The sequence below is a fragment of the Aggregatibacter kilianii genome (genome assembly GCF_003129965.1).
Lineage (GTDB): Bacteria > Pseudomonadota > Gammaproteobacteria > Enterobacterales > Pasteurellaceae > Aggregatibacter > Aggregatibacter kilianii_A.
This window is the reverse complement of the sequence record NZ_NRCJ01000010.1, coordinates 18,408-110,767: the sequence shown is the minus strand read 5'-3', so window position 1 is coordinate 110,767 and position 92,360 is coordinate 18,408. Positions and strand designations below refer to the sequence as shown.

At 43.0% G+C, this 92,360-nt stretch carries 77 protein-coding genes and 1 pseudogene; 31 read left to right on the top strand and 47 right to left on the bottom strand.

What is annotated here, in order from left to right; genetic code table 11:
* Window positions 1-36 precede the first annotated feature (36 nt).
* Window positions 37-2,112, bottom strand: coding sequence for an ESPR-type extended signal peptide-containing protein (locus tag DK430_RS09065; protein WP_109078742.1), 2,076 nt, complete (start codon window positions 2,110-2,112; stop codon window positions 37-39).
* 544 nt (window positions 2,113-2,656) lie between these two features.
* Between DK430_RS09065 and DK430_RS09060 the strand changes: the two genes are divergently transcribed.
* Window positions 2,657-3,256, top strand: coding sequence for an outer membrane beta-barrel protein (locus DK430_RS09060; RefSeq protein WP_109078741.1), 600 nt, complete (start codon window positions 2,657-2,659; stop codon window positions 3,254-3,256).
* 272 nt (window positions 3,257-3,528) lie between these two features.
* Complete coding sequence (locus tag DK430_RS09055; protein WP_239496807.1) at window positions 3,529-4,911, top strand: SLC13 family permease; 1,383 nt, start codon at window positions 3,529-3,531, stop codon at window positions 4,909-4,911.
* Between the two features lie 154 nt (window positions 4,912-5,065).
* Here DK430_RS09055 and DK430_RS09050 read toward each other — a convergent pair whose 3' ends face one another.
* The 4 genes from DK430_RS09050 to aceE all read right to left on the bottom strand — a co-directional run bounded on the left by DK430_RS09050 (window position 5,066) and on the right by aceE (window position 11,573).
* The gene (locus tag DK430_RS09050; RefSeq protein WP_109078740.1) at window positions 5,066-5,320 is read right to left on the bottom strand and encodes a hypothetical protein; all 255 of its coding nucleotides are present in this window, start codon (window positions 5,318-5,320) and stop codon (window positions 5,066-5,068) included.
* Window positions 5,321-5,410: 90 nt separating this feature from the next.
* Window positions 5,411-6,835 carry a dihydrolipoyl dehydrogenase gene (lpdA, locus tag DK430_RS09045; protein WP_109078739.1) on the bottom strand — a complete coding sequence of 475 codons (1,425 nt, stop codon included), beginning with the start codon at window positions 6,833-6,835 and terminating at the stop codon, window positions 5,411-5,413.
* Window positions 6,836-6,938: 103 nt separating this feature from the next.
* Window positions 6,939-8,828, bottom strand: a complete 1,890-nt coding sequence (gene aceF, locus DK430_RS09040) for a pyruvate dehydrogenase complex dihydrolipoyllysine-residue acetyltransferase (protein ID WP_109078738.1) — start codon at window positions 8,826-8,828, stop codon at window positions 6,939-6,941.
* Window positions 8,829-8,915: 87 nt separating this feature from the next.
* On the bottom strand, window positions 8,916-11,573 hold the full coding sequence (aceE, locus tag DK430_RS09035) for a pyruvate dehydrogenase (acetyl-transferring), homodimeric type (RefSeq protein ID WP_109078737.1): 2,658 nt from the start codon (window positions 11,571-11,573) through the stop codon (window positions 8,916-8,918).
* 404 nt (window positions 11,574-11,977) lie between these two features.
* On the opposite strand from aceE, the gene tehB reads away from it, so the two are divergent.
* The gene (gene tehB / locus DK430_RS09030) at window positions 11,978-12,838 is read left to right on the top strand and encodes an SAM-dependent methyltransferase TehB (RefSeq protein WP_109078736.1); all 861 of its coding nucleotides are present in this window, start codon (window positions 11,978-11,980) and stop codon (window positions 12,836-12,838) included.
* Window positions 12,839-12,915: 77 nt separating this feature from the next.
* On the opposite strand, the gene dapD is transcribed toward tehB, so the two are convergent.
* The 6 genes from dapD to sppA all read right to left on the bottom strand — a co-directional run bounded on the left by dapD (window position 12,916) and on the right by sppA (window position 19,618).
* Complete coding sequence (gene dapD / locus DK430_RS09025) at window positions 12,916-13,743, bottom strand: 2,3,4,5-tetrahydropyridine-2,6-dicarboxylate N-succinyltransferase (RefSeq protein WP_109078735.1); 828 nt, start codon at window positions 13,741-13,743, stop codon at window positions 12,916-12,918.
* A 98-nt stretch (window positions 13,744-13,841) separates the two neighbouring features.
* Window positions 13,842-14,813, bottom strand: a complete 972-nt coding sequence (gene cysB, locus DK430_RS09020) for an HTH-type transcriptional regulator CysB (protein ID WP_109078734.1) — start codon at window positions 14,811-14,813, stop codon at window positions 13,842-13,844.
* Window positions 14,814-14,843: 30 nt separating this feature from the next.
* The gene (rluB, locus tag DK430_RS09015; RefSeq protein ID WP_109078733.1) at window positions 14,844-15,815 is read right to left on the bottom strand and encodes a 23S rRNA pseudouridine(2605) synthase RluB; all 972 of its coding nucleotides are present in this window, start codon (window positions 15,813-15,815) and stop codon (window positions 14,844-14,846) included.
* Between the two features lie 54 nt (window positions 15,816-15,869).
* Window positions 15,870-16,493, bottom strand: a complete 624-nt coding sequence (locus DK430_RS09010; RefSeq protein WP_109078732.1) for an L-threonylcarbamoyladenylate synthase — start codon at window positions 16,491-16,493, stop codon at window positions 15,870-15,872.
* Between the two features lie 78 nt (window positions 16,494-16,571).
* Complete coding sequence (gene tyrA, locus DK430_RS09005) at window positions 16,572-17,696, bottom strand: bifunctional chorismate mutase/prephenate dehydrogenase (RefSeq protein WP_109078731.1); 1,125 nt, start codon at window positions 17,694-17,696, stop codon at window positions 16,572-16,574.
* A 41-nt stretch (window positions 17,697-17,737) separates the two neighbouring features.
* Window positions 17,738-19,618 (bottom strand): signal peptide peptidase SppA, encoded by a 1,881-nt coding sequence (gene sppA, locus DK430_RS09000; protein ID WP_109078745.1) that lies wholly within the window; start codon window positions 19,616-19,618, stop codon window positions 17,738-17,740.
* Window positions 19,619-19,739: 121 nt separating this feature from the next.
* Between sppA and DK430_RS08995 the strand changes: the two genes are divergently transcribed.
* The 3 genes from DK430_RS08995 (at window position 19,740) to hcr (ending at window position 23,456) form a co-directional block, all read left to right on the top strand.
* Window positions 19,740-20,294: an NAD(P)H nitroreductase gene (locus DK430_RS08995; protein ID WP_109078730.1), complete on the top strand. Its 555-nt coding sequence runs from the start codon at window positions 19,740-19,742 to the stop codon at window positions 20,292-20,294.
* A 322-nt stretch (window positions 20,295-20,616) separates the two neighbouring features.
* Entirely contained in the window at window positions 20,617-22,269 is a 1,653-nt protein-coding gene (gene hcp / locus DK430_RS08990) for a hydroxylamine reductase (protein WP_109078729.1), read from the top strand.
* Window positions 22,270-22,433: 164 nt separating this feature from the next.
* Complete coding sequence (gene hcr / locus DK430_RS08985) at window positions 22,434-23,456, top strand: NADH oxidoreductase (protein WP_109078728.1); 1,023 nt, start codon at window positions 22,434-22,436, stop codon at window positions 23,454-23,456.
* Between the two features lie 236 nt (window positions 23,457-23,692).
* On the opposite strand, the gene DK430_RS08980 is transcribed toward hcr, so the two are convergent.
* The 17 genes from DK430_RS08980 to DK430_RS08900 all read right to left on the bottom strand — a co-directional run bounded on the left by DK430_RS08980 (window position 23,693) and on the right by DK430_RS08900 (window position 41,275).
* On the bottom strand, window positions 23,693-24,592 hold the full coding sequence (locus DK430_RS08980; protein ID WP_109078727.1) for a hypothetical protein: 900 nt from the start codon (window positions 24,590-24,592) through the stop codon (window positions 23,693-23,695).
* 153 nt (window positions 24,593-24,745) lie between these two features.
* On the bottom strand, window positions 24,746-25,774 hold the full coding sequence (gene rfbB / locus DK430_RS08975; protein WP_109078726.1) for a dTDP-glucose 4,6-dehydratase: 1,029 nt from the start codon (window positions 25,772-25,774) through the stop codon (window positions 24,746-24,748).
* Window positions 25,775-25,798: 24 nt separating this feature from the next.
* Window positions 25,799-26,593 carry a TIGR01619 family protein gene (locus DK430_RS08970; RefSeq protein WP_109078725.1) on the bottom strand — a complete coding sequence of 265 codons (795 nt, stop codon included), beginning with the start codon at window positions 26,591-26,593 and terminating at the stop codon, window positions 25,799-25,801.
* Window positions 26,593-27,396, bottom strand: coding sequence for an exodeoxyribonuclease III (gene xthA / locus DK430_RS08965; RefSeq protein ID WP_109078724.1), 804 nt, complete (start codon window positions 27,394-27,396; stop codon window positions 26,593-26,595). The genes DK430_RS08970 and xthA overlap by 1 nt, the downstream gene beginning before the upstream one ends.
* 102 nt (window positions 27,397-27,498) lie before the next feature.
* Entirely contained in the window at window positions 27,499-28,911 is a 1,413-nt protein-coding gene (wbaP, locus tag DK430_RS08960) for an undecaprenyl-phosphate galactose phosphotransferase WbaP (protein ID WP_109078723.1), read from the bottom strand.
* Between the two features lie 7 nt (window positions 28,912-28,918).
* A complete protein-coding gene (locus DK430_RS08955; protein WP_109078722.1) occupies window positions 28,919-29,686 on the bottom strand; it encodes a DUF4422 domain-containing protein in 768 nt (255 codons plus the stop codon).
* A complete protein-coding gene (locus tag DK430_RS08950; protein WP_109078721.1) occupies window positions 29,679-30,605 on the bottom strand; it encodes a glycosyltransferase family 2 protein in 927 nt (308 codons plus the stop codon). The genes DK430_RS08955 and DK430_RS08950 overlap by 8 nt, the downstream gene beginning before the upstream one ends.
* Window positions 30,605-31,756, bottom strand: a complete 1,152-nt coding sequence (gene glf, locus DK430_RS08945; RefSeq protein ID WP_109078744.1) for a UDP-galactopyranose mutase — start codon at window positions 31,754-31,756, stop codon at window positions 30,605-30,607. Before glf ends, DK430_RS08950 begins: the two co-directional genes overlap by 1 nt.
* Window positions 31,757-31,781: 25 nt before the next feature.
* The gene (locus DK430_RS08940; RefSeq protein WP_109078720.1) at window positions 31,782-32,894 is read right to left on the bottom strand and encodes an acyltransferase family protein; all 1,113 of its coding nucleotides are present in this window, start codon (window positions 32,892-32,894) and stop codon (window positions 31,782-31,784) included.
* 10 nt (window positions 32,895-32,904) lie between these two features.
* Entirely contained in the window at window positions 32,905-34,752 is a 1,848-nt protein-coding gene (locus DK430_RS08935) for a DUF4422 domain-containing protein (protein ID WP_109078719.1), read from the bottom strand.
* A 53-nt stretch (window positions 34,753-34,805) separates the two neighbouring features.
* Window positions 34,806-35,498 (bottom strand): ABC transporter ATP-binding protein, encoded by a 693-nt coding sequence (locus DK430_RS08930; protein ID WP_109078718.1) that lies wholly within the window; start codon window positions 35,496-35,498, stop codon window positions 34,806-34,808.
* 15 nt (window positions 35,499-35,513) lie between these two features.
* Window positions 35,514-36,302, bottom strand: coding sequence for an ABC transporter permease (locus tag DK430_RS08925; protein ID WP_109078717.1), 789 nt, complete (start codon window positions 36,300-36,302; stop codon window positions 35,514-35,516).
* A gap of 78 nt (window positions 36,303-36,380) precedes the next feature.
* Complete coding sequence (locus DK430_RS08920) at window positions 36,381-37,514, bottom strand: lytic murein transglycosylase (RefSeq protein WP_109078716.1); 1,134 nt, start codon at window positions 37,512-37,514, stop codon at window positions 36,381-36,383.
* Between the two features lies 1 nt (window position 37,515).
* On the bottom strand, window positions 37,516-38,319 hold the full coding sequence (locus DK430_RS08915) for a glycosyltransferase family 2 protein (RefSeq protein ID WP_162616829.1): 804 nt from the start codon (window positions 38,317-38,319) through the stop codon (window positions 37,516-37,518).
* A gap of 102 nt (window positions 38,320-38,421) precedes the next feature.
* A complete protein-coding gene (locus DK430_RS08910) occupies window positions 38,422-39,303 on the bottom strand; it encodes a glycosyltransferase family 2 protein (RefSeq protein ID WP_109078715.1) in 882 nt (293 codons plus the stop codon).
* Window positions 39,303-40,496 (bottom strand): hypothetical protein, encoded by a 1,194-nt coding sequence (locus DK430_RS08905; RefSeq protein WP_109078714.1) that lies wholly within the window; start codon window positions 40,494-40,496, stop codon window positions 39,303-39,305. The genes DK430_RS08910 and DK430_RS08905 overlap by 1 nt, the downstream gene beginning before the upstream one ends.
* 8 nt (window positions 40,497-40,504) lie before the next feature.
* Entirely contained in the window at window positions 40,505-41,275 is a 771-nt protein-coding gene (locus DK430_RS08900; protein WP_204352536.1) for a glycosyltransferase family 25 protein, read from the bottom strand.
* A 136-nt stretch (window positions 41,276-41,411) separates the two neighbouring features.
* Between DK430_RS08900 and DK430_RS08895 the strand changes: the two genes are divergently transcribed.
* The 5 genes from DK430_RS08895 (at window position 41,412) to DK430_RS08875 (ending at window position 47,366) form a co-directional block, all read left to right on the top strand.
* Window positions 41,412-42,935 carry an MATE family efflux transporter gene (locus DK430_RS08895; protein ID WP_109078712.1) on the top strand — a complete coding sequence of 508 codons (1,524 nt, stop codon included), beginning with the start codon at window positions 41,412-41,414 and terminating at the stop codon, window positions 42,933-42,935.
* Entirely contained in the window at window positions 42,932-43,888 is a 957-nt protein-coding gene (locus DK430_RS08890; RefSeq protein WP_109078711.1) for a polysaccharide pyruvyl transferase family protein, read from the top strand. The genes DK430_RS08895 and DK430_RS08890 overlap by 4 nt, the downstream gene beginning before the upstream one ends.
* A gap of 42 nt (window positions 43,889-43,930) precedes the next feature.
* A complete protein-coding gene (locus DK430_RS08885) occupies window positions 43,931-44,674 on the top strand; it encodes a YdcF family protein (protein WP_109078710.1) in 744 nt (247 codons plus the stop codon).
* Between the two features lie 194 nt (window positions 44,675-44,868).
* Window positions 44,869-45,699: a DNA ligase gene (locus DK430_RS08880; RefSeq protein ID WP_109078709.1), complete on the top strand. Its 831-nt coding sequence runs from the start codon at window positions 44,869-44,871 to the stop codon at window positions 45,697-45,699.
* A gap of 86 nt (window positions 45,700-45,785) precedes the next feature.
* Window positions 45,786-47,366, top strand: coding sequence for a YdgA family protein (locus DK430_RS08875; RefSeq protein WP_109078708.1), 1,581 nt, complete (start codon window positions 45,786-45,788; stop codon window positions 47,364-47,366).
* Between the two features lie 80 nt (window positions 47,367-47,446).
* Here DK430_RS08875 and uvrD read toward each other — a convergent pair whose 3' ends face one another.
* Together uvrD and DK430_RS08865 are read right to left on the bottom strand one after the other, a co-directional pair.
* Window positions 47,447-49,621, bottom strand: coding sequence for a DNA helicase II (gene uvrD / locus DK430_RS08870; protein ID WP_109078707.1), 2,175 nt, complete (start codon window positions 49,619-49,621; stop codon window positions 47,447-47,449).
* A gap of 165 nt (window positions 49,622-49,786) precedes the next feature.
* Window positions 49,787-51,136, bottom strand: a complete 1,350-nt coding sequence (locus DK430_RS08865) for a GntP family permease (RefSeq protein ID WP_109078706.1) — start codon at window positions 51,134-51,136, stop codon at window positions 49,787-49,789.
* Between the two features lie 214 nt (window positions 51,137-51,350).
* On the opposite strand from DK430_RS08865, the gene DK430_RS08860 reads away from it, so the two are divergent.
* On the top strand, window positions 51,351-51,869 hold the full coding sequence (locus DK430_RS08860; RefSeq protein WP_109078705.1) for a gluconokinase: 519 nt from the start codon (window positions 51,351-51,353) through the stop codon (window positions 51,867-51,869).
* A gap of 70 nt (window positions 51,870-51,939) precedes the next feature.
* Here the strand turns inward: DK430_RS08860 and gntR are convergent, their stop codons facing one another.
* A complete protein-coding gene (gene gntR, locus DK430_RS08855; RefSeq protein WP_109078704.1) occupies window positions 51,940-52,938 on the bottom strand; it encodes a gluconate operon transcriptional repressor GntR in 999 nt (332 codons plus the stop codon).
* 58 nt (window positions 52,939-52,996) lie between these two features.
* Window positions 52,997-53,821, bottom strand: coding sequence for a formate dehydrogenase accessory sulfurtransferase FdhD (gene fdhD / locus DK430_RS08850; RefSeq protein ID WP_109078703.1), 825 nt, complete (start codon window positions 53,819-53,821; stop codon window positions 52,997-52,999).
* 236 nt (window positions 53,822-54,057) lie between these two features.
* Here fdhD and fdnG point away from each other — a divergent pair, with 236 nt between their 5' ends.
* The 3 genes from fdnG to DK430_RS08830 are packed head-to-tail and all read left to right on the top strand — an operon-like array spanning window position 54,058 to window position 58,787.
* On the top strand, window positions 54,058-57,147 hold the full coding sequence (gene fdnG, locus DK430_RS08840) for a formate dehydrogenase-N subunit alpha (protein WP_162616828.1): 3,090 nt from the start codon (window positions 54,058-54,060) through the stop codon (window positions 57,145-57,147).
* A gap of 1 nt (window position 57,148) precedes the next feature.
* Window positions 57,149-58,081, top strand: coding sequence for a formate dehydrogenase subunit beta (gene fdxH / locus DK430_RS08835; protein ID WP_109078700.1), 933 nt, complete (start codon window positions 57,149-57,151; stop codon window positions 58,079-58,081).
* A complete protein-coding gene (locus tag DK430_RS08830) occupies window positions 58,074-58,787 on the top strand; it encodes a formate dehydrogenase subunit gamma (RefSeq protein ID WP_109078699.1) in 714 nt (237 codons plus the stop codon). The genes fdxH and DK430_RS08830 overlap by 8 nt, the downstream gene beginning before the upstream one ends.
* Before the next feature lie 108 nt (window positions 58,788-58,895).
* Here DK430_RS08830 and modC read toward each other — a convergent pair whose 3' ends face one another.
* The 3 genes from modC to modA form a co-directional block, all read right to left on the bottom strand.
* Entirely contained in the window at window positions 58,896-59,957 is a 1,062-nt protein-coding gene (modC, locus tag DK430_RS08825) for a molybdenum ABC transporter ATP-binding protein ModC (protein WP_109078698.1), read from the bottom strand.
* Window positions 59,944-60,672 carry a molybdate ABC transporter permease subunit gene (gene modB, locus DK430_RS08820; RefSeq protein ID WP_109078697.1) on the bottom strand — a complete coding sequence of 243 codons (729 nt, stop codon included), beginning with the start codon at window positions 60,670-60,672 and terminating at the stop codon, window positions 59,944-59,946. Before modB ends, modC begins: the two co-directional genes overlap by 14 nt.
* Window positions 60,673-60,739: 67 nt before the next feature.
* Entirely contained in the window at window positions 60,740-61,504 is a 765-nt protein-coding gene (modA, locus tag DK430_RS08815) for a molybdate ABC transporter substrate-binding protein (RefSeq protein WP_109078696.1), read from the bottom strand.
* 230 nt (window positions 61,505-61,734) lie between these two features.
* Between modA and DK430_RS08810 the strand changes: the two genes are divergently transcribed.
* Together DK430_RS08810 and DK430_RS08805 are read left to right on the top strand one after the other, a co-directional pair.
* Window positions 61,735-62,514 carry a TOBE domain-containing protein gene (locus DK430_RS08810; protein WP_109078695.1) on the top strand — a complete coding sequence of 260 codons (780 nt, stop codon included), beginning with the start codon at window positions 61,735-61,737 and terminating at the stop codon, window positions 62,512-62,514.
* Between the two features lie 166 nt (window positions 62,515-62,680).
* Window positions 62,681-64,078, top strand: coding sequence for a DASS family sodium-coupled anion symporter (locus DK430_RS08805; protein WP_109078694.1), 1,398 nt, complete (start codon window positions 62,681-62,683; stop codon window positions 64,076-64,078).
* A gap of 63 nt (window positions 64,079-64,141) precedes the next feature.
* On the opposite strand, the gene yfbR is transcribed toward DK430_RS08805, so the two are convergent.
* The 6 genes from yfbR to DK430_RS08775 all read right to left on the bottom strand — a co-directional run bounded on the left by yfbR (window position 64,142) and on the right by DK430_RS08775 (window position 69,467).
* Window positions 64,142-64,738, bottom strand: coding sequence for a 5'-deoxynucleotidase (gene yfbR, locus DK430_RS08800; protein WP_109078693.1), 597 nt, complete (start codon window positions 64,736-64,738; stop codon window positions 64,142-64,144).
* Window positions 64,739-64,746: 8 nt separating this feature from the next.
* The gene (gene degS, locus DK430_RS08795; RefSeq protein WP_109078692.1) at window positions 64,747-65,775 is read right to left on the bottom strand and encodes an outer membrane-stress sensor serine endopeptidase DegS; all 1,029 of its coding nucleotides are present in this window, start codon (window positions 65,773-65,775) and stop codon (window positions 64,747-64,749) included.
* A gap of 8 nt (window positions 65,776-65,783) precedes the next feature.
* Window positions 65,784-66,908 (bottom strand): bifunctional diaminohydroxyphosphoribosylaminopyrimidine deaminase/5-amino-6-(5-phosphoribosylamino)uracil reductase RibD, encoded by a 1,125-nt coding sequence (gene ribD / locus DK430_RS08790; protein WP_109078691.1) that lies wholly within the window; start codon window positions 66,906-66,908, stop codon window positions 65,784-65,786.
* Window positions 66,908-67,360 (bottom strand): transcriptional regulator NrdR, encoded by a 453-nt coding sequence (gene nrdR, locus DK430_RS08785; protein ID WP_109078690.1) that lies wholly within the window; start codon window positions 67,358-67,360, stop codon window positions 66,908-66,910. Before nrdR ends, ribD begins: the two co-directional genes overlap by 1 nt.
* 120 nt (window positions 67,361-67,480) lie before the next feature.
* The gene (gene rlmM, locus DK430_RS08780; protein ID WP_109078689.1) at window positions 67,481-68,569 is read right to left on the bottom strand and encodes a 23S rRNA (cytidine(2498)-2'-O)-methyltransferase RlmM; all 1,089 of its coding nucleotides are present in this window, start codon (window positions 68,567-68,569) and stop codon (window positions 67,481-67,483) included.
* The gene (locus DK430_RS08775) at window positions 68,562-69,467 is read right to left on the bottom strand and encodes a transcriptional regulator GcvA (RefSeq protein ID WP_109078688.1); all 906 of its coding nucleotides are present in this window, start codon (window positions 69,465-69,467) and stop codon (window positions 68,562-68,564) included. Before DK430_RS08775 ends, rlmM begins: the two co-directional genes overlap by 8 nt.
* Before the next feature lie 460 nt (window positions 69,468-69,927).
* On the opposite strand from DK430_RS08775, the gene DK430_RS08770 reads away from it, so the two are divergent.
* Window positions 69,928-70,947: a branched-chain amino acid aminotransferase gene (locus DK430_RS08770; RefSeq protein WP_109078687.1), complete on the top strand. Its 1,020-nt coding sequence runs from the start codon at window positions 69,928-69,930 to the stop codon at window positions 70,945-70,947.
* A 181-nt stretch (window positions 70,948-71,128) separates the two neighbouring features.
* Here DK430_RS08770 and DK430_RS08765 read toward each other — a convergent pair whose 3' ends face one another.
* Both DK430_RS08765 and mdh read right to left on the bottom strand, forming a co-directional pair.
* The gene (locus DK430_RS08765) at window positions 71,129-72,877 is read right to left on the bottom strand and encodes a YadA family autotransporter adhesin (RefSeq protein ID WP_162616827.1); all 1,749 of its coding nucleotides are present in this window, start codon (window positions 72,875-72,877) and stop codon (window positions 71,129-71,131) included.
* Between the two features lie 217 nt (window positions 72,878-73,094).
* Window positions 73,095-74,030: a malate dehydrogenase gene (mdh, locus tag DK430_RS08760; protein WP_109078685.1), complete on the bottom strand. Its 936-nt coding sequence runs from the start codon at window positions 74,028-74,030 to the stop codon at window positions 73,095-73,097.
* 254 nt (window positions 74,031-74,284) lie between these two features.
* On the opposite strand from mdh, the gene argR reads away from it, so the two are divergent.
* The 13 genes from argR (at window position 74,285) to DK430_RS08695 (ending at window position 87,003) form a co-directional block, all read left to right on the top strand.
* Window positions 74,285-74,752 carry a transcriptional regulator ArgR gene (gene argR, locus DK430_RS08755; protein WP_109078684.1) on the top strand — a complete coding sequence of 156 codons (468 nt, stop codon included), beginning with the start codon at window positions 74,285-74,287 and terminating at the stop codon, window positions 74,750-74,752.
* Window positions 74,753-74,773: 21 nt separating this feature from the next.
* Window positions 74,774-75,667, top strand: coding sequence for a TIGR01777 family oxidoreductase (locus DK430_RS08750; protein WP_109078683.1), 894 nt, complete (start codon window positions 74,774-74,776; stop codon window positions 75,665-75,667).
* Window positions 75,668-75,822: 155 nt separating this feature from the next.
* The gene (rsxA, locus tag DK430_RS08745; protein WP_109078682.1) at window positions 75,823-76,404 is read left to right on the top strand and encodes an electron transport complex subunit RsxA; all 582 of its coding nucleotides are present in this window, start codon (window positions 75,823-75,825) and stop codon (window positions 76,402-76,404) included.
* A complete protein-coding gene (rsxB, locus tag DK430_RS08740) occupies window positions 76,404-76,997 on the top strand; it encodes an electron transport complex subunit RsxB (protein ID WP_109078681.1) in 594 nt (197 codons plus the stop codon). Before rsxA ends, rsxB begins: the two co-directional genes overlap by 1 nt.
* Window positions 76,998-79,232 (top strand): electron transport complex subunit RsxC, encoded by a 2,235-nt coding sequence (gene rsxC / locus DK430_RS08735; protein WP_109078680.1) that lies wholly within the window; start codon window positions 76,998-77,000, stop codon window positions 79,230-79,232.
* 10 nt (window positions 79,233-79,242) lie between these two features.
* Entirely contained in the window at window positions 79,243-80,322 is a 1,080-nt protein-coding gene (gene rsxD / locus DK430_RS08730) for an electron transport complex subunit RsxD (protein WP_109078679.1), read from the top strand.
* A 9-nt stretch (window positions 80,323-80,331) separates the two neighbouring features.
* Entirely contained in the window at window positions 80,332-80,943 is a 612-nt protein-coding gene (gene rsxG / locus DK430_RS08725) for an electron transport complex subunit RsxG (RefSeq protein WP_109078678.1), read from the top strand.
* Complete coding sequence (locus DK430_RS08720; protein ID WP_109078677.1) at window positions 80,943-81,650, top strand: electron transport complex subunit E; 708 nt, start codon at window positions 80,943-80,945, stop codon at window positions 81,648-81,650. The genes rsxG and DK430_RS08720 overlap by 1 nt, the downstream gene beginning before the upstream one ends.
* Window positions 81,651-81,859: 209 nt before the next feature.
* Window positions 81,860-82,495, top strand: coding sequence for an endonuclease III (gene nth, locus DK430_RS08715; RefSeq protein ID WP_109078676.1), 636 nt, complete (start codon window positions 81,860-81,862; stop codon window positions 82,493-82,495).
* Window positions 82,496-82,519: 24 nt separating this feature from the next.
* Window positions 82,520-83,893: a sodium-dependent transporter gene (locus tag DK430_RS08710; RefSeq protein WP_109078675.1), complete on the top strand. Its 1,374-nt coding sequence runs from the start codon at window positions 82,520-82,522 to the stop codon at window positions 83,891-83,893.
* Window positions 83,894-84,209: 316 nt separating this feature from the next.
* Window positions 84,210-85,034 (top strand): MBL fold metallo-hydrolase, encoded by an 825-nt coding sequence (locus DK430_RS08705; protein ID WP_239496806.1) that lies wholly within the window; start codon window positions 84,210-84,212, stop codon window positions 85,032-85,034.
* 13 nt (window positions 85,035-85,047) lie between these two features.
* Window positions 85,048-86,250 (top strand): MFS transporter, encoded by a 1,203-nt coding sequence (locus DK430_RS08700; protein WP_109078673.1) that lies wholly within the window; start codon window positions 85,048-85,050, stop codon window positions 86,248-86,250.
* 93 nt (window positions 86,251-86,343) lie between these two features.
* A complete protein-coding gene (locus DK430_RS08695; protein WP_239496805.1) occupies window positions 86,344-87,003 on the top strand; it encodes an MgtC/SapB family protein in 660 nt (219 codons plus the stop codon).
* Here DK430_RS08695 and DK430_RS08690 read toward each other — a convergent pair.
* The 4 genes and pseudogenes from DK430_RS08690 to DK430_RS08675 all read right to left on the bottom strand — a co-directional run.
* On the bottom strand, window positions 86,998-89,073 hold the full coding sequence (locus tag DK430_RS08690; protein WP_109078671.1) for an extracellular solute-binding protein: 2,076 nt from the start codon (window positions 89,071-89,073) through the stop codon (window positions 86,998-87,000). The genes DK430_RS08695 and DK430_RS08690 overlap by 6 nt on opposite strands.
* A gap of 244 nt (window positions 89,074-89,317) precedes the next feature.
* Window positions 89,318-89,752 (bottom strand): annotated as a pseudogene (locus tag DK430_RS08685) (transketolase family protein); the annotation flags it as partial.
* A gap of 17 nt (window positions 89,753-89,769) precedes the next feature.
* On the bottom strand, window positions 89,770-91,509 hold the full coding sequence (locus tag DK430_RS08680) for an ATP-binding cassette domain-containing protein (protein ID WP_109078670.1): 1,740 nt from the start codon (window positions 91,507-91,509) through the stop codon (window positions 89,770-89,772).
* Window positions 91,510-91,923: 414 nt separating this feature from the next.
* Window positions 91,924-92,360 (bottom strand): transketolase family protein (locus tag DK430_RS08675; protein WP_275425150.1); only part of this gene is annotated, 437 nt, incomplete at its 5' end.

The following is a 92,360-nucleotide window of genomic DNA, read 5'->3' as shown; positions in this document are numbered from 1 at the left end:
GAACCCACCGAGAGTAGCCCACGCAAAGCGGGGGAGCTAGTAGGAATCCCCGTCCTTTAGGGCGGGGAGGATGTCAACCGCATACTCAAACGGTGAGTTATCTTCTAATAATTGAACGTTGTTCGCTATATTAGCAATATTGGCTTTCGCTTCTTTTAACTGGGCTACATTCACTGCATCTGTATCAGCCTCACCTGCTGCAACATTGGTGATCTTTTTATTGTTCATGTTGATACCATCTTTATTGATGGTTGGTCCACCATTACTGATATTAAGACTATCCGCAGTGATATTCGTAAACGTTGGAGCGTCTTTGAAACCAACAACAATTTCTGAGCCGTTGGATTTCACTTTTATGTTTGTACCTTTGTAATCAGTATCTACATCTCCACCGGTAAATTTAATGGTTTCACCTAATTTTGTCTTAACCGGATTTGTATTATCCTCGCCCACAAAAGTAATCGGATTGCTTTGAATGTAGTTATAAACGGTTGCTCCCGTTACCGTATTGGTATCGCCGGCAGCGACATTACCGCTACCTATGCTGTCAATTTTATCGTTAGTAGCTGCATCAAGCCCTACCGTATAAGCAAGAATGCCGCTCGCATCTTCAGTGCCACCGGTTACGCTGACTTTTGTACCGGCATTTAAAGTTGTTTTTGTTGCACCAACGGTGTAAATTGCTTGGCCATTTGCGCCATCTGCTTTGCTTACTGTAGCTTGTTTTTCAGCTTTAACTTCCGTTTTAGCGGCTTTGATTGCCTCATCAATTGTATTTTTACCTGTGCCGCCAATATTACTCATGGTTAATGTACCAAGCGTATTGCCTGACTTCTCAACAGCAGCATTACCACCCAACACATTCGTCACTAAGGTATCACCTAAATAAGATAAACCACGATTAGTCATGAATAATTGCGAACCATTAATTGCATCAGTGCTATCAGATGATACTTTACCTGCTGCCACATTCACCAATTGACGTTCTGCACCGGCTTTACCGATACTCACAACACCATTTGCAGTGGAACCTTGCGCTGCAAAGTTACCATAAGTAAAGCCGTTTACGATGCCGGTTGTTTCTGCGGTTGCTGCACGTGTTTCGGATAATGCACCTAATGCAACAGAATTATCCTGATGTGCTTTTGATTCACGACCAATTGCAATGGAATCTGTTGTTGTCACATTAACATTATGACCTAATGCAATACTATTATCGCCTGAGGCTGTTGTTGCTTGACTTCTATCAAGGTATGAGGTTGCGCCTGAGCCTTCACCACCGGTACCAATTGCAATTGCGTTTTTACCGGTTGAGGTTGCAATACGACCAATGGCAATCGCACCATCGGTTGATGCATAGGATGCCGCACCTAATGCCATGGCATTGCCACCTGTTGCAGATGCTTGACGCATTAAAGCAAATGAATTGTTGCCTTGTGCGGAGGCTGCAGGTCCCATTGCTACCGCACCATTACCGGTTGCGGTTGTGTAAGAACCAATCGCCACAGCCAAGGAGTTTTGATTATTTGCACCAACTTTTTCACCGGCGTGTGAATATGCCCCCATTGCGACCGAACCGCCAAACGCATAGGACTCATATCCCAACGCCATGGAAGGTGCTGCCCGTGCAATAAATTCATTATTATCATAGGCGCCCAAGGAATATCCCCAAAGAGGGTCTACATCAATATTGGTTAATCGGCCTGTAATATCTCTCCAGTCCATATTGCCGGGAGTGCGGTAGTGGAATAACGTTACTCTTTTTGTTCTTTCTGTTGCCTTAGCATTATTTCCAATAGCAATTAAATCACGACTAATACTTGTCCCTTCGCCATAAGCACTTGCACCTTGCCCAATGACAATGCCGGTATCTGTTGTAATGTTTGTAATGGCATTGCTGTTATTTTGTTCAACTACTGCAGCGTTTGCATTTGTTGCCAATAAACCAAACAAAATTGATGTGCTTAATAAAGAATAGGTTGGCATTGAAGAAGATTCAGCCTTTGCTGACGGTGAGTGAGAAGAAGATTTAGCTTTCCCTTTGGCTAATTCAGATGTAACGACAAACAATTGTGTCGCCTGATTCCAGATAATTTTGAAAATGTTATTCATAAAAAAGCTCTTAAATAAAAAAGAATTGACATAAAAATACCTTCACAAAGATTTAGCTATGTGAAGGTATTCTCCATTAGGCGGCGCACATTCTATGGATTGTTTGCTAATCAGTCAAACCGCCCCCCTCGTATATTGAATTTATTGTCAAATTTTCCACAAAGGTTTTATTTACAATTTTTATTACGTTATTTTTTATTTAAAAACAATACATTAAGATACAAACCCCAAGCGAATAGCTATCGACCACATAAAAGTGCGGTGGATTTTGGCGGCAAATTTGCATTTGTTTAATGAAACAAAGTTAACCGGTATTTTGGTGTAAATCAGAGGGGGGATGTACAGCCATAATGCGTGTTTTCTGATGTCGGCTATAAGAATGAATAGTATTTAAGCGTTACAGCATAGGTTGAAAAGTACGCGTTATCACCGCTAAAAACTTACAGAACTTTACCGCGCCATTACACTTCTTTACTGTAATTTATCTTTTTTTCATCCAATATAACCAACTGAATTTATTCACAACCTAAAGGACCTTTATATTATGAAAAAAACACTTTTAGCCCTTGCGCTAAGTTTACCAATAATTGGCACCAACGCTTTTGCAAGCAATAATGACCCTTATGACTTTAATGATGAGTTTAAAGGCTGGTTTATTGGGGGTGAGGTAAATACAGCACGTTACAATGACTTAAAAATTAATAACCATTATATAAATATACCAAAAACCTCAAGAGGCGCAGGGTTCAGCATAATTGGCGGTTTTGGTTTTTCTTTCGGTACTAGTAATTTTATCGGACATCTCCAAGAACGTATTGGCTTTGGTAATGCTTCACTTGAAGGCTATGGAGAAAAACTTAAAGAACAATTTTCATCCAGTATTTCTTACCTACAAGGCTATAAAATCACCGATACTATCATGCCTTATGCTAAAGTCAGCTATGATTTCGTTTATTTTGATACAAATGAAAAATATATCTCCAGTGGATTTGGGCATGGTGTAGGCTTTGGTGGTGGCGTCAAATTTGCTTTATCTGAGCATTTAGAGCTTGGTGTAGAATATACCCGTATGAATTTAGAAGGACACGATGATATTAAATTAAAAGGCGATAACATCGCGCTAAATTTAGGTTATCGTTTCTAACTTTCCCCTTAACACCAGCGCGTATTTCTTAACGCGCTCTAAAAAACCAAAGAAATCTAAGCGTTATAGCGTACGCAGGGAAGCGTGCGCTATCAGCTCCACACGATTGATATTCACAACCTCATCACAATTCCTATCCCCTATCAAGCACACGATATTTCCCGTCCCCCTACCAGACTCTTGACAAAGTTCACAAATAATGCTTTAACGATAAAGCAACACAACATCATATACATAATTATTCTATTAACTTTAAAATCAGGAGGTGCTCAATGAGTGTCGATAATTATCCTACGCCCCACAGACGCGGAATGCTTATTCTGGCTGTCGATTTCGTCATTTTCTTCTTATTGCTCAAGTTCTTACCCTTTTCCGCCAATGAAAATCGAGGTTTGGCGCTGTTGGTTTTCGTCGGCGTACTCTGGCTGACTGAAGCCTTTAACATCACGATTACGGCATTAATGGTACCGATTTTTGCCGTATTGCTTGGTGTGTCCAACACTCAGCAGGCCTTTGCGCCCTTTTCTAACCCGATAATTTTTATGTTCTTGGGGGGATTCGTTATTGCGGCGGTACTCTCAATTCAAAAAATCGATTTATGGATTGCTCAGCACATCATCCGTTTAGCCAAAGGGAGGCTAAAAACCACAATAATCTATTTATTCGGCGCTACTGCGGCATTGTCCATGTTTATCAATAATGTTGCTGTAACGGCGATGATGCTACCGTTGGCAATCGGGATTTTAAGCAAAATCGAAATTACCAAAAACAGAAGACTTTATGCTTTTGTTTTACTGGGGATCGCTTACAGCGCCAGTATCGGAGGAATTGGCACATTAGTCGGCAGTACGCCTAACGCGTTACTGGCCTCATTAACCAATATCAGTTTCGTGGATTTTCTGCCTTACGGTATGCCGGTGATGTTATTGCTGTTTCCGACATGTATTCTTGCCATGGCGGTAGTATTACGTCCGAATTTCAATGTAGATTTTGCCGTGGAAATGGAAGAGATTCCAATGACGCGCCCACGTAAAATTACGCTGGCAATTTTTGCCTTATTCGCCTTTATGCTGATTTTTAGCAAATTGGTGGAACCGCTAATCAGTGGGTTAATGGGGATTCCGACGATTAAAAATTTTGACAGTTTAACCTCGATGTTCATCGTGGTATTAATCTGTGTCTCCGGCGTCGCCCATTGGAAACAAATTCAACAAGAAACGGAATGGGGCATTTTATTGCTATTCGGCGGCGGGTTGGTATTAAGTAATTTATTACAAAGCACCGGCGCAAGTAAAATTCTAGCTGACGGGATTATGGCGATTGCCGACGGGCAGCACTTGCTCGTTGTGACATTAATCTTAGCCGCGTTTATCGTCTTCCTCACGGAGTTCACCTCAAATACGGCAAGTGCGGCGCTCTTGATGCCGATTTTTATTTCCGTCGCTACGTCACTAAATTTATCCACAGTCGGATTAGCCGAAATTATCGCTGCCGGTGCCTCCTGTGCCTTTATGTTGCCGATTGCCACACCACCGAACGCAATGGTATTTGCCACCGGCCATATTCGTCAGAGCGAAATGGCGAAAATCGGGTTCTATATGAATATCGGTGCGATTTTGATTATTGGCGGACTGGCGTATTTTTTCTGGATTTAATCTACACGCTAAAGAATACGCCGTTGATGGTTCAAGCATCTACGCTTGGACCGAATTACTCTATCAGAATTGGAAGATAACGATGGCGCGCGTTTCCTAACGCGTGCCCTTTTTCATCCCAAAGTGCGGTCATTTTTCCCCTCGTTTTTTCAACTCATTTCTTCAACATTTTTAGCCAATCAAAAAATGCAAAAAGCCAAAAGCCTAGCAAACAGAAAAATCCCAACGGCAACGTCGCCAAACCGAGCCAACCAAGCGCGGTAGCAGAACTGTTGGCTTCGTTTAGAGCGCTCAAAGGCACGCCGCGTTGTAAAGCTTCAAAATATGCCCAAATAAGCATCACAATAAAAGGTGAGAACGCGGAAATAACAATGACAACACTAACTAAAATAAACTGTTTGAGACGCATGGCATGACCTTGTAGTCGGTTTTAGAGATTGTATTATACCCATAAAAAAGCCCCTCCAAACGGAAAGGCTTTTATTTTCAATCAAGCAAATTATTTTTTCTTCGCTTTTGGATTTGGTAAGTCGGTGACGGAACCTTCGAACACTTCGGCGGCTAAACCGACAGATTCGTGTAAGGTTGGGTGGGCGTGAATGGTTAATGCAATATCCTCCGCATCACAACCCATTTCGATGGCAAGACCGATTTCGCCTAACAATTCACCGGCGTTGGTACCGACAATAGCGCCGCCTAATACACGATGTGTGTCTTTATCGAAAATCAGTTTAGTCATACCGTCTGCACAGTCGGAAGCAATTGCACGACCGGACGCTGCCCATGGGAAATTCGCCACTTCGTAGTTTAAGCCTTCGGCTTTACATTCTTTCTCGGTTTTACCAACCCATGCCACTTCAGGCTCGGTGTAAGCGATGGATGGAATCACTTTCGGGTCGAAATAGTGCTTTTTGCCTGCGATAACTTCAGCGGCAACGTGACCTTCATGCACACCTTTATGCGCCAACATCGGTTGACCCACAATGTCACCGATAGCGAAAATGTGGGACACATTGGTACGCATTTGTTTGTCGGTACGAATGAACCCGCGCTCATCCACGTTCACGCCGGCTTTTTCCGCGTCAATCAGTTTACCGTTCGGCGTACGACCGATTGCCACTAATACGGCATCATAACGGTTGGTGATGTTGCCCGCTTTGCCTTCCATCGAAACGTAAATGCCATCTTCTTTGGCTTCCACTGCGGTCACTTTGGTTTCAAGCATTAAGTTGAATTTTTGCTCAATACGTTTGGTGAAGATTTTCACGATGTCTTTATCTGCCGCAGGAATCACTTGGTCGAACATTTCTACCACGTCAACTTTTGAACCTAAAGCTTCATATACAGTACCCATTTCCAAACCGATGATACCGCCGCCCATGATGAGCAAATCTTTCGGCACTTCACGCAAGGCAAGGGCATCGGTAGAATCCCAAACGCGCGGATCATGATGTGGAATGAACAGCAATTCAATCGGACGGGAACCCGCTGCGATAATGGCGTTATCAAATTTCACGCTGGTGACGTTGCCGTCTTTATCGGTCACAGCTAAGGTGTGAGAATCGGCAAATTTGGCTTCGCCTTGTACCACTTGTACTTTACGCATTTTCGCCATGTTCGCCAAACCGCCGGTTAAACGGGAAACCACGCCTTCTTTGCCGGCACGGATTTTGTCTAAGTCGATAGTCGGATCGGCAAAGGCCACACCGTGATGTTCAACGTGTCTGGCTTCTTCAATGATTTTTGCAACGTGCAATAAGGCTTTGGACGGGATACAACCCACGTTTAAGCACACACCGCCAAGGGTGGAATAACGTTCTACAATGACGGTTTCTAAGCCTAAGTCGGCACAACGGAAAGCGGCGGAATAACCGGCAGGACCTGCACCAAGTACAACCACTTGGGTTTTAATTTCTTTACTCATTTTTACCTCGTAAAAACGTTGAAATTTCTGACCGCACTTTTTAGCGGTCAGTGTCAATGTAACAACGCCCCTCAAGCAATACAAACGCAAGGGGCGTGACAAATTACATAATTAAGCGACGTAAGTCGGCTAACACGGAACCGATGTAGCTGATGAAGCGTGCACCGTCCGCACCGTCGATCACGCGGTGGTCAAAGGACAAGGAAATCGGCAGAATCAGGCGCGGAGCGAATTCTTTGCCGTTCCAAACCGGTTCCATCGAGGATTTAGACACTCCCAAAATCGCCACTTCCGGCGCATTCACGATTGGCGCAAAGTGTGTTGTGCCAATGCCGCCGAGGCTGGAAATGGTGAAGCAGCCGCCTTGCATATCCGCTGCGGTTAATTTACCGTCACGGGCTTTTTTGGATACTTCCATTAATTCGCGGGAAAGCTCGATAATGCCTTTTTTGTTCACGTCTTTAAATACCGGAACCACCAAGCCGTTTGGCGTATCAACCGCCACGCCGATGTTGATGTATTTTTTCAGAATCAAACGTTGTGCGTCTTCAGTGATGGAGCTGTTAAAACGCGGGAAGGCTTCCAACGCTTTGGCAACCGCTTTCATAATGAAGACCACAGGGGTAATTTTCACGCCGAGCTTTTGTTTTTCCGCCAAGGCGTTTTGTTCTTTACGGAAAGCTTCCAAGTCGGTGATATCCGCTTTGTCGAAGTGGGTAACATGCGGGATCATGACCCAGTTACGGTGTAAGTTCGCACCGGAAATCTTGTTGATACGGCTTAATTCCACTTCTTCGATTTCGCCGAATTTGCTGAAATCCACTTTCGGCCATGGTAACAAGCCTAAACCTGCGCCATTTGCCGCACCTGTTGCCGCCGCGCCGCTTTCTAAGGCTTTCACTGCGGCTTTCACATAAGCTTGAATGTCTTCTTTTAAGATACGACCTTTACGACCGGTACCTTTTACTTTATCCAAGTTCACACCGAATTCACGTGCTAAACGACGAATTACCGGTGTTGCATGAGCATAGCTTTTCGCGCTTTCAACATCCGCTTGAGAAGAAGATGCCGCCGGTGCGGAAGCTTGTGCTGCCGGAGCCACCGGTGCAGCTTGCGGAGCCGGCGCTTGTGCGGTTGGCGCCGGTGTTGCGGCAGGTGCTGCACCCGCAACTTCAAAGCGCATAATTAAAGAACCGGTAGACACTTTATCACCGGATTTCACTAAGATTTCTTTCACTACGCCGGCAAACGGTGCAGGCACTTCCATAGAAGCTTTGTCGCCTTCCACGGTGATTAAAGATTGTTCTTCGGTAACGCTATCGCCTACTTTCACCATGATTTCGGTCACATTCACTTCGTCACCGCCGATGTCAGGCACGTTCACATCTTTCACGCCACCCACAACAGGTGCCGCAGCTGCTACTGCCGGCGCAGAAGCCGTCGGTGCAGTTGCCGGTGCGCTACCTGCCGTTTCAAAGCGCATGATTAATGTGCCGGTGGACACTTTATCACCCGCTTTAATGAGGATTTCTTTTACGATGCCCGCAACCGGAGCCGGTACTTCCATAGAGGCTTTATCGCCTTCTACGTTAATGATGGATTGGTCCACTTCAACGCGATCGCCTACTTTCACCATAATGTCGGTCACATTCACTTCGTCACCGCCGATGTCAGGCACGTTGACATCAACAACCTGTGCAGCGACCGGAGCGACTTGAGGTGCCGGGACTGCAGCTTGCGGAGCTTGTGCAGGAGTAGCATCCGCGCTATCCAACACTAACATCGGTGTACCTGTTGACACTTTATCGCCCACTTTTACTAAAATTTCTTTTACCACACCTGCTTCCGGTGCCGGCACTTCCATAGAAGCTTTATCGCCTTCCACATTGATAATGGATTGATCCGCCGCAATGGTATCTCCAACTTTTACCATCACCTCGGTCACGGTAACTTCATCGCTGCCGATATCCGGGATTTGAATTTGTTTAGCCATTTTCTTTTTTACCTTTAAAAAACGTTTGTAAAACCGACCGCACTTTTATATTCGAGATAAAAAGTGCGGTGGCTTTTTCCTGAATTTTTACGCGTATAGCGGATTCAGTCTTTCTGTATCCAAACCGTACTTGGCGATTGCTTCCGCAACGACTTTCTTCTCTACGGTGCCCTCTTCCGCCAACACATTTAATGCTGCCACAACAACATAATGTGCGTTTACTTCAAAGTGTTCGCGTAAGTTTTCACGGCTGTCAGAACGACCGAAACCATCGGTACCCAATACATGATAGTGTTTCGCCGGCACATAAGCGCGGATTTGTTCTGCAAAGAGTTTCATGTAGTCCGTTGCCGCCACTGCCGGTTTGTCGTTCATTACTTGCGCGACATACGGCACGCGTGGGGTTTCGGTTGGGTGTAACATATTCCAACGTACCGCGTCGGCACCTTCGCGGGCTGCTTCGGTGAAGGAAGGCGCACTATACACATCGGAAGTGATGCCATAATCATTTGCCAAGATTTGAGCCGCTTCACGCACATGACGTAAAATCGCACCGGAGCCCAGTAATTGCACTGTGCCCTTACCTTTGCCTGCAACGGTTTCAAATTTATACAAACCTTTACGAATCCCTTCTTCTGCGCCTTTTGGCATTGCAGGTTGGTCATAGATTTCGTTTAAGGTGGTGATGTAATAGAACACATCTTCCTGTTTTTCGCCGTACATACGGTGAATACCGTCTTGTAAAATCACCGCCACTTCAAAGGCAAATGCCGGATCGTAAGAAATACAGTTCGGAATGGTCAAAGATTGAATATGGCTGTGGCCATCTTCGTGTTGTAAGCCTTCACCGTTCAATGTGGTACGACCGGAAGTACCGCCCACCATGAAGCCGCGCGCCAATTGGTCGCCCGCCGCCCATAGCAAGTCGCCGACACGTTGGAAACCGAACATGGAGTAGTAAATAAAGAACGGAATCATCGGTACGTTGCTGACGGAATAAGACGTCGCCGCCGCTAACCAAGAAGAGGTCGCACCTAATTCATTGATACCTTCCTGCAATACCTGACCATCTTTCGCTTCGCGATAGTAAGCCACTAAATCGCGGTCGGAAGGCACATAATTTTGACCGTGCGGGTTATAAATACCGACTTGACGGAACAAGCCTTCCATACCGAAAGTGCGCGCTTCGTCGGCGATAATCGGAACGATATTTTTACCGATATTTTTATCTTTCAATAAGGTATTTAAGAAACGTACGAACGCCATGGTGGTGGAAATCGGACGCGGTTGTGCTTCCAGCAACGGTGCAAATTCAGCAAGCTCCGGCACTTTAAATTCTACGTCGAATTTCGGTTTACGTGCCGGTAAATAACCTTGTAAGGCTTGACGGTGTTGGTGTAAATAGTTGTATTCTTCGGAACCCTCAGGGAAAGTCATGTACGGAAGATTATCCAAATCTTCGTCTTTCACCGGAATGTGGAAATAATCACGGAAGGCTTTAAGACTTTCGTGGGACATTTTTTTAGATTGGTGCGCCACGTTTTTACTTTCCGCTTCGGCAATCTTATAGCCTTTTACGGAATGCACTAAAATCACGACAGGCTTACCTGCGGTTTGTGCTTTCTTAAATGCCGCATAGATTTTTTGTGAATCATGACCACCGCGTCTTAACGCCCAGATTTCATCATCAGTCATGTCCGCCACTAAAGCGGCAGTTTCAGGATAACGACCGAAGAAATGTTCGCGTACATAAGCACCGTCTTTGGATTTGAAAGTGAGGTAGTCGCCATCAACCACATCCATCATTAATTGAGTCAATTTGCCTGTGGTGTCTTTCGCGAATAATTTATCCCAGCCGCTGCCCCACATCACTTTGATCACTTCCCAGCCTGCGCCAACGAACAAACCTTCTAATTCCTGAACGATTTTACCGTTACCATTTACCGGGCCGTCTAAACGTTGTAAGTTACAAGAAATCACAAAAATCAGATTGTCCAAGTGCTCACGTGCAGCGAAAGTTAATCCGCCTTTGGATTCAATTTCATCCATTTCGCCGTCGCCCAAGAAAGCATACACTTTTTGATCCGCCGTATCTTTCAAGCCGCGATTTTGTAAGTATTTTAAGAAGCGGGCTTGATAAATGGCGTTAACCGGACCTAAGCCCATGGAAACCGTTGAGAATTGCCAGAAGTCAGGCATTAATTTCGGATGCGGATAAGAAGATAAACCCTTGCCGTGCACTTCTTGACGGAAGTTGTCTAATTGATCTTCGGTTAAGCGACCTTCTAAGAACGCACGAGCGTACATACCCGGTGCGGCGTGCCCTTGGAAGAACACCAAATCACCACCGTTTTTCTCCGTTGCCGCTTTAAAGAAATGGTTAAAACCGACTTCATAAACGCTTGCCGCAGATTGGAAAGTGGCTAAGTGGCCGCCCAAATCGAGATCTTTTTTCTGACCGCGCAATACCATCATAATGGCATTCCAGCGGATATAAGAACGAATTCGACGCTCGATTTCCGGATTTCCCGGATACGCCGGTTGCTCGGAAACCGGAATCGTGTTCACATAATCTGTGGTAATTCCCGTCGGTAAAGAAACACCGCCAATACGAGCCTGCTGCATCACTTGATCAATAATGAACTGTGCACGCTCAACACCTTCTTCACGAATTAACGAATCAATTGCTGCCAACCAATCGTTAGTTTCGATCGGATCTACGTCATTTTTTAATAATTCTGACATAGTTTTTTCCTTATCTTTGTTAAGTTAGAAGTACGTTTAACCTACTTTTGGTAGAAATTAAACAACGAATTGATAACTAAAATACGTTTAATCTGCCAAAATCCTGTTCAATTTTTGTATAAAAATAAACATTACAAATTTTTAACAAATAATGTAAATCTTATTAGATTTTTTGAAAAAATGATAGTGATTTTTCATGCTACGCCTGAAAATATTCAGCTTGCCGCGCATTTTTAAATAATCACAAATTGGTATGATTTGCCGAATTAATCAAAAAAATGACCGCACTTTTCCCCGATATAGATTTTCGTGTTTTTTATCCAATGCCAAATGCACGTAACATATTGCATATAAATACAAATTAACCTACCATTACGCTCAACTATTCTATGTTGGAGAAAAAAATGCAAAACGAACTTATTTGTTACAAAAAAATGCCTGTTTGGACGAAAGATTCCTTACCGAAAATGTTTCAGGAAAAGCACAACACCAAAGCAGGCACCTGGGGAAAAATCACCGTTTTAAAAGGTCAGCTTAAATTCTATGTGCTCACAGAAGAGGGCGATGTGGTTAGCGAACATATTTTCACCTCGCAGGATGAAACACCTTTCGTTGAACCACAACTTTGGCATCGCGTCGAAGCTCTTTCCGATGATTTGGAATGCTTCCTTGAATTTTATTGCACCAAAGAGGACTACTTCAGTAAGAAATACAATATGACCGCCACCCACGGCGATGTGGTGGATGCTGCAAAAATCATCAAACCGTGCAAAGTGCTGGATTTAGGCTGCGGACAAGGACGTAATTCACTCTATTTAAGTTTACTCGGCTATGACGTCACCTCTTGGGATCACAATGAAAACAGTCTCATGTTTTTAAATGAAACCAAAGAAAAAGAAAATCTGAAAATTCAGACCGCACTTTACAACATTAACAACGCCAACATCCAAGAAAACTACGATTTCATCGTTTCTACCGTGGTCTTCATGTTCTTAGATCGCACCCGTGTACCGGCAATCATTGAAAATATGCAAAGCCACACCAACCCGGGCGGTTATAATCTCATTGTTGCGGCGATGTCCACGCCGGAAGTACCGTGTCCACTCCCCTTCTCTTTCACTTTCGCCGAAAACGAATTGAAAAATTATTATAAAGACTGGGAGTTTCTGGAATACAACGAGAACATGGGCGAACTGCACAAAACCGACGAAAACGGCAACCGTTACAAAATGAAATTTGTGACAATGTTGGCAAGAAAGAAATAATTTGCTGATTTAGAAAAGAAAACGACCGCACTTTGTGACGTAAAAGTGCGGTCGTTCTTTTTGGTGTTTTTTAATAACTACTCTTCAATAGAACGTAATAATTCGTTGATGCCGACTTTACCCAAGGTTTTTGCATCCACTTTTTTCACGATCACTGCGCAATAAAGGCTGTATTTGCCGTCTTTGCTCGGTAGGCTGCCGGAAACCACCACGGAACCTGCCGGGACGCGTCCGTAGTAAACTTCACCTGTTTCACGATCGTAGATTTTGGTAGATTGACCGATGAATACGCCCATGGAAATTACACAGCCGTCTTCTACGATCACGCCTTCTACCACTTCGGAACGGGCACCGATAAAACAGTTATCACCGATGATGGTTGGGTTAGCTTGCAACGGTTCCAATACGCCGCCGATGCCTACGCCGCCGGATAAGTGCACGTTTTTACCGATTTGCGCACAAGAACCTACAGTTGCCCAAGTATCCACCATAGTGCCTTCGCCAACATAAGCGCCGATGTTCACATAAGAGGGCATGAGTACGCAGTTTTTGGAAATGTATGCACCTTTACGCACGGTCGCAGACGGCACAACACGGAAACCTTCTTGTTGGAAACGTTCTTCGGTGTAATCAGCGAATTTTAATGGTACTTTGTCGTAATATTTGGTTTCTGCCCCATCAACAAGTTGGTTATCGTTGATGCGGAAGGATAACAAGACCGCTTTTTTCAACCATTGGTGAGTGACCCACTCGCTATCGATTTTTTCGGCAACACGGTATTTACCGCTATCTAATCCCTCAATCACTTCTTCGATGGCGGCACGGGTTTGTGCATCCAGGGTTTTTGGTGTGATTTCAGCACGTTTTTCAAAGGCGTTTTCAATGATTTGTTGTAAGTTTGACATTTTGCTTCCTATATCAATGTTAATAAAAGGGGTTATTCGGCGACAAACGACACAACTTGCCGTTGCCTGATTTCATGTAACGAAAAAATATGTTTCGGTTACAACGTCTGTAATCTGACATGATCAAACAATTTTTTCACTGCGTTATTGTCGTGCATACGTTCTGCCCGTTCCACGCTTTCACGGGTTAAGTGCGGTGAGAAATAATTGATAAAATCGTACATATAATTGCGCAAAAAAGCACCATGTTTAAAGGCAATTTGCGTCATGCTGGCACGGAACAAATGATCCGCTTTCAACGCCACCAGATCGATGTCTGCCGGGGTATGCGCCATGGATGCCATAATCCCCACGCCCAAACCTAAACGTACATAGGTTTTAATGACATCGGCATCGGTAGCTGTAAATACGATATTCGGCAGAATACCGGCGCTATTAAAGGCATAATCCAAATCGGAAACACCAGTGAACCCGAAGGTATAAGTGACTAAAGGATATTTACCCAATTCTTCAATGGTCAGAAGATCGCATTGGGCTAAAGGATGTTCCGGCTTCACAATCACCGAACGGTTCCACATATAACATGGCAATAACACCACACCGTCGAATAAATATTGCGCCTCAGTGGTAATTGCCAAGTCCACTTCGCCGGACAATAAGGCATCATAAATTTGTGTTGGGGAACCTTGATGAATATGCAAACTCACATCGGGATAACGTTTGGAAAAACGATCCACCACATGAGGCAACATATAACGGGCTTGTGTATTCGTGGTAGCAATGCGCAACACCCCGTGATCCGGTTTGGTATATTCGTCGGACACAGAACGAATTGCCTGCATTTTCACCATCAGTTCACGAGAAATGGCGACGACTTTTTTACCGGCAGGCGTTAAGCCTTTAATGTGTTTGCCGTTACGATCAAAAATCTCCAAACCGAGCTCATTTTCCAATAAACGCACCTGTTTACTGATCCCCGGTTGAGAGGTGTATAACGCATGGGCGGCTTCCGTGACATTATAATTTTGATTGACAATCTCAACCACGTAACGAAGTTGCTGAAATTTCATAAGTTCCTCTTTTATCTATAGCTATTCTTGCTATTTCTTGTAACGTTTACTCAATTCCGAGTAACGTTTTACGGCTTTACGAATTTGACCGACTTTCGGTTTATGGCGTGTTTTATCAGCACTCAATTTGGTTTCAGTTTCCGGTGGTAACCCAACCAAATCACGCAAATAATTCACATCCGCCAATTCCATCTCCTGCCAACCGCCGCGCGGCAAGGTTTTCATCAATTTAATATTGCCATAACGAATACGAATCAAACGACTGACCTGAATACCTTGGGATTCCCATAAACGACGCACTTCGCGGTTGCGCCCTTCCATTAAGGTGACATCGAACCATTGGTTCATACCTACGCCACCGCCAAACTTAATCTCTTTGAAATTCGCCGGACCGTCTTCCAATTGCACGCCTTTCTTCAAGCGTGCCAACATAGCTTCGTCCACCTGCCCGAACACGCGTACGGAATATTCCCGCTCCACTTCACGGCTTGGGTGCATTAAACGATTGGCAAGTTCACCGTCGGTGGTAAATAACAATAAACCGGAAGTGTTAATATCCAAACGCCCTACTGCAATCCAGCGGGCGCCGGTTAAACGCGGCAGGCGATCGAATACGGTGGCGCGTCCTTCCGGATCATGACGGGTACAAAGCTCCCCTTCCGGTTTGTAATACATCAACACGCGACAAACTTCCTTCTGCGCTTGGGTAAGATTAATCAAATGCCCGTCGATACGCACTTTTACGCCCGAATGCACGTTAATCCGATCACCTAATGTTGCGATTTTGCCGTCTACACTCACACGATTTTCCGCAATGATCGCCTCAATTTCACGGCGGGAACCTTGCCCTGCGCGGGCTAACACTTTTTGTAATTTTTCGCCCTCTGCGGCCGGTGTTTTGCTTATGTTGCTGTTCGGACGGGCTTTTGGCATCGTATTTTTATCTCTATTCTGCGAAAAGTGCGGTCGATTTTGCGTGCGCTTTGTTGTTGTGGCTTTCATAAATCCTCGTGTCGCTTTCCCAAGCGTCTGCTGTTAATCGTAAATACTGCTAAGTTAAATAAATGGTGTGATGGCGCCGCTGCCTTCGCGCAAAATCACCGGCGTGTCTTCGGTTAAATCCACCACCGTAGTCGGTTCTTGCCCTAAGTAGCCACCGTGAATAATCAAATCCACCTGATGCTCCAAACGATCACGAATTTCTTCCGGATCCGACTGGGTCAGATGTTCTTCGTTCGGCAACATTAAGGAACAGGACAAAATCGGCTCGCCAAGGGCTTTCAATAAATCTAAGGTGATTTGATTATCCGGCACGCGAATACCGATAGTTTTACGTTTGGAGGTCATTAAACGACGTGGCAGTTCTTTGGTCGCCGTTAAAATAAAGGTGTAACGACCGGGCGTGTTATTTTTAATTAAACGATACGCGGAATTGGTCACTAACGAATAGGTGGATAATTCCGATAAATCACTGCACACCAACGTAAAATTGTGTCCTTCGGGTAACTGGCGAATTTGCACGATGCGATCCATCGCGTGCTTATCGCCAATCATACAACCCAAGGCATAACCGGAATCGGTGGGATACACAATCACCCCGCCGTTGCGCAAAATTTCTACCGCCTGATTAATCAGACGAACTTGCGGATTTTCCGGATGGATATAAAAAAATTGACTCATTTGCTTACTCTCCGAGTAAATAGACGCGTTATTATACACACTTAATTCTGCGTGAGATAACTGTTTGTTTAGGATTTACTAAACATTTCTCGAGTCGTTGGCTTGTTGTAGCAACTGGCGGCTTTCTTGTAAAAATTGCTCGGAATAGTCGCCGAACCAGTCACGAATTTGATTAAATTGATCGATAAAGCCTTGGCGATCGTGATTTTTGAAAAAGGCGAATCCCGTTTCATAACTGTTTTTAAGGTGCTCGATAACCGCCAGATTTTCCGGTTTGTCGGCGATAATGTCCGCATACAACGCCGCATCCTGCGCAAATAAACGCCCGACCATGGCAAGTTCCAAGCGATAAATCGGTGAAGATAACGCTAATAATTTTTCCAAATCCACCGGCTGTTGCGACAAATACAAGCCGTACACAAAAGTAGAAAAGTGGCGCAACGCTTGAATATAGGTCATGTGATAATCATGCTCGGCGGCATCCACCTGATAGATTTTCGCTCCCCAGATTTGAATTTGTTGCAACAGCCATTGATAGCGTTCGTTAAAACGCCCGTTACAACAAACTACCACCTGTTTTGCCATGCTTGCCACGTCCGGTCCGAACATCGGATGCAAACCGACAACCGCGCCGTTATGCACCTCCAGCATTTTTTCCAACGGCGCACGCTTCACGGAAGTCAAATCCGCCAGCAACATATTTTCCGTAAGATATGGTTTCAGTTGTTCAATGACGTCTAATGTATTAGCGATGGGCACGGACACGATCACCACGTCGGCGTCATGTAAAAGACTGTCCGCTCGCGCCCAATCTTCTTGCTCCAGACATTCGACGGAATAGCCGGAACCTTCTAAATAACGGCGGAACAAGCTACCGAGCTTGCCTCGTCCGCCCACAATGACGATTTTGCGAATCTGCGGATTCACGGTCTTAAAGCCGAATTGATTTTCGCTCACATAGGATTCGCGCATAATGCGGCGCAACACGTCTTCAATCAGATTCGGCGAAAGCCCTATTTGCTCGGCGGCCTCACGCTTGCGTTGCAACATTTCCGCTTCCCGTTGCGGCACATAAATAGGCAGTCCGTGCTGTTGTTTCACTTCCCCGACCTTATGCACCACCTGCTGCCGTTTCGCCAATAGTTGCAACAATTCCTGATCCAGCGCATCAATCTGCGCTCTCAATTCCGCCAAGCGTTCCATGTTATCCTCATTTAAAAAACGTTTTAAAAACCGACCGCACTTTACTGCACTTTGCCGCAGGTTAAACAGTATAAATACTGCCCTTTCGGATCGTTAAAGGTGTTTAACTTGCCAAGTTGTTTTTTCATTTGCGTAAATGCTTTTGGTAAGCCGACGGTTTCTGCCATCAAGCCGGCAGCCCAAGCCTTGCTGTCACCTTTGAAATCGCGCATGGCTTTCTTAAGCAACGAACCGTCATCTTCTTCCAGCCACTCCACGGAGAAAGTATCTTCGTCGATCTTGTCTTTTTCTTCCCGTTTTTCGTTAACCAATTCCATGGCTTTTCCCACGGCGGTGTCTAAGTTACCCAACTCATCCACCAATTTATGTTCAAGGGCTTCGGAACCCAACCAAACCTGACCTTGGGCGATATTGTCCACTTGCGCTTTGGTTAAGCGGCGCCCTTCGCTGACTTTGCTTAAAAACTCGTCATAACCGTGTTCGATTTCCAACTGTAACACGTCGCTTAATTCGGAAGACAACGGCGAAAGCGAGGAGCCAAATGCCAAATCGGAGGTTTTCACGCCGTCGGTAGAGACGCCGATTTTCTTGATGGTTTTCTCAAATGTCGGTAAAACGCCGAAAATGCCGATAGAACCCGTGATTGTATTTCTATCCGCCACAATATAATCGGCAGTGGAGGAAATCCAATAGCCGCCGGAAGCCGCTGCCCCGCCCATAGAAACCACCACCGGCTTGCCCGCGCGTTGTAAATGGGCGAGTTCCTGACGAATGATTTCCGAAGCAAAGGCACTGCCGCCCGGGCTGTTAACGCGCAAAACAACGGCTTTTATTTTATCTTCATCATAAGCCTGACGTAGCAACCCGGCGATAGTATCGCCGCCGACGTTTTCGTCATCGCTTTCACCGTCGATAATCGCACCTTCCACGTTGACGACAGCAATTTTATTCACCGTATCTCCCTTCATGCGATCAGGCAATGAGGCGAGGTAAGTATCGTAATCCACCATTTTCGGTTGCTTATCTTCGTTTGCCCCAAAAAGTGCGGTCAGTTTTTTATCTAAATCTAATCGATCCATCACGCCTGTCACCAACTTACGTTGTTTCACATAAGCGGTGCTGTCGCCTTTCAACGCCTTTAATTCGGTTAAATACGTCTGTGCATTCGGTGCAATAGCCTCTTCTTTTATATTACGGTTGTCCGCCACAGTTTGTTTATAGTTATCCCACATCATATTCAACCAACGGCGCAAATTGGCTTTGGCTTCGTCGGACATATCGTTACGCAAGAACGGCTCAACAGCGGCTTTATAAGTGCCTACGCGGAAAACGTGCGGATTCACTTCCAGGCTATCCAGCATCTCTTTGTAATACTGGTTTTCTTGTACCAAGCCCTCAATCGACACCGAACCAATAGGATTCATGTAAATTTCATCGGCATAGCTAGCTAAGAAATATTGTGCCTGATTGTAATTATCGGCATAGGCGATCACCTGTTTGCCGCTGCTTTTGAAACTCTCAATGGCAGTGCCCACATATTCTAAGGAAGGCAAATCGCCGCCTTGGAAGAAATTCAAATCCAGCACCAAACCGCGCACATTGTCATCCATTTCCGCCGCATTAATGGCATAGACCACATCAAAGGTGGAATATTGCTGCGGGATATGTTGATTATCCAATTCCTTCAGAAGATTTTTCACACCGCTCTGATTATCGCGGTTGTCCGCCAAATAGCCATCCAGATTCAAATATAATGCGCCTTGGTCGCCTTTTAGCACGACATCCTTCTCTGTGCCAAGAACGAAAGAAAGAACCGTCAACATGACTAACACAAAAACCAAGAAAACCAAATTCATGACCACATCACGAATAAAATTCAGTGCGCGCCAGGCGAATTTAATAATAGAAAAGATAAATTTCATATAACCTCGGAAAATCAACAAAATGGCGTCTAAAATACCACAATCCGCCAACACAATAAACCTGTGAATTCAAGAAACTATGCTATAATCCACCGCACTTTTTGACATAAAGGACAAATAAATGGACGCATTACGATTACTCACCGAACGCAGTTCGGAAAAAAAACTTAACGCCCCCGCCCCGAATCAAGAACAACTTGATCTCATCTTTCAAGCGGCATTACGTGCGCCGGATCACGGCAGATTACAACCTTATCGTTTCATCGTCATTGAAAAAGAAAAAATGCAGGATTTCAGTGAATTATTAAAAGATGCCGTGCAGGAATTCGGGCTGGGTGAAGAACGTTTGAAAAAAGCGGAAAATCTGGCAACCCGCGCGCCAATGATCATCGGCGTGGTGGCAAAATTGAATCCGAGCATTAAAAAAGTGCCGGAATGGGAACAATTGCTTTGCGCAGGTTGTGCCACTTACGCTATTCAACTGGCGTCCAACGCATTAGGCTTTCAAAACGTTTGGCTTAGCGGTCCTTGGCTGGACGGCGCGGCATTGCGTGAAGCCTTTCAATGTGCCGCTCAAGATAAAATCATCGGCTTCGTGATGATCGGTTCCGCCGAGGAAAAATTGGAGCGGGAGAAAAAAACCGTCAATTACAATGAACTGGTGAGTTATTTTTAACCTGTTTTTACACTTCGCCACATTCAGCCCCTTTGGGGCTGTTTTCATTTTTACACATCACCACAAAAGTGCGGTCCTTTTTCAAAGCATTTTCTATCCCTTTATTTTTATTGAGATTTATTCTCATTGTCAGATATAAATACCCCATAATTAGTAGAATTTTTCGTGCAGATCAAAAAAAGCAAAAGTAATAAAAACTTTCTTTTGCTCCACTAAAACAAACGTTTTACTATCCACCCCGACAAACCCTACTCATAAAGTAGGATTTCGTTCCTAACGACTTTTTACTTTGACTACTCTACTTTTTCAAAAGGACTTTATTATGTATTGCGTACAATGTGAACAAACTATGCGCACACCTGTGGGAAACGGTTGTAGCTACTCGCAAGGTATGTGCGGCAAAACTGCCGAAACTTCCGATTTACAAGATTTATTGGTTGCTACACTACAAAGCCTCTCCGCGTGGGCAATTCAAGCGCGTGATTTAGCCATTATCGACAACGACATCGATGCCTTCACGGCACAAGCTTTCTTCTCTACCTTAACTAACGTCAACTTCGATTCCCAACGTATCGTGGAATATGCACAACAAGCGATTCGCTACCGCGATGATTTAATCAAACGTTGCCGCGCGGTGAACCCAAGCATCGACGTTAATCACCCGTTAGCCCATTTGCAACTTGAAGGCAACACCATTGCCGATTTAACCAAACAAGCCGCCGATTTCGCGCTCAACAGCGACCGCGCAGACATCGGCGATGAAGTCCACGGCGTGCGTATGCTTTGCTTATACGGCTTGAAAGGCGCGGCGGCTTATATGGAACACGCCCATGTATTAGGCAAGTTTGACAATGAAGTGTATCGCCAATTCCACGAATTTATGGCGTGGTTAGGTACGCACCCAAGCGACTTAAACGAGCTTTTAGAAAAAGCCCTTGGCATCGGTAATATGAACTTCCAAGTGATGAGCTTGTTGGATGCGGGCGAAACGGAAGCATTCGGCAATCCTGTGCCGGCAACCGTTAATGTGAAACCGGTAGCAGGCAAATGTATTTTAATTTCCGGTCATGATTTAAAAGACTTAAAAGCCCTTCTTGAACAAACCGAAGGCACCGGCGTGAACGTTTATACTCACGGTGAAATGTTGCCTGCGCACGGCTATCCGGAATTGAAAAAATACAAACATTTAGTGGGTAACTACGGCAGCGGCTGGCAAAATCAACAAAAAGAATTTGCCAAATTCCCGGGACCGGTGATCATGACGTCTAACTGTATCATCGACCCGAACGTGGGCAACTACGCTGATCGTATCTACACCCGCAGCATCGTCGGCTGGCCGGGCGTGACACATATCGAAGATCGCGATTTCAGCCAAGTGATTGCCAAAGCGCAAGAAATGGCAGGCTTCCCGTATGATGAGATAGAACATCAAATCACCGTCGGTTTTGGTCGCCAAACGTTATTAGATGCGTCTGACGCAGTGATCAACCTCGTTGCCGGTGGTAAATTACGCCATGTGTTCTTAGTGGGCGGTTGCGACGGTAGCAAAGGCGAACGTAGCTACTACACCGATTTCGCCCGCCAAGTGCCGGAAGATTGCGCGATTTTAACTTTGGGTTGCGGTAAATATCGCTTCAACAAATTAGACTTCGGCGCCATTGAAGGTTTGCCACGCTTATTGGATGTGGGTCAATGTAACGACGCTTACTCCGCCATTATGCTTGCGGTGAACCTTTCCCAAAAACTCGGCATCGGCGTGAATGAATTACCGTTGACGTTAGTGCTTTCTTGGTTTGAACAAAAAGCCATCGTGATTTTACTCACCTTGCTCGCCTTAGGCGTGAAAAATATCTACACCGGCCCGACTGCGCCTGCTTTCTTGAACGATAACGTGATGGCGTTATTGAACGAAAAATTCGGCTTACGCGGATTAACTACGCCGGAACAAGATATGGCGGAAGCCTTGGCGAAATAGGGGTTAGACGCTAAAGTGCGGTTGCTTTTTATCTTGTTTTGTAGGGGCGGGTCCTGTGCCCGCCCACTTTCCCGTTGAATTTTACGGGCGGGCACAGGACCCGCCCCTACGAAATCCTTGGAAAACCCATCGCACTTTTAATCAACACACAACAGAGAAACACTATGTCAAACAACCAAAATCCGTTGTGCTACAACGAAATGCAGGTGCATTCTATTCATCAGGAAACCGATGATGTTTACACCATTGAACTGATCGCGCAGGATTTTTATCCTTACGAACCCGGTCAATATGCCTTGGTGAGCATTCGTAACACACCGAATATCGTGCGCGCTTACACCCTTTCTTCTACGCCCGGAATGAGCCGTTTTGTCACCTTAACCGTGCGCCGTATTGAAAACGGAGTGGGTTCCAACTGGATTACCTCCGAACTCAAAGAAGGCGATCAAATTTGGCTGTCCGATCCGATGGGGAAATTCACCTGTACCCGCATTGTCAGTGACCGTTATTTATTGGTTGCCGGCGGTTGTGGCGTGACACCGATTATGTCCATGACCCGTTGGCTATTGAAAAATAAACCGAACGTCGATGTCGTCGTGCTTTACAGCGTGCATTCGCCGAAAGATGTGATTTTCAAACGGGAATGGGATTTGCTGAAAGAACAATTCCCGCAATTAAAATTGTTTATGAATGCTTCCGTGGATGCGGAAGAAGGCTTTATTTCCGGGCGATTAAGCAGTCAAATGCTGTCCGATCTTGTACCGAATATTGCCGATTACACGGTGCTAACTTGTGGGCCGGAAAGCTACATGAACGATTTACGCGCTATGACGGAATCCCTCGGCATTCCGCCGGAACGCTTCTTCTTGGAACAATTCCACTCGTCTGCAGAAAACTGTATGTTGGATAACAGCAAACAAGTCACCCTTTCCATCACCAATCCTGTGCCACAAACGTTCTCCGTGCCGGTGGGAATGACGTTGCTTGCCGCACTGGAAGAACATAAAGCACCAATTATTGCCGCTTGTCGCGAAGGCATTTGCGGCTCTTGTAAAACTTTGGTGTTAAATGGGGATTATGAAGTGGAAACGAATGGCCCATTAACCGAAGCCGAAATCAAGCAAGGTTATGTATTGGCGTGCAGTTGCAAGCTGAAAGGCAATGTTTCGGTGGATTTAATGCCTTGATCTTCTACTTTCTTGCTTGTGCAAGAAAGTAGCAAAGAACACCCCCCGGATAAGCCGCTTTTCCTCTCTCCAATAGGATTTTTTTCACGGAAATTTTCGAACTCGCTACGCTCAAACAAAGCGAAAATTTCCTAAAAATCCTATTTCCGTTCGGGCATCTTATACGGGGAAAACAACTTTACGATTACCAGACTTAGCGACCGCTACAAAAGTGCGGTCATTTTTCTAAGTGTTTTTTACTTCGGTTTATTTAAGCCGTCCACTTTAATGTCCTTTCCTTTTGAGGCGATGAAAGCTTTGGTTTCTTTCATCATGGCTTGTACGCGCGGGTCGGTCCATTTGACGATTTGGTTTTTATCGTCGCGTTTGTCCGACCAGATAATCACGCCGTCCATGTGTTTATGGCTGATTTCCAACATACTTCGCCAGGTTTTGGCATCAATGAATTTTTTAAAGTGCGGGCTTTTGGAAGCGGAATAATATTGTGGCCAAAGGTAGCCAATCACCGGTTTGTTGGGGAAGCGTTGGCGGATTTCTTTCACCGTTATTTGCACATCACGTTCCCAGTTTTTGATATCCGGATCGGCAATATAAACCACCGGATTTAAATAGTCACAGGAGGCCGTTGCCTGATGACGGCGTTTGCTAAATTCACGCCATTTGGCTAAAACGGCCTCATAGGATTCCGTCGGACGAAAAAAGCGAATCACACTTAAATTTTCCATGGGTAAACCGTAGTTACAACTAAAGGCGCGCGGGTTCTCCTGCTTGAAAATTTTATACATTTGTCCGAAATCTGCCGCCAGCTGATCAGGCGTTAATAACTGCCCATCTTTATTACTGAACCAGGATTCAATGTCGGTGGAAATCATGCGGTATCCCTCGGTGTGCGACTTACGCGCCAATGCACGAATTCGATCGAGATTCAACACGCCATGCTTACGCTTGCCCGCAGGATCGGGCTTGACCAATTCGGACTCATACACCAAAAAGACCTTGGATAATTTTTCTGCCGTCAAATCGGGCTTGCCCACATAGTCCATGTGATCGTAAATAATAAAATCTTTTGCTGTCGCCATGTTTGCGGTAAACACAAGTGCTACTGCCATTAAGCCTTGCAGAATGGATTTCTGCATTGTTACTCCCTCCGTATATGGGGTTAATCATATTTTGCTTTCCAAAAGTGCGGTGAAAAAAACCAACGTTTTTAGGCGTTGGTTTGAACAAAAATTGCGCTGAAAAATAAAGAAATCAAGTTGTTATTGATTTGTTAATTTCAGTCTGCTTTTTTATGACCGCACTTTATCCGGGCAGTTCCGATTATTTAAGTACCATTGCACGGTTTTTTGTATGGCGGAGGAGAAATTTTCTTGCGGCTGCCAGCCCAATTCGCGCCGAATTTTTGTGGCGTCAAGGGCATAGCGACGATCGTGACCGGGGCGATCGGTGATGTGAACAATTAAATCGGCATAACGCGTGACACCCGCCGGTTTATGGGGCGCCAATACATCCAGCAAATCACAAATAGCATGAATTACCTCAAGATTTGTTTTTTCGCAATGGGCGCTGATATTGTAACTTTCTCCGATATTGCCTCGGGTAAGCACCAAATACAACGCACGAACGTGATCATCCACATAAAGCCAATCGCGAATTTGCCGTCCATCGCCATACACGGGCAGGGGGTTGCCGTCCAGCACATTTGAAATCATCAAGGGAATGAGTTTTTCAGGATATTGATAAGGACCATAGTTATTGGAACAGTGGGTTATCATGACTGGCAAGTCATAGGTGCGGTGCCAGGCGCGAACCAAATGATCGGCGGAGGCTTTTGACGCGGAATATGGGCTACTCGGCGCATAAGGGGAATTCTCTTGCGACAAGAGGTTGTTTTCCACCACTTCACCATAAACCTCATCGGTGGAAATATGCAGAAAACGAAACACGGCTTTTTCTTTGTCCGTAAGTTCTGCGTAATAATGTCGAGCGGCTTCCAGCAAGGTGTAAGTGCCGATAATGTTGCTTTGCATAAATGCAATCGGGGAATCAATGGAACGATCCACATGGCTTTCCGCCGCCAGATGAATGACTGCATCGGGACGATATTGTGCAAAGAAACGCGCTATTATTTCTGCATGACAAATATCTGCCTGCTCAAAGTGATAGCGAGGATTGCTTTCTACTTCGCGCAAAGCATCTACATTGGCGGCATAGGTAAGTTTATCAACATTGATAATTTGATGTTCGGTATGTCGAATCATCCAACGAATCAGTGCTGAACCGATAAAACCGGCACCGCCGGTAATTAAAATTCGCATAAATTATTATTGTTATTGCATGGATTAATTGGCTTTAACCTGATTTATTGTATCGCTTTCCCAGCCGATATATTCACCGGAAAAATTTTCCGCCAAGCGATCAAACTGTTCAACATAAGTGAAGATTTCGTCCGTATTCAAAGGCATTTCCTGTTCGATTTTAACGATATAAAAACTTTCTTTGTCCTCGTCATCCGTATCAGAAAATGTGATAGGCGCGTTACTGTAACTCATGGTATTGAAAGAAATGTCGCTGAGATTGGTTTCTTCCATAAATTGATACATCAGTTGCTCATCGGCAAATTGGAAGGTATGTTCAATCAGATAACTATCCGCCAAATCTCTGCCGTTTTGTACCAACATATCCAAGATTTCCTCCGTCACATTGAGCTTCATTTCCAATGGCGACGGCAATAAGAAATCAAAATAGGTGTCCCAATTGGGGTCATCCTGCACGCTTGTGTTATCAATGTGTTCCTTAAATTGATCAAGCACATCAAAAAGTGAGGTGGTTTCATCGCAGTAAAAATAGAGTTTCAAATGCCCGTCACCGAAAATATGCCCCGCATAAAGCAGATCGGACAAGGCGGAAATCTGAATCAGAATTTTGAACAATTCCGTAATCACCCGATGGTGCTCATCCAAGGTTGGCAGCGCGTTTTCATCAGACTCATAAGGCAAGGAAACCTGCACGACTTTGTTGTATTTTTGCGGACTAAATTCCTCAAAAATATCCAAATTCACCGTGCAACTGGCAATTTTGCCATTGATCAATGTTCGATAATTTTGCCAGTTTTGTTCAGGATTTTTTAACGGCATTATTTAAACTCCGCCCAAATCGGTGCGTGATCGGAAGGTTTATCCATGGCGCGAATATCCAGCGCAATGCCGGTATCCACACAGTGCGCCACTAAGGCTTTATTTGCCAAAATATGATCGATACGTAACCCGCGATTATCATCAAACCCTTTGGAGCGGTAATCGAACCAAGAGAATTTGTCATTGACCGTCGGGTTCATGTGGCGGAATGTGTCTTCCAAACCGTAGGCATACAAACGCTGATACCATTCACGCTCTTCCGGCAGGAAAGAACATTTGCCGGTACGCAGCCAGCGTTTACGGTTTTCTTCGCCGATACCGATATCCAAATCAGACGGACTGATATTCATATCACCCATGATAATCACCGGATTTTGCGCATCATGATCCTGTTCCAGATAACGCTGCAAATCTGCATAAAATTTTTGTTTTGCTGGGAATTTCGTCGGATGCTCACGGCTTTCCCCCTGCGGGAAATAACCATTAATCACGGTAAGTTGACCGAATTGCGTTTCCAAATCAATCATAATAATCCGCTTTTGCGCCTCTTCATCATCGGTCGGGAACCCTTTTCTCACGGACAACGGCGCCTGCTTACTCAACAGCGCCACGCCATAATGCCCCTTCTGCCCGAAATGGTTGACATGATACCCAAGATGATCCACCAAATCATAAGGAAAGACCTCATCGGCGACTTTAATTTCCTGCAAGCCCAGCACATCCGGTTGGTACTTATCAATAATCTCCTCCAACTGGTGAGGTCTTGCTCTTAACCCGTTAATATTAAATGACATGACTTTCATTTTTTGTTCCTTTTCTGTGTTAAGGCGCCATTATACTTGTAACAAACAAAAAAGCAGAAGGTTATTCTGCTTTCTTATTTTTAATCCTTGAAAAACTAAACGTTAATAAGCCCCGTTGCGTTCCAAAACAGCCTTTGGCGTTCTACACAAAATGGCAAAATCGTTCCACAATGACCAGTTCTTTACATACCAGGCATCAAAGTAAACTCGGGTATCATAATCGACATTGTTACGCCCACTTACCTGCCATAAACCGGTCATTCCGGGTTTTGCCATTAAATAATAATCTACATCTTCCTTATAATATTTTAATTCTTGCGATACTATCGGTCTTGGTCCAACCAAACTCATTTGCCCGATTAACACATTAAATAATTGTGGTAGTTCATCAAGACTGGTTTTACGCAAAAACCGACCAATTTTTGTCACTCTCGGATCATTTTTTAATTTGAAATCTCTGTTCCATTCTTGTTTTGCTGATGGGCTTTTTTCTAGAAACTCATGTAATAATTCATCAGAATTTATACGCATCGATCTGAACTTCAAACATCCAAATTTCTTACCATTCCGCCCTACCCGCTTATGTTTATAAATAACATTACCATTATCTTCTGCTTTTATTGAAATGCATATAAATAAAAATAATGGAGAAAACAAAATAATTAAAAATAAAGATAAAAAAATATCTACAGTTCTTTTTAACATCCTAGAAGAACGCTTTGCCAAATTATTATTAATACGAAGTAACATTACTTCATAGCTAAAAATAAAAGACATATCAGTACTATATAATGGCAAGCCTCTTAATGAAGGAATCACTGAAACTGAACGATAATGATGACGAGCTAAATAACGTAGCCAATTATCGCGTTTAATATCCTCATCATCTTCCAATGCGATAATAAACTGATTATTAACATGAATCTTTTGTTTCCATAAGTCTTTCCGATCTTCATCTATGACCGGAATAGAAAAAAGCACATTATTTTCTACCGGCTTGCCAATAAAATATACAACCTTTAATCCCAAATATTTTTCACTAGATAATGCTAGATAAGCATCAATCGCGTTCTTTCCTGAACCAAGAATAACCGTATTTTTTAAATACCAACCTATTTTTATTAAAAATTCCTTTACTAAGACACGCCCTAAGGGAACTAACATTAAAGTGATTCCCCATGTGCAAACCCATCTATAACGAGAGAAGGTTATATTAGAAAATACAATAATTGTTAATTCAATAATTGAAAATATCACGAGTGTATTCAGAACTTCTCTTAACTCGTACCAGAAAGGTTTTCTATAAGTGTAGTGGCGAAGCCTTATCCAAAACCATATAATACAAATAACAGATATACAAAAATGAATTAAAGAATTGTAAATTATTTCATACTCAGGAAATAAAATATCCACTTGCACAAGATAGCTGATCCATAGACCTATACAGAATGACAAAATCAGAAAAATAAAGTCTGTAATTGCCAGAATATATTTACATTGAACCTGTCTATCCATTTTATTTCTACCCTATGAACTTTCTTTTTATAAACCTAAGCGCTTTCAAAATAACACTTTGTTTTTCTAGAGAAATAATTTTTATTTCTTTTGTAATTATATTATTTCTAAGTAGCCAAACATTGAATAGGCGCTCTGCAAGAAACCCAAACACTCTCTTTTGATATGAATCATAATTTGAGATATCAATCAGCTTTTCCAGCTCAAATAAAATTGCAAATAACCACTGGGAATATTCTTCAAATAGAGCCCGTCTCATGACAAACATATTATACAAAAACAGGGTCTTGCCTTGCATAACCGTATCAAATGCTTTCAAATAATCACTGTATTTATTCGCTATAACTTTCCTTGCTGCATCCAAATCTTTAATATAATGTGCATGCTGATAGTGTGAATAAACAGTTTCAATATAGTAATTCCGCTTGCACGGAACCAAGCAATCTACCCCTTTTAATAATCTAATCAACTCTTCATCTGATGCTATAGCTCTCCCTTTAACACTTAAATCTTTACCAGAGAAATAACGACGATAATGCACTACCCCTACATAATCCGCATCTTGAAAAAAACTATTTTTCCAAGACCAATACAATGCGGTTAACTCGCAATAAGATTGATTTTTTTCGGAAATATTAATTTGAGTATCATCGGATAGAATACCTAACTCTAATTCCGTTAGTTTCTTTCCTACTTGAATTGGGACATAGTAAGAAATATCAGGGAATTCATACTTTTTATGGGTAACAATAAGAATTTTGATCAAATTATTCATATTCAGAAAGATAATACTTATGCTCAATAAAATTACTCTTAATGCCGGCAATAATACCTTTTATTGCTATTTTTAATTTTGATAAATTAAATTTAGTAAACAGATAAAACCAAAACACCTTAAAGCAAAAAAATAGCGCAATCAACCGCCCTTTATACTCAATCAAATTTCTAATATTATTACGACACATACAATACAGTTTTATTTTAGAATCTGTATCATTAAATTTAAGCATATTAAAAAACATTGGGGTCCCCAATGTTTTTTCTCTAGGATGAAAAAATTTAGCCGATATAACAGTATAAATATTTATATCAAATTTAGAAGCTCGCCAGGTATATTCCATATCATCTCCCCAAATAAAATAATCTTTTTTAGGGAGCCCAATTTTATTAACGACATTACGAGAAAATAAAATACCATTAAAAGGCATTACAATGTCAGGAATAATCTGATCAAATTGTTTAATATCATTTAAATTAGATAGAACTTTATTTGTCTTTGGCAAACGTAGTGTAAAAGTTAAATCTAGCGGATGATCAATATCTAAAACCAGAGGACCGATATAGTTATCATCTTTAATAAACTTTACAAGTTCCTTAAGGCAAGTATTATCGGGGACACCATCATCATCCATTAACCAGATATAGTCATATCCTTGCTCATAAGCAAATTTAATTCCGGCATGAAAACCACCAGCACCTCCCTGATTCTCTGTTAGATTAAGCAAAGTAACATTAGAATCATCTAAATATCCGTGTTGCCGTAAAAAATCTACTGTGCCATCAGTACTTGCATTATCAACAACCACAATATGCTCTAAGGAATAACTTTGTTTCTCTAGCGCCTGTAAACAGCGAAGTAACAATACCTTCCGATTATAAGTCACTACAACAGCACAAATAGATTTTTTATCCATTACACATCCATATTCACGTAAAACGATTTAAGTGCGGTCTGATTTTGCAACGATTCTTTAACCTCATCCGCCGTTTCCAATGCTTCTTTAATCGTAACATCCATATCAAGATAACGATAAGTACCTAAACGACCAACAAAAGTTACATTAGATTCTTGATTTGCTTTTTTAACATACTGTTGCAATAAAGTTTTATCTTTTACCAAACGAATTGGATAATAAGGAATGTCATCTTTTTCACATAAGCGACTAAATTCACGGTAACAAATAGTCTTGTCATGTTGTTCCCAAGGCGCAAAATGTTTATGCTCGGAAATACGCGTATAAGGCACCGCCTCATCACCATAATTAATTACCGCATTCCCCTGATAATCACCTTCTTCACGGAACGCTTCAAAATCCAAAGTACGATAACCTAAACGTCCTAATTCAAAATTGAAATAAGCATCTAATGGGCCGGACCAGAAAATATGATCAAATTCATTTTTCATACTCTCACTAAAAGGCGTATTTAAACGAACTTCAATGTGCGGATGATTTAAGATATTTTCCACAATCACGGTATAACCATCTTTTGGCATTCCCTGATATTTATGTGCAAAATAGTTATCATCATAATTAAAACGTACAGGTAAACGTTTCAAAATACTTGCCGGTAATTCTTTCGGTTCAACACCCCATTGTTTTTTGGTGTAACCATAAAAAAACGCCTTATACAAATCTCTACCGACAAAACGCATGGCTTGCTCTTCAAAAGTTTGAGGCTCAGTTATAGAAAGATCAGCTTGTGCATCAATTAAGACTTTTGCTTCTTTAGGTGAACAGGTTTTACCAAAAAATTGATTAATCGTGTGTAAGTTGATCGGTAAAGAATACACAGCGCCTTGACTAATCGTCTTAACCCGATTAACAAACGGCATCCATTCACCAAATTGATTGATATAGTTCCATACCCGTTCATTGTCAGTGTGGAAAATATGTGGTCCATAAACATGAACCATTACATTAGTTTCGGGATCGCGTTCAGAATAACAGTTCCCTGCCACATGGGAACGCTGATCGATTACTGTAACGTTATACCCTTGTTCAGCAAGTTCACGGGCAATAACGGCGTTAGAGAAGCCGGCTCCTACTAGGAGAAAACTTTTCATATAAATTTGTTCACACATGAGATTCTTACTCTTTAAAATATTTGACACGCAATTCCATGAAAGGCTTTTCTATTGCATAATACGTAATTATTGAAAATATTAATATGATAGGCAATCTAACTAATGTAAATAACATACTCTGAGAAATACTACTAGGTTCAGATAATCCTAAAACATTATTTGCAAAGAAACCTACTGGAAGATGGAAAAGATAGATAGAAAAACTTAACCCACCTAAGAAGGCTAAAGTCTTATCTAACGTTACAGAATATGGGATTTTTATATTTATCTTAAGATATGCAATAATAATTATACCCCAGCCCAACGCCTCCAAGGGAAAGGATAAAACAGAACTCATAAAAATGCTATGATTTGATTCAATAGAGATAAATAAAAGGCTTAGAGTGAGTATAGAAAAGAATATTAAAAATAAACAAGCTACATTAGATAGCTTATCAAAAGTACCTCTTATATATAAAGCCCCCAAAACAATCCCTACTATAAACTGATCTAATCGACCAATTATTGTATGATATAAATTATAGTAAATATTATAGTCAGTTAAGGAAGACACTATCCACCTTAAAAAAAGCATAAATAATATTACTAACATCAAATACCTAATACCATACTTACTAAAAAATAGTATCAAAATAGGGAACAATAAATAAAATTGAAACTCAACCGCTATTGTCCATATAGGACCACTAGGGAATATATTATTACCCCAACCAGTCATAGGATTACCGGTATTTAATTGCAATGTTATTAGCCTAAAAATATCCATAGGAGTAGAATTAGCTCTATCTATAGTTATTAAAACAAATACTAAAAATACTACCAATGGAAATATTCTAAGAATACGGTTATATATAAATTTATGATATATAATTTCCCTACCACCAGCATTTGTAATTAATGTAAATAAAAATGCGCTTAATACTAAAAACAAACTAACTCCGCTAGCTCCTTTCATTAACCATAATTGAACAAAAGCTTTTAAGAATGATGTATCTGACAGATTAACAGGAACAGAGCTAATTATATCCCCTCTGAAATGGTGGAATAGAACAAGTAAACAAGCAAAAAATCTTAGATGATCTAACCGAGAAAGATACTTAAAATTAAGTGACTTCATACATAATATCCTATTTAAAAATTTTACTAAATTTTTTAATTAACCTATAACATAATTTAGCGAAACCTTTATTTACTTCAAAAGTTTTATTAATATCCCTAAAAGAAAGATAAATAATCGCTTTATCTCCCAATATTTCCCAAGAAATAAAATTATTTATTCCTAAATTAGTATTAGGTAATATGTCAGTATGACCAAGTAACTGATCATAATGCTTAAAGTAAAACTTTAATAAATGTTTACATGAATATTGCCAAGGTTTATTTCTATCAGAAAAATGAACAATTGCAGGACAAAGTGCGGCTTCTTCTAACTCTTTTTGGGAATAAGCATATTCAAGTTCATTTTGCTTATACATTCTTGACTGAACATTCCAACGCAATGGTAATTTCTTAATATTATTTGAAAATGCAATATTAATTATATCTTGATCCTGCAGAGTAATAAGATCGTAATTTTCATATAAGATTCTAGAAAAGAGGTGATCTAAGTTTATACTTCTTAATTTGTTGATATCCATCAAAGTAATACCTGCATTAATATAGTTATGACTCAGAGGTAGCCCTAATCTTCTAATTTGTAAAACCCCACCTTCATCTAGTACTCCTGCAATTGGAGAGCTATCCATAGATTCATTCCATAACTTAGCTATGTTATCTAACACAATTATATCTGAATCTAAATAGATTATCTTATTCACAGTATCGGGCAATAATTTAGGCAACGCTAGTCTATAATAAGTTGCAACTGATATGTGCTCTCGATTTAGGGGATAAAAATTAAAGTCAGCATTGTTAACTTTAATAAAGGTAAATCTAATACTAAAGTCCTCAAAAGAACTTAAAAATGCCTTACTCTTTTCACTTAATTTATTAGGATCATGTACAATATAAAAATGAATCTTTTGATCTTTATTAACAAAATCTAAGATAGATTTTATTGCAACAGCACAATATCTAGCATAATTATCATCAATAGAAAATACGATATTAATCACATCACCAACAATTAGATCTTTAGATGTTTCTCTCATGCTGATAATATTTTGTTCAATTTCCTCTCTTGAAAACTCATTCTTATCAAAAATACCAAAAACCATACCTAATTGAGTATATTTTAAATTATAATCTCTAGATTTAATGTACTCTAAATAGCAATTAGATAATCGTTCAGCAATGAATCCCCAAATTCTTTTTTGATAAGAATCATATTCAGATATATCTGTTATGGATTCAGCCTCAAACAATATATTAAATAAAAAGTCACAATACTCATTAAAGTATTTCTTGTTCATAATCATCATATTTGCAAAGAAACATTCTTTAGAATATAAAGACTTAAGAACATAAGGATACATCTCTGGATATTTAATAGAGATAATATCAACGACTTTATCTAAATCTTTAGCAAAATGCTCTTTAGCATAAAAGTCATAATTAGTCATTTTGTAAGATGGAAGCCCTACAGGGTGTATATTCCAAATTGGTGATGTTAAAACATCATACTGGCTACAAACACTTCTTATCTTAGTATCATCCCAACCAAATTCCCGAAGACTCTGTTTAGAGAAGTCATTAAAAATATCATATCCCCCTCCAAGCTTATTAAAATTTAAAAATCTCCTATAATGAAATAAACCATAATAGTCAGCGTCAACATTTTTCCACATCCAATAAAGAACTGTTAATTCACACCATGATTTATTTCTCTCTGAGATGTTATCTCCTGAATTATCACCAATTATATTTAGCTCTTGATTAGAAATAGATTTACCTGAATGAATTGGAATAATACATTCACTTTCAAAAATAGGTGACGGTTTGTGGTAGCAAGTAAAAATTTTAATATTGTTTTTCATATTTAACCTTATAAAAATGATTCCTGAATATTATTTGTAATAGTTATTGCAATTTAAACAATAACTCCATGTTCTAAATGAATGTGTTTATTGCATATACGTTTAGCTAACTGATGATCATGAGTTGCCATTACTAAAATACCAGCACGATCAACAAATGCACCTAAACGTTTCTCAGCCTTTTCTTTAAATTGTTCATCTCCTACGCTAATCCACTCATCCATTAACAAGATTTCTGGATGAGTTACAGTTGAAATAGAAAATGCCAATCTGAGAACCATACCACTTGAATAAGTTCTAACTGGCATATGAATAAAATCACCCAATTCACTAAAGTCAATAATTTCATCAATTAATGATTCTATCTTTTTAGGCTTTATTCCTAAAAATAAACCACGTAATTTTATATTTTCTAAACCAGAAGCCTCTGGATCCATTCCCAGCATAGAATCAAGTAAACTTGTAATTCGCCCTTTAATGTCTACGTTTCCAGAATTTGGAACATAAACTCCAGATAACACACGTAATAAAGTTGTTTTACCTGAACCATTATGACCAATTAAAGATACTCGATCACCCTCTTGAATATTCAGATTAATATTTTTTAATGCCTCAATCTCCATTATTCGATTATTAGTAATAATCTTTCCACCTGTTGCTGCATTTAGCAAAGTTTGCTTAAAAGAACGTTGTTTAGCATCATAAATAGGAAAGCGAACAGAAACATTATTCAAAATAATATGCATAATTTCTCCTTATTTTTACAACCAATAAGTAATTCTATGACGTGTTCTTGCTAAAATAAACACTGAAACTATAGCAAAACATACCGCACTTATACCTGCGATACTCCACTCTTGTAGTGTAGGAGTAATTCCTAGTAAAGGTTTTCTAACTAAATCTAAAAAGGTCGCAAAAATATTCCAATGAATAAAAGCTTGTCTCTCTGGTGAAAGTTGTTCCATCCGCCAAATAATCGGAGTAACAAAAAATAATAGAGACATAATACTGGATAATACCTGAGCCATATCACGGTAACGTCCACAAAAAATAGAAACTAATAGTGTAATAAAAAAAATATTAATTAAAACTAATAAAAATGCAGGAAAGAATAAGAATACTTCAGAAGTAATTGGCCTCCATAAAATAAACATAATTATTGGAAACAGCATTATATTATGAGCAAAAACAATAAACTGCCGATAAACGATACGAAAAACAAAAATTGGCGCTGGAATATAGGCTTGTTTCATATAATGTGCTGATTCAGAAAAAGTATACGCAGACTCATTAATAGAAGAAGAAATAAGAGCCCAAAAAATAAGACCTAATGCTAAATGAGGTATAAAATCCGAGGGATCAAAATTAAATAATGCTCCGTATAAAGGTCCCATAGCACTAACAGTAATCGCCATACTAATAGTTATCCATATAGGTCCCAAAGTCGAACGGCGATAACGCCCCAAAATATCGTACCAAGCTAAAGTTCGCCATAAGTAATGTTGTCTTATAGAATCTTTTAGATCAGTTAACGCCTTAAAAATAGTCATTCCTTCCCTCCTCTAAAATATAAATTGAGATAATTTTATAGTTGTTACTTAATCCTGATAAAGCTCCAAATGTTTACCCTATAGTCCAACACGCTGCTGAATTGTATCAGCAAATGTACCTATACTCACAGCGAAATAATTAGATTTATTCCAGTGCAATAAGGTGCGGAAGTTGTTGGTGACAAGGAATGCGCGGCCAAGCTCCTTATCTGGTCTTACCAGCCATAAATCTTGTGAGCCGGAAAGTGCGGTCAGTTTTTGTTGCGTTTGTGGCGTTTGATATTTTAGGGTGACGCCCATGTTTTGCCAGTCATGGAAAGAACGCTTTTTATTGTCCTCTGTGCCGGCAAGCGCCATATCCAGCGGTTGGGTGAGTGCCACTTCCACGCCCCATGGCAGATTTTCGTTCCAGCCGACGGTATGTAAATAATTGGCGATGGAGGCAAATACGTCGTAATGATCGGTCCAGATATTTTTCTCGCCGTCATTGTTGCCGTCTGTGGCATAGCTTAAGTATGAACTTGGCATAAATTGAGTTTGTCCCATAGCGCCCGCCCAAGAGCCGAGCATTTTATGGCGTTGAATGTGATCGCGCTGCAGCATTTTCATGGCGGCGATAAATTCTTTGCTAAATAACGCCTCACGACGCCCGTCAAAAGCAAGGGTTGCCAAGGTAGACAACACATCATAGTTGCCTTGGTAATAGCCAAAGCTACTTTCCATACCCCATAACGCCAGCAGATAATTTTTCGGCACGCCGAATTTCTTCGAGGCGTTTTCAAGTTGCGGCAACTGTTCCCAATAGCGCGCTTCAGCAGTGTCCACTTTATTTTCCGTCAGCACGCGATTTAAGTAATTCGTCGTGCCGTTCGGGTTAATCACCGGCGGTGCATTGGGATCACGTTTACGGATTCGGCCCGCTTGTTGGTCGTCCAAATCGACGGATTTTTGAATGTAATTAATATTGTTTTGCGCATTCAGCACCTCGGCAGAAACGCCTTCTGCCGCCGCCTTGCCTTTCAGGAAATTGACATAATCGTTGAAGTTATCCAAGGTGCGCGGCTTGCTATACACCGCATTTGCATTCACCGGCGTAACCGAATTTGTCGGCTCGGCAGGTTGCTTGATTGAATTGGAATCGGAGGAACAGCCCGCAAGAAAAAGTGCGGTAGAAATTCCGGATATTTTTAAAATGCTGCTTAATTTCATCATATTATTTTCGTAAAAAAGTTTGATAAATGTTTTTCAATAATGACGTCGGTAACAATCTAGCGCCGGAGCGCAAAGCGAAGGTGAATAAACCGGATAAAAAGCCTTGAATGCCTAAACGGTATTTTAATTTGAATAAACGCCATTCCGCCTTGGCTTGGTTAACACCGCGACGTCGCCCCACCATGCCGTTGCCGACGCGGGCATAGACCAGAATATCAGGCAGATTCGCAACCTTCTGCCCCTGTGCCACGAGTTTGATCCACAAATAGTAATCTTCTTGCAAATCCTCATATCCGCCGCAATTGATAACCGCACTTTTTTGGTACGCCACCGTCATGTGATTAAACGGGCAGCGTTTTTGCGTGAATTTAACAATGTCTTGCGCAGATGTCGGCACATTGCGGTATGCCACAATGTCGTCAATATTTTCACCGAATTCGGCAATTTGCCCGCCGAATACGATGGTTTCGGGATTTTCCTCAATAAACGCCACCTGTTTGGCAAAACGTTCCGGCACGCAAATGTCGTCCGTATCCATGCGCAAAACCCAGTCATGCGAACAATGTTTTAAACCTTCGTTTAAGGCTTTTCCCAAGCCTAAATTGTTCGGCAATTTCACCAAATTAAACGGTAATTTCGGCGCAAATTCGGCGACCACCGCTTCCAATTTAGGCGTTATCGCACCGTCAAACACCAGCACGATTTCATCAGCGGGACGAGTTTGCGCCACTAGGCTTTCTAAGCACTCTCTTAGATATTGCGGATTTTCCTTAACGTATAAGGACATTAAAACTGAAAATTTCATTATTAACTACTCTATTATTTTCTTTTGTAGGGTCGGGTCCTGTGCCCGACCGAACATCATCGAATAAATCGGTCGGGCACAGGACCCGACCCTACAATTTTTTTACATAAACCGCTTCAAGTTAATCGCCAATTTCGGGGAAATCAGCACCACTAAAGCAATGAGCAATTGCTTCAGGCTTTTAGTTTGCTTGAAAATATCAAAATAATACTTCGCCGCACTGCGGGATAAATTCATGATATGCGGATACGCCAAAATGTAGCTGGCGTTAATATTGAAATTACGCGCCTGCTCTGCGGTCTTCACATAACATTCCCGAATGTAATCAATGGCTTTTTGCGTGTTTGTGGTGTCCGTTGACACGCTTTCCCGTTTAGTGTGAAAGGTGCAATAAGTCAGCGGCTCATTCACTTTGCAAGGCGTGAACGTCGGCTCTTGCAGCAATTTCAGCAAGAAATCATAGTCTTCCAAAGAACGAAGTGCGGTGGATAATCCGCCTATTTTTAAGAACAGATCTTTCTTCACGCCAATCATCGGCATACCGCCGATTTTATTCGCCAATAAAATGCTTTCAATGCTGATTTGCTGCGGTTCAATGGGACGGGTGACATAAGTGAAGCCTTCATTCACCATTTCGCATTTTGCCGGATGATAAATAAAGTTAACCTCGGCGTGCTCGGCAATAAGATCCGCTAATTTTTCACATTTATCCTTCGCAAAACGATCGTCGTCGTCTAAAAATAACAGCCAATCATGTTGTGCATGGCGAGCACCGATATTACGGCTTTCCGCCGCGCCCTGATTGGTTTCGTTGCGAATCACCCGCACCGGAAACGGATAAGCCTGATCCACCGTGACAGGCTCCTTTGAGCAATCGTCCACAATAACCACTTCAAAATTGTGAACGGTTTGTTGACGCAAACTTTCCAGCAAGGCCGGAATTTCGTCTTTTCGATTATAAGAAGGAACGATGATACTGAACATTATTTCGCCTCCTTTGGTTTAAATAATACAAGTTGTTTGCCGTGCGAACCGAATAACGATAAGAACATCAACATCACGAACATGATGCCCGGGAAGGCGAAAGTGTCGGCTTTGACGTTACAAGCGGCGAGAATGACAAAGGCGGAAAGAATGAATTTCCAACTGCCGTCGAACCAATTTATCGCGACTTTGCGCACAAAATAAAACGTCACTAAAAAACAGACCAAGGCATAAGCCGCACCACCGTATAAAATCTGACGCAAGAAGCCGGAATCCGTGTGACCGTAATAGCGCCCCACTTCCGTTTGCCCGGTCATGTATAAGCCGTCGCCTGAAATAAATTGTTTTAACGTCGGCATGAATAAATGCTTTTCCACTAAAGTATCGGTGGACGAACTCACAAATCCCGCACCGTGTAGGAAATTAATCACCGGCTCAAGGGCGTGCGCCACATATTTGTTCTCCGGCAAGAAATAGGCTAATGCCAGCACCGACACAACAAACGAAATTAACGCCGGAATGTACCGCACTTTAAAATACAACAGAATACTCACTGCCGATAGCACCAAAAAGGTTCTGCCCGAAAGCAAACCGATGCACAGCATAAAGAAGATAATCAGACTCGGAATGCGGTTATGTTTCGCGTTATAGGCAAGCAGAAAATGGAACAGCATCAAATAGAATAAACTCAATTGGAAAAATGCCGCCGAGGTGACGTTATACAGGCGATATTCCTGTTCCGAGCCGTAAAAGCGCGCAGGCAATAATGCATTGGTGGCAAGCAGGAAATCAATCATAAAAGACACACCAAGCAGTGCCAGCAGACCCAACACAAATTGCATCATCACACCAATTTGCAGATCCCGCACCATTTTTTGCTGCCCGTTGCCGTCAGCGTAAAAAACGTTATACATACCGACACCCAACATAAATAACACCAAGCCTTTCACATACATCATAATGACGGAAAGATCCCGTGTGCCGTTAATCAGCAAGGGAATCACGCTGAACAGAATCAAGCCGCCCAACACTGCAAGGCTGTCTAAAGGCACAATCACGCCGTTGGGTTGTTGTTTTTTCATTACCCGATAAGCCAACACCGCCAAGGCGACAAGCCCTACGATAAAAGACATCCGCAGAAAATGGAAGAACCAGGGATCGTAAAGGTAAAACAGGTTAAAAAGTGCGGTCATTTTTTTCGTTATTTTCCTAAGTTCTTTTTCACGGCCAGTAGTTTCTTCAACGGGTATTTCAATAGTTTTTTCAGCAAGTTATTGGATTTTGAACCGCGCACGGCTTCCAAATTACTGACCAGCTGCGGATTTTCAATCGCCATTAACGGGCGCACCACGTTGTTATTCAGCTTAAATTGCGTTTCAAATAACAGAAAATCGTCGGCAAGCCAAAACGGTTTTTCCTGCGCCAAAATTCGAAGAAACGTTCGCGCTGCGGATTTTTTGATGAGATACGCCACCGTTCCCGCAAAATAACTTTTGTAAGGATAAGCATAGGTGACCTCCCCCATTTTGTGACGTAGGAAAGCAAACGTAGTCGGGTAATTGATTTCCAGTTCCGCATCATCGAATTCGGCGATTTTAGATTGCCCGATAAGCACAATATCCGCCGTGCAATGCTGCGCCAGAAGTGCGGTCAAATTTTTCGGTAAATTTTTGTTGAATAGGGCGTCGTCTTCGCATACCAGAGCATAGTCGCTTTCCGCCGTGTTTTCATCAGCAACGATTTGGCGATAAACCTCAAGGTGGCTCAGGGTGCAGCCGATCTCTCCCTTGGTGACTTTGCGTCCGTAATGCCGTTCAAACTTGCTCGGGTTAAATACCTCAGCAAGGTCGTCCCAGTCTTTTTGCATGGTGTTAATCGCAGAGAAAACCACGAAATCCGCCGTGTCTGGTTGGGAGAAAAACAGCTCGCGGCGCCGAATGTCTTTATCTAGTGAAATCAAATACTTATTCATAACCATCTCAATTAACGTCTATTGTATGTTTGATTATGCGAAGCCTAAATAGTTGCATAAAAGATTGCTGATTATACTAAAGAAAACTATAATCCCCCACCTATTTTACGGAAAAAAGCCAAGATTGATTTTCATCATGTCCAACAAAACCATTGCCAAAAATACCCTGTTTCTCTACATCCGAATGCTTTTCAATATGGGCGCAATGCTCTACATTTCGCGTGTTGTGTTACGCGTGCTCGGCGTGGAGGATTTCGGGATTTACAACATCGTCATGGGGGTGGTGATTTTGTTTTCATTCTTCAACGGTACCATGACCGCCACCACCCAGCGTTTTATCAACGTGGAAAAAGCCGCCAATGATCCGACAAGAGTAAATAAGGTGTTTAACATCAGCATCTTAAATCATTTATTCATCATGCTGGTGGTGGTGATTCTGGCTGAAACCGTGGGCTTGTGGTTTTTGAATCATAAATTGAACATTCCCGCGCCACGCATGAACGCCGCCAATATTGTGTATCAAGTGGCACTGCTGATTGCGTTGGTGGAAATCATTAAAGTACCGTTTAACGCCATGATTGTGGCACATGAGCGAATGTCTTTTTATGCTTGGTTGGGTTTGGCGGAAACCGGGTTAAAACTGACCGCCATTTTTATTCTGAGTCACATTGAAAACTACGATAAATTGATTGCTTATAGCTTGTTGTTGCTGGGCGTGAGTTTATTGGTGTTCACCCTGTATTTTCGTTTCACCCGCAAAGCCTTCCATGCCGAAACCCGCTTCAATTTTGAGAAGGATTTAAGTAAAACCAAAGAAATGATGAGTTTTTCCGGTTGGATGTTAGTGGGGCAAGTGGCTTATGTCGGCTCCACGCAAGGCTTGAACATGGTCACTAACCTGTTCTTCGGCGTGACCGCCAATGCGGCGGTGGGCATTGCCACACAGGTGGACACGGCGGTGTATAGCTTCGTGAATAATTTTCAGGTGGCGTTTAACCCCCAGCTGGTGCAGTCTTATGCGGCAAAAGATTATGACCGCAATAAAAAATTGATTTTGGGCACATCAAAATACTCTTTCTATTTAATCGCCATTTTATCCGCGCCCGTGCTGTATTTCAGCCACACCCTGCTCACCCTTTGGTTGGGCGATCATGTGCCGCAATATTCCGAAAAACTGGTGCAAGCCACCATCGTTTGCTCTTTAATTAGCGCCATGGCGGGTTCCTTCTGGATGACCGCACTGGCAATCGGCTCGCAAACCATTAAACAATACAACATCATTTTAGCCATCATTGACCTTTGCACCGTACCGCTTGCTTATTATTTATTCACTCTCGGCTACAATCCTGTGTTCGCTTTCATCGGTAAATTCTGCACAATGACAATAATGCAGGCTTACCGTCTGTATTTTATTAACAAAAAAATTAAATTTAATCGAAAAGAATTTGTCTCATATTTACTGAATATCGGCATCGTTTTTGCCTTTTTACTGGGTTTAATTTATTTATCGGATACCCAACGCTCCTACTCCCTCGTGGAATTCGTTGGTGAAGCCGTTCTTATTGAAGTCATTCTGTTTACCCTTATTCTGTTCATCGGATTAAACAAAGCAGAAAAAAGCTTCTTATTTAGCTATTTATTGAAAAGAGTGAGAAAATGAATCAACAACTTATTGATTTAAAACATAAGCTGGATCCCATTGCGGATTTAATTAAAGATAAAAACGACGTCTTTTATCTGGATTATCCGCTACATTTAAACGTGGGTGATTTATTGATTTATCACGGAACTGAGCAGTTTTTCATCGATCACAACATTAATGTGACGTTAAAACGCAGTGAATACGATACGGATATCGAAGAAATCAAACAAAAAATCACGCCGAATACCACCATTTTATTGCATGGTGGCGGCAATTTCGGTGATCTTTACCCGCAACACCAAAACCTGCGCGAAGCCGTTGTCCGAACCTTCCCGAACAATCGTGTAATTGTGTTGCCGCAAACGCTTTTCTATAAAAGCCAAGAAACGCTGGAAAAATCCACCGCACTTTTCCGTCAACACCAAGATTGCCACTTGCTGGCACGCGACGAAAGAACCGCAAAAGCTTTCGAACAGTTTTCGCCGAACGTGTATTTATCGCCCGACATGGCGCACGAACTCTATGGTACGTTGCCGACCAAAAACACGAACACCGGAAAAGCCCTTTATTTCCTGCGTAAAGACATTGAAGCCAGCGATATTGAAAAAAACATCGCCGCCCAATTATCCGCCGGTAGCCACATTAAAGACTGGGATGATATTTTATCTAAACGCGATGGCATCGTACTGGCAATCAGCTGGCGTTTAGCTAAATTCGCTCATAAACATCATCTCGGTTGGCTTAAGAATTTTGTTCAGTATTTTTGGAAAAATTATACCTTGTGCATTGTAAAACGCGTGGCACAAGATTTTCTCAATTACGATAACATCACCACCACCCGCCTGCACGGGCATATTTTCTCCTGTCTGTTGGAAATTCCGAATGTTGTCTGTGATAATTCCTACGGTAAAAATACGGGATATGCCGATTTATGGACGAAAGGGCTGGATTTCGTGGAATTTTATAAATAACCAAACGGATAAATTCTATCCGTTTGATTAATGGAAAAGAATATGTTTGAACTCAAAAAACTCCTCACCGCAATGCTTCTGCCGCCATTTAACGTATTGATTTTATGGTTGCTTTCGCTGTTTTTTTCATTAATAAAATGCAAAGCTGTTGGGCGTTTATGCGCCTTTTTAGGGATTTTAATTCTTTACGTAGTGAGTATTCCTTATACGGCACAAACCCTCAAAGACAGTCTGGTAACGGAAGACCGGTTGACCTTAGCGGATTACAAACAAGCACAAGCTATCGTATTGCTCGGTGGCGGCGTACGTGACAGCAAGGAATTGTATGCCCCGCTCGCCTCCTCCGCCACACAACTAGAACGGTTACGTTATGCGGCATATTTGCAAAAAGAAACTCAGTTGCCGCTATTAATCAGCGGTGTCAGCCCGACCGGCGCGTCCGAAGCCAAAATTTCCGCACAGGAATTACAAGATTTCTTTAATGTGCCGATCAAATGGCTGGAGGAAAAATCCTTAACAACGAAAGAAAACGCTTTATATACCCGCCAACTGCTGGAAAAAGAAGGCATTACTAAAATTATCCTAGTGACGAACGAATGGCATATGCAACGGGCAAAACTGTTGTTCGAAGGTCAAGGGTTTCAAGTCTTGCCTGCAAGCGTAGGAGAAGGCATTACACCGGAGACTTATCAATTAAACATGATGCACTTTGTTCCGCAGGCCGGTGCTATGGCAAAAAATATGCAATTACTGAAAGAATGGATGGGTTATTTGAAAGAGAAGTAACGCCTCTTTGTTCAATTAAAAACGTTACTTTTTTTGACCGCACTTTTCCTTCAAACAACACAATGCGCCGATAACAAGGCGCATTTTTTATGGTTTGAATTTTCCATTTGCGATCATCATCGCAAAAATGACGACATTCTATTCACCTATGACATGCCACTATTTATCTTCCTTTTTATTTTAAGGAAGCCGGCATGCGTCATTTTAAATTATTCTTCTCCCTCCTCTTTTTCAGCCTTTTTTGTTACGCAGGAAAACCCGATTTAATGCTGTTAGAAAGCTATAGCAATCAAAATGTGACAGGATGGGTAATGAGTGAAAAATTAGACGGCGTACGCGGCTATTGGGATGGCAAACAATTGTTTACCCGTGGCGGTGTACAACTGAATCCGCCGGCTTATTTTTTAGAAAAATTTCCACCTTTTGCGATCGACGGCGAGCTATTTAGCCAACGCGATCAATTTGCTGAAATTTCCTCCATTGTTCGTTCTTATGAAGATAAAGGCTGGGATAAATTGAAATTACACGTCTTTGATGTACCCAATGCCAAAGGCGATTTATTTTCCCGTCTGGCAACGTTAAAAGCCTATTTGGCGCAACATCCTAACCAATACATTGAAATTATCGAGCAAATTCCCATTGAGAGTCCTCAACATATTCAGCAATTCTTACAACAAGTAGAACGGCTAAAGGGCGAAGGCGTTGTGATTCGTAATCCGAAAGCCCCCTATGAAAGAAAACGCAGTTCGCAAATACTCAAATTAAAGACCGCACTTGACGAAGAATGCATCGTCATTGCCCACCATGCGGGAAAAGGGCAATTTGAAAATGTAATGGGTTCGTTAACCTGTGAGAATCATCGGGGACGGTTTAAAATCGGTTCCGGTTTCAAGCTGGATGAGCGCCTAAATCCACCGCCTGTGGGATCAAGTATTACCTATAAATATCGCGGCTTAACCAACACGGGCAAACCACGATTTGCCACTTATTGGCGAATTGGCACTCAAGAAAAAAACGCGCCCTAAAACAACCGCACTTTATTGCTATTCGTTTAAATTTCAATGTGATAGAATGCACGCGATTTTATCACCAGAATAAAGGAACTCAAATTATGAAAAAATCAGCTGTTGCTTTAGGCATCATTGCCGTCTTAGGCGGTACTTGGGTCGGTGCCACATGGTATTCCGGCAAAACAACCGAACAACAATTCCAAGCACAAATTAATAAGATCAATGAAAATTTAGATCAATTCTTTAACGCGCCAAATGTCACCTCCGACGGTACGATAAAAATCGACCATGTCCAAATCCAACGCGGTATTTTCAGCTCCAACATCAGTTATGACTTGGTAATCACGTCAACACATGATAACGACAGCACAATCATTCCTTTTAACGGAAAACTTTATCATGGTCCGTTGCCCCTCAATCAACTTCAACATTTCAATGTTAAACCGGTCATGTTTTCTGCAGAAACCGAAATTACCAAAAACGAAAACACCAAAGACTGGTTTGGTAAAAATGATAAAACCCCTTTACGCTCGGATTTTTCCGTTGGTTATGACCGACAAGTCACCGGAAAACTGGATTCCGACGTTGATGCTCAAATTGATGGTGGTGATGTGAAATGGAAATTCACCTCAGATTACCGTGTCGATAAGAATGGCTTCGGTCAGTTTGAATCCACTTTACCTTATTTCAAACTAGCACCGCCAAGTGATGAAAATATGGAAACAGAAGGTGAGCTGAAATCACTGGTGATGGAATTCAAAGATGGGAAAAGCTTGCTGAAATGGAATCTTGCCTCCACCGAATTCGATAAAGTGATTATCGGTAAATATGAAACGAAGTTTGGTAATGTTCATGTCAACGGGAAAAAGGGAAATAACGACTTCACCTTAGACATCAAAGACGTAAGTAGTATTCTTAATGGTGATGTTAAGGATAACTTTGTTGATTATGGTCTTACCTATAAATTTGGTGGGATTCACCTGACTTCCGGCGGACAAAACTACAAACTCATTAACGATGCTGCTTTTAACCTTCAATTTAATCATTTAGCGATTAAACCGTTAAATACACTGTTTACCGAACTGGCTAAAACAACACAAAAAACCAATGAGCAACCTGGTACTTCACCTGAAGCCATAGCGGCAACGAAAGAACTGCTATCCGAAAATCAGCCCCAAGTTAAAATTGACCCGATTTCCCTTTCTAACCAGGGAGGAAAACTGGCTGCGGACTTAGATATACAACTTGCAATAGGAGATTTTGAAAGCAAAATTCAATCCGGAAAAGTGCTTGATGCCTTTAGTCAATTTGCGGTGAACCTGCATTTAGATAAAGCGGCGATTATGGATTTACTTTCTCAATATCACCAACTGGAATCCAAATTAAGCGAAGAAGAGGCTGAAAAATCGGCAAAAGAAGCGCTCGACGGATTGTTGCTGATGGTCAAAATGAATCCATTATTGGTTGAAAATGACAAGAGCGTCACGCTCAATGCCAAACTGGAAAACAACAAAATCAACCTCAACGGTAATATGCTGTCTTGGGAAGAATTTGTTGTATTGGCCATGGCGTCAAGTTTGACCCCACCGGAAATGCAGGAAGAAGACGAAGAGCCGGAAGAAATGGAAGACGCTGAAGCGCCGGAAGCAATGGAAGAGCCTGAAATGCCGGAAGTAAAATAATCAGCATGAACAAAAAGTGCAGTCAAAAAACACTTAAATTTTTGACCGCACTTTTTTATTTCATCTGTGGCAAGCAAAAACTATATTTTCTCCAACTTCGCCAAATGGGCGATTAACCATTTAATCCCCTGATTTTGGAACGCAATTTGCAATCGTAGATTATTGTCCGCCCCTTCTACATTAATCACGGTGCCAACCCCGAATTTTTCGTGTTTGACTTTTTGCCCCATTTTCCATGCGCTTTCATTGATAACAGGAGAAACGCTACCGACTTTTGCTTGATTTAGCGCCCGGGTAACAGTGCCGCGTAAACGGATTTCCTGTAAACATTGTTGCGGCAATTCGGTAATAAAGCGGGAAGGCAAATGGCGTTCTTCTTTGCCGTATAAACGACGACTTTCCGCATACGAAATGGTCAGTTTTTGTTTGGCGCGGGTAATGCCCACATAAGCTAAACGGCGCTCTTCTTCCAAACGCCCCGCTTCTTCAATGGAGCGAAAACTTGGGAACAAGCCTTCTTCCACGCCAATCATAAATACGCGGGGAAATTCCAAACCTTTCGCCGAATGTAACGTCATCATTTCTACGCAAGCTTGATGAGGCGCGGCTTGTTCTTCACCGGCTTCCAAGGAAGCGTGCGTCAAAAACGCGGTGAGATCCGTCATGTCTTCCGCATCTTCCGGCTTGATAAACTCCCGAGCTGCTGAAACAAGCTCTTCTAGGTTTTCAATGCGCACTTCGCCTTTTTCACCCTTTTCCTGTTTATACATTTCGTATAAACCGGAATGCTTAATGACAAAATCCGTTTGCGCAAACAACGGCATTTCTTCCGTGTCCCGTTGTAGAGAATTAATCAATTCCATAAAGCGCAGTAGAGCTGTGGCGGCGCGACCGGCAAGTTTATTTTCCTGAAGCGCCAAATTGGTGGCTTGCCATAAGGTAATTTGATGTTCCCGCGTGAGATTACGCAAGGTATCCAAGGTGCGATCGCCAATGCCTCGTGGCGGCGTATTAATGACACGCTCAAAGGCGGCATCATCTTGGCGATTGGCAATTAAACGCAAATACGCCAGCGCATCTTTAATTTCTTGCCGCTCGAAGAAACGCATACCGCCATAAATGCGATACGGAATGTTTGATCGAATCAATGCTTCCTCAATGACCCGTGATTGACTGTTGCTGCGATATAAAATGGCGCAATCATTGAGTTTGCCGCCGTCTTCTATCCAAGTTTTAATTTGCGAAGCAACAAACAACGCTTCATCCAACTCGTTAAAGGCAGCATAAATGCCCACCGGCTCTCCTTGATTGCCTTCCGACCAAAGATTTTTGCCCAAACGATTACTGTTATTGGCGATTAATTCATTGGCGGCCTGCAAAATGTTCATGGTGGAACGGTAATTTTGTTCCAAACGAATGGTCTGCGCATTGGCAAACTCTTTCAAAAATAATTGAATATTTTCGATTTTCGCCCCGCGCCAGCCATAAATAGATTGGTCGTCATCGCCTACAATCATTACCTTGCCTGTTTTGCCTGCCAGCAAGCGAATCCATTCATATTGAATTTTATTGGTATCTTGGAATTCATCCACCAGAATATGCTGAAAACGTTGTTGATAGCGTTGCAAAATCAGCGGCTTATGTAAAAACAGTTCATAACAGCGTAATAAAATCTCGGCAAAGTCCACCAATCCGGCACGATCACAGGCATCTTGATAAATCTGATAAATCCGAATCCATTCCCGCTCCTGACGATCGTTATGATCCTCAATTTGATTCGGTCGTAGCCCTTCGTCTTTTTTATTGTTGATGTACCAGCTGGCTTGCTTTGGCGGGAAACTTTTTTCATCGAAATTATGCAGTTTCATGAGGCGTTTGAGTAAACGCAGTTGATCTTCCGAATCCAAAATCTGGAAATCCTGCGGCAAATCCGCATCCAGATGATGCGCGCGCAATAAGCGATGGGCAATGCTGTGAAAGGTGCCGACCCACATACCAAACAAGCGTTGATTACCGTCGGATAACACGGATTCAATACGATGGCGCATTTCTGCGGCGGCTTTGTTGGTAAAGGTCACCGCCATAATGCTCCCCTCGGAAATGCCTTCAACGCCAATCAACCACGCGATGCGATGCGTCAGCACACGGGTTTTTCCGCTGCCCGCCCCCGCCAACACCAAATAATTCCCCAAAGGTGCACTTACCGCTTCCCGTTGTTTATCATTCAACCCGTCTAATAATTCTGCAAAATCCATGATTTTTCACTCATAAATACTGTTTTTTTGTACAGGCAGAATTATAGCGATTTCTGTTTAAAACACAATGAAAGAAAAAACAGAGAAAAGTGCGGTCGTTTTTCCAAGTGTTTTTTATATGAAAAAGCGCACCCGGAAGATGCGCTTTGAACGTAAAAAATCGAATTAGAAAATGATACTGCCGATTAAGGCAATGATGAAGCCAACGAAGCCAATCGAGGTTTCCAACATTGTCCAGGTTTTTAACGTCGTTTTGGTGTCCATTTCTAAGAAACGGCTCATTAGCCAGAACCCGCTGTCGTTCACATGGGAGAACACGGTGGCACCGGAGGCTATGGAAATCACGATAAAGCATAAATCCAATTGGCTAAGATCGGTCGCGGCGGCAACCGTCGGGGCGATTAATGCGGCGGCGGTGGTCAACGCCACGGTTGCCGAACCTTGCGCCACACGCAATGCCATAGAAATAATAAAGGCGGCAACGATGATCGGCATACCGGTGTTGGATAACATGGCGGACAGTTCATCGCCGATACCGCCCGCACGTAATACGCCACCGAACATACCGCCCGCGCCAGTCACTAAAATGATCGAGCAAATCGGGCCAAGCGCGCTGTTGCAGAGACTTTCGATTTGTTCGTAGCTACGCTCACCGCGTAATAAAGCAATGGCGATTAATAAAGTAATCAATAACGCAACAGGTGTCTTGCCGATTAAACGTAGGCTTTGCACCCACATTGCAGAACCGTCGATGACTTTTGCTACGCTCAAGGTATTTAAACCGGTATCAAACAAAATCAAGAAAATCGGTAACACCAGAATGAACAACACGCGTCCGAAAGGCGGTGGATTTTGTACGGAGGTTTCGCTGATAGCCGCCGTGTTTAAAAAGCTTTTCGGCAATTCCACAAAGAATTTCTTGCTGATATACATACTGAACAAATACGTGCCGATATACCAAGTGGGAATGGCGCAAATTAATCCGACAATCACCATCAAGCCCATATTCACACCAAGTAAATCACCGGAGGCTACCGGGCCGGGATGTGGCGGTAAAAAGGCGTGCATAACCGCAAACGCACCGGCAACCGGGAAAGCATAACGCAAGACGGAGCCGCCAAAGCGTTTCGCCACGCTGAAGACGATAGGCAACATCACCACCAAACCGGCATCAAAGAAAATCGGGAAACCGAACAATAAAGCGGCAACCCCGAGGGCAAAAGGTGCTTTTTGTTCGCCGAATTTATTGATTAACGTATCGGCAAGCACTTTTGCCCCGCCGGTGACTTCGAGCAAACGCCCAATCATGGCGCCCAAACCGACCAATAGGGCAACCGATGCCAGCGTATTGCCGAAGCCGGTTAATAGCGTCGGCAAAATTTTGTCAATGGAAATACCGGCGGCAAGTGCGGTCAATAAACTGACCAAAACCAATGCCACAAACGCGTGCATTTTAAATTTAATAATGAGAAGCAGGAGTAAAAGTACGGCTGCGATCATGATAAAAATTAACATAATAATTCCTTATGCTGACAATGTTACTGGTAACATACCTTTTATGGGGAATTTGGTAAATCCACATCATTTAAAAATGTGATCACAGTCACAAAAAATTATATTCATGTCTAATTACCGTACAAAAACGACATTTTCTATTCTATTGACATTGTTACCGATAACATTTTTGCGCTAAGCTAATATGCGTTCAAAATGATAAAAGGAGCAACATATGGCAACAGGTAAAAGTTTTATTTTGATGGGCGTATCCAGCACCGGGAAAACGTCGGTAGGAACGGAAGTGGCACGCCGTTTGGGGATAAAACTGATCGACGGCGATGATCTGCATCCTCGCGCCAATATTATAAAAATGGGCGAAGGGCATCCGTTAAATGACGATGATCGCGCGCCTTGGTTGGAACGCATTCGGGATGCGGCGTTTAGCTTGGAGCATAAAAGCGAAGTCGGCATTATTGTTTGCTCCGCGCTGAAAAAGAAATACCGTGACCAAATCCGCGACGGCAACAGCAACGTGAAATTCCTCTTTTTGCACGGCACTTATGATGTGATTCTGGAACGCATGCGTCAACGCAAGGGGCACTATATGAAAGAATCCATGCTGAAAAGCCAGTTTGACACCCTTGAAGTGCCGGGCGAGGATGAGCCGGATGTCATTGCCATTGATATTAATGCTTCTTTTGAAGAGGTGGTTGAGCGTTGCGTTCAGGCGCTAAAACCCTACCTTTCCTAAAGTAAAAAGTGCGGTGGGTTTTGGCGATGTTTTTGCGCTTGCAAAACGTTTGAAAAAAAACACCGCACTTTTAAATACTTTCGCCCAAATGAATCTGGTAACCCAAATTGATGATGGAACTTTGTGCGGGCATATCATTGATTCTATCCAGTAATTCCTGTGCGGCAATTCGTCCGATCTCCAAACGCGGGGTGATCACCGTAGCAAGTTGCGGAGTGATGGATTGCCCGACATCATGCCCGTGAAAGCCGGCAACGGCAATTTGCGCGGGCACGTTTATGCCTAAGCGTTGACATTCAAAAATAGCGCCGATAGCAATATCATCATTGGTACAAAAAATGCCGTCCAGTTGCGGGAATTTGGCGAGCGCCTGATGCAATAATTCGCCACCCAAGGTAAAAGATGAATGGTCTTTAGTCGCAATAACGTGTGATGTTAATTGATACTTTGCCATGGCGTTTTCATAGCCCTGCTGGCGTAGTCGGGTGCGTTTATCCTGACGGGCGGCAAAATAAACCACGTTGCGATGCCCGCGATTAATCATCGTTTCCACCATCGCCTGTGCCGCCGCAATATTGTCAAAGCCGACGACCTGTTGAATGCCCACTTCCGTCGTATCCATAATTTCAATCACCGGAATATTCGCCACGTTGAGCATTTTTTTGGTTTTTTCGGAATGATGACTCTCCGACAAAATAATGCCGTCCACATTATAGGACAGCAGGCTTTCAATGCGTTGTTCTTCCTTTTTTTCGCTATAACCGTAATGCGCCAACATGGTTTGGTAGCCCGCTTTATCGGTGATCTGTTCAATGCCTCGAATCACATTGGCGAACACTTGGTTGGTCAGCGATGGCACCAACACGCCGATTGCCAGACTCTTCGCGTTGGACAAAATATCCGGCGCCCGATTGGGAATGTAACCAAAACGTTCAATGGCTTCCGCGATGCGTGTTTGCGTGGCATTTGCCACGGAATCGGGATTGCGCAAATAGCGGCTGATGGTCATTTTGGTAATACCGAGATAATCGGCGATGTCTTGTAAGGTCGGGCGTTTATTTTTATTCATAAAAAGAAAAGCGTCATAAATATCATAATTATAGAAGCGATTTTAGACTAAGGACAAATTAATCACAAATACGTAAACGCTCCCTGCCGCTGTAAACCGTGGCGCGCCCTTCTCTGGCAAAGCCGATTAGGGTTAAATCATATTGCTCCGCCATTTGTACTGCCAAGTCGGTTGAGGCGGAAATGGCGACTAACATTTCCACGCCGGCGGACACGGTTTTTTGCACCATTTCGTAACTGGCGCGACTGGTAACAAGGATAAATCCTTGCGGTTTGTCGGCTTTTGCATGCCAGCCCAGTAATTTATCCAGCGCGACGTGACGCCCCACATCTTCCCGAATGGCGAGCAATTTGCCCTCTACGGAAAAGAAACCTGCGGCATGCGTAGAGCCCGTTTGTTTGCCTAATTCCTGCGATTTCTGCAATTGCTCTAAACAATCGTCCAGTTGCGCCACGTGAAAGGTTAAAGTGCGGTCTAATTTTTTGACGTTTTTATAAACCTGCCGGATCTGCTCCGCACCACAAATACCGCAACCGGTTCTCCCCGTTAGCGTGCGGCGATGATCTTTCAACGCAACAAAACAACGGGTCGCCAATTCGATTCTGGCTTCAATACCATTACAAACCTCTTCAATATCAATACCATAAATATCACCAGGCTTATCAATAATCCCTTCTGACAAGGAAAATCCCATGGCAAAATCTTCTAAATCACGGGGCGAACACATCATCACTGTATGGGAAATATCGTTATATACAAGCGCGACGGGGACTTCTTTTGCCAGCGATTCTTGTTTCTCGGAGATGACAATTGTGTTTTTATTTTGTTTCTCATTTGTTAATTTTTTTATAAAGAAAATTATTTTTTTTGTGATCCAGCTCAAAATTTTGCCCCCTTCTAGCCATTATTAATTATAGATTTCCGTAGAAAAAATCGGTATCCTAGCCAACGCTAATAGATAGGTAGCCATGTATTAAATTGTTACATCACTACTAAGCAACGTTTCGCTAAATTTTAATACAAATTTAACAAAAACGACCATCAAATTATCTACTCAAGACGAATTTCAAACTATCAAACTGAAAACAACAACAAATTTTGTTGATGTGGGGAGTATTTATGCAGATCAGTAGAAGAAAATTCTTTAAGGTCTGTGCCGGAGGAATGGCGGGAACATCCGTTGCGATGTTGGGCTTTGCGCCATCAACGGCCTTGGCTGCACCACGCGAATATAAACTATTGCGTGCCAAAGAATCACGCCAAACCTGTACATACTGCGCCGTAAGCTGCGGTATGTTGATGTACAGCACAGGTACACCATCCAATACATTAAGTAGTCATACCGCTACCAATACCCGTTCTAAATTATTCCACATTGAAGGTGACCCGGATCATCCGATTAGCCGTGGGGCGTTGTGCCCTAAAGGCGCCGGCGCACTGGATTTCGTCAACAGCGAAAGTCGCGCTTTATATCCGCAATATCGAGCGCCGGGCTCCGACAAGTGGGAGCGCATATCCTGGCACGATGCGATTAAACGCATTGCCCGCCTGATGAAAGATGACCGCGACGCCAATTTTGTAGAGAAAAATGAAGCAGGTAACATTGTAAATCGTTGGACCACCACAGGGATTATGACGGCATCAGCAATCAGTAATGAAGCCGCACTGTTAACCCAGAAATGGATTCGCATGTTAGGGATGTTGCCGGTATGTAACCAAGCGAATACTTGACACGGACCAACGGTAGCAAGTCTTGCTCCATCATTTGGTCGCGGTGCCATGACAAACAACTGGGTTGACATCAAAAACGCCAATCTTATTCTTGTTCAAGGGGGTAACCCTGCCGAAGCGCATCCTGTCGGTTTCCGCTGGGCAATTGAAGCGAAGAAAAACGGTGCAAAAATTATTGTGGTTGATCCGCGCTTTAATCGTACAGCATCCGTTGCCGACCTACACGCGCCACTTCGTTCCGGTACGGACATTGCATTTTTAATGGGTGTGATTCGTTACTTATTGGAAACCAACCAAATTCAACACGAATATGTAAAACACTATACTAATGCTTCTTATTTGGTAAACGAAGGTTACAAGTTTGAAGACGGCTTGTTCTCCGGATTTAATGAAGAAAAAGGCAACTATGACAAATCAACCTGGAACTACCAGTTTGATGAAAGCGGACATCCGAAACGTGACATGACATTACAGGATCCACGCTGTGTGATTAATGTATTGAAAGAACACGTTGCCCGTTATACACCTGAAGTTGTTGAAAATATTACCGGTGTAAAACAAAAACTATTCTTACAAATCTGCGAAGAAATCGGTAAAACGTCTGCTCCAAATAAAACCATGACGCACTTATATGCGTTAGGCTTTACCGAACACACAATCGGTACGCAAAATATTCGTTCAATGGCGATGATCCAGTTGTTACTGGGCAACATCGGTATGCCGGGTGGGGGTATCAATGCGTTGCGGGGTCACTCCAACGTACAAGGCACAACCGACATGGGTTTACTACCAACCATGTTGCCGGGTTATATGCGTTTACCGACCGAAAAAGAAAGCTCATTTGATCAGTTTATTAATGCGATTACGCCGAAAGATATCGTGCCGAATCAAATTAACTACTATCGCAATACACCGAAATTCTTCATCAGTATGATGAAAACCTTCTATGGTGATAAAGCGACTAAAGAAAATGGTTGGGGCTTTGATTATCTGCCGAAAGTGGATCGCGTATATGACCCGATTACCCATGTAAAAATGATGCATGACGGTGAAATGCACGGTTGGATTTTACAAGGTTTCAACGTATTGAACTCGTTGCCGAATAAAAACAAAACCGTTGCCGGCATGAGTAAACTGAAATACTTAATTGTATTGGATCCGTTACAAACCGAAAGTTCCGAATTCTGGAGAAACTTCGGCGAATCTAACGATGTTGATTCTTCAAAAATTCAAACGGAAGTATTCCGCTTGCCAACCACCTGTTTCGCAGAAGAAGACGGCTCTATCGCCAACTCTGGTCGTTGGGCGCAATGGCACCAAAAATCCTGTGACCAGCCGGGTGAAGCATTACCGGATGCGGACATTTTCTCCATGATTCGTGAAGAAATGCATGAACTTTACATGAAAGAAGGCGGTCGCGGTATTGACTCCTTTGAAGCCATGACATGGAACTACGACATTCCGCATTCCCCGTCTCCGGCGGAATTAGCGAAAGAATTAAACGGTTATGCCTTGGAAGATCTCTACGATGCCAATGGCAACCTGATGTATAAAAAAGGTCAGCTACTTAACGGCTTTGCGCACTTACGTGATGATGGTACAACAACCTCCGGAAACTGGCTTTATGTCGGTCAATGGACGGAAAAAGGTAACCAAACGGAAAATCGCGATAACTCCGATCCATCCGGTTTAGGTTGCACTTTAGGCTGGGGCTTTGCATGGCCGGCTAACCGCCGTGTGCTTTATAGCCGAGCTTCTTTAGACATTAACGGTAATCCTTGGGATAAACACCGTCAATTAATCAAATGGAACGGTAAGAACTGGAACTGGTTTGATATTGCCGACTACGGCACACAACCGCCGGGTTCCGACACCGGTCCATTTATGATGTCTGCCGAGGGTGTAGGTCGTTTGTTTGCAACAGATCGTATTAACAGCGGTCCATTCCCGGAACATTACGAACCGATTGAAAGTCCGATTGATACTAACCCACTCCATCCGAATGTGGTATCGGATCCAACTGTGCGTATTTACAAAGAAGATCGTGAATTTATCGGCTCAAATAAAGAATATCCGTTTGTGGCGACAACCTACCGTTTAACCGAACACTTCCACAGTTGGACTGCACAATCTGCCATTAACATCATTGCACAACCACAGCAATTTGTGGAAATCGGTGAAAAACTGGCGGAAGAAAAAGGCATCCAAAAAGGCGATATGGTTCGCATTACCTCAAAACGCGGCTACATTAAAGCTGTAGCGGTGGTTACGAAACGCTTAAAAGCCTTAGAAGTAAACGGACAAACTGTACACCATGTAGGCATTCCGATTCACTGGAACATGAAAGCATTAAATGGCAAGGGCAATCGAGGTTTCGCAACCAATACCTTAACGCCATCCTGGGGGGAATCGGTAACACAAACCCCGGAATATAAAACTTTCTTAGTGAATATCGAAAAAATAGCGGAGGCTGCATAATATGAGAGCAATGGATGTACAAACGCAAGATATTATCAAGATCTCTGCAACGTCAGGATTAACCCCTGCACCGCATGCGCGAGATCACAAAGTTGAAGTAGCCAAACTTATTGATGTCACCACCTGTATCGGTTGTAAAGCCTGTCAAGTGGGCTGTTCGGAGTGGAATGACATCCGCTCCGACGTCAATGCGCAATGCGTAGGTATTTACGATAACCCGGTGGATCTGAATGCAAAAGCCTGGACGGTCATGCGCTTCAACGAAGTGGAAGAAAATGATCGTTTAGAGTGGTTAATCCGCAAAGACGGTTGTATGCACTGTACCGAGCCCGGCTGTTTGAAAGCCTGCCCTTCTCCGGGCGCAATCATCCAGTACGCCAACGGTATTGTTGACTTCCAGTCAGACAAATGTATCGGCTGCGGTTACTGTATCGCAGGCTGTCCGTTTAATATTCCGCGGATGAATCCGGAAGACAACCGTGTATATAAATGCACACTTTGCGTGGATCGCGTTTCCGTAGGACAAGAACCAGCATGCGTCAAAACTTGCCCGACCGGTGCGATTCGTTTCGGCTCTAAGGAAGAAATGAAAGTTTATGCGGAACAGCGTATCGCCGACTTAAAATCCCGTGGCTACGAAAATGCCGGTCTTTATGATCCGGAAGGCGTCGGTGGCACCCATGTTATGTATGTATTGCATCACGCCGACAAACCGGAATTGTATAACGGGCTTCCAAAAGATCCACAAATCGATCCGACCATTACCTTATGGAAAGATATTCTGAAACCGGTCGCAGCAGTTGCCATGGGCGGTTTGGCGCTTGCTGAAATCGGGCACTACCTCGTAGTAGGTCCAAACACAGAAGAAGATGTGGAAGATCATCACGAAAAATTTGAAGATGAAGACAAACGCGGAGGCAAAAAAGATGAGTAAAGGTAAACTTGAAATTACCAATGATACCCGTATCATTCGCCATCGAATTCCTGCGCGTCTGAGTCACTGGTTCTTGGTGATCAGTTTCTTCTTGACCATGTTTACCGGGGTGGCATTCTTCTTCCCCGATTTCGCATGGTTGACGGAAATTCTCGGTACGCCGCAACTTGCCCGAGCCATTCACCCGTTCACCGGTATTTTGATGTTTATTGCCTTTGTGTTCTTATGTTCACTGTATTGGCATCATAATATTCCGGAGAAAAACGACATTCGTTGGATGAAAGGCATTCTTGAAGTCTTGAAAGGCAATGAACACGCTGTTGCCGATAACGGTAAATATAACCTGGGTCAAAAAATGTTGTTCTGGACATTGATCCTCGCCATGTTTACCTTAATGGGCTCCGGCATCATTATGTGGCGCCAATACTTCTCGCATCACTTCTCTATCCCTGTGTTGCGCATCGCTATCTTGTTGCACTCCGCCTGCGCCTTTATGTTGTTCACAGGTATTCTGGTGCATATCTATATGGCGTTCTGGGTGAAAGGCTCTATTAGAGGGATCGTAGAGGGTTGGGTAACCGTACGTTGGGCGAAAAAACACCACCCGAAATGGTATCGTGAAGAAGTGCTTCCTGAGCTTGAAAAAGACGTTGAACGGGAAGAAAAAGGCGAACCGACCAAAGCCGTCTTTAAGCAATTCAGCTAGTCAAAAAGTGCGGTAGATTTGAAAAACGTTTTTAAAAATGACCGCACTTTAATGGAAACCAAACAAAACAGCACCTCAAAGGTGCTGTTTTTATATGGGGGAAATTCGCTATGCCGACATCACGGAAATGGCTTTAATTTGCGCATAAACCAACTGGCCCAGTTGCAAGCCTAAGTCGTAAAATGACCATTTGCTGATGCTCGCCCAAATGTGCTTGCCCGCAATATCCAACTTCAAATCAACACGGCTCTCAAATTCCTGCACCTTCACAATGCGCCCGTAAAGGATATTACGAATACTGGATTTTTCCGCTTTATTTAACGTAATGGAAACATCAGAGCTGTGAATACAAATTCGCACTTTTTCATTTAGCTGCGCCTCCACTTCATGAATCCAGATTTGTTGATTGCCAATGGAAAGTGCGGTCATTTTATAAGACGGATTATGCAAAAAAACAGGCAGAGAAAGCACCGCACTTTGCTCATTTTCCTGCTTCCAAGGAAGAAACAACGGGCTTTCCCAAATATTTTCCAAGACATCATAAGCCTCGACTTTGCCGTTATTGAGTAGCACTACCCGCTCCGCCAAGCGCAGTAATTCATCCAAACTATGAGTGACATATAAAATCGGAATGTTAATTTCTTTGGACAGGCGTTCCAGGTAATTCAGCAGTTCCCGTTTACGCGGTAAATCCAGCGCGGAAAGCGGTTCGTCCATCAATAAAATCTCCGGATCCGTCAAAAGCGCACGTCCGATCGCCACACGCTGTTTTTCGCCACCGGATAAGGTGATCGGGTAGCGTTTTAACAGATGTCCGATGCCCAACAATTCCACAATATAATCAAATTCCGCCTTGCTGGTATTTTTCATGCCATAACGCAAATTGCCTTTTACCGTATAATGAGGAAACAAACGCGCATCCTGAAAAACATACCCCATATTGCGTCGATAAGCCGGCACGCAAAGATCTTCCTCCGATTCAAATAACACGCGATCATTTAACGCAATCACTCCTTCATCGGGTGTAATCAAACCGCTTACCAGATTAATCAAGGAAGATTTTCCCGAACCGGATAAGCCGAAAAGTGCGGTCACACCTTGCGCCGGAATGTTTAACTTGGCTTGCAGAGATAAATTGCCTAATTGTTTTTTTACATCAATGTACAGCATCGCTTTGTCCTAACTTTTTCTGCATACGTTTTGCCAGCCATTCCGATAACAAGAGAGAAATCAAAGACAGCATCACGGCAAAAATACATAGCCTAGCCGCCTGTTCTTCCGCGCCGGGCGTTTGAATAAAGGAATACATTGCCAGTGGAATGGTTTGCGTTTCACCGGCAATATTGGAAACGAAAGTGATGGTTGCGCCGAATTCCCCTAGAGAACGTGCAAAACCCAACACGATGCCGGCAAGAATACCCGGCAAGGATAACGGCAAGGTGATGGTAAAAAACACCCGCCAAGCGGATGCTCCCAAGGTTCTGGCGGCTTGTTCCAGTTTTACATCGATACTTTCCAGCGAAAGGCGAATTGCCCGCACCACCAACGGAAATGCTACCACAGCAGCGGCGAGTACCGCACCTCGCCAATTGAAACCGAAAGTTAGCCCGAACCATTGGTATAGATATTTGCCGATAAAACCGTTGCGCCCCATTGCCACAAGCAAGAGATAACCGATCACTACCGGCGGCAACACCAACGGTAAATGAATAATCCCGCCGACAATGGATTTCCCATAGAAATCCTTACGCGCCAACACCCAAGCCGTTAATATGGCAAACGGTAGGCTCCACACCATAGCGCTAACGGACACCTCTAAACTCAGTCGAATAGCATCAATTTCCAATGGGCTCAAACCCAATAAGGTCAGAAACTGTGTAAGCAAAATTCCAATTCCCTATATAAATAAAGCGTAGCACAAAGGCTACGCTTAACGAGTCAATTGCATTCGGCTATTTTACCGAGAAACCATAATCCACAAAGACTTTTTTCGCTTCAGGCGATTCCAAATATTTCAAGAAGGATTGTGTTTCTGCGTTATTATGATCTTTTAAGATCGCCACCGGATAATCGGCAGGTTTGTAAGAATTTTGTGGGAAAACACCGATAGTTTTCACGTCTTTGCTCACTTTCGCATCGGTGGCATACACAATGCCCAGCGGCGCTTCTCCCCGTTCAACCAATGCCAAGGCACCGCGTACATCTTTCGCACGGGCTAATTTATCTTTCACTTTATCCCATAAATTTAATTTAGTTAGCGCTTCTTCCGCATATTGACCTGCCGGAACGTGCGCCGGGTCACCCACGGATAAATAGGTATCTTTTAATTGGTTGATCCATTCACCTTTGGCAATATCTACGTTTTCTAATTTATTGTCTTTTTGTGAAATTAACACCAACTCGTTACCGACCAATAATTTTTCACTGTCTTTAACGGTTAACTCTTTATCGGAAAGGTATTTCATCCATTTGGTGCTGGCGGAAATAAATAAGTCGGCCGGTGCGCCTTCTTCAATTTGTTTGGCTAACGTGGAAGAAGAGGCAAAAGAAAAAACGATTTCTTCTTTCGGATTAACTTTTGAATAATTTGCAGCAACTTGTTTTAAAGAATCCGTCATGGAGGCGGCGGCGAACACAGTGATTTTCGCTTGCGCAGAAAGAGAAAAAGCAAAACAGACGGCAGCTAAACCGGTAGCAATTTTTGAATAATTACGCATGATAAAAACTCCATTTTTTGGTTGGTTAATAAATTATATATCGCACGAATTATACAACGAATAAAATCAATATAAAAATGCGTTTTCACCAAAATGAAAGCCTATTTTGAATAATACGCCGATATGGTTAGGAAACATTCTTATTGCGCTTAAAATATAGTATGATGTGCAACCGATTCGCCACGCGACAATCGCGTAGCATTTATGAAAAATCTTGAGGGGGAAACCGTATGCGGGGCACTGAAATTTTACTCACCATCAAATTAAAACAACAACTCTTCGCTGATCCTAAGCGTATCCGTTTACTCAAGGAAATTGAAAAATGCGGCTCCATTAACCAAGCGGCGAAAAATGCCAAAGTCAGCTACAAAAGTGCTTGGGATCATCTTGAAGCCATGAATAAAATCAGCCCAAAACCGCTACTGGAACGTAATATCGGCGGCAGAAACGGTGGCGGTACGGCACTTACCGTTTATGCACAACGCTTATTACAACTCTATGATTTACTTGAACAAACTCAAGAAAAAGCATTTAGCATTTTGAAAGACGAAAAAGTCCCGCTCAACAGCCTACTTTCCGCTACCGCACGTTTTTCTCTGCAAAGTAGCGCCCGTAATCAATTTTTCGGCAAAGTACAATCCCTACGCTTTGAAGACGTCCACTGTTTTGTCGATATTGCTTTAGACGGCTTTGCCAAGCCTTTAAGCGTTTCCATTACAGAAAAAAGTGCGGTACGTTTAAAACTTGAATCCGACAAAGAAGTGATGCTGATGTTTAAGGCACCTTGGGTCAAACTTCGCACCAAACAGGCAAAAAATCTGCCGAATCAATTCCGCGCAACAGTAAAATCCATCATTGATAAAGGGGACGCAGGAGAAGCGATTTTGGTTTTAGAAGATTCTGACATTGAATTCTGCGCCACGCTTACCAAGGAACAACATATTGAACCCGAGCAACAAGTTTGGCTCTCCGTGGATCCGGAACAAATCATTCTCGCTACCCTTTATTAATCCACCTGTTCAAAAAACTGCTCCGACAAGTCATCATTTGGAGCAGTTTTTCTTTTCATCTGCCTTAAACATGACATTTTTTTGATATAGCGCATAACCCGTCTAACACATTCCTGTTGTAATACGCGCCCTTATTGTTGTTTTTTATTTTATGTTAAGGTGAATTATGGCTGCACCACTCTTTACTCCATTTCAGAAAAGCAAAATAAACAAAAAAGGCGTTATCTTCATCATTGATATTCTCCTTTTTATCGTTCTACTCACTACCCTGCCTTTTGAACCCACTGCTAATCGAGGATTGGCACTATTGGCATTCGTCGGCATTTTATGGCTGACGGAAGCCATTAACGTGAGCGTTACCGCCCTTTTTGTTCCTATTTTGTCCGTCGGCTTGGGCTTGGTGAATAGCCGTGACGCCTTGGTTGCATTTGCAGATCCGACGATTTTCTTATTCTTCGGTGGCTTTGCATTAGCCACGGCATTAAATGTGCAAAAAATCGATAAAATGATTGCGAATAAAATCATGCAATTAGCTAAAGGTCGATTATTCGTTGCAGTGATGTACCTCTTCTGCGCCACTGCCTTTCTTTCCATGTGGATGAGTAACACTGCTACCGCCGCCATGATGATCCCACTGTCCATGAGTATTTTGAGTCAGCTGGATCGTAAAAAAGAGCACAACACTTATGTCTTCGTATTACTCGGTATTGCTTATAGCGCCAGTATCGGCGGCATGGGTACCTTAGTAGGTAGCCCGCCGAATGCGATCGCCGCCTCACAATTACAACTCACCTTTGCCGATTGGCTGAAATACGGTTTGCCGGTCATGTTATTATTGTTTCCGTTAATCATCGGTTGGTTGTACATCGTTTTCCGTCCACGCTTGAATTTACGCTTTGATATCCAATTTGAACACATGGCAATGAACGGCAAACGTTGGCTAACGTTAGTGATTTTTGTTGCTGTGGCATCATTATGGATTTTCAGTAAACAAGTGAATTCCCTCCTTACCGATTTACTTGGCTTATCGAAAAACATCGAAAGTATCGACAGTATGATTGCTTTATGTGCTGCTGTGATTATTTGCGTCAGCGGTATTGCAACTTGGAAAGAAATTCAAGCCAATACGGAATGGGGCGTGCTGTTTTTATTCGGCGGCGGCTTAACCTTGAGTGCGGTATTGGAAAGCTCCGGCGCCAGTAAAATTATGGCGGACGGCATCGTTTATTTAATCAATGGCGGGCACACTTATGTGATGGCACTGATTATCGCCGCCTTTATCATTTGTTTAACGGAATTTACCTCTAACACCGCAAGCGCCGCCTTATTAGTACCGATTTTCATCTCCATTGCTCATGCACTAAATATGCCGCCGCTCGGCTTTGCCATGATCATCGGCTTGGGTGCCTCTTGTGCCTTTATGTTGCCGGTAGGCACGCCACCGAATGCTATTGTGTACGGCACGGGTTATGTGAAACAAAGCGAGATGATTCGGGTCGGCAAATTTATCGATCTCACCTGCATGCTGGTGATTGCCACTATTGCCTATATTTTCTGGATGTAATTCCGTTTTCTATAAAAAAATCTCCTGCCGTTTTCACCGCAGGAGATTTTTTATGATCCAAATTTATAGCGTAATTTCATCAATGGACTTACCGAAACTCGGCACAAAAACCCGTAAAAAATAATCCATTTCAGGGCTTTTCCATTGATCCATCAAATTTTCCAACCGCACTTTTGCCGATTTAAACTCCTGATTGCCGTTTTCCAGCTCAAATTTCACCTTAATGTAGGCGCAAATCAAATCTGCCTGTTTTACGATGTGCTTTTCCTCGTCGGAAAAATATTGATTATCCAAATACGGTAAAAAATCCGTTTGCAATTCTTCCGGCAATAAACTGATTAAATGCAACTCCGCCGCAGTTTCAATTTGTTTATAGGCATGGGTAATATCTTCGTTGAAATATTTTATCGGCGTCGGTAAATCGCCGGTAAAAATTTCCGATGTATCGTGATACATCGCCATCACGGCAATCCGCTCCGCATTGAGCAGCCCGCCGTAAAAGCGGTTTTTAATCAGCGCCAACGCGTGCGCGACAAACGCCACTTGCAAGCTATGCTCCGCCAAATTTTCCCGTTCGATATTGCGCATCAGAGACCAACGTTGAATCAGTCTTAAGCGATCCAAACAGGCGAAAAAGTGACTGGTTTTAAGCTGTTCCATCTAACGACCTATTGGTTAAAGGTGTATTCTTCAATAATCACCGGAATTTTGTGGGTTTTGCCCAAGCGGGAAATTTCCACGTCCACTTTCGTATTCGGGCGCGCATCGGCAATCAGTTTCATCATTTCCGTTGGAGAATGAGCTTCTACATTGTTGATTTTCAAAATAATATCACCCGCCTGCAAGCCGGCTTTATCCGCCGGGCTGTTTTCAATGACGCTGGTAATTAAAATGCCCCGTTCGGAAGAACCTTGTCCGTTGCTGAATAAAATGTCCGTTTGCACGCCGAAATAACCACGAATCACCCGCCCGTCGCGGATAATTTTTTTCATCACGTCGTTCGCCAAATCAATCGGAATGGCAAAATTTAAGCCCTCGGCAATTTCATTGGACGTTTTGCCGATACTTAAGGTGCTGATGCCCACCAATTCCCCGGCGGAATTAATTAACGCACCGCCGGAATTACCGCGATTAATAGACGCATCTGTTTGAATAAAGTTTTGTCGCCCGAGCGCTTCACCAACGGCACTGCGCCCCACCGCACTGATAATCCCCTGCGATACGCTTTGCCCTAGGTTATACGGGTTACCGATTGCCAACGCCACATCGCCCACATGCACGGGACGGTTTGGATTTTGCGGAATGGTGGATAAATTATCCGCTCTGATTTTTAACACCGCCAAATCCGTCAATCCGTCGGAACCGATCAGGCTTGCTTCAAAAATTTGACCGTTTTGCAACGCCACCACAATTTGATCGGCATTTTGAATCACGTGCTTATTGGTCAGAATATAACCGTCTTTTGACATGATCACGCCCGATCCCAGATTGTTTACCTGCAACTGCGCAGTAGAAGACGTAAACGCCTGATTATAAACGTTCACGACCGCCGGTGAAGCAATGCGCACCGCATCTTTATAAGAGGCGATTTCTTGTTGCGGCAACACCGATTGCTCGGTGAGTTTCGGCACCACAAATAAAATCACGCCCGCCGTGACTAAACCGACAAGGGTGGAATGTAAGAGTTTTTTTAACATTGAGTTCCTCATTTTCTTATATAAATTAATTTAAGATCCTCGCCGACGGGCTCACAAGATTGCAGTTGCCATAAAGGCGCGTCGGCGAGTTTGGTTAAATTCGGTAAATGGCAAAGATCTCTGGCTTGATCGCCCAGCAGTTTCGGCGCCATGTAAATAATCAGTTCGTCCACCAGATTTTCGTCAATAAGCGCGCCGGCTAAGGTCGCGCCGGCTTCCACCCAAAGGGTATTTATTTGACGTTTGCCTAATTCCGTCATGAGTGCCTGCAAGCGGGTTTCGCCATGACGTCGCGCTAACTTGACATAATCTGTGGCGGGCGGAAAGCTCGTTGAGGCATAGTCGTCTTCACCGACCAGCCACACCGGAGCGTCCGTTGAAAACACCTTAAAATTCGACCGCACTTTATGAGCAGAATCCAGAATCACGCGCACCGGCTGGCGCAAATTTTCCTGCGTATAACGGGCTTGCACCTCAGGCGGCAATTCATCCCAACGCACATTTAAACTCGGGTCATCCGCTAGCACCGTTTGCGATGTGGATAATATCGCCGAGGCTTTGGCACGATATTGCTGCACGTCCGCCCTTGCCTGCGCACCGGTAATCCATTTGCTTTCACCGTTCGCCATGGCGGTTTTGCCATCAATACTCATGGCAAGTTTTAACTGTACGAACGGCTTACCCGTGCGCATACGTTTCAAGAAACCTTTATTGAGTTGCTCGGCGTTTTCTGCCAATAAACCCACCGCACTTTGAATGCCGGCATCGGTTAAAATCTGTAACCCTTTGCCCGCCACCAGCGGATTCGGATCGCACATGGCGGCAATCACTTTACCGACACCGGCTTCCACCAACCCTTTGGCGCAAGGCGGAGTTCGCCCGAAATGAGAACAAGGTTCTAACGTCACATAAGCTGTCGCGCCACGGGCATTTTTCCCCGCCTCGCGTAACGCCATCACTTCCGCGTGCGGCTCACCTGCCCTAAAATGAAACCCTTTACCCACAACTTTGCCCTCTTTCACCAACACGCACCCCACGGAAGGATTGGGCGTGGTGGTAAATTCGCCCTGTTTGGCTAAATCAAGGGCGAGCTGCATAAAAGCGGCATCTTGCGGGCTAAATTGGGCGTTCATTAGTGATCTTTGAGGTTTTCGATTTCCTGACTAAATTGGTTGATATTATCAAAACTTAAATAGACGGACGCAAAGCGGATATACGCCACTTTATCCAGATTTTTAAGCTCATCCATCACCAGCGTGCCCACTAATTTGCTCGGCACTTCACGCTCACCGGTAGCGCGTAATTGATGAATAATACGGCTAATCGCTTTTTCGACGTCATCGGAACTCACCGGGCGTTTTTCCAAGGCGTGCTGAATCCCCCGACGTAATTTATCTTCGTTAAACGGCTCACGATTGCCGTTGTTTTTAATAATTTTCGGCATGATTAATTCTGCCGTTTCAAAGGTGGTAAAACGCTCGTGACAATGACCGCACTCTCTGCGCCGACGCACCTGAAAACCATCGGAAACCAAACGACTATCGATAACTTTGGTTTCTTCTGTAGAACAAAAAGGACAATGCATATTTGCCTCCCAATCATAAATAGCGAAAAAAATAACCGCACTTTAGGCTGTTAATGGGCGGTTATTTTACAAGTTATTTGCACAAAGTGCGGTATAAAAATTAAAAATTTTACCGCCCTGTCACAACAAACGAAGATAGACGGTAATTTCTTCCCGATCGTGATACAGATGCTTCGCCTGCAACTGAAACTTGAGTCCCTGTTGCGACAACTTATCCGCAATAAATTGCAGACATTGTTGCACTTCCGCATAGCGTTTTTTCATGGGCAGTTTCAAATTGAAAATCATGCTGTGACACCAACCGTTCAGCAACCATTTCACCATTAACTCGGCAATTCGACTCGGCTGCTCCACCATGTCGCACACCAGCCAATCAATTTTACCTCGCTTCGGCGGCTGAAATTTAAAACCGTCTTCCGCGCAATGCTCAATGCGCCCCGTCTCGTGCAGGCTTGCCGCCATTTTGCCGTGATCCACCGCATACACAAACAGACCGCGCTTGACCAACTGATACGTCCAACCGCCCGGACAAGCACCAAGATCCACGGCGTACATAGTGTCGTTGAGCAATTCCGCTTCTTTTTGATGCGGAATAAAAGTCAAAATCGCCTCTTCCAGTTTCAATGTCGAACGACTTGGCGCTTCCGACGGGAATTTTAAGCGCTGAATACCCATTAAATGCGCGGAATGGTTATGGTTGTAGGAGTAGCCCACATAACAAGCGTTATTCCGTAAGAAAAAAATGTGCAACGTCAGACCGCACTTTGGGTTGTTTTTAGCGTTCAACCAACCCTCTTTTTTCAAGGCTTGACGCAAGGGCACGGTGAATTTACGACAAAATCCGAGCAATTCCTTCGCTTCGTTAGTGTCGGCGGTTTCCACCCACAATTCGTTACTCTTTTGCAAGGGAACAATGTCAACAATTTGTTGATATTGTTGAACAATCGGTGTAATACGATCTTGTTGCGGCAAATCCGTTAATAAATCGGAGACCACCAACATTTGACGGGCAAAAATCAACTGCTGAAACGGCAATTCACGAGCCAATAAATCCGCCTCGCCGGGCTGATAACATTCAAAAATCACATAACCGCTGTTTTCTACAACACGAGCAAAGCCGAACACACCTTTTCCCGCCGCTTTATCGGTGATTTCCGCCGCCAATTCGCGTTCAAATCCCATGCGGCAATATAACGCCAACTTATTCATTTTCTTGTTTATTTTCTTCTTGATTGATAGTTTGGATAATCCAAGAACGGAACGCCACGATACGCTCGTCATTGCTATTATCTAAATGATTGACCACATAAAAAGATTTCGGATCGCGTAAATTGGTGTCAAATACCGTCTCCAAGTTGCCGTTATCCAGCTCCTGCTGGGCTAAAATGCGATTGGCAAGCACAATGCCCTGCTCATGAATCGCCGCCTGCAACGCCATAAAAGTATGGCTGAAAATCGGGCCTTGCTGAATATTCAAATCGTCTAATTCCAAATAATTCGCCATATGCTGCCAGTTATCACGGGCGTGGATATGCAATAGTGTGTGATGTTTTAAATCTTCTCGCTGATAAATCGGTTTTTGCGCTAATAATTTCGGCGAGGCAAGAATCAATAAATCTTCTTCCACCAACCGATCCACCTGCAGGTTATCCCAGTTGCCTTTGCCGTAATAAATGGCGATATCAATATCTTGGCTGAGTAAACCTTCGTCCTGATCCACCCCTTTCAAGCGCACTTCAATGTCGGGATAAAGTTTGTTGAATTCGCTCAAACGCGGGACTAACCACTGAATACCAAAGGTTTGCGGCACGCTGATAGTTAAATGTTTATCGGCTTTTAAGGCGAGCAGTTTGTCGGTGGCTTCTACCAGACGGAAAAGAATTTTCGTAATATCGGCATAATACGCCTTGCCGAAATCCGTTAATTCTAAGGCGCGATTCTTACGTTTAAATAGCTCCACGCCTAAAAAATCTTCCAATAGCTTAATTTGGTGGCTAATCGCCGCCTGAGTAACAAAAAGCTCATCTGCAGCTTTGGTAAAACTTAAAAACCTGGCGGCAGATTCAAAGGCTTTAAGCGAATTTAACGGTGGCAAACGCTTATACATGGCAATTCCTAAATAATTTATTTATAGATGCGGTTAATCAGATTATTTTTTTTTATAAATCTAATAAAAAAATCTCTTTTGCCCAATATTTCCATTCTACTTACAATACAACCATACTTAGTATCTGGTACTTCTTGTTGGTTAAAGAGTTTCAAATTAAGTATGATGTTGTGTTTGCATATTGTTTGGTTGTTCCAAACGGAGTAACAAAAGTTACTATTTCATTTCCTGTATATTAGGCTTATTCGCCGAACACCGCTCCCTAAAAAGAGCGGTGTTTTTTATGGGTAAATTTTAGCATACTTATCCGCCGATTTCTTGCCTCCGCTCACAAATCCGAATAGCCGTCGATTTATTCTTCTAAAATTTCATTTATTTTTACGATTAAAATATTTTAAATCCTAATGGAATGGTGTAGATTAAAAATCATTTAAATAACACATACACATAAGGAAAAAGCATGTCAGACTTACTTGATTGGAAAAATCTCGGCTTCAGTTATATCAAAACAGATTATCGTTTCATCGCACATTGGAAAGACGGAAAATGGGACAACGGCGAATTAAGCACAGACAGCACGCTGCATATTCATGAAGGCTCCACCGCCCTTCACTATGGTCAACAATGTTTCGAAGGATTAAAAGCCTACCGTTGCAAAGACGGCTCCATTAATCTCTTCCGCCCGGATCAAAATGCCAAACGTATGCAAAATACCTGCGATCGCCTCCTCATGCCGCAAGTACCGACCGAATTATTTATCCGCGCCTGTAAAGAGGTAGTCAAAGCCAACGAACGTTGGGTCGCGCCTTATGGCACCGGCGCCACATTATATTTACGTCCATTTGTTATCGGTGTCGGTGAAAACATCGGCGTACGCGCCGCACCGGAATATATCTTCTGCGTATTCTGCTGCCCGGTAGGGGCTTATTTCAAAGGCGGCATGAAACCGTCCAACTTCTTGGTAACCGATTACGATCGCGCCGCACCGCACGGCACCGGTGGTGTGAAAGTCGGCGGAAATTATGCCGCAAGTTTGTTACCGCATGAACTTGCCGCCGAACGCAAATTCGCCGATGCCATTTACCTTGATCCGAAAACCCACACCAAAATTGAAGAAGTGGGCGCGGCAAATTTCTTTGGCATCACCCGCGATAACAAATTCATCACCCCGCTTTCCCCGTCCATTTTGCCGAGTATCACCAAATACTCTTTGCTCTATTTAGCGAAAGAACGCTTGGGCATGGAAACCATTGAAGGCGATGTATATATCAACGAACTGGATCAATTCGCAGAAGCCGGCGCCTGCGGAACGGCAGCCGTGATTTCACCTATCGGCGGCATTCAATACGGCGACGACTTCCACGTTTTCTATTCCGAAACCGACGTCGGTCCAATCACCAAACGCCTTTACGACGAACTCACCGGCATCCAATTCGGTGATGTGGAAGCGCCGGAAGGTTGGATTGTGAAAGTAGATTAATGTCAACTTAAAGAGAGAAAAGTGCGGTCGAAAAACGCTGTGTTTTTTCACCGCACTTTCCTCTATGCAATAGATAAAGAGAAATCCGAAATCATAGAAAATAACGGCTCAAGGTGAATAAAAAATCCCCTTAGTTTTTTAACTAAGGGGATTTTGAATATTTATCGTCTAAATCCGAAAGCTACCACTGATAGCCGTATCCTGCACCAAATGATGCCTTGCTATTTGTGTTAATTGAACCGTTTAATTTAATCACATGTTTGGAGCTATCGGAGTTTTTTGAATAGCCCACCGCAATTGCGCTGGCACCTTCATAGGTTCCGGTCCCTACCGCCAGCATGGATTTACCCGGCAAATAAGCCTGTGGAAGAGATGCCATCGCGGCGGAAGATGCGCCAATACCTTTGAGATCCTTACGGGTTTTATCCAACTTAGACTCAAGGTTAGTCACCTTGCCCTCCAACGCATTATAATTATTTTGATTACGTTGAATCTGATCGATTCTTGCATTCAACGCATTATTGTAATTATCCGCTTTAGCACTTACCTGATTAATTAGTACCGTATTAGCCTCACCTGCCGCTTTATTATCGGCAATAGCCTGCGAATGCTGCGTTACATCGGAGCGCACATTATCAATAGCGGCTTTGTTGTTTTCGATATTTTGCTTATTCGTCGCAATAGCTTGTTTATTCGTTGCAATTTCTTGCTGATTGGCTGTGATGGCTTGTGTATTCGTAGCAATATTTTGTGAATTGGTATCAATAGCCTGTTTATTCGCTGCAATATTCTGCGTATTGGCAGAAATATTTTGTTTATTTGCCTCAATATTCTGTTTATTTGCGGTGATATTCTGCGTGTTAGTTGTAATCGCCTGTGTATTGGTGGTCACATCACCTTGAACGGAAGTTATCGCGGCGGTATTCTTCTCGACTTCATTCGCTACAAGCACTACGTCATCTTTTAACAATACAATATTGTCATTATTTGTCGCCACTTGATTTGCCACCATATAAAGCTGGCTACCATTAATGGCATCCGTAGAGGCGGAATTAATTTCCCCCGCCGCCACATTTGTGACGCGTCTTTCTTTATTAGCCGCCCCCACAGAAACCACACCATCCGCGGCTTTACCGGCGAAACCGGAATATGTGACAGACCCGACAGTTGCCTGATCTACTGTTGCCGTATTCACCACACCATTAGTCACTGTCGCGGAATTTTCGCTACTGTCATTACCTAAAATCACATTATTACCGCCCGTCGCCGTAATATTGGAACCGATAGCGACATTTTTGTTGCCTAAAATAGTATTACCAAAGCCCATAGAAAGAGTTTGCTGCCCAGAAATGGTGGTTGGATTTTGGATGGAATGCGTGCGGGTATTTGAATCATAGACAACCGTGCCGCCGCCGAAGACTAAAGAATGGTTTGCGTTAGCGGTTGTAGTAACGCCGCTACCAACAACATGAGATTGCTCCGCACTTAAATTGTTATGGCTACCATAGACATTCTGATAGTCGGCAGTTGAGGAAATGGTATTACGAGAACCGACCAGATTATTTTCCACAGCAAATAATTTGTTATAAGAGCCTAACACATTAGAGTCGCGGGCGGAGCCTGCAAGACCCGCTGAAGTGCCACTTGAATAACCAATCGGATTTCCGTTTGCATCAAATGATGCAACTTGAGGATTCAGAACACTCAACTCATTAAAGTTACCAATTAAAGCAACGCGGTTGGCAAAATTAAGGTTACCGCTACCAATAACCGTGGAATAGGTGCCCTGATTATTGTGAGCAAAACCAACTGCGATATTTGCAGTTGGATTGGCTATATTGTTTGTACCACTATTTATCGCAGCAGCATTCGCATTCGTCGCAACAACCGTAGCGCCAAATAAAGCTAAAAATAAAGGGGATTTTTTCATAATTGATTCCTTGTTTAACGAAATTGATTTAACAAGTGCATAAGCCATGCACAAAATTTGTGCGGGGATTCTACTTAATTATGTTCATAACTTCAACGCATCATTCTGATTAAGCATAAAAAATCCCCGCAAACGCGAGGATTTTTCAATGTTGAGCAGGCGTAATAAAAAACGCAGAAAATAATGACCGCACTTTTACGTTACGCCGATTTAACGTTTATGAATTCACAAACTTCTCACCCAATTCAATATCTGCACGCAAGGTTGGCAACATGGCTTCTAAGGCTTGTTGTTCAAAGGCGCTGAGTTTGCCGATAGGTAAAATTTCTTCCACGCCTTCTTTACCGAAACGAACCGGTTGGGCGAAGAAGCGGGCGTATTTGCCGTCGCCTTCCACATAGCTGCATTCCACCACGGTTTCGCCTTGTAAACCGCGAACCACGGCGTTAGCAAAACGGGCTGCGGCTTGCGCCATGGATAGGGTTGCGGAACCGCCGCCGGCTTTGGCGTTCACCACTTCGGTACCGGCATTTTGAATACGTTTGGTTAACGGTTCGATTTCGTCGTCTTTCCATTCAACGTATTGCACTTGAGATAATAAAGGAAGAATGGTCACGCCGGAGTGTCCGCCGATAACCGGCACGATAGTGCGGTACACGTTTAAGCCTTTCAATTCGGAAATAAAAGTTTCGGAGCGAAGCACGTCTAATGTGGTCACGCCGAACAATTTACGCTTGTCGTAAACGCCCGCTTTTTTCAACACTTCCGCCGCGATAGCAACAGTGGTGTTGACCGGATTGGTGATGATGCCGATACAGGCTTTCGGGCAGGTTACAGCGACTTTTTCAATTAAGTTACGCACGATACCCGCGTTAATGTTAAACAGATCGGAACGATCCATCCCCGGTTTACGCGCCACACCGGCGGAAATTAACACGACATCCGCACCTTTTAATGCAGGTGTCGGATCTTCACCCGCAAAACCTTCTACTTTCACCGCAGTCGGAATATGGCTAACATCCACGGCAACGCCCGGTGTGACCGGCGCAATATCGTAAAGTGAGAGTTCGGAACCTGCCGGCAATTGTAGTTTCAGTAACAATGCTAATGCTTGACCGATACCGCCTGCGGCACCTAAAACAGCAACTTTCATTTCATTCTCCTCATATAGTAAAAAATAGGTAGTTAAAAGATCTGGAAAAATTGTACGCTGATCAATTTTTAAATTCAAACGGACAAATGCAAATGTGCGATCTAACTCAAATTTTTTCTTTTATATTAACAAGCACCACGTAAAAAACGCATCCAAAAAGAACCGCACTTTTATCGCCCAAATAAATATTTATTTGCTAAAACCGCTATTTTTATGCAAAATTCAGCCACCTAAACATAATAAGAGAAAACCTTATGTTGAACGAAAATACGGACAGTCTGAATAAAGTCTTCAAAGATCTCCTCCGTCAGGAAAAATACGGTTCGCAAAATGAAATCGTCGCCGAATTGCAAAAAATGGGGTTCGCCACAATTAACCAATCCAAAGTGTCGCGCATGCTCAGTAAATTCGGCGCTGTTCGCACCCGCAACACCCGCATGGAAATGGTCTATTGCCTACCTAGCGAACTAAGCGTGCCGCATACCCGTAGCTCCTTGAGGGATTTGGTGTTGGACATCGATCATAATGATATGCTGATTGTGATTCGCACCACACCGGGCGCGGCGCAACTCATCGCCCGACTGCTCGATTCGGTGAGCAAAATGGAAGGCATTTTGGGCAATATTGCGGGAGACGACACCATTTTTGTGACGCCGACCCAAAACACCGATATCAACAGCTTAATCTTGCGGATTCAGGATTTATTCGAAAATTCCCTTTAATTTCAAAAACGGAGGAAGCGTATGAAAATTCTTATAACCGGTGCCACCGGCTTTATCGGCAGTGCATTGATTCCTTCGTTATTAGCCCAAAAACATCAAGTCACCGCGCTCGTGCGCAATCCTGCCAAGGCGCAAAAACACCTCCCCGCCGCCGTTGAACTCATTAATACGCTGGATTATTTTCAACATTTCAATCAATTTGATGCGGTCATTAACCTGGCGGGCGAACCGATTTTTGACCATCGTTGGACGGCAAAACAAAAAGTGCGGTTGGAATCCAGCCGTGTTTCATTAACGGAAAAACTGGCGCAACTGATAAACCGCAGCGATACCCCGCCACAATGTTTTATTTCCGGCTCGGCGACGGGATATTACGGTGATTGCGGCGAACAACTTATTGATGAAAACACCCCGCCGGCAGATAACTTTGCCGCGCGCTTATGCCAACAATGGGAAGCGACCGCATTAAAAGCTAACACGCGGGTGTGCTTGGTACGCACGGGCATTGTGCTCGGCACACAAGGCGGCGCGCTGGCGCGAATGTTGCCGTTATACCGTTGCGGACTCGGCGGCAAACTCGGTTCGGGCAAACAATTCTGGGGCTGGATTGCCTTGGCGGATATGGTGCGCGGGATCTTATTCTTATTGAACAATCCCAATTGTCACGGCGCCTTTAATTTTGTTGCGCCGCACGCCGTACGCAACGCCGAATTCAATACATTATTAGGTGACGCCCTGCACCGTCCGCACTTTGCAAGCGTACCGGCGTTTATGCTGAAACTGTTGCTCGGCGAACGCGCCGGTTTGCTGCTCGACAGTCAAAATCTTGTGCCGCAACATTTGCTAGCGCAAGGCTTTCAATTTGAATATCCTGATCTCGCCGAATTCTTCGCAGAAGAAATCCCCGCCGAATAAAATCCATCTAAATTTTCCACCGCACTTTTTCTAAAATACGCTTTTCGGCGTATCAAAAAGTGCGGTCGTTTTTGCTAGAATTTCTCCCAATTTTTTATTGTTCTTAAGCCCATAAATAGCGATAATACACCGCTTATACGAACGAATTGAACTCTATGACACATTACATTTTACTGATCATCGGCACGGCATTGATTAATAACTTCGTGCTGGTGAAATTCCTTGGACTCTGCCCGTTTATGGGCGTTTCAAAAAAGATCGAAACCGCCATCGGCATGGGTTTGGCAACCACTTTCGTGCTGACGGTGGCGGCGCTGTGTTCCTATTTGGTGGATAACTATATTCTCACGCCTTTAAACGCCACCTTTTTACGCACCTTGGTTTTCATTTTAGTGATCGCCGTGGTAGTGCAATTTACCGAAATGGTCATTAATAAAACCAGCCCGACCTTATATCGTTTATTAGGGATTTTCCTGCCGCTGATTACCACCAACTGCGCCGTGCTTGGCGTGGCATTGCTGAACGTCAATCTTGCCCATAATTTAACGGAATCCGTGGCGTATGGCTTCGGCGCTTCCGCCGGTTTCGGGCTGGTGTTGGTGCTCTTTGCCGCGTTGCGTGAACGCTTGGTTGCCGCCGATGTGCCGATGCCCTTTCGCGGCGCGTCCATCGCCTTGATTACGGCAGGTTTAATGTCCCTTGCCTTTATGGGCTTCACCGGATTAGTGAAACTATAATGACCACGTTCTACTATGTACTCATTGCCATTGTCGTCTTGGCGCTGATTTTCGGCGCCATTTTGGGCTTTGCGTCGGTCAAATTGAAGGTGGAAGCGGATCCTATCGTAGAAAAAATCGATGCCATTTTGCCGCAAAGTCAGTGCGGACAATGCGGTTATCCCGGCTGCAAACCTTATGCGGAAGCCATCGCCAACGGCGATGTGATCACCAAATGTATTCCCGGCGGGCGTCCTACGGTAATCAAAATTGCCGAATTGCTCGGCGTGGAAGCGCCGGAAACGGATGATTTGGCGGAAGATCCCGCACCGAAAGTGGCGTTTATTGATGAAAATATGTGTATCGGCTGCACAAAATGTATCCAAGCCTGCCCGGTGGATGCCATCATCGGCACCAACAAATCCATGCACACCATCATTCCGGATTTATGCACGGGCTGCGAACTTTGCGTAGCGCCCTGCCCGACCAGCTGTATTAGCATGATTAAAGTGGAAAAGAATATCGATACTTGGGATTGGAAATTCGATCCTAATTTAGTCATCCCGATTGTTGACACCACATCGGCCGAGAAGAAAATCATTGTGGGGAAATAAATGGCTGATGTATTAACAGGTTTCAACAGCGGCAAACTTTGGGAATTCGACGGCGGCATTCATCCACCCGACATGAAATCCCAATCCAACGGCACGCCGATTCGCCCCCTGCCTTTACCGGAAGATTTTTATGTGCCCGTCAAACAGCACGCCGGAAACGCCGGGAATTTACTGGTCAAACGTGGCGATCATGTATTAAAAGGACAACCGCTCACCCAAGGCGACGGCTTGCGCACCCTACCGATTCACGCGCCTACTTCCGGCACAGTGATTGATGTGGCGCCTTATGTCGCCGCCCACCCGTCAGGCTTGCCGGAAACCTGCGTGCATATCAAGGCCAACGGTTTGGATCAATGGCGTGAACAAATGCCGTTGGAAGATTTCCTCACGCAAACGCCGGAACAGCTGATCGAAAAAATTTACCAGGCGGGTATCGCCGGTCTGGGCGGCGCGGTATTCCCGACGGCAGCCAAAATTCATTCCGCTGAAAAACAGGTGAAACTGCTGATTATTAACGGTGCGGAATGTGAACCTTACATCAGCTGCGACGATCGTCTCATGCGTGACCATGCCGATGAAATCATCGAAGGCGTACGCATTTTGCGCTACATTTTGCGACCTGAAAAAGTGGTTATTGCCGTAGAAGACAACAAACCCGAAGCGGTAAAATCCCTAGAACGCGCCTTGCACGGTGCCAACGACATGGAAATCCGTGTTATTCCAACCAAATATCCTTCCGGCGCGGCGAAACAATTAATTCAAGTGTTAACCGGCATGGAAGTCCCGAGCGGGCAACGCTCTTCCAGCATCGGCGTGCTTATGCAAAACGTGGGAACCGCTTTTGCCATTAAACGCGCCGTGATAAATGACGAACCGTTGATTGAGCGCGTGGTGACCCTCACGGGCGATAAAATTCAAAACAAAGGCAACTATTGGGCGCGCTTCGGTACGCCGATTTACCATCTATTGCGGGAAACCGGCTACCAATATGATGACCGCTTCCCGGTGTTCATGGGCGGTCCGATGATGGGCTTTATTCTGCCCGATTTAAACGCGCCGATGACCAAAGTGACCAACTGCCTGTTGGCGCCGGATCATTTTGAATACGCCCCGCCGGAACCGGAAAAAAATTGTATCCGCTGCTCCGCCTGCTCCGACGCTTGCCCGGTAAAATTGATGCCGCAACAGCTATATTGGTTTGCACGTAGCGAAGATCACGAAAAATCCGAAGAATATTCCCTCAAGGATTGTATTGAATGCGGCGTATGTGCCTACGTTTGCCCGAGCCACATTCCGCTAATCCAATATTTCCGCCAAGAAAAGGCGAAAATTTGGGAAATCAAACACAAAGCCAAATTGGCGGAAGAAGCGAAAATCCGCTTTGAACAACGCCAAGCCCGTTTGGAACGGGAAGAACAGGAACGCAAAGAGCGCTCACAACGCGCAGCTGCCGCCCGCCGAGAAGAACTGGCACAGCAAAAAGGCGTAGATCCGGTCGCCGCCGCGCTGGAACGCTTAAAAGCGAAAAAAGCGGAAACGGCAGAAAGTACGCTGCCGGCACAAAAAACCATCGTTGATGAAAAAGGCCAAATTCAACCGGATAACAGCGACATCATGGCGCAACGCAAAGCCCGCCGTTTAGCCCGCCAGGCGGAACAAGCGGCGCATTCGCCACCTGAGGAAACGGAAAAAACACCTGAAAAAACCACCGCACTTGAGGACAAAAAATCCGCCGTTGCCGCTGCCATCGCCCGTGCCAAAGCCAAAAAAGCGGCGCAGCAAACGGAAACCGTAGAAGCTACCGAACCTGAAACGGCAAAAAGTGCTGCGGTCAACATTTCCGATGAAAATCTAACGGAAAACGATCCGCGTAAAGCCGCCATTGCTGCCGCCATCGCCCGAGCCAAAGCGAAGAAAGCGGCGCAGCAAACGGAAGCCACAGAACCAGCCGAACCTGAAACGGCACAAAGTGCGGTCAATATTTCCGATGAAAATCCAACGGAAAGCGATCCGCGAAAAGCCGCCATTGCCGCCGCTATCGCCCGTGCCAAGGCGAAAAAAGCCGCGCAGCAAACGAAAACCGTAGAACCAGCCGAACCTGAAACAGAACAAAGCTCGGTTAAAAATTCTGATGAAAATCCAACGGAAAGCGATCCGCGTAAAGCCGCTATTGCCGCCGCCATCGCACGCGCCAAGGCGAAGAAAGTGCAACGTGAAAACACGCAACAAGATTAAGGAACGATAAATGTTTAAGATGATAAGTTCACCCCATACCCATTCCGGCAAACTCACCGCCCGCGTGATGTTTTGGGTGATTTTCGCCATGATTCCGGCAATCGTGTTGCAGGTGTATTATTTTGGTTTTGGCGTGTTGATTCAATCTGCGTTGGCAATTAGCTTTGCGTTGCTGTTGGAATTGGCGGTTACGCGTTTACGTAAAAGACCGATGCTGAGCTACATTTCCGACTTCAGCGTGATTTTGACCGCACTGATTCTTGCCGTTGCCATTCCGTCTTACGCGCCCTATTGGATTATTCTGATCGGCACATTTTGCGCGGTCATTCTCGGCAAGCACGTTTACGGCGGCTTGGGGCAAAATCCGTTCAATCCCGCCATGGTGGGCTATGTGGTGTTGCTCGTGTCCTTTCCGTTACAAATGACTACGTGGATGCCGCCGATTGCGTTACTATCGGAGCCGCCAACCTTCAATGATGCCGTATTGTTAATTTTTTCCGGGCTCACCTCCGACGGTTTTAGTCTGCACCAGTTAACCTCCTCCATTGACGGCATAACACAGGCGACACCACTGGATACGGCGCGCACTTTCTATTCTACCCTTTGTTCCGATTGCAACGCCGATGTGGCATTTTATGATTTGGTGAAATTACCGATTTTCATGCAAAATAGCTGGGATGTTGCGCAGGGTTGGTGGCAAGTGAATGTGGCATTTTTCATCGGCGGGCTATTCTTAATTCTGAAAAAAGTGATTCACTGGCAAATTCCCGTAGCAATGTTAGGCAGTTTTGCCTTGTTGAGTTTGTTTACCGAATTATTCGGCGACAGTGCGCAGTTAAGTGTACCGGCGCAGTTGGTAAGTGGCGCCATGATGTTCGGCGCATTCTTTATCGCCACGGATCCCGTTACCGCCTCCATCACCCCGCGTGGCAAACTGGTATTCGGTGCTTTAGTTGGAAGCCTGTTGTATTTAATTCGTTTTTACGGCAACTACCCTGACGGCGTGGCTTTTGCTATTTTACTCAGCAACATTTGTGTGCCGTTAATCGATCATTACACCCGCCCGCGCGTTGCCGGCCATCGTCGATAAGGAGAAAGTATGCAAACCCTAAAAATCACCTCCAAATACGGCATATTATTGGCATTTGTGGCATTTTGCTGTACAGCGATTTCGAGCGGCATTTACTTTTTAACCAAAGACAAAATTGATGAAGCCATGCAGGCGCAACAACGGGCGCTGTTGTTGCAAGTGATCCCGCAAGACTATTTCAATAATGATCTGACGCAAGATTGCTACGCGCCGCAGGTAAGCGAGTTACAAGCCGTGGCTATCACAAAAATCTGCACAGCGAAAAAAGACAGTGTGACAACCGCTTATGCCTTTGAAAGCGTGGCACACGATGGCTATTCCGGCGACATTCGTATTTTAGTGGGTATGAAACCGGACGGCGAAGTGCTCGGCGTGCGCATTACGGAACACCACGAAACACCGGGCTTGGGTGATAAAATCGAACCTCGTATTTCCGATTGGATTTTCAGTTTCAATCACCAAGTCATCAGCAAAGACAAGGCGGCGGAATGGGCGGTGAAAAAAGACGGCGGCAAATTCGACCAATTTGCCGGTGCCACCATCACCCCGCGCGCCGTGGTAAATCAAGTGAAACGGGCTGCACTTGCCATGCTGGATAATCTGCCGAAAGAGAAAGAATAATGGATAAATTAGACGATATTACGGAAACGCCGCCACCAAATGACACTAAAAGTGCGGTCAACATTTCCGATGAAAAACACATTTGGAAAAATATTTTCATCCAAGGCGTTTGGACCAACAACTCCACGGTGGTGCAACTGCTCGGCTTATGCCCCCTATTGGCAGTCTCCAACTCCGTGACCAACGCCCTTGGGTTGGGCTTAGCCACAATGCTGGTGCTCACCTGCACCAACACCGTGGTTTCCGTTTTCCGCAAACAGATTCCGAATGAAATCCGCATTCCCATTTATGTGATGATCATCGCCACGACAGTCACCGTGGTGCAATTATTGATGAACGCCTACACCTATGCGCTTTATCAATCTCTCGGTATTTTCATCCCGCTCATCGTCACCAACTGCATCGTAATAGGGCGAGCAGAAGCCTTCGCCTCCAAGAACAGCATTTCCCATTCCGCCTTTGATGGCTTCTCTATGGGATTCGGTATGTTGCTCGGCTTAGTCGCCCTCGGCGGTATCCGTGAAATCCTCGGCAACGGCACGCTATTCGACGGCATTGAAAATTTATTAGGCGACTGGGCAAAATTTATGCGCATTGAATTTTTCCATAACGACAGCAATCTGTTACTTGCCATTCTCCCGCCGGGCGCATTTATCGGATTAGCCTTGTTACTTGCACTAAAAAATATAATAGATACAAAAAAGTAGTTGAAAAACGAATAACGCTCAGATAATTTTCCCCATCTAATTTGCCTGAGCGACTTAGAATTTTTAGGAAAATTTAGTCTGCCTGAATAACGCCGTTGCGAGTTCTAAATTTTCCGTAAAGAAAATTCTAACCAAGCTCAGATAAGCAAATTAGCTTGGGGTGTGTTTTTTGTTACTTTTTTGCACAAGCAAAAAAGTAGAGAGAAATTATGAATAAAGAAAAACGAATCGAAATCTTAAAACGCTTACGTGCCGCCAATCCGCACCCAACGACAGAGTTGAATTTCAGCTCGCCCTTTGAATTATTAATTGCGGTAATTTTATCGGCGCAAGCCACCGACAAAGGCGTCAATAAAGCGACGGACAAACTGTTTCCCGTCGCCAATACGCCGCAAGCGATTTTGGCGTTAGGCGTAGATGGCTTAAAGGAATACATCAAAACCATCGGCTTGTTTAATAGCAAGGCGGAGAATATTATCAAAACCTGTCGCGATTTAATCGAAAAACACCACGGCGAAGTGCCGGAAGATCGTGCGGCACTGGAGGCTCTTGCCGGCGTAGGCAGAAAAACCGCCAACGTGGTTCTCAACACTGCATTCGGTCACCCTACCATCGCCGTGGACACCCATATTTTCCGCGTGTGCAACCGCACAGGTTTTGCGCCCGGCAAGGATGTGGTGAAAGTGGAAGAAAAACTGATTAAGGTCGTCCCTGCCGAATTTAAAGTGGACGTCCATCATTGGCTAATTTTACACGGGCGTTACACTTGCGTGGCACGCAAACCCCGCTGCGGCGCGTGCATTATTGAAGATTTATGCGAATATAAAGATAAAACAGAATATTAAAATTTAAGAAATACAGGAAAACTTATGACAACAAAAAAACCGGAACGACAAACTTGGTCCAGTCGATTAACTTATGTGCTTACCGTTGCCGGCGCAACCGTAGGTTTTGGTGCAACCTGGCGCTTTCCCTATTTGGTGGGCGAACACGGGGGCGGCGCCTATGTGCTGTTATTCTGTTTAGCCATGATTTTAATCGGAATTCCGATGATCTTAGTGGAAAACGTCATCGGTCGTCGTCTGCGGGTTAATTCCATTGACGCATTCGGCGATAAAATCCTCGATAAAGGCAAAGGCATTTCCAAATACTGGAAAATCATCGGTTACATGGGCTTACTCGGTGCCTTCGGCATCATGGCGTATTACATGGTTCTCGGCGGCTGGGTGATTACCTATATCATTAACTTAATCACCGGGACCTTAGATATTTCCACTCCCATCACTAAAGACGTCGCCAAAGATTTCTACGATTTGCACATCAGCAACAGCCCCTTAGAAATTATCATTTACACTGCACTTTTCGTATTAGTCAATTACATCATCTTGGCGAAAGGCATCATCGGCGGTATTGAGCGCGCCGTGAAATACTTAATGCCGTTGCTGTTCATCTTCTTAATCGGCATGGTGATTCGCAACATCACCTTACCGGGCGCCATGGAAGGGATCACGTTCTACTTAAAACCGGATTTTTCCAAAATCACCGCCGAATTATTTATTTTCGTCTTAGGGCAAGTCTTTTTCGCCTTAAGCCTCGGTTTCGGCGTATTAATCACGCTTTCCAGTTACTTAAATAAAGAAGAAGACCTGATTCAAACCGCCGTGATTACCGGTTTCACCAACACCATCATCGCCGTACTCGCAGGCTTTATGATTTTCCCATCCCTATTCACTTTCGGCATCGAACCGAACGCCGGTCCGACCTTAGTTTTCCAAAGTCTGCCGATCGTGTTCTCCCATTTATGGGCGGGTAAATTCTTTGCCATCATTTTCTTCGGCTTATTGCTGATTGCCGCGCTGACCACCTCTATTACGATTTACGAAGTGATTATCACCGCGCTTCAAGAAAAACTCAGAATGCGCCGCAGCAAAGCCATTATCTTGACTCTCGGCGGTATTTTCCTCTTTGGCAACGTGCCGGCGATTCTCGGCGATAATTTATGGAAAGACGTCACCTTCTTCGGCAAAAGCATTTTTGACGCCTTTGATTTCGTCAGCGGCAACATTCTATTCATGCTCACCGCTCTTGGCTGCGCCATTTTCGTAGGTTTTGTGCTGAAAGACGAAGCGAAAAAAGAACTCTCACCAACACCGAACTCCACTTTCACAAAAGTATGGTTCAACTATGTGAAGTTTGTGGTGCCGTTTATTATTTTGGTGATTTTTGTGAGTAACCTGATTTAACGAAAAAGTGCGGTGAATTTTCACCGCACTTTTTTCTTATTCTAATCCTGCTGACGCGCGTCTCCCGACGCGTGTCTTTATTTTTTAATATTCACAATTATCACAGCAAATACATTCAGACTCCTCCGCAATATTCCGCCTTAGCTCTGCATTCTCATTACCCATACTCCATCTTCACAAAGTCCGGATGCTCATACATCAATAGCTTTTCTATGTGATCTCTATCACAAATCAAACAAAACAATATTGAAACGTTTCATTATGAAGATCAATAATTACACTAAATTGATACGTTTCAATATATAGAAGGAGACTCATGATGAAACTACTTTTCTTAGGCACTGGGGCGTCCGAGGGCATTCCTAACCCTTACTGCAAATGTGAATTATGCGAAAAAACCCGAAAAAACGGCGGGAGAGATGTGAGATCGCGTTCTTCTGCGATTATTGATGATGAAATTCAAATCGACATTTCACCTGAATTTTTTCATCAGGCGCATATAAACCATGTTGATGTCACCAACATTAAGGATTTACTGATTACGCATACCCACCCTGATCATTTTAATGTGGGCGAATTACATAATCGGGTACGCAATTTCGCCTTTAATGTGGAACATCCGATGTATATCTACGGCAGTGACAAGGCGATTACCGGCTGTTTAAACGGCATCGTTGATCTCACGCCCGATCGTTTTAACCTTTCTATTCTCATTCCGTTCGTTACCGTCACTACCAGTAGCGGCGCGCGCATTACACCGCTCATTGCCAATCATGAAAAATGGGAAATGTGTTATATCTATTTCATTGAAAAACAAGGTAAATCTATTCTATATGGGCATGATTCCGGGTATTACTGCGATTTAACTTGGGACTGGTTAAAAAATAAAAAAACCGACCTTATCGTGTTGGAGTGCACCTATGGTTATCGCGATAACGACAAAACCGATAATCACATGAGCATTGAAACCGTTATTAATATGAAGAAGAAATTCGGTGAAAACGGCAATTTACAGCCGCATACGCAAATTTTAACGTCTCATCATTCACATAGCTGCGGATTGGATTATCAAGGCTTGGTGGATGTGTTTAAACCTCATGGCATTGAAGTCGCCTATGATGGACTCATCAAAACGATTTAAAGGAGAAAAGATCATGTTTAAGATTCCTCGTCTGTTTGTCATGATGTTTATGCAATATTTTGTACAAGGTGCCTGGAATATGACCATCGGCGCCGTATTAGCCACCTACAATATGAAAGAAAGTATCGGTTCGACCTATTCTTTATTGGGTTTGGCGACGATTATTTCTCCTTTATTTATCGGTATGATTGCCGATAGGTTCTTCGCTTCGCAAAAAGTGATTTCTATCCTGCATATTTTAAACGGGTTAGTCATGTTGTTATTACCAAGTTATATATTGGAAGGCAATGTGAGTATGTTCTTGTTTTTGATCTTCGTGGTGGGGCTGCTTTATTACCCGACAACGGCTTTGTCTAACAGTATCGCCTTCCACCATATTTCGGAACAAAAACTGTTCCCTTACATTCGGGTATTCGGCAATATCGGTTTTATTGTTATCGGTCTGATTATGGGGCATTACAAGATATTTGATAATGTGATCGTCTTCAAAGTTGCGGCAATTTCCGCTGTGGTTTGCGGGATTTATTGCTTAACGCTGCCAAATACCCCTCCGGCCTCTAAAGGTGCGAAATTAGATCTCCGAACCATCTTATGTCTAGATGCTTTATCTTTATTTAAGGATCGGTATTTCACTATTTTTATGCTCGCCACGTTTGTACTGATGATCACCAAAACCGCTTACAGCGCATATATTCCCGTGTACTTGAAAGTGTTGGATATGAACTCGGCGAATATGATGCAAATTGCAGTCGGCGCGGAAGTCTTATTTATGGTGCTGTTGGTTGCCATGTTGAAACGGTTTGGATTCAAGATCGTCATCATGCTGGGAATTATCGGTTGGGTCATCAGAATGTTTATATTCTCTCACGCGGCCATTTCCGAAGATTATTTCACTTACATTCTTATCGGTTTGTTACTGCAGGGTGTCTGCTGGGATTTCTTCTTCACCGCAGGCGATGTATATGTCAACTCTAAAGCCCACGAAAGCATCAAAGCACAAGCGCAGGGACTTCGTTTTATTGTTTCGAACGGTTTCGGCGTGTTTATGGCGTCATCCGTTATCGGTGCGATAAATAACCGTGTCGTCACCGAAAAAACAATGCCTGCCGCCGCACCACAATGGTCAGAATTCTGGTTATATCCGGCCGGGGTGGCACTTGTCGTCGGAATTCTTTTCTGGATCTTCTTTAAAGATTCTGAAGAATTTAAAAAATAATGACACAAAAATACAAGTAGTGAGAAATCTATTATGATGTTATATATCAGCAATATTTATGAACAAATATCCGGATTTTTTCATATTAATATTATGATTAAATTATTGCTGGCAATGCTATTAGGCGGAATAATCGGATTCGAAAGAGAAGTCAAAAGCAAACCGGTCGGAATAAAAACCTGTATTATTATTTCTATCACTACTTGTATTTTAACTGCGGTATCTATTGCCTCCGCCGAATACTATGCCACTTTATCCGATAATATCAGAACCGATCCTATGCGCCTCGCCGCTCAGGTAATTAGCGGCATAGGATTTATCGGAACCGGCGTCATATTACATAAAAACGATGATGTCGTATCAGGCATTACAACCGCAGCAATGATATGGACTGCCGCTGGTATTGGTATTACTATTGGTGCAGGATTTTATGGTGAAGCCATTATTGTTGCGGCCTGTATTTTATTAACATTAAAATACAGCAACTATCTGAAATTAGTGATCCCCAAAAAGAATCCGAAAAACAACGTTAGTATTGTTTTAAACGTTATTAATGAGAATGTCGAATCTATTTTAAGGGACTTAGAAATAAAAAAATTAGACATAAACACAATCAACATTAAGGAAGCCACTGAAGAAAATATCATATTATCCATTTCAGGAAATGTTATCGACGAAATCTCATATTGGGATTTATATCAATATTTAAAAAAATTCAAAAGTATTCGTTATATTGAAATCAGTTATTTATGATTTTACCGCTTCAGAGAAAACATTGTTAAGCTTTTCTGCGGAGACAAACTTATCAAATTTTCCCGTTAAATACTCAAATAGAATGCAACCGACTTTTTTCTCGACGTCAATTAAATTAATCGCTTTATCGGTTGCAATAGTGTTTTCTCTGATACCGTTAAAATCTAACTGCTCTATTGTCGGGATCCACGGATAACGTTTAATAATTTCTTGATTAAGAAAAGTGTTTTTTCTTGCAGAAACCCCACCAAGCAGAGCGTACATCTCATTGATTTCATCACTTAGAAACCAATTAAGAAATAATTCGGCTTCCTGACGTTTTTGACAGTTTCTTGTTATGGCAAGACTTCCTCCGCCGATCAACGGTTTTTTCCCGGGGACAGGGACGCAGCCTATTGATGCAGGAAGACTATTTGATAATTGAGAATAATGATTGGCATAAATAATTAACATTGCCGTTTCTCTTTTTTCAAAAAGTTCAACCGCTTTACTCCACCAATTATCTTCAACCAAAATGGCACTATCCATTAAATGCGATAAGTTTTCCAAAACCAACAAAGCATTTTCTTTATTAAAAAAAGATTTTCCGTTTATAAAAATATTTTCATTTGCTACAGCATAATATCGGATAAAAAACTCTAACGCTAATATTTCATAATTATCAATAATAGAAGTCCCATATTTTACCGAGAAGTTATTAAAAAGAGTATTCCTAAAAAAAGAAGATATTTTATTGAATTCATCAAAATCTGTCGGAGGATTTAGCTCCTCTTTATATATTTCATAATACATTCTTCTAATAACCATATCTTCAAACAAATCTTTATGATAAAAAAGCACCTGAATACTCGGGTCAAACGGAATGGCATAAAAAATCTTATTTACTAAACAAAATCGCTCAATAATGTTTTTTGAATAATATTCCTCTAATTCACTTAAAGGAATAAAACTCATCGGTTGAAGGCTGTGGTACAGACAAGGTAGCCGCTCCATATCAATCCGTACAATATCATATTTTTCATACTTCCTAGGATTACTCAGGATAGTTGAAATTTCTTGGAAAGAAACGGTATGAAGATTTACCCGTATTCCTGTTTGACGGGTAAAATGAGGAATAATTTTTTGTAAGGCGTCTGTTGATGGACTTGGAATAGAAAGAATGTTTAATACCTTATTAGAAATTTTATCACAAGATAAAAATTGGAAACCTTTATTTAAATAATTTCCATTTATCTTCTCACCTTTAACTTTATTTATTATTTTCTTGGCAATAGATTCATAACTAACATAATACTTAACAAATCTATTATCATAGCTAAATTTTGCCCCGGTTATAGCATAGATTTTAGGCGGAACAAGATTAGAGAAATAAAAGGCATTATAAATTTCTTCAGCTTTCTCCAAGCTCATTGTAATAATTGCCGGTAATTTATTTTCAATAACAAAATTAACGATTTCAAAAGACCCATCGCTCTTAAAATAAAATAATTTAATTTTCTCGGAATGATAACGCTTGTTTTTCAGTATAGTACCAGCACAGGAATAGCCATCTTTATAGATCTGCTCAATAACATCATGAAAAATAGAATCATAATCAAAATTAATATAATTCCTTGCACCTTTTAATTTATTATAAACAAAAATAATATCCGTTTTTTTATCATCAAAAAAATCATAATAAGATTTAGCATCAACAAGACATGATGAGGTAATAATAACTTGCGACGGCTCCCCTAATATTGTTTCAATGATTTTTTCTTCTTTTACTTTGTCATTATTAGTTAAGTATAAATTTATACTATAACCTTGAGCAGAGAAATAAAAATCTAATGCTTCGTAAAGAGAATAATATTCGGAAGAGCTAATATTAGGAAATATGATGGAAATTTTATTATTTGTTCCTGATTTCAGGATACTTGCTTGTGTATTTTTCTGATAACCCAATTTTTTTATAGCATTTTCAACCAATTCAATTTTTCTTAGGCTTACATTATTCTTTTTATTGAGGACGTTTGACACTGTCCCCAGTGAGACCCCGGCCTCTTTTGCGATATCTTTTATGGTTGCCATATTCCGCCTATAAAAATCAATAACCGTATCACCACATTCTATCTGATTACCCAATAAAAGAACACAAGCGACATCATTTGCTACGTTTTCATAAAATCACATGAAAGAAATCCATCAGAAAAAGCAAACAAAATCAGCCGGTTATTTTTAGCATAACGAGACTTCGATCAGCAGAATGATAACGTATTCGTGACTAACAAAAAGTGCGGTAGATTTTAACCGCACTTTTTGTTACTGCCTCTATCTAGCACAACGTCAACGCCTGCTGCACGATATGCTGTGCGGTGAGCTCGTATTCGTTCATCAGAAAATCTAATGAACCCACTTGCCCGTAGCGTTCTTTAATGCCTATGCGGCGCATTGGTACGGGGCAATGTTCCACCAGCACTTCCGCCACAGCCGAACCTAAGCCGTTTTGAATGCTGTGGTTCTCACAAGTGACAATCCTGCCCGTGTTTTTCGCGCATTGAATGACGCATTCCTGATCCAGCGGTTTGAGAGTAAACATATCCACCACAGTGGCTTCAATGCCTTGTTCTGCCAGCATATCCGCCGCTTTCAAGGCCTCCGCCACCATAATGCCGTTAGCGATTAAAGTGATGTCTTTACCTTCGCGCAGGATTTTGGCTTTGCCGATGGTGAAGGTGTCATTTTCATCGTAAATTTTGACCGCACTTTTTATTCTTAATAGTTTTGCTATTGAAGAGAACTCTTCATAATATTCTGCAAATACGTATTTCTTGATAATAATTCGTCTAATGAACCGCTATCGCTTATTTTTCCTTCATCAAGGATATAAATCATGTCGGAATAACGGAATGTCGTCGGTCGATGACTTATACTAATTTTAATTGCATGAGGAAATTCTTTCACAATATTATCTAGAACACGTTTTTCATTGATTAAGTCTAAAGAAGATGTACTTTCATCAATGATAATTATATCCGGTTGTCGTAAAAATAAACGGGCTAAAGAAATCCGTTGTCGTTGCCCGCCTGAAATTGTCATGCCCCGATTTCCTAATTTCATATCCAATAAAGACATTCTATCTTCTTCCGAAATTTCGGAAGCATCAAAAAAACAGGCTAATTCTAAGGCTTTTAACAAATCCTCATCCGTTGCTTTTGGGTTTGAAATAAGAAGATTAAATCTTAACGTATCCATAAATATAAATTCATCCTGAGAAACAAGATACATTTTACTTCTTAGTATTTCATCTGAAAAAGAATTTATATCTTTATTATTAATTAATATCTTTCCATGATAATTATCACAACTACGAAACAATAATTTTGCTAGTGTTGTCTTCCCAGAGCCACTTTCGCCGGTCAGTGTAACAAATTGTCCTTTATCAATGTGCATATTAATCTGATTTAATATTAAATCCTTAGGATCTTCATAACAAAAAGACATATCTGAAACAGTGATGGATAATAGGTGATTATCTTCGTTAGTACTATTATCAGAATAATTATTTTTAAACTTATTAATAAACTCGCTTAAAAAAGCAATAGATTGGGTCATTTGACTATAATTATTTGACAAAATTTCTATTGGCGCAGATAACATCATTATATACGATGTAATCATCACAAAATGCCCTATAGAATAATTTCCATTAATAACAGAATAAATCGAATAGATAAAACTAAATCCAAGTAATAAAATACTAAGAATAGTGTTAACTAAAATCATTTTATTTGTATATTTGACATATGACCATGCAATTTCCTTCTCCGCATCAAGAGAATTTTTATATCTATCAAATAACATATCAAATGCATTATTATTTTTAGCTAATAATATATTTTCAACAGAATCTATTTGTATTTCATATGTATCTCTCCCCGCATCCATTAAACGCTGTTTTATCATTGTTAATTTCTTTGTAAAAAAGTGAGTATTGATCCAAAGAAAAATCATATAAAGCACAAAAAAGAATAATATGACGACATCACCACTTAATAAAATAATCATCATTGCAATTACTAACTTTAAAATCGGATCAAAGAATCCATTAATAAAGAGATTAAACAGTTGATGCATCTCATTATTTAGTTGAACAGACTGTTGCGCAATCGCTCCCGAATTATTTCGTTCAAAGAAGCTATTTTTCTGAGCATATAAATAAAGGAAGAATGAATGTGAAAATACTAATTTTCTGTCAATTTGCAAAAGCATTATCATTGCAGAGGATAATACAGGGAGCAAACGTCCAAAAGATAAAGCAATAATATAACACATTGATAAATAAAATATAAAACTCATATTCCCAGTCGATCCATTAGACGTTATTTTATTAATAATTGATGCCAATATGACCGGTAATATTGACACCACAATAGAACTTAATACGCAAACAATTATTGTTATTAACAACAACCTCTTTTGTTTACTGTCAAATTCTTTTCTAATATAGTTAATTAAATTAATCATTATTTAGCCTTAAAAATTTATTTTCCTGTAATAAAATAAAAGGTAAGCTTTCATAAAGTTAGACGTTAAATATATTATAGAGTTAAATAAACACATTGAGGATGAGTTTCCGCTAACACGCGTTCCCAACACGTACCTTTTCTTTGTTTGAATACTTAACCATACGTGTTAAAAGATCAAAGCTGTTCGAAACATCATAACTAAATAATAAAAAAGGAAAAATTGGCTTTCCTTGTTTACGGGTGAAGCCCTGAGGGATGTTCTCCCCCGTTGGCGCCTTTGGTAAAGCCAATGCTCAAAACGCTTTTCGTTTTGTCCCCCAGAAACAGGAGAAGGAAAGATATTTAGGAATATCAATATATTAACAATATTTCGAACAGCTATAATCAGAAGATGTGCACCATCCTCCAAGCATCAAAACAAACTCAACGCCTGCTGCACGATATGCTGTGCGGTGAGCTCGTATTCGTTCATCAGAAAATCTAATGAGCCCACCTGTCCGTAGCGTTCCTTAATGCCGATGCGACGCATTGGTACGGGGCAATGTTCCACCAGCAATTCCGCCACGGCGGAGCCTAAGCCGTTTTGAATGCTGTGATTTTCACAGGTGACGATTCTACCCGTGTTTTTCGCGCATTGAATGACGCATTCCTGATCCAGCGGTTTGAGAGTGAACATATCCACCACGGTGGCTTCAATGCCTTGTTCTGACAGCATATCCGCCGCTTTCAAGGCCTCCGCCACCATAATGCCGTTAGCGATTAAAGTGATGTCTTTACCTTCGCGCAGGATTTTGGCTTTGCCGATGGTGAAGGTGTCATTTTCATCGTAAATTTTGACCGCACTTTTAC

What these genes read in the sequence shown, in the direction of transcription:
- DK430_RS09065 (WP_109078742.1), bottom strand. Translation starts at nt 2,112, where the DNA reads ATGAATAACATTTTCAAAATTATCTGGAATCAGGCGACACAATTGTTT.
- DK430_RS09060 (WP_109078741.1), top strand. Translation starts at nt 2,657, where the DNA reads ATGAAAAAAACACTTTTAGCCCTTGCGCTAAGTTTACCAATAATTGGC.
- DK430_RS09055 (WP_239496807.1), top strand. Translation starts at nt 3,529, where the DNA reads ATGAGTGTCGATAATTATCCTACGCCCCACAGACGCGGAATGCTTATT.
- DK430_RS09050 (WP_109078740.1), bottom strand. Translation starts at nt 5,320, where the DNA reads ATGCGTCTCAAACAGTTTATTTTAGTTAGTGTTGTCATTGTTATTTCC.
- lpdA (WP_109078739.1), bottom strand. Translation starts at nt 6,835, where the DNA reads ATGAGTAAAGAAATTAAAACCCAAGTGGTTGTACTTGGTGCAGGTCCT.
- aceF (WP_109078738.1), bottom strand. Translation starts at nt 8,828, where the DNA reads ATGGCTAAACAAATTCAAATCCCGGATATCGGCAGCGATGAAGTTACC.
- aceE (WP_109078737.1), bottom strand. Translation starts at nt 11,573, where the DNA reads ATGTCAGAATTATTAAAAAATGACGTAGATCCGATCGAAACTAACGAT.
- tehB (WP_109078736.1), top strand. Translation starts at nt 11,978, where the DNA reads ATGCAAAACGAACTTATTTGTTACAAAAAAATGCCTGTTTGGACGAAA.
- dapD (WP_109078735.1), bottom strand. Translation starts at nt 13,743, where the DNA reads ATGTCAAACTTACAACAAATCATTGAAAACGCCTTTGAAAAACGTGCT.
- cysB (WP_109078734.1), bottom strand. Translation starts at nt 14,813, where the DNA reads ATGAAATTTCAGCAACTTCGTTACGTGGTTGAGATTGTCAATCAAAAT.
- rluB (WP_109078733.1), bottom strand. Translation starts at nt 15,815, where the DNA reads ATGAAAGCCACAACAACAAAGCGCACGCAAAATCGACCGCACTTTTCG.
- DK430_RS09010 (WP_109078732.1), bottom strand. Translation starts at nt 16,493, where the DNA reads ATGAGTCAATTTTTTTATATCCATCCGGAAAATCCGCAAGTTCGTCTG.
- tyrA (WP_109078731.1), bottom strand. Translation starts at nt 17,696, where the DNA reads ATGGAACGCTTGGCGGAATTGAGAGCGCAGATTGATGCGCTGGATCAG.
- sppA (WP_109078745.1), bottom strand. Translation starts at nt 19,618, where the DNA reads ATGAAATTTATCTTTTCTATTATTAAATTCGCCTGGCGCGCACTGAAT.
- DK430_RS08995 (WP_109078730.1), top strand. Translation starts at nt 19,740, where the DNA reads ATGGACGCATTACGATTACTCACCGAACGCAGTTCGGAAAAAAAACTT.
- hcp (WP_109078729.1), top strand. Translation starts at nt 20,617, where the DNA reads ATGTATTGCGTACAATGTGAACAAACTATGCGCACACCTGTGGGAAAC.
- hcr (WP_109078728.1), top strand. Translation starts at nt 22,434, where the DNA reads ATGTCAAACAACCAAAATCCGTTGTGCTACAACGAAATGCAGGTGCAT.
- DK430_RS08980 (WP_109078727.1), bottom strand. Translation starts at nt 24,592, where the DNA reads ATGCAGAAATCCATTCTGCAAGGCTTAATGGCAGTAGCACTTGTGTTT.
- rfbB (WP_109078726.1), bottom strand. Translation starts at nt 25,774, where the DNA reads ATGCGAATTTTAATTACCGGCGGTGCCGGTTTTATCGGTTCAGCACTG.
- DK430_RS08970 (WP_109078725.1), bottom strand. Translation starts at nt 26,593, where the DNA reads ATGCCGTTAAAAAATCCTGAACAAAACTGGCAAAATTATCGAACATTG.
- xthA (WP_109078724.1), bottom strand. Translation starts at nt 27,396, where the DNA reads ATGAAAGTCATGTCATTTAATATTAACGGGTTAAGAGCAAGACCTCAC.
- wbaP (WP_109078723.1), bottom strand. Translation starts at nt 28,911, where the DNA reads ATGGATAGACAGGTTCAATGTAAATATATTCTGGCAATTACAGACTTT.
- DK430_RS08955 (WP_109078722.1), bottom strand. Translation starts at nt 29,686, where the DNA reads ATGAATAATTTGATCAAAATTCTTATTGTTACCCATAAAAAGTATGAA.
- DK430_RS08950 (WP_109078721.1), bottom strand. Translation starts at nt 30,605, where the DNA reads ATGGATAAAAAATCTATTTGTGCTGTTGTAGTGACTTATAATCGGAAG.
- glf (WP_109078744.1), bottom strand. Translation starts at nt 31,756, where the DNA reads ATGAAAAGTTTTCTCCTAGTAGGAGCCGGCTTCTCTAACGCCGTTATT.
- DK430_RS08940 (WP_109078720.1), bottom strand. Translation starts at nt 32,894, where the DNA reads ATGAAGTCACTTAATTTTAAGTATCTTTCTCGGTTAGATCATCTAAGA.
- DK430_RS08935 (WP_109078719.1), bottom strand. Translation starts at nt 34,752, where the DNA reads ATGAAAAACAATATTAAAATTTTTACTTGCTACCACAAACCGTCACCT.
- DK430_RS08930 (WP_109078718.1), bottom strand. Translation starts at nt 35,498, where the DNA reads ATGCATATTATTTTGAATAATGTTTCTGTTCGCTTTCCTATTTATGAT.
- DK430_RS08925 (WP_109078717.1), bottom strand. Translation starts at nt 36,302, where the DNA reads ATGACTATTTTTAAGGCGTTAACTGATCTAAAAGATTCTATAAGACAA.
- DK430_RS08920 (WP_109078716.1), bottom strand. Translation starts at nt 37,514, where the DNA reads ATGATGAAATTAAGCAGCATTTTAAAAATATCCGGAATTTCTACCGCA.
- DK430_RS08915 (WP_162616829.1), bottom strand. Translation starts at nt 38,319, where the DNA reads ATGAAATTTTCAGTTTTAATGTCCTTATACGTTAAGGAAAATCCGCAA.
- DK430_RS08910 (WP_109078715.1), bottom strand. Translation starts at nt 39,303, where the DNA reads ATGTTCAGTATCATCGTTCCTTCTTATAATCGAAAAGACGAAATTCCG.
- DK430_RS08905 (WP_109078714.1), bottom strand. Translation starts at nt 40,496, where the DNA reads ATGACCGCACTTTTTAACCTGTTTTACCTTTACGATCCCTGGTTCTTC.
- DK430_RS08900 (WP_204352536.1), bottom strand. Translation starts at nt 41,275, where the DNA reads ATGAATAAGTATTTGATTTCACTAGATAAAGACATTCGGCGCCGCGAG.
- DK430_RS08895 (WP_109078712.1), top strand. Translation starts at nt 41,412, where the DNA reads ATGTCCAACAAAACCATTGCCAAAAATACCCTGTTTCTCTACATCCGA.
- DK430_RS08890 (WP_109078711.1), top strand. Translation starts at nt 42,932, where the DNA reads ATGAATCAACAACTTATTGATTTAAAACATAAGCTGGATCCCATTGCG.
- DK430_RS08885 (WP_109078710.1), top strand. Translation starts at nt 43,931, where the DNA reads ATGTTTGAACTCAAAAAACTCCTCACCGCAATGCTTCTGCCGCCATTT.
- DK430_RS08880 (WP_109078709.1), top strand. Translation starts at nt 44,869, where the DNA reads ATGCGTCATTTTAAATTATTCTTCTCCCTCCTCTTTTTCAGCCTTTTT.
- DK430_RS08875 (WP_109078708.1), top strand. Translation starts at nt 45,786, where the DNA reads ATGAAAAAATCAGCTGTTGCTTTAGGCATCATTGCCGTCTTAGGCGGT.
- uvrD (WP_109078707.1), bottom strand. Translation starts at nt 49,621, where the DNA reads ATGGATTTTGCAGAATTATTAGACGGGTTGAATGATAAACAACGGGAA.
- DK430_RS08865 (WP_109078706.1), bottom strand. Translation starts at nt 51,136, where the DNA reads ATGTTAATTTTTATCATGATCGCAGCCGTACTTTTACTCCTGCTTCTC.
- DK430_RS08860 (WP_109078705.1), top strand. Translation starts at nt 51,351, where the DNA reads ATGGCAACAGGTAAAAGTTTTATTTTGATGGGCGTATCCAGCACCGGG.
- gntR (WP_109078704.1), bottom strand. Translation starts at nt 52,938, where the DNA reads ATGAATAAAAATAAACGCCCGACCTTACAAGACATCGCCGATTATCTC.
- fdxH (WP_109078700.1), top strand. Translation starts at nt 57,149, where the DNA reads ATGAGAGCAATGGATGTACAAACGCAAGATATTATCAAGATCTCTGCA.
- DK430_RS08830 (WP_109078699.1), top strand. Translation starts at nt 58,074, where the DNA reads ATGAGTAAAGGTAAACTTGAAATTACCAATGATACCCGTATCATTCGC.
- modC (WP_109078698.1), bottom strand. Translation starts at nt 59,957, where the DNA reads ATGCTGTACATTGATGTAAAAAAACAATTAGGCAATTTATCTCTGCAA.
- modA (WP_109078696.1), bottom strand. Translation starts at nt 61,504, where the DNA reads ATGCGTAATTATTCAAAAATTGCTACCGGTTTAGCTGCCGTCTGTTTT.
- DK430_RS08810 (WP_109078695.1), top strand. Translation starts at nt 61,735, where the DNA reads ATGCGGGGCACTGAAATTTTACTCACCATCAAATTAAAACAACAACTC.
- DK430_RS08805 (WP_109078694.1), top strand. Translation starts at nt 62,681, where the DNA reads ATGGCTGCACCACTCTTTACTCCATTTCAGAAAAGCAAAATAAACAAA.
- yfbR (WP_109078693.1), bottom strand. Translation starts at nt 64,738, where the DNA reads ATGGAACAGCTTAAAACCAGTCACTTTTTCGCCTGTTTGGATCGCTTA.
- degS (WP_109078692.1), bottom strand. Translation starts at nt 65,775, where the DNA reads ATGTTAAAAAAACTCTTACATTCCACCCTTGTCGGTTTAGTCACGGCG.
- ribD (WP_109078691.1), bottom strand. Translation starts at nt 66,908, where the DNA reads ATGAACGCCCAATTTAGCCCGCAAGATGCCGCTTTTATGCAGCTCGCC.
- nrdR (WP_109078690.1), bottom strand. Translation starts at nt 67,360, where the DNA reads ATGCATTGTCCTTTTTGTTCTACAGAAGAAACCAAAGTTATCGATAGT.
- rlmM (WP_109078689.1), bottom strand. Translation starts at nt 68,569, where the DNA reads ATGAATAAGTTGGCGTTATATTGCCGCATGGGATTTGAACGCGAATTG.
- DK430_RS08775 (WP_109078688.1), bottom strand. Translation starts at nt 69,467, where the DNA reads ATGTATAAGCGTTTGCCACCGTTAAATTCGCTTAAAGCCTTTGAATCT.
- DK430_RS08770 (WP_109078687.1), top strand. Translation starts at nt 69,928, where the DNA reads ATGTCAGACTTACTTGATTGGAAAAATCTCGGCTTCAGTTATATCAAA.
- DK430_RS08765 (WP_162616827.1), bottom strand. Translation starts at nt 72,877, where the DNA reads ATGAAAAAATCCCCTTTATTTTTAGCTTTATTTGGCGCTACGGTTGTT.
- mdh (WP_109078685.1), bottom strand. Translation starts at nt 74,030, where the DNA reads ATGAAAGTTGCTGTTTTAGGTGCCGCAGGCGGTATCGGTCAAGCATTA.
- argR (WP_109078684.1), top strand. Translation starts at nt 74,285, where the DNA reads ATGTTGAACGAAAATACGGACAGTCTGAATAAAGTCTTCAAAGATCTC.
- DK430_RS08750 (WP_109078683.1), top strand. Translation starts at nt 74,774, where the DNA reads ATGAAAATTCTTATAACCGGTGCCACCGGCTTTATCGGCAGTGCATTG.
- rsxA (WP_109078682.1), top strand. Translation starts at nt 75,823, where the DNA reads ATGACACATTACATTTTACTGATCATCGGCACGGCATTGATTAATAAC.
- rsxB (WP_109078681.1), top strand. Translation starts at nt 76,404, where the DNA reads ATGACCACGTTCTACTATGTACTCATTGCCATTGTCGTCTTGGCGCTG.
- rsxC (WP_109078680.1), top strand. Translation starts at nt 76,998, where the DNA reads ATGGCTGATGTATTAACAGGTTTCAACAGCGGCAAACTTTGGGAATTC.
- rsxD (WP_109078679.1), top strand. Translation starts at nt 79,243, where the DNA reads ATGTTTAAGATGATAAGTTCACCCCATACCCATTCCGGCAAACTCACC.
- rsxG (WP_109078678.1), top strand. Translation starts at nt 80,332, where the DNA reads ATGCAAACCCTAAAAATCACCTCCAAATACGGCATATTATTGGCATTT.
- DK430_RS08720 (WP_109078677.1), top strand. Translation starts at nt 80,943, where the DNA reads ATGGATAAATTAGACGATATTACGGAAACGCCGCCACCAAATGACACT.
- nth (WP_109078676.1), top strand. Translation starts at nt 81,860, where the DNA reads ATGAATAAAGAAAAACGAATCGAAATCTTAAAACGCTTACGTGCCGCC.
- DK430_RS08710 (WP_109078675.1), top strand. Translation starts at nt 82,520, where the DNA reads ATGACAACAAAAAAACCGGAACGACAAACTTGGTCCAGTCGATTAACT.
- DK430_RS08705 (WP_239496806.1), top strand. Translation starts at nt 84,210, where the DNA reads ATGATGAAACTACTTTTCTTAGGCACTGGGGCGTCCGAGGGCATTCCT.
- DK430_RS08700 (WP_109078673.1), top strand. Translation starts at nt 85,048, where the DNA reads ATGTTTAAGATTCCTCGTCTGTTTGTCATGATGTTTATGCAATATTTT.
- DK430_RS08695 (WP_239496805.1), top strand. Translation starts at nt 86,344, where the DNA reads ATGATTAAATTATTGCTGGCAATGCTATTAGGCGGAATAATCGGATTC.
- DK430_RS08690 (WP_109078671.1), bottom strand. Translation starts at nt 89,073, where the DNA reads ATGGCAACCATAAAAGATATCGCAAAAGAGGCCGGGGTCTCACTGGGG.
- DK430_RS08680 (WP_109078670.1), bottom strand. Translation starts at nt 91,509, where the DNA reads ATGATTAATTTAATTAACTATATTAGAAAAGAATTTGACAGTAAACAA.